The organism is Sphingobium xanthum (assembly GCF_019737615.1).
GTDB classification, from domain to species: Bacteria; Pseudomonadota; Alphaproteobacteria; order Sphingomonadales; family Sphingomonadaceae; genus Sphingobium; species Sphingobium xanthum.
Genome location: NZ_JAHKKS010000003.1, coordinates 1 through 92500, shown reverse-complemented (window position 1 = coordinate 92500; position 92500 = coordinate 1). Strand labels below are relative to the sequence as shown.

94 protein-coding genes, 1 tRNA gene, 1 other RNA gene and 2 pseudogenes (1 of these 98 cut by a window edge) are annotated in these 92500 nt (G+C 65.6%); 41 read left to right on the top strand and 57 right to left on the bottom strand.

Going from position 1 to position 92500, the window contains the following annotated elements:
- On the bottom strand, nucleotides 1-946 hold the 5' portion of the coding sequence (locus KM135_RS06345) for a winged helix-turn-helix domain-containing protein (protein ID WP_221713154.1). Its footprint begins 338 nt before the window's first position; only the first 946 of its 1284 coding nucleotides appear in the window; the start codon lies at nucleotides 944-946; its stop codon lies off the left edge, out of view.
- 305 nt (nucleotides 947-1251) lie between these two features.
- Nucleotides 1252-1554 (bottom strand): hypothetical protein, encoded by a 303-nt coding sequence (locus tag KM135_RS06340; RefSeq protein WP_221713153.1) that lies wholly within the window; start codon nucleotides 1552-1554, stop codon nucleotides 1252-1254.
- A 190-nt stretch (nucleotides 1555-1744) separates the two neighbouring features.
- Between KM135_RS06340 and KM135_RS06335 the strand changes: the two genes are divergently transcribed.
- The gene (locus tag KM135_RS06335; RefSeq protein ID WP_221713152.1) at nucleotides 1745-2527 is read left to right on the top strand and encodes a sulfite exporter TauE/SafE family protein; all 783 of its coding nucleotides are present in this window, start codon (nucleotides 1745-1747) and stop codon (nucleotides 2525-2527) included.
- 66 nt (nucleotides 2528-2593) lie between these two features.
- On the opposite strand, the gene KM135_RS06330 is transcribed toward KM135_RS06335, so the two are convergent.
- From KM135_RS06330 to KM135_RS06320, 3 genes are read right to left on the bottom strand one after another with little or no spacing between them, the layout of a single operon-like run.
- Complete coding sequence (locus tag KM135_RS06330) at nucleotides 2594-3553, bottom strand: NAD(P)H-dependent flavin oxidoreductase (protein WP_425517001.1); 960 nt, start codon at nucleotides 3551-3553, stop codon at nucleotides 2594-2596.
- Nucleotides 3554-3613: 60 nt separating this feature from the next.
- Entirely contained in the window at nucleotides 3614-4972 is a 1359-nt protein-coding gene (locus tag KM135_RS06325) for a putative O-glycosylation ligase, exosortase A system-associated (protein ID WP_221713151.1), read from the bottom strand.
- Nucleotides 4965-5141: a hypothetical protein gene (locus KM135_RS06320; protein WP_221713150.1), complete on the bottom strand. Its 177-nt coding sequence runs from the start codon at nucleotides 5139-5141 to the stop codon at nucleotides 4965-4967. Before KM135_RS06320 ends, KM135_RS06325 begins: the two co-directional genes overlap by 8 nt.
- A 110-nt stretch (nucleotides 5142-5251) precedes the next feature.
- Here KM135_RS06320 and KM135_RS06315 point away from each other — a divergent pair, with 110 nt between their 5' ends.
- Nucleotides 5252-6466 (top strand): TIGR04063 family PEP-CTERM/XrtA system glycosyltransferase, encoded by a 1215-nt coding sequence (locus KM135_RS06315; RefSeq protein WP_221713149.1) that lies wholly within the window; start codon nucleotides 5252-5254, stop codon nucleotides 6464-6466.
- Nucleotides 6467-6523: 57 nt separating this feature from the next.
- Nucleotides 6524-7630, top strand: a complete 1107-nt coding sequence (locus KM135_RS06310; RefSeq protein ID WP_221713148.1) for a hypothetical protein — start codon at nucleotides 6524-6526, stop codon at nucleotides 7628-7630.
- Nucleotides 7631-7635: 5 nt separating this feature from the next.
- On the opposite strand, the gene KM135_RS06305 is transcribed toward KM135_RS06310, so the two are convergent.
- Nucleotides 7636-8037, bottom strand: coding sequence for a hypothetical protein (locus tag KM135_RS06305; protein ID WP_221713147.1), 402 nt, complete (start codon nucleotides 8035-8037; stop codon nucleotides 7636-7638).
- Nucleotides 8034-8222, bottom strand: a complete 189-nt coding sequence (locus tag KM135_RS06300) for a hypothetical protein (RefSeq protein WP_221713146.1) — start codon at nucleotides 8220-8222, stop codon at nucleotides 8034-8036. Before KM135_RS06300 ends, KM135_RS06305 begins: the two co-directional genes overlap by 4 nt.
- 104 nt (nucleotides 8223-8326) lie before the next feature.
- Here KM135_RS06300 and KM135_RS06295 point away from each other — a divergent pair, with 104 nt between their 5' ends.
- Together KM135_RS06295 and KM135_RS06290 are read left to right on the top strand one after the other, a co-directional pair.
- Nucleotides 8327-9007 carry a S24 family peptidase gene (locus tag KM135_RS06295; protein WP_246605798.1) on the top strand — a complete coding sequence of 227 codons (681 nt, stop codon included), beginning with the start codon at nucleotides 8327-8329 and terminating at the stop codon, nucleotides 9005-9007.
- 43 nt (nucleotides 9008-9050) lie between these two features.
- Nucleotides 9051-10118, top strand: a complete 1068-nt coding sequence (locus KM135_RS06290; protein WP_246605797.1) for a GNAT family N-acetyltransferase — start codon at nucleotides 9051-9053, stop codon at nucleotides 10116-10118.
- A gap of 174 nt (nucleotides 10119-10292) precedes the next feature.
- Here KM135_RS06290 and KM135_RS06285 read toward each other — a convergent pair whose 3' ends face one another.
- The 8 genes from KM135_RS06285 to prfB all read right to left on the bottom strand — a co-directional run bounded on the left by KM135_RS06285 (nucleotide 10293) and on the right by prfB (nucleotide 19817).
- Entirely contained in the window at nucleotides 10293-11426 is a 1134-nt protein-coding gene (locus KM135_RS06285) for a PQQ-dependent sugar dehydrogenase (RefSeq protein ID WP_221713144.1), read from the bottom strand.
- A gap of 216 nt (nucleotides 11427-11642) precedes the next feature.
- The gene (locus KM135_RS06280; RefSeq protein ID WP_221713143.1) at nucleotides 11643-12167 is read right to left on the bottom strand and encodes a nuclear transport factor 2 family protein; all 525 of its coding nucleotides are present in this window, start codon (nucleotides 12165-12167) and stop codon (nucleotides 11643-11645) included.
- 75 nt (nucleotides 12168-12242) lie between these two features.
- On the bottom strand, nucleotides 12243-13226 hold the full coding sequence (locus KM135_RS06275) for an AraC-like ligand-binding domain-containing protein (RefSeq protein ID WP_221713142.1): 984 nt from the start codon (nucleotides 13224-13226) through the stop codon (nucleotides 12243-12245).
- Nucleotides 13227-13422: 196 nt separating this feature from the next.
- On the bottom strand, nucleotides 13423-15624 hold the full coding sequence (gene katG / locus KM135_RS06270; protein WP_221713141.1) for a catalase/peroxidase HPI: 2202 nt from the start codon (nucleotides 15622-15624) through the stop codon (nucleotides 13423-13425).
- 186 nt (nucleotides 15625-15810) lie between these two features.
- Entirely contained in the window at nucleotides 15811-16656 is an 846-nt protein-coding gene (locus tag KM135_RS06265; RefSeq protein ID WP_221713140.1) for a cupin-like domain-containing protein, read from the bottom strand.
- Entirely contained in the window at nucleotides 16653-17807 is a 1155-nt protein-coding gene (locus tag KM135_RS06260) for a GNAT family N-acetyltransferase (protein ID WP_246605796.1), read from the bottom strand. The genes KM135_RS06265 and KM135_RS06260 overlap by 4 nt, the downstream gene beginning before the upstream one ends.
- 139 nt (nucleotides 17808-17946) lie before the next feature.
- The gene (locus tag KM135_RS06255) at nucleotides 17947-18690 is read right to left on the bottom strand and encodes a class I SAM-dependent methyltransferase (RefSeq protein WP_221713138.1); all 744 of its coding nucleotides are present in this window, start codon (nucleotides 18688-18690) and stop codon (nucleotides 17947-17949) included.
- Nucleotides 18690-19817, bottom strand: coding sequence for a peptide chain release factor 2 (gene prfB, locus KM135_RS06250; RefSeq protein ID WP_221713137.1), 1128 nt, complete (start codon nucleotides 19815-19817; stop codon nucleotides 18690-18692). Before prfB ends, KM135_RS06255 begins: the two co-directional genes overlap by 1 nt.
- A 253-nt stretch (nucleotides 19818-20070) precedes the next feature.
- On the opposite strand from prfB, the gene KM135_RS06245 reads away from it, so the two are divergent.
- From KM135_RS06245 to KM135_RS20140, 3 genes are all read left to right on the top strand, one after another.
- The gene (locus KM135_RS06245) at nucleotides 20071-21045 is read left to right on the top strand and encodes an SGNH/GDSL hydrolase family protein (protein ID WP_246605795.1); all 975 of its coding nucleotides are present in this window, start codon (nucleotides 20071-20073) and stop codon (nucleotides 21043-21045) included.
- Nucleotides 21046-21135: 90 nt separating this feature from the next.
- Nucleotides 21136-21948 (top strand): SDR family NAD(P)-dependent oxidoreductase, encoded by an 813-nt coding sequence (locus KM135_RS06240; protein WP_221713136.1) that lies wholly within the window; start codon nucleotides 21136-21138, stop codon nucleotides 21946-21948.
- Nucleotides 21949-22220: 272 nt separating this feature from the next.
- Nucleotides 22221-23213 (top strand): GGDEF domain-containing protein, encoded by a 993-nt coding sequence (locus tag KM135_RS20140; RefSeq protein WP_221713135.1) that lies wholly within the window; start codon nucleotides 22221-22223, stop codon nucleotides 23211-23213.
- 109 nt (nucleotides 23214-23322) lie between these two features.
- On the opposite strand, the gene KM135_RS06230 is transcribed toward KM135_RS20140, so the two are convergent.
- Nucleotides 23323-25827 (bottom strand): penicillin-binding protein 1A, encoded by a 2505-nt coding sequence (locus KM135_RS06230; RefSeq protein WP_221713134.1) that lies wholly within the window; start codon nucleotides 25825-25827, stop codon nucleotides 23323-23325.
- A 136-nt stretch (nucleotides 25828-25963) separates the two neighbouring features.
- On the opposite strand from KM135_RS06230, the gene dacB reads away from it, so the two are divergent.
- Complete coding sequence (gene dacB / locus KM135_RS06225; protein ID WP_246605794.1) at nucleotides 25964-27421, top strand: D-alanyl-D-alanine carboxypeptidase/D-alanyl-D-alanine endopeptidase; 1458 nt, start codon at nucleotides 25964-25966, stop codon at nucleotides 27419-27421.
- On the opposite strand, the gene KM135_RS06220 is transcribed toward dacB, so the two are convergent.
- Both KM135_RS06220 and KM135_RS06215 read right to left on the bottom strand, forming a co-directional pair.
- On the bottom strand, nucleotides 27418-27858 hold the full coding sequence (locus KM135_RS06220) for a hypothetical protein (RefSeq protein ID WP_221713133.1): 441 nt from the start codon (nucleotides 27856-27858) through the stop codon (nucleotides 27418-27420). The genes dacB and KM135_RS06220 overlap by 4 nt on opposite strands.
- A gap of 50 nt (nucleotides 27859-27908) precedes the next feature.
- Nucleotides 27909-28853, bottom strand: a complete 945-nt coding sequence (locus tag KM135_RS06215; RefSeq protein WP_425517016.1) for an N-acetylmuramoyl-L-alanine amidase family protein — start codon at nucleotides 28851-28853, stop codon at nucleotides 27909-27911.
- Nucleotides 28854-29333: 480 nt separating this feature from the next.
- Here KM135_RS06215 and KM135_RS06210 point away from each other — a divergent pair, with 480 nt between their 5' ends.
- The 3 genes from KM135_RS06210 to KM135_RS06200 all read left to right on the top strand — a co-directional run bounded on the left by KM135_RS06210 (nucleotide 29334) and on the right by KM135_RS06200 (nucleotide 34310).
- Entirely contained in the window at nucleotides 29334-32015 is a 2682-nt protein-coding gene (locus tag KM135_RS06210; protein ID WP_221713131.1) for a ribonuclease E/G, read from the top strand.
- A 136-nt stretch (nucleotides 32016-32151) separates the two neighbouring features.
- Nucleotides 32152-33492, top strand: coding sequence for a M48 family metalloprotease (locus KM135_RS06205; protein WP_246605793.1), 1341 nt, complete (start codon nucleotides 32152-32154; stop codon nucleotides 33490-33492).
- A complete protein-coding gene (locus tag KM135_RS06200; protein ID WP_221713129.1) occupies nucleotides 33489-34310 on the top strand; it encodes a DsbA family protein in 822 nt (273 codons plus the stop codon). The genes KM135_RS06205 and KM135_RS06200 overlap by 4 nt, the downstream gene beginning before the upstream one ends.
- 226 nt (nucleotides 34311-34536) lie before the next feature.
- Here KM135_RS06200 and KM135_RS06195 read toward each other — a convergent pair whose 3' ends face one another.
- From KM135_RS06195 to ygfZ, 3 genes are all read right to left on the bottom strand, one after another.
- Nucleotides 34537-34722: a YgaP family membrane protein gene (locus tag KM135_RS06195; protein ID WP_221713128.1), complete on the bottom strand. Its 186-nt coding sequence runs from the start codon at nucleotides 34720-34722 to the stop codon at nucleotides 34537-34539.
- Nucleotides 34723-34805: 83 nt separating this feature from the next.
- Complete coding sequence (locus KM135_RS06190; protein ID WP_221713537.1) at nucleotides 34806-35549, bottom strand: glutaminyl-peptide cyclotransferase; 744 nt, start codon at nucleotides 35547-35549, stop codon at nucleotides 34806-34808.
- On the bottom strand, nucleotides 35549-36295 hold the full coding sequence (gene ygfZ, locus KM135_RS06185; RefSeq protein ID WP_221713127.1) for a CAF17-like 4Fe-4S cluster assembly/insertion protein YgfZ: 747 nt from the start codon (nucleotides 36293-36295) through the stop codon (nucleotides 35549-35551). Before ygfZ ends, KM135_RS06190 begins: the two co-directional genes overlap by 1 nt.
- 75 nt (nucleotides 36296-36370) lie before the next feature.
- On the opposite strand from ygfZ, the gene KM135_RS06180 reads away from it, so the two are divergent.
- Together KM135_RS06180 and mtgA are read left to right on the top strand one after the other, a co-directional pair.
- Complete coding sequence (locus tag KM135_RS06180) at nucleotides 36371-37708, top strand: dihydroorotase (RefSeq protein ID WP_221713126.1); 1338 nt, start codon at nucleotides 36371-36373, stop codon at nucleotides 37706-37708.
- Nucleotides 37709-37758: 50 nt separating this feature from the next.
- The gene (gene mtgA / locus KM135_RS06175; RefSeq protein WP_425517015.1) at nucleotides 37759-38463 is read left to right on the top strand and encodes a monofunctional biosynthetic peptidoglycan transglycosylase; all 705 of its coding nucleotides are present in this window, start codon (nucleotides 37759-37761) and stop codon (nucleotides 38461-38463) included.
- A gap of 80 nt (nucleotides 38464-38543) precedes the next feature.
- Here the strand turns inward: mtgA and KM135_RS06170 are convergent, their stop codons facing one another.
- The 6 genes from KM135_RS06170 to KM135_RS06145 form a co-directional block, all read right to left on the bottom strand.
- On the bottom strand, nucleotides 38544-41054 hold the full coding sequence (locus tag KM135_RS06170; protein ID WP_246605792.1) for a TonB-dependent receptor: 2511 nt from the start codon (nucleotides 41052-41054) through the stop codon (nucleotides 38544-38546).
- Nucleotides 41055-41475: 421 nt separating this feature from the next.
- Nucleotides 41476-42132 (bottom strand): phosphatase PAP2 family protein, encoded by a 657-nt coding sequence (locus KM135_RS06165; protein WP_221713124.1) that lies wholly within the window; start codon nucleotides 42130-42132, stop codon nucleotides 41476-41478.
- Nucleotides 42133-42140: 8 nt separating this feature from the next.
- On the bottom strand, nucleotides 42141-43556 hold the full coding sequence (gene lpdA / locus KM135_RS06160) for a dihydrolipoyl dehydrogenase (RefSeq protein ID WP_221713123.1): 1416 nt from the start codon (nucleotides 43554-43556) through the stop codon (nucleotides 42141-42143).
- 60 nt (nucleotides 43557-43616) lie between these two features.
- Nucleotides 43617-44012 carry an acyl-CoA thioesterase gene (locus tag KM135_RS06155; protein ID WP_221713122.1) on the bottom strand — a complete coding sequence of 132 codons (396 nt, stop codon included), beginning with the start codon at nucleotides 44010-44012 and terminating at the stop codon, nucleotides 43617-43619.
- Nucleotides 44005-44373: an endonuclease domain-containing protein gene (locus KM135_RS06150; protein ID WP_221713121.1), complete on the bottom strand. Its 369-nt coding sequence runs from the start codon at nucleotides 44371-44373 to the stop codon at nucleotides 44005-44007. Before KM135_RS06150 ends, KM135_RS06155 begins: the two co-directional genes overlap by 8 nt.
- Before the next feature lie 111 nt (nucleotides 44374-44484).
- Entirely contained in the window at nucleotides 44485-45792 is a 1308-nt protein-coding gene (locus KM135_RS06145) for a pyruvate dehydrogenase complex dihydrolipoamide acetyltransferase (protein WP_221713120.1), read from the bottom strand.
- 141 nt (nucleotides 45793-45933) lie between these two features.
- On the opposite strand from KM135_RS06145, the gene KM135_RS06140 reads away from it, so the two are divergent.
- Nucleotides 45934-46389, top strand: a complete 456-nt coding sequence (locus tag KM135_RS06140) for a universal stress protein (RefSeq protein ID WP_221713535.1) — start codon at nucleotides 45934-45936, stop codon at nucleotides 46387-46389.
- 156 nt (nucleotides 46390-46545) lie between these two features.
- Here KM135_RS06140 and KM135_RS06135 read toward each other — a convergent pair whose 3' ends face one another.
- Nucleotides 46546-47157: a superoxide dismutase gene (locus tag KM135_RS06135; RefSeq protein WP_221713119.1), complete on the bottom strand. Its 612-nt coding sequence runs from the start codon at nucleotides 47155-47157 to the stop codon at nucleotides 46546-46548.
- A 264-nt stretch (nucleotides 47158-47421) separates the two neighbouring features.
- On the opposite strand from KM135_RS06135, the gene KM135_RS06130 reads away from it, so the two are divergent.
- Nucleotides 47422-47985, top strand: coding sequence for a hypothetical protein (locus KM135_RS06130; protein WP_221713118.1), 564 nt, complete (start codon nucleotides 47422-47424; stop codon nucleotides 47983-47985).
- Between the two features lie 176 nt (nucleotides 47986-48161).
- Here KM135_RS06130 and KM135_RS06125 read toward each other — a convergent pair whose 3' ends face one another.
- Nucleotides 48162-50072: a methyl-accepting chemotaxis protein gene (locus tag KM135_RS06125; protein ID WP_221713117.1), complete on the bottom strand. Its 1911-nt coding sequence runs from the start codon at nucleotides 50070-50072 to the stop codon at nucleotides 48162-48164.
- 45 nt (nucleotides 50073-50117) lie between these two features.
- Nucleotides 50118-51167, bottom strand: coding sequence for a phage shock protein operon transcriptional activator (gene pspF, locus KM135_RS06120; RefSeq protein WP_221713116.1), 1050 nt, complete (start codon nucleotides 51165-51167; stop codon nucleotides 50118-50120).
- Nucleotides 51168-51346: 179 nt separating this feature from the next.
- On the opposite strand from pspF, the gene KM135_RS06115 reads away from it, so the two are divergent.
- The 10 genes from KM135_RS06115 (at nucleotide 51347) to KM135_RS06070 (ending at nucleotide 55213) form a co-directional block, all read left to right on the top strand.
- The gene (locus KM135_RS06115; RefSeq protein WP_221713115.1) at nucleotides 51347-51526 is read left to right on the top strand and encodes a hypothetical protein; all 180 of its coding nucleotides are present in this window, start codon (nucleotides 51347-51349) and stop codon (nucleotides 51524-51526) included.
- A gap of 81 nt (nucleotides 51527-51607) precedes the next feature.
- Nucleotides 51608-52279 (top strand): phage shock protein PspA, encoded by a 672-nt coding sequence (gene pspA, locus KM135_RS06110; protein WP_221713114.1) that lies wholly within the window; start codon nucleotides 51608-51610, stop codon nucleotides 52277-52279.
- A gap of 3 nt (nucleotides 52280-52282) precedes the next feature.
- Complete coding sequence (pspB, locus tag KM135_RS06105) at nucleotides 52283-52546, top strand: envelope stress response membrane protein PspB (RefSeq protein ID WP_221713113.1); 264 nt, start codon at nucleotides 52283-52285, stop codon at nucleotides 52544-52546.
- Nucleotide 52547: 1 nt separating this feature from the next.
- Nucleotides 52548-52928: an envelope stress response membrane protein PspC gene (gene pspC, locus KM135_RS06100; RefSeq protein ID WP_221713112.1), complete on the top strand. Its 381-nt coding sequence runs from the start codon at nucleotides 52548-52550 to the stop codon at nucleotides 52926-52928.
- A 210-nt stretch (nucleotides 52929-53138) separates the two neighbouring features.
- Nucleotides 53139-53429 carry a hypothetical protein gene (locus KM135_RS06095; RefSeq protein WP_221713111.1) on the top strand — a complete coding sequence of 97 codons (291 nt, stop codon included), beginning with the start codon at nucleotides 53139-53141 and terminating at the stop codon, nucleotides 53427-53429.
- Nucleotides 53430-53496: 67 nt separating this feature from the next.
- The gene (locus KM135_RS06090) at nucleotides 53497-53823 is read left to right on the top strand and encodes a hypothetical protein (protein ID WP_221713110.1); all 327 of its coding nucleotides are present in this window, start codon (nucleotides 53497-53499) and stop codon (nucleotides 53821-53823) included.
- A gap of 89 nt (nucleotides 53824-53912) precedes the next feature.
- Entirely contained in the window at nucleotides 53913-54137 is a 225-nt protein-coding gene (locus tag KM135_RS06085; RefSeq protein WP_425517014.1) for a hypothetical protein, read from the top strand.
- A 26-nt stretch (nucleotides 54138-54163) separates the two neighbouring features.
- Nucleotides 54164-54430 (top strand): hypothetical protein, encoded by a 267-nt coding sequence (locus KM135_RS06080; protein WP_221713108.1) that lies wholly within the window; start codon nucleotides 54164-54166, stop codon nucleotides 54428-54430.
- A 37-nt stretch (nucleotides 54431-54467) separates the two neighbouring features.
- On the top strand, nucleotides 54468-54734 hold the full coding sequence (locus tag KM135_RS06075; protein WP_221713107.1) for a hypothetical protein: 267 nt from the start codon (nucleotides 54468-54470) through the stop codon (nucleotides 54732-54734).
- 50 nt (nucleotides 54735-54784) lie between these two features.
- Nucleotides 54785-55213: a SufE family protein gene (locus KM135_RS06070; RefSeq protein WP_425517000.1), complete on the top strand. Its 429-nt coding sequence runs from the start codon at nucleotides 54785-54787 to the stop codon at nucleotides 55211-55213.
- On the opposite strand, the gene KM135_RS06065 is transcribed toward KM135_RS06070, so the two are convergent.
- From KM135_RS06065 to KM135_RS06055, 3 genes are read right to left on the bottom strand one after another with little or no spacing between them, the layout of a single operon-like run.
- Nucleotides 55210-56604 (bottom strand): efflux transporter outer membrane subunit, encoded by a 1395-nt coding sequence (locus KM135_RS06065; RefSeq protein ID WP_221713105.1) that lies wholly within the window; start codon nucleotides 56602-56604, stop codon nucleotides 55210-55212. The two genes, KM135_RS06070 and KM135_RS06065, sit on opposite strands and share 4 nt — an antisense overlap.
- Nucleotides 56601-59816, bottom strand: a complete 3216-nt coding sequence (locus tag KM135_RS06060; RefSeq protein ID WP_221713104.1) for a multidrug efflux RND transporter permease subunit — start codon at nucleotides 59814-59816, stop codon at nucleotides 56601-56603. The genes KM135_RS06065 and KM135_RS06060 overlap by 4 nt, the downstream gene beginning before the upstream one ends.
- Before the next feature lie 6 nt (nucleotides 59817-59822).
- A complete protein-coding gene (locus KM135_RS06055; protein ID WP_221713103.1) occupies nucleotides 59823-60977 on the bottom strand; it encodes an efflux RND transporter periplasmic adaptor subunit in 1155 nt (384 codons plus the stop codon).
- A gap of 274 nt (nucleotides 60978-61251) precedes the next feature.
- On the opposite strand from KM135_RS06055, the gene KM135_RS06050 reads away from it, so the two are divergent.
- Nucleotides 61252-61746, top strand: a complete 495-nt coding sequence (locus tag KM135_RS06050) for a flavin reductase family protein (protein WP_221713533.1) — start codon at nucleotides 61252-61254, stop codon at nucleotides 61744-61746.
- Here KM135_RS06050 and KM135_RS06045 read toward each other — a convergent pair.
- Nucleotides 61743-62156 carry a vgr related protein gene (locus KM135_RS06045; protein WP_221713534.1) on the bottom strand — a complete coding sequence of 138 codons (414 nt, stop codon included), beginning with the start codon at nucleotides 62154-62156 and terminating at the stop codon, nucleotides 61743-61745. The two genes, KM135_RS06050 and KM135_RS06045, sit on opposite strands and share 4 nt — an antisense overlap.
- A gap of 506 nt (nucleotides 62157-62662) precedes the next feature.
- On the opposite strand from KM135_RS06045, the gene KM135_RS06040 reads away from it, so the two are divergent.
- Nucleotides 62663-63034 (top strand): response regulator, encoded by a 372-nt coding sequence (locus KM135_RS06040; protein ID WP_221713102.1) that lies wholly within the window; start codon nucleotides 62663-62665, stop codon nucleotides 63032-63034.
- Nucleotides 63035-63258: 224 nt separating this feature from the next.
- On the opposite strand, the gene KM135_RS06035 is transcribed toward KM135_RS06040, so the two are convergent.
- From KM135_RS06035 to KM135_RS06025, 3 genes are all read right to left on the bottom strand, one after another.
- Complete coding sequence (locus KM135_RS06035) at nucleotides 63259-65274, bottom strand: TonB-dependent receptor family protein (RefSeq protein WP_221713101.1); 2016 nt, start codon at nucleotides 65272-65274, stop codon at nucleotides 63259-63261.
- A 66-nt stretch (nucleotides 65275-65340) separates the two neighbouring features.
- Nucleotides 65341-65739 carry a DUF2946 family protein gene (locus KM135_RS06030; RefSeq protein ID WP_221713100.1) on the bottom strand — a complete coding sequence of 133 codons (399 nt, stop codon included), beginning with the start codon at nucleotides 65737-65739 and terminating at the stop codon, nucleotides 65341-65343.
- Nucleotides 65740-65798: 59 nt separating this feature from the next.
- Nucleotides 65799-65872: transfer RNA gene (locus tag KM135_RS06025), tRNA-Gln, on the bottom strand.
- Between the two features lie 167 nt (nucleotides 65873-66039).
- Here KM135_RS06025 and KM135_RS06020 point away from each other — a divergent pair.
- The 4 genes from KM135_RS06020 (at nucleotide 66040) to KM135_RS06005 (ending at nucleotide 70223) form a co-directional block, all read left to right on the top strand.
- Nucleotides 66040-67110, top strand: a complete 1071-nt coding sequence (locus tag KM135_RS06020) for a Ppx/GppA phosphatase family protein (protein WP_221713099.1) — start codon at nucleotides 66040-66042, stop codon at nucleotides 67108-67110.
- The gene (locus KM135_RS06015; RefSeq protein WP_221713098.1) at nucleotides 67110-67784 is read left to right on the top strand and encodes an RlmE family RNA methyltransferase; all 675 of its coding nucleotides are present in this window, start codon (nucleotides 67110-67112) and stop codon (nucleotides 67782-67784) included. Before KM135_RS06020 ends, KM135_RS06015 begins: the two co-directional genes overlap by 1 nt.
- 137 nt (nucleotides 67785-67921) lie before the next feature.
- Nucleotides 67922-69205, top strand: a complete 1284-nt coding sequence (locus KM135_RS06010; RefSeq protein WP_221713097.1) for an MFS transporter — start codon at nucleotides 67922-67924, stop codon at nucleotides 69203-69205.
- 73 nt (nucleotides 69206-69278) lie between these two features.
- A complete protein-coding gene (locus KM135_RS06005; protein WP_221713096.1) occupies nucleotides 69279-70223 on the top strand; it encodes a right-handed parallel beta-helix repeat-containing protein in 945 nt (314 codons plus the stop codon).
- Between the two features lie 296 nt (nucleotides 70224-70519).
- Here KM135_RS06005 and KM135_RS06000 read toward each other — a convergent pair whose 3' ends face one another.
- Genes KM135_RS06000 through KM135_RS05990 form a run of 3 tightly spaced genes read right to left on the bottom strand, consistent with a single transcriptional unit; the run spans nucleotide 70520 to nucleotide 71561 of the window.
- Nucleotides 70520-70714, bottom strand: coding sequence for a hypothetical protein (locus KM135_RS06000; protein WP_221713095.1), 195 nt, complete (start codon nucleotides 70712-70714; stop codon nucleotides 70520-70522).
- A complete protein-coding gene (locus KM135_RS05995; protein ID WP_221713094.1) occupies nucleotides 70714-71025 on the bottom strand; it encodes a (2Fe-2S) ferredoxin domain-containing protein in 312 nt (103 codons plus the stop codon). The genes KM135_RS06000 and KM135_RS05995 overlap by 1 nt, the downstream gene beginning before the upstream one ends.
- Nucleotides 71022-71561, bottom strand: coding sequence for a J domain-containing protein (locus KM135_RS05990; protein WP_221713093.1), 540 nt, complete (start codon nucleotides 71559-71561; stop codon nucleotides 71022-71024). Before KM135_RS05990 ends, KM135_RS05995 begins: the two co-directional genes overlap by 4 nt.
- A 115-nt stretch (nucleotides 71562-71676) precedes the next feature.
- Here KM135_RS05990 and KM135_RS05985 point away from each other — a divergent pair, with 115 nt between their 5' ends.
- On the top strand, nucleotides 71677-73851 hold the full coding sequence (locus KM135_RS05985; RefSeq protein WP_221713092.1) for a hypothetical protein: 2175 nt from the start codon (nucleotides 71677-71679) through the stop codon (nucleotides 73849-73851).
- Here KM135_RS05985 and KM135_RS05980 read toward each other — a convergent pair.
- The 16 genes and pseudogenes from KM135_RS05980 to KM135_RS05910 form a co-directional block, all read right to left on the bottom strand.
- Nucleotides 73793-74686 carry a hypothetical protein gene (locus KM135_RS05980; protein ID WP_221713091.1) on the bottom strand — a complete coding sequence of 298 codons (894 nt, stop codon included), beginning with the start codon at nucleotides 74684-74686 and terminating at the stop codon, nucleotides 73793-73795. The two genes, KM135_RS05985 and KM135_RS05980, sit on opposite strands and share 59 nt — an antisense overlap.
- A gap of 93 nt (nucleotides 74687-74779) precedes the next feature.
- Nucleotides 74780-75325 (bottom strand): hypothetical protein, encoded by a 546-nt coding sequence (locus KM135_RS05975; protein ID WP_221713090.1) that lies wholly within the window; start codon nucleotides 75323-75325, stop codon nucleotides 74780-74782.
- 73 nt (nucleotides 75326-75398) lie between these two features.
- Nucleotides 75399-75810, bottom strand: an RNA gene (rnpB, locus tag KM135_RS05970) — RNase P RNA component class A.
- A 128-nt stretch (nucleotides 75811-75938) separates the two neighbouring features.
- The gene (locus KM135_RS05965) at nucleotides 75939-76715 is read right to left on the bottom strand and encodes a hypothetical protein (RefSeq protein ID WP_221713089.1); all 777 of its coding nucleotides are present in this window, start codon (nucleotides 76713-76715) and stop codon (nucleotides 75939-75941) included.
- Between the two features lie 49 nt (nucleotides 76716-76764).
- On the bottom strand, nucleotides 76765-77064 hold the full coding sequence (locus KM135_RS05960; protein ID WP_221713088.1) for a HigA family addiction module antitoxin: 300 nt from the start codon (nucleotides 77062-77064) through the stop codon (nucleotides 76765-76767).
- On the bottom strand, nucleotides 77054-77344 hold the full coding sequence (locus KM135_RS05955; RefSeq protein WP_221713087.1) for a type II toxin-antitoxin system RelE/ParE family toxin: 291 nt from the start codon (nucleotides 77342-77344) through the stop codon (nucleotides 77054-77056). The genes KM135_RS05960 and KM135_RS05955 overlap by 11 nt, the downstream gene beginning before the upstream one ends.
- Nucleotides 77345-77382: 38 nt before the next feature.
- A complete protein-coding gene (locus KM135_RS05950; RefSeq protein WP_221713086.1) occupies nucleotides 77383-78792 on the bottom strand; it encodes an amino acid permease in 1410 nt (469 codons plus the stop codon).
- An 81-nt stretch (nucleotides 78793-78873) separates the two neighbouring features.
- Nucleotides 78874-79557, bottom strand: coding sequence for an N-acetylmuramoyl-L-alanine amidase (locus KM135_RS05945; protein ID WP_221713085.1), 684 nt, complete (start codon nucleotides 79555-79557; stop codon nucleotides 78874-78876).
- A 43-nt stretch (nucleotides 79558-79600) separates the two neighbouring features.
- On the bottom strand, nucleotides 79601-80494 hold the full coding sequence (locus tag KM135_RS05940; protein WP_221713084.1) for a CheR family methyltransferase: 894 nt from the start codon (nucleotides 80492-80494) through the stop codon (nucleotides 79601-79603).
- Entirely contained in the window at nucleotides 80491-81582 is a 1092-nt protein-coding gene (locus KM135_RS05935) for a chemotaxis protein CheB (RefSeq protein ID WP_221713083.1), read from the bottom strand. The genes KM135_RS05940 and KM135_RS05935 overlap by 4 nt, the downstream gene beginning before the upstream one ends.
- Before the next feature lie 20 nt (nucleotides 81583-81602).
- Nucleotides 81603-81968 (bottom strand): response regulator, encoded by a 366-nt coding sequence (locus tag KM135_RS05930; protein WP_221713082.1) that lies wholly within the window; start codon nucleotides 81966-81968, stop codon nucleotides 81603-81605.
- Nucleotides 81969-82037: 69 nt separating this feature from the next.
- Complete coding sequence (locus KM135_RS05925) at nucleotides 82038-82481, bottom strand: chemotaxis protein CheW (RefSeq protein ID WP_221713081.1); 444 nt, start codon at nucleotides 82479-82481, stop codon at nucleotides 82038-82040.
- On the bottom strand, nucleotides 82478-84469 hold the full coding sequence (locus KM135_RS05920; protein WP_425517013.1) for a chemotaxis protein CheA: 1992 nt from the start codon (nucleotides 84467-84469) through the stop codon (nucleotides 82478-82480). Before KM135_RS05920 ends, KM135_RS05925 begins: the two co-directional genes overlap by 4 nt.
- Before the next feature lie 237 nt (nucleotides 84470-84706).
- A pseudogene (locus KM135_RS20200) lies at nucleotides 84707-84928 on the bottom strand (Hpt domain-containing protein); the annotation flags it as partial.
- Nucleotides 84929-85024: 96 nt separating this feature from the next.
- A complete protein-coding gene (locus tag KM135_RS05915) occupies nucleotides 85025-85675 on the bottom strand; it encodes a histidine phosphotransferase family protein (RefSeq protein WP_221713079.1) in 651 nt (216 codons plus the stop codon).
- A 34-nt stretch (nucleotides 85676-85709) separates the two neighbouring features.
- On the bottom strand, nucleotides 85710-86177 hold the full coding sequence (locus KM135_RS05910; protein ID WP_246605791.1) for a M67 family metallopeptidase: 468 nt from the start codon (nucleotides 86175-86177) through the stop codon (nucleotides 85710-85712).
- Here KM135_RS05910 and KM135_RS05905 point away from each other — a divergent pair, their 5' ends adjacent.
- From KM135_RS05905 to KM135_RS05870, 8 genes are all read left to right on the top strand, one after another.
- Nucleotides 86178-87131 (top strand): RluA family pseudouridine synthase, encoded by a 954-nt coding sequence (locus tag KM135_RS05905; RefSeq protein ID WP_221713078.1) that lies wholly within the window; start codon nucleotides 86178-86180, stop codon nucleotides 87129-87131. It begins immediately after the preceding gene.
- Nucleotides 87132-87195: 64 nt separating this feature from the next.
- Nucleotides 87196-88104: an RNA polymerase sigma factor RpoH gene (gene rpoH, locus KM135_RS05900; protein ID WP_221713077.1), complete on the top strand. Its 909-nt coding sequence runs from the start codon at nucleotides 87196-87198 to the stop codon at nucleotides 88102-88104.
- Between the two features lie 178 nt (nucleotides 88105-88282).
- The gene (locus KM135_RS05895) at nucleotides 88283-88966 is read left to right on the top strand and encodes a PEPxxWA-CTERM sorting domain-containing protein (RefSeq protein WP_343228156.1); all 684 of its coding nucleotides are present in this window, start codon (nucleotides 88283-88285) and stop codon (nucleotides 88964-88966) included.
- Between the two features lie 68 nt (nucleotides 88967-89034).
- Nucleotides 89035-89679, top strand: a complete 645-nt coding sequence (locus KM135_RS05890) for a hypothetical protein (protein ID WP_221713076.1) — start codon at nucleotides 89035-89037, stop codon at nucleotides 89677-89679.
- Nucleotides 89680-89705: 26 nt separating this feature from the next.
- Nucleotides 89706-90116 carry an STAS/SEC14 domain-containing protein gene (locus KM135_RS05885; protein ID WP_221713075.1) on the top strand — a complete coding sequence of 137 codons (411 nt, stop codon included), beginning with the start codon at nucleotides 89706-89708 and terminating at the stop codon, nucleotides 90114-90116.
- A 42-nt stretch (nucleotides 90117-90158) separates the two neighbouring features.
- Nucleotides 90159-90536, top strand: coding sequence for a fluoride efflux transporter CrcB (gene crcB / locus KM135_RS05880; protein ID WP_221713074.1), 378 nt, complete (start codon nucleotides 90159-90161; stop codon nucleotides 90534-90536).
- Complete coding sequence (locus KM135_RS05875) at nucleotides 90533-91771, top strand: RluA family pseudouridine synthase (RefSeq protein WP_221713073.1); 1239 nt, start codon at nucleotides 90533-90535, stop codon at nucleotides 91769-91771. Before crcB ends, KM135_RS05875 begins: the two co-directional genes overlap by 4 nt.
- Entirely contained in the window at nucleotides 91771-92373 is a 603-nt protein-coding gene (locus KM135_RS05870) for an FMN-binding negative transcriptional regulator (RefSeq protein WP_221713072.1), read from the top strand. Before KM135_RS05875 ends, KM135_RS05870 begins: the two co-directional genes overlap by 1 nt.
- 12 nt (nucleotides 92374-92385) lie before the next feature.
- Here KM135_RS05870 and KM135_RS19690 read toward each other — a convergent pair.
- Nucleotides 92386-92500: pseudogene (locus KM135_RS19690) on the bottom strand (IS5/IS1182 family transposase); the annotation flags it as partial.

Below are 92500 nucleotides of genomic sequence, written 5' to 3'. Positions count from 1 at the left end.
CGTCATAGCTGCCCGCGAACGCGAAGCGCGAGCCCGCGAACACCGGCTGCTCGAGCAGGTCCAGCCCGCTTAGCAGGCCGACATAGATCATGTCGCTGCTCTTGAGCATCGGCGGCGAAAGGCGCGAGGCGAGCACCAGCGGCGAAAAACGGCGCTCGGCGAGACTCGGGGAGACGATCGGCATGATCGCTTTCAGCGCATAGGCGCTGCTGACGGGCAGATAGGACAGGCCGAGATCGACATAGCGCTCGCGCAGCTCCGGGCGGTGCATCAGCAGCTCGTCCAACTCGGCGCGCGAGTTGATCGAGAAATCGCGGACCAGCCGCGCGGGATCGGCGCCTGGCTTGTCCCGCTCGCCGACGAGATAATAATCGCCGGCGACGAAGGCGAGCGGCCGGCGGCTCTCCAGCAGCGCGGCCCAGGGCGGACTCTCCCGGACCGGATCGAGATTGTCCGCGTTGCCTTGCAGATGCTGCGCGGCCAGCATGAGCGCGGCGCCGCCGATCAACCCGCCGGCGAGATAGAGCCAGCGCGCGCTCCGCTTGCCGGGCGGGGCAGCCGAGGCGGGAGCGCGGGTCGTCTCATCAACAGGCACGTCCGCAGCCTCTGCGATCTCGGCGCTGTCGCCGATGTGGAAGCGATATTCGCCCTTCGGCAGCAGCAGCCGCTCGGTATCGAGCCTGCCAGGCCCGGCATAATGTTCCTCGAGCTTGCGGCGGAGGCGATGGACATAGACACGGACCGTCGCATCGGCCATGAGATCGGCATTCGATCGGCCAAACACATGCGAGGCAAGCTCGATTTCCTTCGGCGCCTGCCCGGCCAAAGTGCGCTCAAGCAGAAAATCGAACAGCCGGCGCAAAGTTTCCGAGCGGCCCAGGCTCAGCGACGACCGCACGCGCCCGGCAATCGCCGTCAGCTGCTCGCGATCGACTTGCTCCTGCACCGTTTCCGCCTCATCTCGCAGCGCTCGCCCAAGTCAGCACAAGGACGGATCGACATTCAGCCCTGACGGCGTGCAAATGGCGGTTCCGCGCGCTTCGGGTGCTCACGTACCTTTAGTACGCTGCGTTGAAACGAGTCACGTGCCTCGTTTCAAGGGTCACGCAAAACGACCGTTTTCGGCTCGTCGTCATCTGAATGTCGATCCGTCCTAGTTGCACGGGGAGCACCGGTCCATAGCCATCGCGCGAGCGGCGCCTCGGGGTAGGCCGGCGGCGACCGGGCACCGACGCAATGGGCCGGCGCGCCTCAGTCGGCGTCGATCATGAACAGCGTATTGTCCCGGTACTTCGGATCCATCCGGTTGAACAGCGGATGCACATCGAACGTTTCGTCGAGCACGCCGAGCTCGCTGAGACCGGCAAGATTATAGCTGCCCACCTTCGGTTCGCGCGGTTCGGCGCCGTCGCGGGTGATGGTGATCGCGTCGATAAAGTAGCTGTCGTTCCGCTTGTAGAGCACATGCGGCGCCAGAACGAGTGCGAGCTTGTTGTACTGCGCAGTGAGGCAGCGACGCAGAGCGATCGCCTCAAGAATGCTGCTATTATCCATGCCCCGGCCCCTTGGCCGGTTTGCGCCCGCTTTTCAAGAGGGAGCGGGCTCCCGCGCTTTCGATCAATAGTTCCGCCATGGCTGAGCATAGCTTTTGTTCCTATCGAATCGCGGGGCGGCATGGCAGCTAGGCGCCGCAAAAGGGGCAGTCTGCCTCCGGCGCAAGGGTTGGTGAGCGCGACGAGGCGGAATGGATCTGGCGCATGGACTTTCCGGGCTGCTGGTCGGCATGCTTGTCGGCATGACCGGCGTCGGCGGCGGTTCGCTGATGGCGCCCATCCTGATACTGCTGCTCGGCGTCTCGCCAACGACTGCGGTAGGCACCGATCTCTGGTTCGCCGCGATCACCAAGAGCGTCGGCGGCGTCGTCCATCACAGCCTGGGTGAACCCGACTGGCAGGTCGTGCGCCGCCTTGCCTATGGCAGCATTCCCGCCAGTATCGTGACCAGCCTGCTGCTGGCGCAGATCGATGCCAGCCAGATCAAGCACGGCCTCATCATCAGCTCGCTGGGTGTGCTGCTGCTCGCGACGGCGGCGGCAACCTTTGGATGGGGGCGGGTGCAGGCACTCGTCCTCGGCATGGAAAGTGCGGTCGTGACCACTTATCGCGCGCGCCAGCCGGCGCTGACGATCGCTGCCGGGGCATTGCTCGGCGTCATGGTGACGCTGACCTCGATCGGCGCGGGCGCGCTCGGCGCCGTGATGCTGATGGCACTTTATCCGATGCGCATGACGGCGCGGCGGCTGGTCGGGACCGACATCGTGCATGCCGTGCCGCTGACGATGGTCGCCGGTGTCGGCCATCTTTTCATGGGCAATGTCGATTTCGCGCTGCTCGGCTCGCTGCTCGTCGGGTCCATCCCCGGCATCGTGATCGGTTCGCTGCTGGCAACGCGCCTGTCTGCCACGATCCTGCGTCCCGTCCTCGCCGTCGTGCTGGCCGCGACGGGGATCAAGATGATCTTTTCGTGAGTCTTCGGCGCGTCTTCATCGCCCGCTGACAGGGAGGCGGAAAATGGCCAGGAGGCCGCGCGCGCTTCAGCTCAACGCCGCCCGCGCTGCCGCATATTCCACAGCCAGCCGCTCCACCAGCTTCTGCGCCGGCAGCACGTCATGCACCGAGCCGATGCCCTGGCCGGCGCCCCAGATGTCCCGCCAGGCCTTGGCGTCGGTCGCCTTGGCGAAGTCCATCGCAGAAGGGTCGCTCTGCGGCAGATTGTCGGGATCGAGGCCCTGCGCGACGATCGAGGCGCGCAGATAATTGCCGTGAACGCCGGTGAAGAGGTTGGAATAGACGATGTCGGCGGCGGTGCCCTCGACAATCCCCTGCTTGTAGATTGCCGTCGCGCGCGCTTCGTCGGTGGCGATGAAGGCCGAGCCGAGATAGGCGAAATCCGCGCCCATTGCCTGCGCTGCGAGGATGCCAGCGCCGGTCGCGATGGCGCCCGAGAGGGCGATCGGCCCATCGAACCAGGCGCGGGTTTCGGCCGTCAGGGCGAAGGGTGATTGCGCGCCCGCATGGCCGCCTGCGCCCGCCGCAACGAGGATCAGCCCGTCCGCGCCTTTCTCGACGGCCTTGTGCGCGAAGCGCTGGTTGATGACATCGTGGAAGACGAGACCGCCCCAGCTGTGGACGCCCGCATTCACCTCCTCGTTCGCGCCGAGCGAGGTGATGATGAGCGGCACCTTGAAGCGCTGGCAGATGGCGAGATCTTCGAGCAGGCGCGGATTGGACCGGTGGACGATGAGGTTGACCGCATATGGCGCGGCCGGGGCCTCGGGATGCGCCGCGTCGTGCGCGGCAAGTTCCTGCGTGATCCGGGTCAGCCAGTCCTCCAGTCGCTCCTCGCCGCGCGCGTTGAGCGAGGGCATGGAACCGATGATGCCGGCCTTGCACTGGGCAATGACGAGATCGGGATTGGAAATGATGAAGAGCGGCGCGCCGATGACGGGGAGGCGCAGGCCGCGCTGAAGCTGTGCGGGTATGGGCAAGATCATGGTCCTCTCTTGGGCGAGGGACTCGCATGAGGGACGGAACCGGTCAATGGGGCGAGCGGTTCACTCCGCAGCCTGCGCTGCTGTTCCCGGCACGATCGGGCGCCAGCTTTCGGCCGCACGCAGGCGGCGCATATAGGTGGTGGCGCCGATCTGCAGGGCGATGAGCATGAAGACGAACGGCTGATAGGCGATGCCGACGAACAGCGAGCCGACCAGATAGACGATGTGCCCCTGCACCATGGCCTGTGCGAAGGGCGCGACCCATTTGAATTCGGGCCTGTCCGTGTCCTTGTATCGCCGCCGCAGCCGCTCGCTCTGGACGAGCGTACCGACATTCAGCAGCAGCCACAGGAACAGGCCGGGGATGCCCTGCTCGCCAAGCATTTCGAAATAGCTCGAATGGAAGGCGCGGCCCTTGTCCGTGACGATCACATGCTCGACGCGCTGATTGTCGGCCGGGCCGCTCTTCTGCACCGTGTGATAGGTGAAGCTGTTGGCCAGATAGTTGTCGAAGCCGCCGCCGATGGGATTCTTGCCGACATAGTCGAGCGTCCATTTCCACACCTGCAGGCGGGTCGAGGCGCTCTCGTCCGCCTGATAGGCCGAGATGGTGTTCATCCGCTCCGTGAAGCTCGCCGGGAGGAAGGGAATGGAACACAGCAGGGCGAAGGCGCCAAGGCCGGCATAGAGTACTCGCCGTTGCGTGCGCCACCACATCAGCCCGGCGAGGATCGCTGCGCAGACCAGGCCAGTGCGCGCCTCAGTGCCGATCGGCATCAGCAGGCAGGCGAAGCAGAAAGCATAAGCGAAGAGCTTCACGCGCCAGTCCGGCGGGAAGATCGTACCGTGCTGCGAGAGATAGAGGATGAGCGGGATGATCGAGATGGCGACGGTCGAGATGATGCTGCCTTCATAAAGGCCGCTATTGTTGTCGACCATGAGGTTGAGCGATCCATAGCCGCCGCCGCCGAGCGCTGTCTTGATGCCGCCGGTGATGATGATCGACCCGGCGCAGAGGACCATGACGAGCGCCAGTGCCTCGATTCGCAGCTTTGTCCGCAAGGTGAGCGGCAGGAAGATGGCAAAGACCAGCGCCTTCCACACCCATCCCCATTTATGGTCGGCGGCCAACGGGAAGTCGGCATGCGTCGTCGTGTACCAGCAATAGATCAACAGCAGGACCATCACGACCTGCCGTCGCGAGAAGCGGCAATCCTGCTTGTCGTCGAAGATGAGCCAGGCGCCCACGGCCGAGGCGAAGGCGAGCAGCGAAACCGGAATCGAATTCAGCAGGAAATAGGACAGGCGTTGCGGCGAGACGATGTCGATATAGCTGTAGACCAGCACCAGGATGAACGGGCGCTTGAGGCCGAGGCCGAACATCGCGGCCAGGAACAGGATGAAGAAAAGGTCACGCATCGGGCGGCCGTCCGTTGCGGGATTTGCGCCGCCGGCGGCGGCGCGGCTGGCCGAGGAAGTTCAAGCGCTCGCCGCCAGCTTCGTCGTCCAGATCCTCGCGACCGAGCAGGCGCACGCAGGTCAGCAGAATGAGGCCGTGGACCAGCAGCAGGGAGAATGTGTCGATCATGAATTGAAGGCTCTCAACCCGTCCCAGCCGATGCTATCGCAGCTCATGGGAATTGCCCTAGCGCAAGCTGGTTGAGGCGGCGTTAAACCTTATCGGGCAAAGGTGAGGCGATGACGCGAATCCTCCATGTCCTCGATCACAGCCTGCCGCTGCACAGCGGCTATACCTTCCGCACGCGCGCGCTGCTGAAGGCGCAGCAGGGACGCGGCTGGGATGTGCGCGGCATTACCGGCAACCGGCATTATGCCGAGGGGCCGGCGGTCGAGACGGTCGATGACCTGACCTTCCACCGCGTGTCGGGCCGTTCGCAGGGCCGCATCGCGCCGATTGCCGAATGGCGCGACGTGAAGCGGCTGTCGGCCGGCATCGACGCGCTGGTGCGCGACTGGCGCCCCGACCTCATTCATGCCCACTCGCCCGTGCTTGGCGCGCTGGCGGCGGCGCCCGTGGCGCGGCGATACAAGCTGCCGTTCGTCTATGAAATCCGGGCTTTCTGGGAAGATGCGGCGGTCGGCAACGGGACCGGGCGCGAAGGTGATTTGCGCTATCGGGTCACGCGCTTCCTCGAGGATCGTGCGGTCGCCAAGGCCGATGCCGTGATGGTGATCTGCGACGGGCTGCGGCAGGATCTGATCGCGCGCGGCGTCGCGCCGGAGAAGATCGTCGTCTCGCCCAATGGCGTCGATCTGGAGCTGTTCGGCGATCCACCGCCCGCCGACGAAGCATTGCGCGCGCAGCTCGGCTTGGATGAGGCGGATGTGATCGGCTTCATCGGCAGCTTCTACGATTATGAAGGCTTGGACGATCTCGTCGCGGCCATGCCGGCGCTTGTGGCGCAGCGGCCCAGCGCGCATCTGCTGCTCGTCGGCGGCGGCCCTCGATCCGACGCGCTTCGCGCGCAGGCCGCCGCCTCATCGGTTGCCGAACGCATCCATTTCGTCGGCCGGGTGCCGCATCAGGACGTCGAGCGCTATTACAGCCTGATCGATATCCTCGCTTATCCGCGCAAGGGCATGCGCCTCACCGAGCTTGTCACGCCGCTGAAACCGCTGGAAGCCATGGCGCAGGGGCGGTTGGTCGCGGCATCGGCCGTGGGCGGCCATCGCGAACTCATCGAGGATGGTGTCACTGGCACCTTGTTCGCGCCGGACGATCCGGCCGCGATCGCGCGTGCGCTCGCCGGATTGCTCGCCGACCGGGGGATTTGGGACGAGCGGCGGCGCGTCGCGCGGGCGTTCGTCGAGCGTGAGCGGAGCTGGGCAAAGAATGTCGTTCGTTACGAACCTGTTTACCAACGGCTGTTAACGAACACGGATCGGTCGTGACGAGCTAGGGCTATGAATTCAGGCGCATTGGTCAAAGTCGATACGCGGGGAGCGTGGATGGAGCGGGTGCTGGGCGCCCGTGGTGCCCGGCTGTTGCTGGTTGCCGGCGGCACGATTGCCCTCACCTTGTCCGCGCCGACGTCGCTGATCGAGGAACTCGCGACCGCCTCCGGCCTCAGCGAAATGGTCAAATTCTTCGCGCCGCCGATCGGTCTTGGCTCGCGCCTGTTGCTCGGCGGCATCCTTGCGCTGGTGCCTGCTGCGGTCGTCTGGACGCTTTGGGGAGCGCCTGCCGCACCGGCGGAGCCGCAACCGGACTATGAGGCCGAGCTTCTTGAAATCGAGGATGAAGACGAGATGATGCACGCGCGCAGACAGGCTTCGGGATCCGGCTGGGGCGGTGCGTTGCTGCGACTCGTGCGTGGCGGTTTCCACGACAATGGCGATGCGCAGGACAATCTGAGTCGCCGTCGCCGCGATCGGCATCCCGACGCGCCGCCGCGTCCGCCGCTCTCCGCCAGCCGCGATCTGCCGCCGCCTGAACCTGCGTCCGCCGTTGTCGAGCCTGCACCAGTCGAGGTTGCGGCCTTCGTCGCGCCCGTCGAGTCCGCGCCGAACGTTGCGGCGCCGACTCTCGCCGAGGTCATCGCGCACGCTGCGCCTGCACCGATGGCCGCGCCGGACCCGCTGTCGAGTTTTGATATGCCGCGCGCGCCCGTGCCGCTCAGCGAGGAAGAGATTGCGCACGTCGTCGCTGCCATGCCGCCACGCAAGGCGGTGACCGCTTCAACGGCGCCGTTCGCCAGGGAGAGCTGTGCCACGCTGCTCCGCACGCTCAACCTGCCGCTGATTGCCGATGCCGATCTTGGCGCGCTGGCGGCCCGCTTCGAGCGCAGCGTTGCAAAGCGCGAAGCCGTGGCTCAAGCCGCGCAGGCGCAGCAGTCGCTCGACGGCGGCATCGGCTATGCGCAGCCGGACCCGTCCGTGCGCGCGGCGTTGCGTGCCCAGCGCCCCGTCGAAATCGTGCCGCCGAGCGCGCCGGCCTTCGCTGCGGAAGCGGCCTCAGCGCAGACGGAACTGCTGCGCGTCGATGCCGATGTGGAGCATGCGCTCAGCAGTGCGCTAGCCACTTTGCGCAAGCTCACCGAGCAGGGCCGCCGCTAAGACTTTCACCAATCCTCGATGGTCAGCACGGCCAAGGTCACACTAAAGTCACACTCTGAAGCAGGCCGAACATCGTCCACGCTGATGTCCGCCACGATGTGACCGCGCAGGCTGAATTCGGCGTCGCGCAGCCGCGTCGCGAGATCGTCCGCCTGCTGCGCGGCATCGGAGCCGGAAAGCTGCAGAGAAAGACGATGCTGGGCGCCGATGAAGGTCGCGCTGCACCAGGGGCGCATCGTCGCATCGGTCACGACGACGGCCGGTCCGGCCATGTCTTCCAGCGCGGCGATGAGCTGACCCTGACAGTCCCGGCGCTGCGGCCGCGGATTGGCCGGCTGGATATGGTGCGTTTCCTTGCGCCGGATGCGGAAGCGGCGCGCGGTTGCGAGGCTCGAGAGAAGAGTCATTGGGCAGCGCCTCCTTTGTATATGTTCATGAAATGTTCTATGCGGCGCTTCATCCGCTCGGAGAGCTCGCGGCCTTTCCGCAAGTCATGGACAAGGCGCGGATCGCGCACCGATTCGCGGCCGAAGCTGGTCGCCGCCATGCCGGTGCGGCGGAGGAAAATCTCGATGCTGCGTAGTGTCGTCATGAAGGGAGTGCCTCCTTGTACCATCGACTCGAAATAGGAAGTTTCCTATCTCCTATGCAAAATCCTACTTGTCTAGGAAAATTCCTATCACTATGATGTCCGACATGGAGACATCCGATCCGCGCGAGGTTCTGGACCGGCTCATTCGGGAGCGGGGCGACAGCTATGATGCCGTGTCGCGGCTGATCGGGCGCAATCCGGCCTATATTCAGCAATTCGTGAAGCGCGGTAGCCCGCGCAAGCTGGACGAGGCGGATCGCAAGCTGCTGGCGCGCTACTTCGGTGTCGAAGAGCAGATGCTCGGCGCGCCGGGCGCGGCGACCTGGGAGCAGGCGTCGAAAGGGCGATCCGCCGCGCGAGGCCATGGCGCGCTCGTACCAGTGCCGCGACTGGCGCTGGGGGCATCGGCCGGGCCAGGGTCGCTGCAGGAGGATGAAGGGGCGGCAGGTGCCATGGCCTTCGAGCCGCGCTGGCTGCGCGATATCGGCGGGCGGCCGGACATGCTCTCGATCATCCGCGTGGACGGCGACTCCATGACCCCGACCCTGAGCGACGGCGACGACATCATGGTCGATCGCAGCGACAGCATCGATCGGCTGCGCGATGGCATCTATGTGTTGCGCATGGACGATGTGCTGATGGTGAAGCGCATTGCCCGCACGCCGCGCCGCGACCGCTTCTCGGTGATCAGCGACAATCCCCTCTTCCCGAGCTGGGACGAGGTGGACCCGGCCGGTGTGACGATCGTCGGCCGGGTGATCTGGGCCGGGCGGCGCGTCGGATGATCCCGCTGTTGACCGCGCCGATGCCAGCGGACAGGGAAGCGCCATGACCGCCGTCATCGCCATGCAGGAACCGCTGCCGCCGATCGAGGTGCTCGAGCCGCGCTGGCGTGCGCTGGAGGCGCAGGCGGACACCAGCTTCTTCCTGAGCTGGACGTGGATCGGCAGCTGGCTGCGCGCGACCGGCGCGCGGCCGGACCTCGTCAGCGTGCAGAGCGAGGATGGCGCGGACATCGGCCTGGCACTGCTCGGCCTCTCGCGTGAGGCGCGCAAGCTCGGCAAGGTGAAGACGCTGCGCCTGAACGAGGCGGGCGACGCGGAAGCCGACCGGGTCTTCATCGAATATAATGCGCCGCTCGCCGCGCGTGACCATGAGGAAGAGGTGAACGCGGCCTTCGCGCATCTGCTCGCGCGCCGGAGCGACTGGCGCGTGCTGCGCCTGAATGGCGTGGCTGACGATTGCGCGCTGATCGGCGCGGTGCCCGCGCGGCGGCGCATTCTGGTCGACGTGTCGCCGGCCTATGGCGTGGGGCTGGCGGCCGTGCGCGAAGCGGTCGGTGACTATCTTTCCCTGCTCTCCAGCAATACGCGCAGCCAGATCAGGCGCTCGCTCAAGGACCATGGCGACGGCGAGATCGGCGTCCAGCGCGCGGCGAATGCCGCCGAGCTGGCCGACTGGCTCGAGCGGATGCGCGCGCTCAACGTCGGGCGCCATGCCGACAATGCCTGGGACGCGCCGATGTTTCGCGCCTTCGCGGCGGAGATCGCCCGGACAGGGCTGGCGTCGGGCGCGGTTGATCTGTTGCGCGTCACGATTGGCGGCGACGTGACCGGCTATCTGCTGAACTTCGTCCATGGCGACCGCGCGATGAACTATCAGTCCGCCTTTGCCGAGCCGGTCAGTCCAAAGGACAAGCCCGGCCTCGTCACGCATATGGCTGCGGTTGCGCATTATGCGGCGCGCGGCCTTGCGCTCTATTCGCTGCTGGCGGGCAAGGACCGCTACAAGGAGAGCCTCGCGACCGGCGCGGAAGAGCTGCAATGGTGGCAGATCGAGCGCTTCTCGCCGGCGCTGGAAGTGGAGTATTGGCTGCGGCGTATTTTGCGTCGGTGAGGGGCTGATTTCGGACCCAGAATATCCGTCACCCCGGGCTTGACCCGGGGTCCCGCTTCTTGGACGGGAGTTCGATTTCAGAAAGTCCGCTTGATCGATATGGCGGAAAAGGCAGCGGGACCCCGGGTCAAGCCCCGGGTGACGCGGTTGGTTGGGGGTTGGTTTCCTTTACCCTCACCCCTTGGGCGTGAGCTTCAGCATCTTGCCGTTGGGGCCGTCCTGCAACAGCCAGAGCGCGCCATCCGGGCCGACGCGGACATTGCGCAGGCGCATGCCGAGCCGCCAGTGATCGGCCTTGGTCGCGGTCTCGCCGTTCAGCGACACGCGCGCGAGCGCCATTCCGGAAAGGCCAGTGATGAACAGCGAGTTCTTCCATGCGGGGAACAAGGCCGCGTCGTAATAGGCCATGGAGGCCGGGGCGAGCGACGGGTTCCAGAAGACCTTGGGCGGCGTGAAGCCGTCGGCAGGCGTGTGATCGGGAATGTCGGTGCCGTTATAGTTGCTGCCGTTGGATGCTTTGGGCCAGCCATAGTTGGTGCCGGGCTTGATGAGATTGACCTCGTCGCCGCCGAGCGGGCCCATCTCGACTTCCCAGAGGTGCCCATCGCGATCGAAGGCGAGCCCGGTCAGGTTGCGCTGGCCATAGGTCCAGATGGCGGGATGAAAGCCCTGTTTCGCGAGCGGATTGCCCTTGGCGGGCGTGCCGTCAAGATTGAGCCGCAGCACCTTGCCGAGCGTGGCGGTCGGGTCCTGCGCCGGATCGGCCTTGGCGCGCTCGCCATTCGTGAAGAACAGATATTTCTTGTCCGGCGAGAAGGCGATGCGGCCGGACCAGTGCGCGCCGCTCTCGATATAAGGATGCGCGCGGAAGATGACCTTCACGTCCTTCAGCGCGGCGCCGGTCTCGTCCAGGGTCGCGGTGGCGAGCGCGGCGCCGTTGGTTTTGCCTTCACCGGCCTCGGAATAGCTGAAATAGATCTTCTTCGACTTCGCGAAATCGGGAGAGAGGGCGATGTCCATCATCGCGCCCTGACCGGCGCTGACGACTGCGGGCGTGCCGGCGAGCGTCTTCTTCTCGCCGCTTGCCGGATCGAACAGGATCATGGCGCCCTGTTTCTGTGTCACGATGATCTTGCCGCCGGGCAGGAAGGCCATGGACCAGGGCGCGTCGAACGTGCCGACCGTGGTCATGGTGAAGGGCAGTTCGCTTTCGGGCTGCGCCGGGACCGGCGGCGAGAGCTGGGCCAGCGCCGGGCTCGCGGCGAGGAGGGCAAAAGCGAGCGACAGGCCGAGCGAACGAGAGCGCATGATCGAGGGTCTCCTGGCAGGATTGCGCGAGCCATAGCGCGCGACCGAGGGAACGAAAGCGAAAGTTGCGGGGGCTCGCCGCCGCCGGGATGATCGCCGGTGTCGCGGCAAGCAAGGTCAGAGCGGCGAGCAGGCCAGCGCGGCGGGGAAGCATGATCTCGAAATCTCCTGCTCCCCTTGATGCGCCGCGCATCGCAAACCGCCAGATCGGCGGCGCTACTTGCCTGCGAAGGCGCTCGCGGCGGCGTCCATCGCGAGCACCGGGTTGTCCGGGCCGGAATGGCGGCCCTTCAGGAACTCGTTGAGCACGCGGCGGCGGCTGAACAGCCATTTGCCGTCGACCCGGCGCAACTCGTCTTCATAGATGCCGAAGGTGCCCATCTTGAAGCTGTCGCCCGGCCCGTCATTGGCCATTTCCATCCAGAGCGACGTCGTCCAGCCACGATCGCCCTCCACGCGGATCACGGCCTGCAGCAGCACGTGGCGCAGCGTCGCGGGGCTGCCGTTCTCGATCGTGTATAATTTCCCGATGTTCTGCTTGAACCGGGTGACGGACTCGCGGATCGCATCCTGTCCGGAGTAGGTGCCGGTGGCGAATTCGAGCTCGGCGTCCTGCGTGAAGGTCGCCATGTAGGATTCGATGTCGCCATAATCCATGGCGAAGAGATAGCGGGACATGAGGTCCTCGATCTCGGCGCGGTCCTGCGCATAATTTGCGCCGTAAGAGGCTGGGGCTGTCATGTGGCGTCTCTCCTTGCTGGCGGCAAATCGCCCGGCGCGGACGACTTTGTCAACGTGGATGACGCGAAGGCGGGCCTAGTTCAGCCTCGCACGCCGATAGTCGCCCGGGCTGACACCGAACCGGCCGTGGAAGGTGCGGTTGAACAGCGGCACGCTGTTATAGCCGACGCTGTAGGCGACTTCCGAGATGGTCGACCCCCGCCAGCGCGGGTTGCGCAGATGACGCGCGGCCTGATCGAGCCGGCGGCGCGACACATAGCCGCCGAAGCTGTCTCCGCGCCGGATGAACATCGCGAGCAGCTGGCCGGTGGTGATGCCCGTCGCCTTGGCCGTACCGCGCGCACTGAGGCCCGGATCGCGGATCATCTCGTCGATATAGGCGGTCGCGCGGGCATGCACGGCCGCATCGGCATAGGGGCCGCTCATTTCCTCGCCATAGGTCTGGCTGTAGGACGTCACGAAGAGATCGACCAGCTGATGGGCGAGTACATCGGCATGAGCCGGTTCGATGCCGCGCTCGACCTGCCGCCAGAGGCTGCACGCCATGCTGGTGGCGATCGCGGCGACGCCCTTGCGCGCGCAGAGCCGGCGGCCGCGGATCGCTTCGGGGAATGGCAGATAGTCCCGCATTACATCGTCGGGCACGCGCACCAGCAGCATTCCCGCGTCGCCGCCCAGGCTGTTGCTGTGCGGCATGCCGTTGTCGCAAAAGCTGACATCCCCGCTACGCAGCACGACGTGCCGGTCGCCCTGGCTGAAATGCGCTTCGCCGCTCAGCTGGATCAGGAAGGAGTAGACGCGTTGTTGTCGCGCCTCGTCAATATGGTCGGCGGTGCGGGTGATGGTGCAGGGGCCGGTCATGTGCCGCACCATGCCGAGCTGGCCAAGGCCGCCAATATCGAGGCCGGCGGAGAAATCCCGGAAGCGCGGGATCACGTCCGCGCTGGCGAGGCGGGAGGAATAGATGTCGTTCCACGCCCGCGTGCGGCCGGTCGCGATCAACATATCCGTATTGAAGCGCTCGACAACCGAAGCTGCCGTGCTATCGCCTCTCCCCATGCTGGAATCCTATATGATATTGGTTTCGACAGTCGTAACATCGTTTCCATAATGTGAAGGTCGAGTCAACATCCTTACCTCGGACATCGAGCGATCATGTCCGGAGGGCGCGTATATGGAAAACCGCCCCACCGTTTTGCCGGTGCGGCGGTTTCCTCCTCGGGCCGGACCGCGCTGGGCGATCCGGAAATTGCCGTCAGGCCTTCAGATCGTAACGATCCGCGTTCATCACCTTGGTCCAGGCGGCGACGAAGTCCTTCACGAACTTCTCCTCATGCCCGGTCTCGGCATAGACCTCGGCCACCGCGCGCAATTCCGAATTGGAGCCGAAGACGAGATCGGCTCGGGTCGCGCGCCAGGTCTCTCCGCCACTCTTGCGATCGGTGGCGATATATTCCTGGTCGTCCGACCCATCGACCGCCTTCCAGACATTGGTCATGTCGAGCAGGTTGACGAAGAAGTCGTTGGTCAGCTGGCCCGACCGCCTGGTGAAATGGCCATGCCCACGCTCGCCATGATTGGCGCCGAGCACGCGGAGGCCGCCGACCAGCACGGTCATCTCGGGCACCGACAGGCCGAGCAAGGATGCGCGATCGAGCATCATTTCCTCGGTCTTAACGGCCAGCTTCTTCTTGCCGAGATAGTTGCGGAAGGCATCGGCCTCCGGTTCCATGACCGCGAAGCTGTCGGCATCGGTCTGCTCAGCCGTCGCATCGCCGCGACCGCCGGTGAACGGCACCGCGACGTTGAAGCCGGCATCCTTGATCGCCTTCTCCAGGCCGACCACGCCGCCGAGCACGATGGCGTCCGCTATCGACAGCGAGCCGCGCAAGCCGTCGAGCGTGCCCAGCACTTTGGCGAGCATGGCGGGCTCGTTGACATCCCAGTCCTTTTGCGGGGCGAGACGGAGGCGCGCACCGTTCGCGCCGCCGCGATGGTCGGACTTGCGATAGGTGCTGGCCGAGGCCCAGGCCGTCTTGATGAGCTGGCTGACGGTGAGGCCGCTGGCCGCGATCTTTGCCTTCACCGCCGCGACATCGGCGTCCGAGGGCATGGTGCCGGCAGGGATCGGATCCTGCCAGATCAGATCCTCTTCCGGCACTTCGGGGCCGAGATAGCGGACCTTTGGCCCCATGTCGCGATGCGTGAGCTTGAACCAGGCGCGGGCGAAAGCGTCCTTGAACGCCTCGTGATCGGCCCGGAACTTCTCGCTGATCGCGCGATAGGCGGGGTCGCGCTTCAGCGCCATGTCGGCCGTGGTCATCATCGTCGGGACCTTGATGTTCGGATCCCAGGCAGCCGGTGCCTTGTCCTCTTCCTTCTGGTTGATCGGCTGCCACTGATTGGCGCCCGCGGGCGACTTCACCAGTTCGTAGTCATAATCGAGTAGCAGGCGGAAATAATTCTCCGTCCACTCGCGCGGCGTGTTGGTCCAGGCGCCCTCGATGCCGCTGGTCACGGCATGCTCGCCGATGCCGCCGCTCTCGTGACTGCTCACCCAGCCGAAGCCCTGCGCGGCGAGATCGGCGCCCGCGGGGGCGTTGCCGAGCAGCGAGGCGTCGCCATTGCCGTGCGCCTTGCCGAAGGTGTGGCCGCCCGCAGTGAGCGCGACGGTCTCCTCGTCGTTCATCGCCATGCGCTCGAAGGTTTCCTTCATGTCGCGCGCCATGCCCTCGTCGTCATGCGGATTGCCCTGCGGCCCTTCCGGATTGACATAGATGAGGCCCATCTGGATCGCGGCGAGCGGGCCTTCGAGCTCGTGGAAGCCATGCTCGGGGGCAATGCGGGTCTGAACGCCCTGGTTCACCCATTTGTCTTCCGAGCCCCAGTATATGTCGCGCTCGGGCTCGAACACGTCGGCGCGGCCGCCGCCGAAGCCGAAGACGGGCCCGCCCATGCTCTCGATCGCGACATTGCCGGTGAGGATGAAGAGATCGGCCCAGCTGATATGCTTGCCGTATTTCTGCTTGATCGGCCACAGCAGGCGGCGCGCCTTGTCGAGATTGCCGTTGTCCGGCCAGCTGTCGAGCGGGGCGAAGCGCTGCTGCCCGCTATTGGCGCCGCCGCGGCCGTCCGCCGTGCGATAGGTGCCGGCGGCGTGCCAGGCCATGCGGATGAAGAAGGGGCCGTAATGCCCGTAGTCGGCTGGCCACCAGGGCTGGCTGTCGGTCATCAGCGCGGTCAAGTCCGCCTTGAGCGCGGCATAATCGAGCTGCTTGAACGCCTCGGCATAATCGAAATCGGCGCCCATCGGATTGGAGGCGCCGTTGGGATTGAGGATCTCGGTGGCGAGCATCTCGGGCCACCAGTCCTTGTTGGTGCGGCCGAGCAGGGAGCGCAGTCCGCCGTCTCCGTGCATCGGGCAACCCGAGGGGCTGCCAGTCGTCTTTGCGTCCATGATCGTGCTCTCCTATGGCTTTTGGGGCTGGTCTGTCGAAGATGGAGGCTACGCCTGGCGCGTTGATGACGAAAACGAACAAAGTTCGTCAGAGAGTTCTGAAAAAGCGATCACGCGGCGCGCATCATATGCAGCGCGCCATTTCGATCATGTTGAGCGGGGACCGCCTTTTGGAGCGGGCGCGGCTTAGCTGAGCTTGCGCATCACCCGGTAGCCGATCCTCGCGATCTTCTGCGCTTCGGGTTTGGCGCCGATGCTGACCAGGGGAAGCCCCCTGGCGCGCAGCAGGCGATTGAAGCTGTGCAGTTCGCCTTCCGCGACCGAACGCTCCGAACGCCAGGTGATCGAGAGGCTGATCGAGACGGCATCGCCATTCTGCACGAAATGCGGCGCCTTCACCGGGACGAGGATTGCGTCGCCCGGCGTCAGATGCACGGCATCGCCCTTGGCGAGGAAGTCCTCCTCCCATTGCAGATTGCGATGCGCCCCGGCGTGGAAGGCTTCGCTCTGCTCGGGCGGTACGAGTGCGGCATCGGCGGCAGGGAAGACCGTCATGATCTTCTCACCCTCGATCTGCATGAGGATATTGTGCTCGGGATCCATGTGGAACGGGGTGACGCTGCCCGGCGAGGTGAAGAAGATGAACGCCTCGCGATGTTCCATCGGCCCGGTGCGGCCTTTCACGATCGGCTCCAGCTCGCCCAGCAGCTCGTCGAGCAGCGCGGCATAGGCCGGGTCGCGCTCGACATTCTTGATGACGATCCAGCTCTTGTTGTCGTCGATCGTGCGGATGGTCTCGGCGACGCTGAGGCCGTTGGCAGGCGTGTCCTCCGGGCGGATGCCGAGTGGCAACGTGCCAAGATTGAACTCCATGCGCTCTTGCGGGTGCCGCTCCGCCAGCGCGGCGATCGCCTCGCGCGTCAGCAGGGGATGGCCGGTGAGGCGATGCGTCAGGCGTTGGTGGCGATCGGGATAAGCGGCGGAGAAAGCAGCGATCGCCTCGGCCGGGAAAGTGGCGGTGGTCGCGGTCATGAGCGAGCTCCAGACTTGATGCGGGCATAAGCCTGCTCGACGAGCGTCATTGCAGGCAAGGCGAGGCGGCCGGCGAGGCCGGATAGGCCCGGCTTGTTCAGGCCGATGCGATATTGCGCGATGATGCGGCGCTCGCCCCAGAGGCTGTCGATCATCGGATGATCGGGCGCGGCGCAGCTGTCCATCCAGGGGGCGACCCTGGCATCGAGCACGCGGGCGAGATTGTCCTGCTCGATCAGCACGCCTGGCGAATAGCGGGCGAACTCGGGATCGATGGCGATCTTGAACGAAAAGCCCCCGGTCGTGCTCACGAAGTTGATGAGCATGGCGATCGGCTGGCCCGCGCAATCGATGCGCAGCAGATCCAGCTGGCCGGCCTCGAAGGCGCGGGCGCAAGCCTGGCGCAAGAAAGCGCTGTCCTCGGCGCGCGAGCCGAGCGCGGTTCCCTGTTCGCCTTTCCAGCCCTTGGCCTCGAGCAGCAGGAAGGCGTCGATCCAGTGCGGCAATTCGGCGGCATCGGCGAGATGGCGGCGTTCGATCGCACCCAGCTCGGCGAGGCGCGATTGCAGGCGGCGCAATTCCTTGCGCTTCTTGGAACGGACATTGTCCATCCAGTAGGTCTCGGCGTCCTTGTCGCTGGCGAGGAGCGCGCGCTCATAACGGCCGACTTCCTCGCAGCGGCGACCCTGCGCCGCGCAGATGCGCTTGAGCGCGGCGACGGCCGGCCCTTCCGCATCGACATTGCGCAGGTGCAGGAACGTGCCGGACCAGGGCGCGGCGTCGAGCGAGGTTAGAATGGTGCGCCAGGCCTCGTCCTCCCGGCCGGCTAGGAGCAACGGCGCGCCGTAGAAACAGTGGCGGTGGAGCCAGTTGGTGGTGTTGCGTAGCGGGAAGCGGCCATGTTCTCGGCTTTGCGTGACCGGCAGACGGCCGATGATGACGCCCCGATCATCGATCGCATCAACGAGGCGGACATCGGCATCGGGATCGAGTACCGTGCAGGCGGTGTCCAGCAGGGCGGGTCCGTAAAAGGGATTGGGCTCTGCACAGCCTCCCTCCAGCCGGGCGAGCCCGTCATCGCGGGCCGCGGCCGGGGCCGCTGCCGCGCCGCTCGGCGCGTCTGACTGGATCGGCACATGTCCCACCTTCATGCCAGCGTCCATAGCGGAGACTGCTTAGCATAAGACTAAGCATAGGTTGTATCGCTATTGTCCCTCGGTCGAACGGATGAGTTGGGTTTCAGCCCATCCCCTTGAGGGGAGGGGCTGAAGGGGCCATTGCCCACTCTGTTCAGGATTCGCTTTTCCGCGCGATCCGGCAGGCGGAGATTTCCTCGGGGTCGCGGCGGGCGCCATAGGGGGTGAAGCGGGCGAGATAGCCACCTGCCGCCGTGCGCTCCTCTATGCTCACGAAGCGGAAGCCGATCGCCTCGAACTCGCAGCGCAGGAGTGCCGGTGGCGTGCCATGCTGTTCGGTGGGCCGGTTGGTGTCGACCACGACCACCTGCCCGCCTTTCTTGAGCGACGGATAGAGCCGCCAGAGGAAGGCGTAAGGCTCTGAAATCTCGTGATACATATGGACCATGAGCACGCGGTCGAAGCTGGCGTCGGGCAGCTTGGGATCGTCCGCCGTGCCGAGCTTGACGCTTACATTCTCCCAGTTTTCCTTGGTGACGCGCCGGCCGAGCTGATCGATCACTTCGGCGATGATGTCCTGCGCCAGCACCCGGCCATTCGGCCCGACGCGCCGGGCGAGGCGGACCGTGTAATAGCCTTCGCCTGCGCCGATATCGGCCACGGTCATGCCCGGCTTGATGCCGGCCTTGTCCATGATCTCCTCGGCCTCGTTGACGCGGTCGCGCGCTTCCTCGGTCGACCAGCGGGTCGAGATGATCGGCGCGACGGGGCGATCGGCTTCGGGAAATTCACGCGCCGTCGGCGGCCGGTCGGTCGGTTGCGGCGACAGGGAATCGCAGCCGGAGAGGCTGGCGGCCAGCAAGGCCGGAAGCAGCCATGCCAACCGGCCTTTCGTCATCAATCGACGTCCTCGACATCGACTTTCTCGCCCGTGACCTTCTGCGCCAGCGCGGCAGCCATGAACGGATCGAGCGCGCCGTCCAGCACGTCGTCCGGACTGGTGGAGGTGACGCCAGTGCGCAGGTCCTTCACCAGCTGATAGGGCTGCAGGACATAGGAGCGGATCTGGTGGCCCCAGCCGATCTCGGTCTTGGCCTGATAATCGGTGTTGGCCGCTTCCTCGCGCTTGCGCAGCTCCGCTTCGTAGAGCCGGGCCTTCAGCATGCCCATAGCTGTCGCGCGGTTCTTGTGCTGCGAGCGGTCGTTCTGCGAGGCGACGATGATGCCCGAGGGGACGTGGGTGATGCGCACAGCCGAGTCGGTCGTGTTGACGTGCTGACCGCCCGCGCCCGAGGCGCGATAAGTGTCGATCTTGAGGTCGCTTTCCTTGATCTCGATATCGATGTCGTCATCGATCACCGGATAGACCCACACCGAGCTGAACGACGTATGACGCCGCGCCGAGCTGTCATAGGGCGAGATGCGCACGAGACGATGCACGCCGCTTTCGGTCTTGGCGTAGCCGTATGCGTTCTCGCCCTTGATGAGCAGAGTTGCAGATTTGATGCCGGCCTGCTCGCCGGCCTGATATTCGATCATCTCGATTTTGCAGCCGCGCTTCTCCGCCCAGCGCTGATACATGCGCAGCAGCATCTCGGCCCAGTCCTGGCTCTCGGTGCCGCCCGCGCCGGCATGGACTTCGAGATAGGTGTCGTTGCCGTCCGCCTCGCCGGAGAGGAGTGCGGTCACCTTGTCCTTGTCAGCGCGCTCGGCGAGCGCGGCGAGGCTTGCGACGCCTTCGTTGGCGAGATCCTCGTCGCCTTCCGCCTCGGCCATCTCGATGAGCTCGGCCGTGTCGGTCATTTCCTGCTCGATCGAGCGGGTTGCGTTGATCGACGTATCCAGTCGTGTGCGCTCGCGCATGACCTCCTGCGCGGCCTTGGGATTGTCCCACAGCGTCGGGTCCTCGACACGCGCGTTCAGCTCGTCGAGCCGGCGCAGGGCGCGGTCCCAATCGAGCGAGCGGCGCAGCAGGGCGAGCGCGGCATTGATCTGGTCGACATGGGCCTCGGCTTCGGCGCGCATGTGTAGAGTCTCCGTCAGTCTTTTTCGGGCCGATATAGGACCAAGCGCCGCCGGATGCGACGGCGCGCGCGCAAGGTCAAGGGGATGCGGGTCTTGCGGCATGGGCGTCGGTGCCGGTTGGATGGCGTGGTGCCAGGTTTTCCGCTCGGGGGCACCATGCGATATGCGGAACGCTTCATCGCATGGTGCGCCATGTTCGCCGCTGTTCGGTGCTATTTTCCCGGTGAAACATCGTCTGCCGTGGGAGAGATTGATGAAGCGACTGACCCTTTGTGTGGCCGTGCTGTGTTCGCTGGTCGTTTCGGCACCGGCATCGGCCTTTTCCAAATTGCTCGTCTTCGGCGACAGCCTGGTCGACGCCGGCAACGCGCAGATCGGCTCGATCCTGCTCGGCCTGCCCGATCCGGCGCCGGCCGCGCTCGGCTATTATGAGGGGCGATTCTCGAACGGGCCGAACTTCGCGGACTATCTGAGTCAGTCGCTGTTCGGCATGGAGACGGTCGCCTATCTGGCAGGCGGCCACAATTTCGCTGTGGGCGGCGCGGAAGCGGCCTTCAAGCCGGGCGAAGTGTCACCGAGCTTCCTGCCCCAGCTCCAGCTTTTCCAGAATCTCGGCGAGCCGATCGCGAGCGATGCGCTGGTGCTGGTGACCTTCGGCGGCAATGATGTGCGCTCGGTGCTGACCGACCTGGGCGCGATCGACTTCACGCCCACGCTCAATGCTTTCGCGACAGGTCTAAGCGCCCTGGCCGGCGCGGGCGCGCAGACGATCATTGTGACCGGGCTGCCCGACATCGGCAAGCTTCCCGACACGCTGGCCTATGGCGATCCGGCGATCGAAGCGACGGCGACGGCGCGGACGATCGCGCTCAACGCCGCGATCGAGGGGCTGACGGTGACGCTCTCGCAACTCACCGGCACGCGAATCGATTTCTACCATGTTTACGCGCAGGAGCAGGCGTTGCGGGCCAATCCGGGCGCCTATGGACTCACCAACCTCACCGAGAGCTGCCAGAGCGGCGGCGCGGCAGCGGTACTCGGCGGCTGTGCCGGCTATCTCTATTTCGACACCATCCACCCGACGAGCTACGTCCACGCCCTGCTCGCCCAGGGCATCGTGAACCAGCTCCCGGTGCCCGAACCGGCGACCTGGCTGCTGATGATCCTCGGGCTGGGGATGACCGGTGTGGCGATGCGGCGGGGGGGAGCCGCGCTGGCCACGCCATAGCCTTTCGCGCACCAGCCGCACGAAAAGCGATTTTCGCGAACCGTCTCTATCCTCTATCAGGCCGCGGCAGCAGCGATGAAGGAGGCGGAGATGGACGCGATCGGAACGGGCAAGCTGGCGGTGATCACCGGCGGCGCAAGCGGGATCGGGCTGGCGGCGGCGCAGCGCTTCGCCGCGCAGGGCATGAAGATCTGCCTGATCGATTGGGCCGACGATGTGGCGCAGGTGGCTGCCTCGCTCGGCGGCGAGGGGTTCAAGATCGATGTTTCGGGGCGAAGCGCGGTCGATTCGCTGGCGGCCGATATTCAGGCGCGCCATGGCCCGGCATCGGTGCTGATGAACAACGCCGGCGTCGGGCGCGGTGGCGACATACTGGCCGGTGCGGACGCCTGGGCACGGGTGCTCGGGGTCAATCTGTTCGGCGTGCTGCATGGCGTGCAGGCCTTCCTGCCGGGGATGATCGCGGGCGGCGGGCCGGGCCTGGTCATCAATACCGGCTCGAAACAGGGCATCACCCAGCCGCCGGGCGACACGGCCTATAATGTCAGCAAGTCCGGCGTGAAGGCGCTGACCGAGGGGCTTGCGCATACGCTGCGCACGCAGACGGGCGAGAGGATCAGCGCGCATCTGCTGATCCCCGGCTTCACCTACACCGGGCTGACGCGCAGCCAGGGAGAGAAACCGCCGGCTGCCTGGACCAGCGAGCAGGTCATCGATTTCATGATGGACAGCCTCGCCAACGGCGACTTCTATATCCTCTGCCCGGACAATGACGTGACGCGGGCGATGGACGAGAAGCGCATCGCCTGGATGGCGGGCGACATCATCGAGAATCGGCCAGCCCTCTCGCGCTGGCACCCGGACTGGGAAGAGCGTTTCGCAGCCTTTATGGCCACCGACTGATAAAATTTTTCGAGCCGCGAGCGGCGTGCGCACGCAAGATTATTCCTGAATGTGGGAACTGAATGAACGCCGGGAGCCGCCGCCTGACGGGAAATGCGCTTTCGTTTGTGATGCTTACGAGAGTCACGTCGAAAGGCTATCATTCTATGCATCAGACGTCCTGCCAATTAAGCGCGGAATCCCGCGAAATATCCCCATTTTCTCCTTAACCAGCTTTTCATATCCCGCTGCCAAGTCGGCGCGAGATCGCCAAAACTCGTGGGGAGTGAAACGTGGATCGCAAGAAGATCAACCGCAAGACAGCGCAGGAAGCGATCCGCTTCCTCGACGCCAACATGCTGGACGCAACGCCGACCAACTATACGTTCGCCTATCTCTATCTGACGGGCGCCAACGGCTGGATCCGCAAGCAGGCCGATGGCATCATGGACGGCGGCGTCCGGCTCGCGCAGAAGGATGTCGACGACCTCATGAACATGGCGCCGGGCGAAACCGGGCATGGCGCCGCGGCGACCGCCAACAAGCCGGCCGACGACGAGCAGCAGGCGAGCTTGCGCCACCAGATGCTCTCCTTCTCCGACATCACGGCGACGGCGCTGGCCAATGCGGGCGATTTCGGCCGCGACCTGGCGCAGAGCGCGGAGCAGATCGGCACGGAGAGCAATCTCGCCGGGCTGATCGGTGCGATGATCGAGCGCACGGCGGATATGGAGCGCCGCCTCGCCGAGACGCGCCAGGAGACCGAGCGCCTGCGCCAGGACCTGGACGCGGCGCGCGACGACGCCACGCGCGACGCGCTTACCAATCTCCCAAATCGCCGCGAGATCGACCGCAAGCTGCGCGTCTTCGCGAATGAGGGCACGCCGATGGCCGTCGCCTTCTGTGACATCGACCACTTCAAGTCGATCAACGACCGCTTCGGCCATGCCGTGGGCGACCGCGTGCTCAAGGCCGTCGCCGAGACGCTGGCCCAGACCATGGAGCCGCATATCGTCGGGCGCTTCGGTGGCGAGGAATTCGTCGTCGTCCTGCCCGATGTGGATGGCGACACCGCCTTTGCGCTGGTCGAGAAGGCGCGCACAGCCGTTGGCGCCCGGACGATGCGCGTGCGGGACACGGACGAGGTGATCGGCCAGGTGACGTTCTCGGCTGGCATCGCGACCTGCCGGGACGACCCGGAGGACGCACTCCGCCAGGCCGACGGCCTGCTCTATGAGGCGAAAAACAGCGGGCGCAACCGGACGATCTATAAGGCTGCGGCCTAAACCGGCGTGATCGCTGAATGTGCGCGCTTTCCGCCCTGAGCGCGTTGGCGCGGCGCGACTGCTATAGGGTGCGACTCAAGTCACGGTGTTTCCACTCGGGCAGAACGCCTCAGTAAATGCCGCCCTGATCGCCCGCAAAGTCGCGGCTGGTATCGCGACGCGACACGCGCGCGGCGGCGACGTCCTGCTTGGCGCGCTCGGCCAGCTCGTCGCGGCGCATCGAGATGCGCGGCTCGGTCTCGGGCTTGAACGCTTCGAAGATGATCGCGGATTTCGGATCGGTCGACGGCCAGCCGCCATAGACACGCTTGCCGGTGCGCCGATCGATGCGGACCATGCGGACGCCGGCCGGCGCCACGAACGGCGTCTTGGGCATGTCCTTGAGGATCGGCTCCATGGCCGAGCGCCAGATGGGCGCGGCGGTATTGCCGCCCTGCACATAGCCGCCCAGATTGCGCGGCTGATCGTAACCGAGATAGACGCCCGCGACGATATCGGGCGAGCCGCCGACGAACCAGGCGTTGGTCGGACCATTGGTCGTGCCGGTCTTGCCAAAGAGCGGCCGGTCCATGTCGCGCAGGCGCGTCGCGGTGCCGCGCTGGATCACGCCTTCGGCGATGTGAACGACCTGATAGGCGGTCATCGGGTTCATGGCCTGACGACCGCCCTGCGCGAAGCGGGGCATGGACTTGCCGTCCCAGTCGCTGCCGTTGCACCCCTGGCAGGGACGCCAATTGGCCGGCCAGATCACCTTGCCGCGGCGATCCTGCACATAGTCCATGACCTTGGGGGTCAGCTGGCGGCCATGATTGGCGAGCATGGCATAGGCATTGACCATGCGCTCAACCGTGGTGTCGCCGGCGCCGAGCGCGAAAGCGAGATAGGGCTGATAGTCGCCGATGCCCATGTCCTTGATGGTCCGCACGACGCGCGGCATGCCGGTCTGCGAAGCGGCGCGGACGGTCATGAGGTTGCGCGACTGCTCGACGCCCCAGCGCATCGTCTGCGCGCCGCCGCCGCCGCCGGAGAAGTTACGGAAGCACTTCTGGCCGAGATTGGCGCCCTGCCAGACGCAAAAGGGCCCATCGACAATGATCGAGGCGGGCGTCATCCCGTTGTCGAGCGCGGCGGCATAGACGAACGGCTTGATGGTCGAGCCGGGCTGGCGCATCGCCTGCGTAACGCGATTGTAGGACGAGAGGCGGGAATCGAAGCCGCCCTGCATGGCGTAGATGCGGCCGTTGTGAACGTCCTCGATCATCAGGCCGCCCGAGACGCCGGGAATGTTGCGCAAGGCATAGGCATTGCCTTCCGGCTTCACCGCGATCACGTCGCCGGGCTTCAGGCTATCGAAGGTGACGCCGTTCGTGCGCCGATCGACCAGCATGGCGAGCGCGCGGGGCAGGACCGAGGTGCGCCCGCCGGGCAGGCCGATGTTCGCCTCCGTCGCCGATTTGTCGAGTATGACCGCGACGGTCCAGTCGGCATAATCGACGCCGACATTGGAGACAGCCAGATCGCGCTGCCAATTGGCCGGATCGACCTTCGCGATGGGGCCAGACCAGCCCTTGCCGGCGTCATAGCGCAGCAGGCCTTCGCGCAGGGCTTTCGTCGCCTGTTCCTGCATGAAAGGGGCGATCGGCGAGCGGACCCAGAGGCCGCCGGCATAGACGCTGTTCGGCCCATGTTCGGCCGCCTCGCCGAACTGAGCGATCAGGCGGCGGCGGATTTCCTCGATATAATAGCCCCCGATATTGCTGTATCCGGTGCCGCGCTGGGCCACCGTGCCGAGCGGCTCCGCCTGGGCAGCCGCCATCTGCTGCCGGGTGATGAAGCCGTTCTTCTGCATCTCGCCCAGCGCCCAGTTCCGCCGCTCGAGCGCGCGGTCCATATGGACTTCGGGGCGGTAATTGGCCGGGCCTTTGGGGAGAATGGCGAGATAGGCCGCTTCATGCAGCTTGAGGTCGCCCACATCCTTGTCGAAATAGGCGCGGGCGGCCGCTTGCACGCCATAAGCGTTCCGGCCGAGAAAGATCTGGTTGAGGTAGAGCTCGATGATCTGCTGCTTGGTCAGTACGTCTTCCATGCGCCAGGCGAGGATCGCTTCCTTGAGCTTGCGGACATAGCTCACTTCGGCGCCGACCAGCAGATTCTTGGCGACCTGCTGCGTGATGGTCGAGGTGCCGCGCGGCGTGCTGCCGCTCAGCAGGCCTTCGCCGGCGGCGCGCACGAGGCCGGGGAAATCGAGCCCGTGATGGCTGAAGAAGGTCTTGTCCTCGGCCGAGAGATAGGCGTTGATGAGGACCGGCGGGAAATCGCTGTACTGGAGCTGCACGCGGCGCTCGCGGGCGAAGCTGTAGATCGGCTTGCCCTCATTGTCGCGCACCACGGTCGGCAGCGGCGGCTGATAGTCGAGCAGGGTGCGCGCATCGGGCAGGCCCCGCGCGAAGAGCAGCCAGAACAGGAAGATGAAGACGATGAACGCGCCCAGCCCATAAGCCGGCCAGCGCCAGCGGCGTCGCTTGAGCAGCGCCCGCATGCGCTGGAGCAGTCCCGGTCCGCCTTCGCCGCGCTGAAGGCGGAAGCTGGTCGCCTCACTGGTCGCTTCGTCCATCCGCGCCACCTAGACCATTTCCCCCGGCTGAGGGAACCGGTTTTGCGGTAGGCGTTCGCTGCGCGTCGAAAGGCGGTGGAGAAATGACGTAAGGAGCCGGCGTTCGTCTATATTCGCGTGGAGCGAGCTGATAGGCATGAGCAGCATGCGTCTGCTCCTCGCCTTCATCCTTCTGGCGCTCCCGCTTCCGCCGCTTCTGGCCCAGTCGGCTGATCTCGGCCCGCATGTCGCAGCAATACTGAAGGAAGCGCCGGCCGGGACGCGGATCGGTCTGCTGGTGACGACGCTGGAAGGCGCGGAGGTGCTGGCCGTCGCGCCGGACCAGCGCTTCATTCCCGCGTCCAACACCAAGATGTTCACGACGGCGGTGGCCTATGCGCATCTCGCGGCGCTCGACGGTGCGGCGCGGGGGACCGGTGTGGTGCTGGAAGGCGCTGAGAGCCGGCCCGATGTGGTGCTGCTCGGCCGGGGCGATCCGCGTCTGTCCAGCGCTGCGGATTGTATGCAGACCTGCCTTGCGGCGCTGGCCGATGCGGTGGCGGCGCGGACGATGCGGGTGAACGACATCATCGGCGACGATCGCTGGTTTCCGGACGAGCGCTGGAGCCCAGGCATGAGCTGGAACAATATCCCCACTCGATCGGGCACCGGCACCTCGGCGCTGACGCTCGACGACAATGAACTGGCCGTGCTGGTCAGGCCGGCGGCTGTGGGCGCAGCGCCGACGGTCGAGGAGCTGCGCTATTTCACGCTCGACAATCAGGCCCTCACGGTGCCCGGGGGCGAGGTCAAGATTGGCTGGTGGCGCGATCCGGGCGGCTTCACGGTGCGGCTGATGGGGACGATCGGTGCCGATGCGCCGGCTGAGCGGCTGCGCTTCGGCATCGACAATCCGGCGCATTATGCGGCCTGGCGCCTGCGCGAGTTCCTCGTGGCGCGCGGGGTCGACGTGAAGGGCCGGCTCCTAACCCGGCATCGCCCGGTTCTGCCGCAGGACGATCCGGCTGAGCGCACGGGGCCGGTCGCGCCGGCGCCCGCCGATGACGGCATGCTGGCGACCGTGCCCGCCTCGCCGGTCGCCGAGGATGTCGCGATCATCAACAAGCTCAGCCAGAATCTCCATGCCGAATTGCTGCTGCGGCATCTCGGGCGCCTCGCCGGCACCGGCTCGATCGCCGAGGGGTGGGCCGTCATGCAGGCCGTGCTGGCGCAGGCGGGCATGCCGGAGAATGGCGTCGATCTTTCCGATGGGTCGGGTATGTCGAGCTATAATCGCATCACACCACGCGCGGCTGTGACGTTGCTCGGCTGGGCCGCGCGGCAGAGCTGGGGCACGGCCTGGCGCGAGAGCCTGCCGGTCGGCGGGCGCGACGGGACCTTGCGGCGGCGTTTTGCGGGCACGGCGCTTGATGGGCGCATCTTCGCCAAGACCGGCTCGCTCAACGCGACCAATACGCTGAGCGGCTATCTGCTCGCGAAAAGCGGACGGACACTCATCTTCTCGATCCTCTCCAACGATTGTCCCGATGGCGAGACCGACAAGGCGATCGCGGCGATGGACAAGGCGCTGCTGGCGATTGCGGAGGCGAACTAGGTGCCGTCGAGGTCGCCGAGCTTGCGTGCTTCGCGAACGAACTCGTCCATCACGCCCCCGCGGCTGTCGACAGCCTTGATCCGATGTGCGCGGCCATTGCGGCATCGAATGACGAGCGTCGCCGCCTCTCCGCGTTTTGCGGGCGCGGCCGAAATGTCCTGGACCTCAGACCAAGCTATCGGCGCGATGCCGGTCGTGCGGTGCGGTACAAGGCCGGTCTCGGTTGCCGTAATCGCGATGTCGTCGGCCATGCGCCTGACTTGCCGGACCAGCTCGAAGGCCATTGCTGCGGCACACAAGGCGAGCGGGATGTTGAACGGGCCTATATTCATATCACGAACGGCGCGGAACAGACGTCCGGAACGGCCCTCGTCGAGCGCGTCGAGCATGGAAGGCATGAAGGCGGCCAGCCCGAACATGACGATGGCGACGACCATGAGCGGTAAAAGGCAGCCGATGCACCCGGTGTTCCACCGCAGCTGGGCGTTCATCGCCCGACCGACGCCCGCGCGAAATGCATCGAGATCGCCGCCGCCACGCCCTTCGCGAGCTGGAGGCGGCCATCCTTGGTCGCCATCCAGCGCGCATCCTCGTCATTGCTGACATAGCCGGCCTCGAACAGGACCGAGGGTGTGTCGGGCGACTTGAGCACGATCAGCGATGCGAAGCGATGGTGCGGATTGCGGAAGCGGAAATGCGAGACGGCCTCGCGGTGCAGCAGTTCGGCGAATTTGGTCGAGGATTCCATCGTCTCGCGCTGGGTGAGGTCGATGAGGATGGAACTGACGGCATTGCTCTTGTCGGAGAGATCGACGCCATTGAGGATATCGGCGCGGTTCTCGCGCGCTGCAAGGCGCGCGGCCTCGCGATCCGAGGCGACGTCCGAGAGCGTGTAGACCGTGGCGCCGCGTGCGCCCGGGTGCTCGGCGGCGTCGGCATGGATCGAGATGAACAGGCTGGCGCCCAGCTTGCGGGCGAGGCCATAGCGCTCCTGCAGGACGAGGAAGCGATCGTCGTCGCGGGTGAGGGCGACGCGAATGCGGCCAGTCTTGAGCAGTTCTTCCCTGATAGCGCGCGCGATGGCGAGGGTCAGATCCTTCTCGCGAATGCCGAGTGCGGGATTGTGCGCGCCGGGATCGTGCCCGCCATGGCCAGCATCGATCACCACCAGCGGCCGTCGCGGATCGCGCGGACCTTCGACCGGCGGCAGTGCGATGCTCGGCGCAGCATCGGGGATGCGCACGACGATGCGGCCGCGCGTCGGCGGCTTGCTCATCCGCGCGGGCGCTCCCATATCGGATTGCGTGATCGGCTGCGTGATCGGCTGCGGGGGCACAAGCGACTGAACGGGCGCTGGAACAAGGAGCGCGATCAGGGCTGCGGACAGGACCATGAGCATGGCATGTGCCGCGAGCGCGGGCCGTGCGTCCAGTCAAAATCGTTCCAGCGTCTTCACGCCACGGGTGGGCGGGACAATGCGATGCGATCGGCGCCGCCGCGCAATTTCTTTTCATCGTTGCCCTGCAGTCAAAGCCCTGCTAGCGCTTCGCACTTCCGAAACGGTCCCATGTCCGAAACAGGGGCTGGACCATTTCATCGGAGAAACATCGTCTTGCTGGCAACGTCTTGCTGACACGCCTTGCGGACGATTGGACAGGTTGATGTTGCAATGGGGCATGGCTTGACAAGCTCAGAGCGCGCAGAAGCGGGCATCGGGCTGCGGGCGCACCTTGGGTCTTTTGCCGCAGGAAGCGGACATGCCTTTGCAGCAGACGCAAACAATTTCGTTGAAACCGGAGCTCGCTCCGCCGTCGCCGCGTCGATCCGACGCGCCGGGCCGCGCGCTCCCTCATTATGCCGGATCGCCACGTTCCCAATGGGAGCGCCGCGATGACCGGCTGGAGATGCTTGAATGACAATGCGTATGTTGATCGATGCGCGCCACCGGGAAGAAACCCGGGTCGCGGTCGTAACGGGGAACCGGATCGAGGAGTTTGATTTCGAATCAGCCGAGCACAAACAGCTCAAGGGAAATATCTATCTTGCCAAGGTCACGCGCGTAGAGCCGTCGCTGCAGGCAGCTTTTGTCGATTATGGCGGCAATCGCCACGGCTTCCTGGCTTTTTCGGAAATCCATCCCGACTATTACCAGATTCCACGCGAGGACCGCGAGGCACTGCTGGCTGAAGAAGCCGCGCACGCCGCCGAGGAAGCCGCCCTGCGCGGCGAACTGGACGATGACGACGAGGACGGCGAGCATGATCACGATCATGATCATGCCGGCGACGTCGAGATCGTCGAGCGCCCGGACCATGGCGACGACGAGGACGAGGACAGCGAGCATGCCGAAGCCAAGCCGGCGCGGCGCAACGGCCGGGCCGCCGACAATGCGGCTGCCGATGAGCTGAAGCACAAGCGCATGGCGCTGCGCCGCCGCTACAAGATCCAGGACGTCATCAAGCGCCGCCAGGTGCTGCTCGTCCAGGTCGTCAAGGAAGAGCGCGGCAACAAGGGCGCGGCGCTGACGACCTATCTGAGCCTCGCCGGCCGCTATTGCGTGCTGATGCCCAACACCAGCCATGGCGGCGGCATCTCGCGCAAGATCAGCAACGCGACCGACCGCAAGCGCCTGAAGTCGATCATCGCCGACATGAAGCTGCCCTCGAGCATGGGCTGCATCGTGCGCACTGCCGGCCTCTCGCGCACCAAGACCGAGATCCGCCGTGATTTCGACTATCTTGCACGCCTGTGGGACGAGATTCGCGAGAACACGATCAAGGCGTCGGCGCCGGCGCTGATCCACAATGACAGCGATCTCATCAAGCGCGCGATCCGCGACATCTATCATCGCGACATCGAGGAAGTGATCGTCGAGGGCGATGAAGGCTATCGCCAGGCGAAGGACTTCATGAAGCTGCTGATGCCGAGCCATGCCCGGCGTGTGAAGCAATATGCCGATGCGGTCTCGCTGTTCCAGCGCTTCAGCGTCGAGGATCAGCTTGCGGCGATGTACAATCCCGTCGTGCAGCTGCGTTCGGGCGGCTATCTGGTGATCAACCCGACCGAGGCGCTCGTCTCGATCGACATCAACTCCGGCCGTTCGACCCGCGAGCATAATATCGAGCAGACCGCCACCGCGACCAATCTGGAAGCGGCGCGCGAGATCGCCCGGCAGCTCCGCCTGCGCGACATGGCGGGCCTCGTCGTCATCGACTTCATCGACATGGAGCACAACTCCAACATCCGCAAAGTCGAGAAGGCGATGAAGGAAGCGCTCAAGGACGACCGGGCGCGCATCCAGGTCGGCCGCATCTCCGGCTTCGGCCTCATGGAGATGAGCCGTCAGCGCCTGCGCACCGGCGTGCTCGAAGCATCGACCCGTGCCTGCCCGCATTGCGAAGGCACGGGCCTTGTCCGCACGGCGTCTTCGGCCGGTCTCTCGGCGCTGCGCATGCTGGAGGAAGAGGCGGCGCGCGGTCGCGGCAGCCTCATCACCCTGCGCGCGAGCCAGGAAGCGGCCTTCTACGTGCTCAACAACAAGCGCCGCGAACTCGACGAGATCGAGAACCGCTATGGCGTGACGATCATGATCCTGCCCGACGGCGAGGTCGAGGGCGCGCGCATGTCGGTCGAGGCCAGCGGTCCGCGTCCGACGATGCAGGTAAGCTATGCGCCCATCGTCGAGCCCCTCGACTCCGAAGACGAAGAGGAAATCTTCGAGGAAGAGGACGAGGAAGAAGAAGAAGAAGAAGAGGAAGCACGGGACGAGCCGCGTCGCGCCGCACGCGACGGCGATCGGGATGACGCCGGCCGCAACAAGCGCAAGCGTCGCCGTCGTGGCCGTCGTGGCCGTCGCGATGGCGAAGAAGGTCCAGCCGAGGCCGCTTCCGGCGAAGCCGGTGAAGAAGACGGCGAGAGCGAAGGCGAAGGCGATACCCGCGAGGAAGCCGAAGCCGGCGCGCCCGAATCGGGCGATGATCAGCCGCGTCGCAGCCGTCGTGGCCGTCGTGGCGGCCGCCGCCGGCGCGGTGGCCAGGGCAACGGCCATGCCGAGGCAGGTGACGCGACCGACGCAGAGGTGCCGAGCGAGGCCGAGCCGGTCGCGGCGTCGCCCGAGCCGGTCGTCGAAGAGGAGGCGCCTGCTCCGGCGCGTCGCCGCAGCAGCCGCAAGGCCGTTCCGGCAGCAGAGGTCGATGCGGAAGCCGCTGTCGAGGTCGAGGTTTCGCCCGAGCTGACCGACGCGCCCGTCGCCGAGGAAGCGCCTGCCGCCGAAGAAGCCGCGCCCAAGCGCCGCACGCGCCGCAAGGCTCCGGCTGCCGCAGCCGCGCCGGTCGAGGCGGAAGCGTCGTCCGCGCCGGAACCGGTTGCTGAGGCTCCGGCTGCAGAGGAGCCGACCACACGGGAGGAGGCTCCTGCGCCCAAGCGTCGTCCGCGCCGCAAGGCAGCGGAACCCGTCGCGCTCGCGGCTAGGTCCGATGAGCCCGCCGAGACCATGGTTGCGGATGCGCCAGAGGTCGGGGACGCAGGCGCCGATGGTGAGGACGCCGATGGCACTCCGCGCCGTGGCTGGTGGCAGCGCACGTTCGGAGCGTGACCGGCCGGCGCCCGCCTCGGGCCGAACCCGTGCTGCGGACCGTTGTGTCGGTCCGTCAGCCGGGGTTCAGGCTGCGGCGGGCATAGGCCGCCCGATGGCTTTCCCGATTCCCTCGCTCGCCGGTCGCGCGTTGCGGATGCTTGCACGCATCTGCGCCGTGCTGGCGGCGGCAGGGCTGATCGCGGCGCAGGGCGCATGGGCGCAGTCGATCCTGCGCGATGCAGAGACCGAGGCGCTGATGCAGGATGCGTCGGCGCCGCTGGTCCGTGCCGCCGGATTTCGAGAACGCAACGTCCAGATCATGGTGATCAACGACCCCAGCATTAACGCCTTCGTGGCGGGCGGGCAGGCGGTCTGGTTCCATAGCGGCCTCATCGCGCAGGCCGACAATCTCAATCAGGTTCAGGGCGTGATGGCGCACGAGCTGGGCCATGTCGAAGGCGGTCACGTCATCCGCTCGATGGAAGGCATCAAGGAGGCGACGGGCATCCAGCTCGTCACCTTGCTGCTCGGCGCGGCGGCGATGGCGGCGGGCGGCGGTGAGGCCGGCATGGGCATCATGGCGATGGGCCAGCAGGCCGCCATGGGTAAGTTCCTTGCGTTCAACCGGGCGCAGGAGTCCAGCGCGGACGCGGCCGGCGCGCGCTATCTCCATGATGCGGGAATCAGTGGCAAGGGCAGCCTCGAATTCTTCAAGAAGCTGCAGAATCTCGAATATCGGCTCTATGTCCCGCAGGACACCTATTTCCGCACGCACCCGCTCTCCAGCGATCGCGTGGCGACCTTGACGCACGTCTATGAGAATGATCCCGCCTGGAACAAGCCGACCGATCCTGCGCTCGAGGCGAGGTTTCAGCGCGTGAAGGCCAAGCTCATCGGCTTCGTGAGCGAGCCGCAGCGCACGCTCCAGCTCTATCCCGAAACCGATCTTTCGGTGCCGGCGCGCTATGCACGCGCCTATGCCTATCACAAGAGCGCCTATACCGACAAAGCGCTGGGCGAGGTCGAGGCGTTGCTCAAGACAGCGCCGCACGATCCCTATTTCCTGGAACTGGAAGGGCAGGTACTGCTCGAATCCGGCAAGCCGGCGCAGGCGATCCCGCCGCTGCGCGAAGCTGTCGAGCGCACGGGTGGCCAGCCGCTGATCGCGACCTTGCTCGGCCATGCGCTGCTCGCGACGGACGACGACGCTTATCTCGCCGAGGCCGAGCGCGTCCTGCGCAATGCCCTGTCGCGCGACAATGACAATCCGTTCGGCTGGTATGCGCTCGGCAATGTCTATCAGCGCAAGGGCGATACGGCACGGGCGGCGCTGGCGACGGCCGAGCGCTATTCGATGGAAGGCCAGGCTGCGCTGGCGCTGCGCCATGCTGAAGTGGCGATGAGCGGCATCAGCCAGGGCACGCCCGATTTTATCCGCGCGCAGGACATCGCGATGGTGAGCCGCGCGGCCATGGAAAGAACCAGGAAGAAATGACCGACAGGCCGACGCTGAAGACCATCCTGCGCGCGGGAGGGGTGATCCTGTCGGCGCTGACGACGCGCACGGGCACGCGCACGCGCCGCCGGCTGGTTGCTCCCACGCTGATTGCCATGTTGGTTACGGGCGGCGCGGCCGTCGCCTATGCGGCGGCGGACAGCGAGTCCAAGGCGGTCGCGGCGACCGATCGCGCCGCGATCGAGGCGATCGTGCGCGACTATATCCTCGAGCATCCCGAGATCATTCCCGAGGCGGTGAAGCGGCTGCAGGCGAGGGAAGCGGCGGCCAAGATCGACGAGAATCGCGCTGAACTCGAAACGCCGTACAAGGGCGCGTGGGAAGGCGCGGAGAGGCCGCGCGTCACGCTGGTCGCGTTCATGGACTATGCCTGCGGCTATTGCCGCGCCTCGCTGCCCGACCTGCAGCGGCTGGTGAAGGACAATCCGGACTTGCGCATCGTCTATCACGAGCTGCCGGTGATCACGCAGGGCAGCGCCGGTGCGGCGAAAGTCAGCATGCTGGCGGCGGAAGCGGGCAAGTTCACATCGTTTCACCAGGCCATGTATGCGGCCGGCGGTGTCGAATCCGACCTCGTGCTGAAGGCCGCGGCCAAGGCCGGGCTGGACGCGGCGCAGGCCAAGGCGGCGCTCGGTGATTCCAGCCGGGACGAGGCGCTGATGGGCAATATCCGCCTGGCGCAGGCGCTTGGCGGCGAAGGCACGCCCCTGTTCGTCGTCGGCGACGAGATGTTCAACGGCCAGGTCGGCTATGACGTGCTGAAGGCAGCGATCCAGAAGGCGCGCGACAAGGGCTGAGGCCGACCGGGGGGCTTCTTTCCAACCGCGCGTTGGAGGCCCCCTCTGCTGCCAAGAGGAGGCCTCCTTTGCGCTGGCCCTGACTGCCCCGGACGGGAGGGGCAAGGGGGCGCAAACCTGTCGGTCAGAGCGGGCAGCGTGACATTCGGATCACCCAGCTCGCTCTCAGTTTTTGTTGTCGCATCGTTTATTGCAGAAAACCGGTTCCCACCTTTCTGCACGATGCTCAGGATCGCGTTTTCAGGCCGATCAGCGAATAAAGCGGGCATGTGCCGATGAGGGCGGTCAGCAGGGGCACGAGGCCGATCCAGCCCCACGGCGTCCTGGGGCCGACGAAGACGAGTGCGATCAGCACGATGCCGATGACGATGCGTAGAAGCCGGTCGATAGTGCCGATATTGCGCTGGCCCATGGCACCTGTTCCTCCTGCTTGCTTTTCGCAGGCGAGCCTAGGCAAGGGACCGGACCGGCGCTTTGACCGGGATCAAATGCGCATCATTGCGTCAGGCGCAGCGCGTAGAGATGGGGCCAGTTCTTGCCGGTGACATAGAGAAGTTCGGCCTTCTCGTCCCAGGCGATACCGTTCAGCACGGCCCCGGAGTCGCGGCCGATATTGCTCGCGACCAGTTCGGAGAGATTGATCCAGTCGGTGACGGCGCCGGTCTTGGGATCGATTTTCGCGATCATCGGCGAGTACCAGATGTTCGCGTAGACGGCGCCGCGCGCATATTCGAGTTCGTTGAGATTTTGCACCGGCACGCCGTCCCAGGTCACGGTGATGCGCTGGCGCTCCTTGTGCGTCTCCGGGTCGAGGAAACGCAGCTCCGCCGTGCCGTCGCTCATGATGAGCGAATGCTCATCGCTGGTGAGACCCCAGCCCTCGCCCGGATAGGAGAAGCTCTTGACCTGCTTGAAGTCCTTGCGGCGCCAGACGAAGCCGAGGCCGCTCTGCCAGGTGATGCTGACCAGTCGGTCCTTCCAGGGCGCGATCCCCTCGCCGAAGAGGTCTGTGCGGATCGGCTTGCTGCGCAGCAATTTCGCCTCGTCGAGGCTGAGCACGCGCAGTTCCGATCGGCCGACGATGCCGGTGCTTTCGTAGAGCTGCCCGTCGGCGATGAAGAGCCCCTGCGTGAAGGCGCGCGTGTCGTGCGGCAAGGTCTTCACGATTTCCCACTTGATGTCGGCCCGCGCGGCGGTCGCGCCGAGCAGCAGCAGGATCGCCGCGAGGAGACGCCGCATCATTCGGCGCTCTCGGCGACCGCCTGTGCGAGCCAGTCTGGCAGCGGCACGTCGGCCAGCGTATCGACCGGGCGATGATCGATGGCAAGGCCGAGCGCGGGGTAGGCGATGCGCAGCCGCGCCGGATCGGACTTGTCGAGTGGGAGGACGACGAGGCGGCGGTTCACCTTGTTGCGATAATGCATGCGCGCGGTGTTCTCCTGCCCGACATAGCAGCCCTTGGCATAATCGACGCCGCCCAGTTCCTCGGCATTGGTCTCGAGCCAGAGCGTCTTGTCCTCACCGAGCTCGGCCGCGCCTTCGGCAATGCCGTGAGCGAGCCGCTGGGCGCGGAAGGCGTCGCTCGCATCGCCCGGTTCGGCCGGCGCGAGCCAGCGATGACCGAGCGCGGCGAGGCGCGGATCGGGCGCGGCGCCGTCTTGCGGCTCGATCGACCAATGGACGGCGAGACTCTCTTCCGGTGTGATCGTGACAGGGCGGCGCAGGCGATACAGGCTGAGCCGTCGGCTCAGCGCCTCGGCGCGCCCGGCCTCGCAATCGAGCAGCACATCGTCGCTGCCTTTGGGGTCGGCCCAAAGGATCATGTCGAACAGCGCCTTGCCTTGCGGCGTCAGCAAGCCCGCATAGCGCGGCGCACCGGGCGCGAGGGTCAGGATGTCCTGCGTCAGCAGGCCCTGGAGGAAGGGCCGAGCGTCGGCGCCACCGACCCGGACGAGTGCGCGATCGTGAAGGGTGGTCGGAAGCATCGGCTTTAGGTAGGACAGGCAAGGTCAATAGCCAAGCCGTCCGGCTCACCGCCGACGCCAAGCGAGAAAAGATTCATGCCCCAGACATTCGATCTCATCCTCAAGAACGGCACGGTCCATCTGCCCGGTGGCCCGGCGGCGGTCGATGTGGGCGTCACCGGCGGCAGAATTGTTGCGATCGGCGCCAGCCTCGGCGGTGCGGGCGAGGTCATCGACTGCACGGGGCTGGACGTCCTCCCCGGTGTGATCGACAGCCAAGTCCATTTTCGCGAGCCGGGACTGGAGCATAAGGAGGATCTCGAATCCGGCAGCCGCGCGGCCGTGCTTGGTGGTGTCACCGCTGTGTTCGAGATGCCCAACACCAATCCCAATACCGACACGGCCGAGCGCGTCCACGACAAGCTCGCCCGCGCGCATCATCGCATGTGGTGCGATCACGCCTTCTATGTCGGCGCGACCGGCGACAATGCCGAGCAGCTGGGCGAGCTGGAGAAGATTCCGGGTACGGCGGGCATCAAGATCTTCATGGGCGCCTCGACCGGGAGCCTGCTCGTCGCCGAGGACGAGGCGCTGGCGCGTTGCCTCGCGCATGGCAGGCGCCGCGTCGCGATCCATGCCGAGGACGAGGCGCGGATGAACGCACGCAAGGACGAGCGGATCGAGGGCGATCCGTCCAGCCATCCGGTCTGGCGCGACGACGAGAGTGCGATGCTGGCGACCAAACGCATCGTGAAGCTGGCGCGGGACGCCGGCCGGCGCATCCACGTACTGCACGTCACGACGCCGGCCGAGCTGGAGTTTCTAGGGCAGAACAAGGATGTCGCGACCTGCGAGGTGACGCCGCAGCATCTGACGCTGGCCGGCGAGGAGGCCTATCCGCGCCTCGGCACCTATGCGCAGATGAACCCGCCGATCCGCAGCGGCGCGCATCGTGAGGGGCTGTGGCACTGGGTCGGCCAGGGCGTGCCGGACGTGTTGGGGTCCGACCATGCACCGCACACGATCGAGGAGAAGAGCAAGACCTATCCGGCGAGCCCCAGCGGCATGCCGGGCGTGCAGACGCTCGTGCCGCTGCTGCTCGATCATGTCGCCAATGGCCGCCTGACCTTGCAGCGCTTCATCGACATGACCAGCGCCGGGCCGCAGCGCGTCTTCGGCCTGGTCGGCAAGGGGCGCATCGCGGTCGGCTATGATGCGGACTTCACGGTGGTCGATCTGCGCGCGCGCTGGACGATGGGCGCCGACTGGATGGCCTCGCGCTGCGGCTGGTCGCCGTTCGAGGGCATGGAGATCACCGGGCGGCCGGTCGGCACGATCGTGCGCGGACATCGCGTGATGTGGGAGAACCAGCTGGCCAATGCGGCGGTCGGCGAGCCTGTCCGCTTCGAAGCCACGACGTTTCCGGGCCACTGAGCGGGGAGGGGGCAGGCATGGCGACAATGGCAGGACGGCGCGGATCGACGATGCGGCGCTGGCGTTTCCCCGGCAACCCGCGGACGCTGCCGGGCAAGCTGTTCCGCTGGGCCTTGATGGGCGCCACCGCCTTTGTCGGCATCTCGGTCGCGCAGGTGGTCATCTACAAGGTCGTGCCGGTGCCCGTGACGCTTACGATGCTGTTTGACGACAATGGCATCACCAAGGACTGGGTGTCGCTCTCGGATATCGATCCCAACATGCCGCGTGCCGCCATTGCGGGCGAGGACGCCAAATTCTGCCTGCATCACGGCTTCGATACCGAGGCGATCCAGCAGGCGATGGAGCGCAACATGCGCGGCGGGCGCATCCGCGGCGGATCGACGATCAGCCAGCAGACCGCCAAGAACGTGTTCCTCTGGCAAGGCGGCGGCTATTTCCGGAAAGGTCTGGAAGCCTGGTACACGGTGCTGATCGAGGCGATCTGGGGCAAGCGCCGGATCATGGAAGTCTATCTGAACGTCGCCGAGACCGGCATCGGCACCTATGGCGTGCAGGCGGGCGCGATCCGCTATTTCGGTCACGGCGCGGACCGGCTGTCGCGCACGGAAGCCGCGCGCATCGCCGCCATCCTGCCTTTGCCCAAGAAGCGCGAAGCCAAGTCGCCGGGCGGCTTTACCTTGCGCCACGGCAATCGCATCGCGCGCTACAGCGGATCGGTCAGGACGCAGGGACTGGAAAGTTGCTTGAAGTGACCTGAAGGTGGCGTTTAGGGCAAAAGGAAAGGGCGGGAGCATCGCTGCTCCCGCCCTTCCTGTTTCGTTGATGGCGTCGATCAGAAGCCGACGGTGACCGAAGCCTGGATCGTGCGCGGCGCGCCGAGCGCGAAGCTCGGGTTGGCGCCCGACAGGCCGCCGGCGGTACCGTGGTTGATCTGCGTGCTGATGTTGCCGAAGTAGAACTTGTCGAGCAGATTGGTCACGTTCAACTGGAAGAAGGTGCGCGGCGCACCGAACTGCTCCAGGCTGAAGCGCGCATCGAGATCGATCGTGTTGTAGCTCGGCACGATCACATCGTTGAGGTCGGTCGCGAAGCGCTTGTCGACCCACTTCCACTGCGCACCGACGCTGACCGGGCCAACCGTCGCCTGCGCACGGCCGCCGACCGTCCATTCTGGCGTTTCAGCAACGCGCTTGCCGGCGAGCGGAACAACTGCCGTGGTGCCGATACGCACATTGTCCTTGAACTCGCTGTGGTTGTACGACGCGAAGCCGTAAAGCGAGAGCTGTTCGATCACCTGCCAGGAGAGATTGGCGTCGAAGCCGTAAGCTTCCACGCTGCCGACGTTGCGATCGACCGAGATGCCCTGCGACTCGTCGAACGAGGTCACGATGCGGTTCTTGAAGTCGATGTACCAGCCAGCAACCTGTGCCTGAAGCTTCGAGGAGCCATATCGCACGCCGAGGTCAAAGGAGTTGGTCGTCTCGGGCGTCACGCTGACCACCGGCGCGCGGTACAGATTGTCCGTGCGCGGTGCCGAAAAGCCCATGGCATAGCTGCCGAAGATGCTGATTTGCGGCGTGATCTTGTAGGTCAGGCCGACGTTCGGAAGCAGTTTATTGTACTTGTACTTCGCCTTGAACGGCGCGAAGTGCGAGCCCGACGGGTAGCTGCCGCTGCTGTTTTGCGGAACGATCTGGATGTTGCCCGCGGGGACCGGACCGGTGCCGGTGTAGAAGGGCTGCGTAGTGCAGGTCGCGAAGCCGCTGCCGCCGGTCTGGATGGGGCAATAGGTTTCGAGGTCACGCTGGAAGAACGGGGCGCGGATACCGACCTCGACGTTCAGCGTGTTGTCGAAGAAGCGACCGAGATACTGGCCCGACACCTGGTTGAGCAGGGCGATCGACAGGCGGTCGCGCTGGGTCATCGCGAAACCGTCTGCATTCAGCACCGGACGCGAATTGCGACCGCCGAAGACGCTCAGCGGATTGCCGAACGCATCCAGATAACCCCATTCGCCAGTCTGGCGATGACGGGCGCGGTCGAACGTGTAAGAGACGCGCACGCGCTGGTCCGGCGAAATCTCGTAGATCAGCGAGGCAAGCGCGGTCCAACGGTTCGTGTTGGTGGTGTTCGGTGTGTAGAAGCCGATCGTGTCCGAAGTGTCGCCGTCGCCGTTGAAATCAACGCCGAGACGGCTCTGATCGGAGCCCTTGAAGCTCGCATCGCTTTCGCGGCGAGCGGTGTAGCCGCCGCCGTTGGCGAGAACATACTGATAGGCTCCGTCGAGCGTGAAGGTAAGCTGCTCGGTAAGCGTGAAGCGCGAGTTCCAGCGCGCATTGCCCGTGTTCGACGGGTTGATGCGGAGCGCATAATAGTTAGAGCAGCTTCCGGTGCCGGTCGTGTTCACGCAGCTCGGGTCATTCTCGAAGTCGAACAGCTGAGCTTCCTGGGCGTCGGTGAGAACGCCAAGGCTGATCGGCGTCGATGCGCTGGTCACGTTGGCGTTCTGGATGACGGACGAACCAAATAGCGTACGCATGTCGCCGACGCTCGGGTTGCGATAGAAAGCGTTGCGGTTCGCGTTGTAGTGACCAGCGAGCGAGATGAAGTCGCCATTGTCGCCAATCGGCTGATAGATGCGGACGTTCGCCTGGAACTTCGAGATCTTGCCTGGCCCCTTGAACTTGTCGTTCTCCGAGCGGCTGGCCGAGATGAAGGCCTTGGTGCCGAACGGGGTGAACACGCCCGTGTCGATCAGGCCAAACATCCGCGAATAGTTGAACTCGCCGATCGAGCCGGAGAGCAGCGCGCCGAACTCATCGCTCGGCTTGCGGGTCAGATAGTTGACTGTGCCGCCGGCGGCTGACGCGGTCGGGCTATCGACATCGGTCGCGCCGAGATTGACATTGACCTGGCTGATCAGCTCGGGGTCGAGCATCTGGTTCGGGTAAATGGCATAGTTGCCCGAATCGTTGAGCGGCAGACCGTCGAACGTCAGCGAGATACGGTTGCCGTCGAAGCCGCGGATACGGATATTGCCGCCCGCCGAACCATAAGCATCGCTCTGCGTGAAGTTCACACCGGGGACCAGGTTCAGAGCGTTGAGAATGGTGTTGCCGGTCGCCTGACGCTGGATCAGCTCGTCGGTCAGCACACCGCGCGCCTTGGTCGTATCGGGCAGGACGACGCCGGCGAGTTCGCGAGGGCCGGTCGAGCCGGTGACGATGATTTCTTCTTCGAAGTCGATCGAGCCGGTCGACTGGGCATGCGCCATCGGCGCCATGCTGACAATTGCCCCGCCGGCGACTGTGGCCGCGAGGAAAATGCGGAAATTGGTGGTCATGGGTGCTCCCCTCTGGAACGACGAAATCTGGTTCATTACATGCGCTTACGGCGCCAGGCTGCCCCGATCGGCTCAAGTGAAGCCGACGCATCCTCTCTGTTGCTGGCGGCCCCCGTGAAGCGCGCTTGTTACTCATTTATGACGATTGGCGCTCTATATCGGCGGACCGCGCCGCCTCGCTATCGCGAAATGGCAGGGTGGCGTTGCGGCAAACCACGGAACGTCCCGAAATCATGATCTAAATCGACGGAATCTCACGAAAATTCAAGGACATATTGTGCGGTGCGGCAAGGATGCAACGCTCTCCGAGAAAATCTTTCCGAAAGATGAACGATCGGGCTCGCGCGGGCCATTGGCGAGTAGATGGGCAGGCGCGGCGCGCCTTGGCGTTACGGGCGGCCGATCCGGGCAATAGTTGCCGTTACGGCGCCGGGGATTCGCGTCCATCCGGTGCGATTCGGTTGCCGGTGGAGGCATCGCGCCGGCTCGCCAGCAGCGGCGCCATCGCCAGCAGCCAGGCCGCGCCCGCGATCCATCCGCCCATGACGTCGCTTGGCCAGTGGACGCCCAGCCACACGCGGCTGAGTCCGGTTGCGAGGATCATGGCCGCGCAGAAGGCGCTGAGTGCGCGCGACGGCCAGAGCAGCGCGATTGCGCCGAAGAGCGTCATGGCGCCGGCCGCGTGACCGCTCGGAAAGCTGTGGCTGGTGACGGCGAGCAAGGGTTCTATCGCGTCAGGACGCGGTGCGGCGAAGGCCAGCTTCACCAGTGCGTTGATGGCCATCATCGCCGCGACGCTCGCCAGCAGCCAGATGACGGCGCGGGGCCGTCCGGCGCGCGCGAGGAACAGGGCGATCACCAGCGCGATGAAGATGCGCCCGCCGCCCTTACCGATCGCGTCGAGCCGATAGGCGGGGGCCGTCACCAGATCCGCGCCCGGCCATTGGCGCAGACGCGCGACGACGCGCATCGCCAGCGTGTCGATGCCCGCGAACAGGCCGGTCGGCTGCAGCAGGCCGATGGCCCCTACGAGCGCGATCAGCGTGCCCGCGAGCGCCAGCCTGCGGCTCCAGCTCATGCCGGAGGTCAGATGTGGATCACCCGTCCGTAGGCCGCGAGCACGGCCTCGTGCATCGTCTCGCTAATCGTCGGGTGCGGATAGACGGTCTGCATGAAGTCCTGCTCGACCAGTTCGGCGGTCTTGCCGACCGTGTAGCCCTGGATCAGCTCGGTCACTTCCGCGCCGATCAGGTGCGCGCCGAGCAGTTCGCCGGTCTTGGCATCGAACACCGTCTTCACGAAGCCTTCCGGTTCGCCGAGCGCGATGGCCTTGCCATTGCCGATGAAGGGGAAATTGCCGACCTTCACCTCATAGCCGGCTTCCTTCGCCTTGGCCTCGGTGAGGCCGACGCTGGCGATCTGCGGGTGGCAATAGGTGCAGCCCGGGATGTTGCGCGGGTCCATCGCGTGCGGATGCACGCCCTTGTTGCCGAGCGCTTGCGCGATCGCCTCTGCGGCGATGACACCCTCATGGCTGGCCTTATGTGCCAGCCATGGCGGTGCGGTCACGTCGCCGATCGCCCAGAGGCCCTTAACATTGGTCGCGCAGAGCGGCGTGGTCTTGATGTGACCGCGCTCCGTCTCGACGCCAAGCGTGTCGAGGCCGATATTTTCGGTATTGGGCACGATGCCGATCGCGACGATCACATGGCTGAACTCGGTCGTTATGACCCTGCCGTCCTTGTCCTTGATCGATGCCTTCACTGCGCTCGCCCCGGTTTCGATCTTGTCGACCGTCGCCTTGGTGAGGATCGTCATGCCCTGCTTCTTGAGCGCCTTTTCGAGATGCGCGGAGACGTCCGCATCCTCGACCGGCACGATGCGGTCCATCATCTCGACGACGGTCACGTCCGCGCCCATGTCGTTATAGAAGCTGGCGAACTCGATGCCGATCGCGCCAGAGCCGATGACGAGCAGCTTGGTCGGCATTTCCGGCGGGGTCATGGCGTGGCGATAGGTCCAGACGCGCTTGCCGTCCGCGGGGAGATTGGGGAGGTCGCGGGCGCGGGCGCCGGTCGCGACGATGATGTGCTTGCCCTCGATCTGGGTCGCCTTGCCGTCGCTGTCGGTCACGCTCAGCTTGCCCGGCGCGGTCAGCACGCCGGTGCCCATGTGGACGGCGATCTTGTTCTTCTTCATGAGATGCGTGACGCCGGCATTGAGCTGCTTGGCGACGCCGCGCGAACGCTTCACGACCGCCGCGATGTCCGCGCTGATCTTGTCGGCGGCGAGGCCATAGTCCTTAGCGTGCTGCATATAATGGTAGATTTCGGCCGAGCGCAGCAGCGCCTTGGTCGGGATGCAGCCCCAGTTGAGGCAGATGCCGCCGAGCAGCTCGCGCTCCACGATCGCCGTCTTGAGGCCGAGCTGGGCGCCGCGGATTGCCGCGACATAGCCGCCGGGGCCGGAACCGAGGACGATGAGATCGTAAGTATCAGCCACAATAAGCTCCCTGAGCGTGCGCGCCGGGGGAGGGTGCCCGGCGGTTTGGAATATGGTGCGTCATGCGCCGTCCGCCATGGGCGGTACCTTGCGCGGCTGGCGCTCCTCGTCGACGCCGACGAAGACGAAGCGGGCCTGCGTGACCTTGTAGCTCTCGGGGCTGTGCCGCGCCCGGCGCCAGGCCTCGACGTCGATGGTCATGCTGGTGCTGCCGACCTTGACGAGGGTCGCGAACACCGAGACCTCGTCGCCGACGAACACCGGGCGGAGGAACTCCATGCCGTTGACGGCGATGGTGACGGCTCGCCCCGCGCTGTGCCGCGCCGCGACCAGCCCCGCCGCCATGTCCATCTGGCTCATCAGCCAGCCGCCGAAAATGTCGCCATAAGGATTGGCGTCGGCCGGCATGGTGGTGACACGAGTGGCGGGCTGGCCGGTCGGGAGGGTTTCAGTCATCAGCGTCACCCTGAAGCCCCTCTCCCCTTGCGGGAGAGGGGTTGGGGAGAGGGGGAGCCGTCTCGCCCAGCGCGGACCAGATCGCATTGGCGACCCGCTCCGCTCTCGCGAGAATATCATCGTTGAAAAAGCGGAGGACACGAAAGCCCTGATTGTCCAGCCAGGCTGTCCGACGATCATCCGCTGCGCTGCCGATGTGCTGTGATCCGTCCGCCTCGACGATGATCCTGCGCTCGAAGGTCACGAAGTCGACGATATACGGGCCGATCACTTGCTGACGCTTGAATTTTTGCCCGCTCAGCCGCTTGTTGCGCAGGATCGACCAGAGCTTGCGTTCGGCTTCAGTCGGGTCGGCGCGCATTGACTTCGCGCGATCGAGAAGCGGTGCGCCCCCTCTCCCTCCCACCGCTTCGCGGCGGGCCCCTCCCTCTCCCGCAGGGGGAGAGGGGCTAGAGGCGGCGCTTGCCACGGCTCAGGCCACCAGACCCAGCGGCGCCTCCACCAGTTCCTTGAAGACCTTCATCAGCTCGGCACCATCGGCGCCGTCAATGGCGCGGTGGTCGAAGCTGCCGGTAGCCGACATGACGGTCGCGATGCCGAGCGCGCCGTCAATCACATAAGGCCGCTGCTCGCCCGCGCCGATCGCCATGATCATCGCCTGGGGCGGATTGATGACGGCTTCGAACTGCTTGATGCCCATCATGCCCATGTTGGAGAGGCTGGCGGTGCCGCCCTGATATTCATGCGGCGCGAGCTTGCCGTCCTTGGCGCGGGCGGCGAGGTCCTTCATCTCGGTGGAGATCTTGCTGATCGCCTTGCCGCCGGCGTCCACGATGATCGGCGTGATGAGACCGGCCGGGATCGAGACGGCGACGCTGATGTCGGCGCGGCTGAACTTGAGCAGCTGGTCGCCGGCGAACTGGACGTTGCACTTGGGGACGAGCAGCAGCGCCTTGGCCAGCGCCTTGATCAGCATGTCGTTGACCGACAGCTTCACGCCCGAGCTCTCCAGCGCCTTGTTGAGCTCGCCGCGCAGCTTCAGCAATGCGTCGAGGCGGATATCCACCGTGAGGTAGATATGCGGGATCTGCTGCTTGGATTCGGTGAGCCGGCGCGCGATCGTCTTGCGGATGTTCGAGAGCTTCTCAGCCTCGTGCGGAATGCCGAAATCCTGCGCGGCGGCATGGACCGGCGCCGGTGCGGGTGCAGCCGCCGGCGCGGCAGCCGACGCCGCGGCAGGCGCCGTCTCGGGCGCGATGGTGCCGGGCTTGAAATTCTCGATATCCGCCTTGATCACGCGGCCATTGGGTCCGCTGCCGGCGACGGCGCCGAGATCGATGCCGGCCGCTCCCGCGATGCGGCGGGCAAGCGGGCTGGCCTTGACGCGGTCGCCGCTCGCCGAGGCTGCAGCGGGCGCGGGGGCCGCCTTGGCGACTTCAGGCTCGGGCTTGGGCGAAGCGGGCGCTTCCGCCTTGGCGGGTGCCGCATCGGCTTTGGGCGCTGTCGCCGGGGCCGCACCGCCGGCTGGCAAGCTCTCGCCTTCCTCGACCAGCACGGCGATGACCGTGCCGACTTTCACATTGTCCGTGCCTTCGGCGATCAGGATCTTGCCGATCACGCCCTCGTCGACGGCTTCGAATTCCATCGTGGCCTTGTCCGTCTCGATTTCCGCGAGCAGGTCGCCCGAGGAGACGGTGTCGCCTTCCTTCACCAGCCATTTGGAGAGCGTACCTTCTTCCATCGTCGGGGAGAGGGCGGGCATCTGGATGTTGATCGCCATGGGGGCCAGGCTTTCCTGTTCATTCTGAGGTGGACAATCGCTCGCCACCTTCACTCTTTGCCTTTCCGGGTCAAGGCCGTCGCTTGCATGCGGCGCGAATTTCGATCACCTGTCGCGTGGAGAGGCGGGAGCGGCGATATGATGCGCACCTATCTTGTGGTTGTTGACGAGAGCAGCGAGGCGGAATCCGCTTTGCTTTTCGCGGCGCGGCGCGCGGCCAAGACCAGCGGCGGCGTCCATATGCTGGCGCTCGTGCCAAAGACCGAGTTCGTTCAATGGGGCGCGGTGCAGGCGACGATGGAAGAGGAAGCGCGCGCGCGGGCCGAAGCGCTGGCCATGGGCGCGGCAGGCACGCTCATGGCGGAAGCGGGCATCCAGCCGGCGCTGACGGTGAAGATCGGCGATCCGATCGCATCGGTGAAGGAAATGCTGGCCTCGGGCGAACCGGTCGCAGCGCTGGTGCTCGGCGCGGCGCCCAAGGGCGCGCCGGGGCCGCTCGTCACGCATTTCGCGGGGCATGACGCGGGCGCGCTGCCCTGCCCGGTGATGATCATTCCGGGGTCGTTGAGCCGGGAGGATATCGAGCGGCTGAGCTGATCGGAAAATCCTCCCCAAGCTTGTCTTGGGGAGGGGGACCGTCGAAGACGGTGGAGGGGAGTCGCCGAAGGCGATCTAGCGCTATTGCCCCTCCACCACGCCGCTTCGCGTCGCGGTCCCCCTCCCCGAGCAAGCTCAGGGAGGAATAGAGAGGAGTCAGCCCGGCTGGTTGGCGCGCTCGGCGCCGTTGCCGTCGAGATTCTCGGCGACCCAGGCCCAGTTCACATGCTTTTTGAGGATTGTATCCGCATAGCTCGGGCGGGCGTTGCGATAGTCGATATAATAAGCATGTTCCCACACATCGAGGATGAACAGCGGCGTCGCGCCATGGGCGACGGGCGTGTCGGCATCGTGGTAGCTCGTGACTTCCAGCTTGCCGTCCTTGAGGTTGAGCGCGGCCCAGCCGCTGGCGAAGTGGCCGACGGCTTCGGCCTTCAGCTTCTCGATCAGTGCGTCGGTCGAGCCGAAGCCCTCGTTGATGAGGTCGGCGAGCTTGCCGGTCGGCTCCTGCGTCTCGGGCGAAAGGCCGAGCCAGAAGAAGCTGTGGTTCCAGATCTGGCCGACCTGATTGAACAGGCCGCCCTTGGACGAATTGATCAGCTCGAGGAGCGACTTGCCCTGCAGGCTCGCATCCGCTGCGACCAGCTCGTTCGCCTTCACGACATAGGCATTGTGGTGCTTGCCATGATGATAGTCGAAGGTCTCGGCCGACATGTCCTCGCCGAAAGCGGTTTTGGCATAGGGAAGGTCGGGCAGAATGAATGCCATGATTAGGTGCTCCTGGGCTGTGCTTGTCATGTCTGGCCGAAACGCCCGGGCGGGCGAATCGTTCAAGGGCCGGTGCGTGCGGAATGGCGTGGGGTGCGGTTCGTTTCCAGTCAGGAGTGCCGATCAGCCCGAAATATTAAATTGATATGACACAGGGAACTCTTTGCACTAGCTTCCGCGTGGGATCGGTAACGCCGGTTCATGGGGGAGGGGGTGCCCTCGGCGCACCTCAGCATGACGTCATGTGTGACAATGGGGGAGCGAATGGCAAAATTCTTTGGCAATCTGCATGCGGTCCTGCTCGTCGGGCTGCTGCTCGCGATTGCGGTGATCTATGGCATCGGGCCTAATGGCGACCATCTGCAGGGCGTGTTCCGCTGGCTGCACACTTTCTTCGGCATCCTCTGGATAGGCCTGCTCTATTATCTCAATTTCGTGCAGGTGCCGACCATGCCCAAGGTGCCGGCCGAGCTGAAACCGGCCGTGTCGAAATATATCGCGCCGTCGGTGCTGTTCTTCTTCCGCTGGAGCGCTGTCTTCACGGTGTTGACCGGCCTCATCGTCGCGCATCTTGCCGGCTATCTGGTGCCTGCGCTGATGCTGGAGCCGACCTATCTGCTGATCGGCGTCGGCATGTGGCTCGCGCTAATCATGGCCTTCAATGTCTGGTTCGTGATCTGGCCCAACCAGAAGAAGGCGCTCGGCATCGTGCCGGCGGAAGACGCGGTGAAGGCCAAGGCGGCAACCACGGCGATGATGTTCAGCCGCACCAACCTGCTGCTGTCCATCGCGATGATCTATTGCATGGTGAACTTCAACGGCGGCTAGGTTGTATTGCTATTCCGCTCATACCGGCCTGCAAATGGCGGTTCCGCGCGCTTCCGGTGCTCACGTACCTTAAGTACGCTGCGCTCCGGGTCACGCGGAACCACCATTTTCGGCTCGGTCTGACCAGAATATCAACACAACCCGAGTTCACCGAGGCGCGCGCTGCCGGCTGAGGGTCAGGCCGTGGCGCGCAGATCGGCCACGAACTGCGAGAGCATGTCGCTAAGGCTCTCGACGTCGGTCCGCATGTTGCGCGCGCTCGCCTGCATCCTGCCGGATTGCGCGCGCACCTCGTCGAGCGAGGCCAGAATGTCGTGGCTGTTATCGGCGATGCGCTGCGCCGTTCCGTCGGCTTCGTCGGACGCTTCCACCACCTGCTGTGTCACGGCCTGTTGCGACAGGATCGTCTCGATCGTCAGCGCGGCCGACTGATTGAGCGACGAGAGGGCGTCGCGGACGGAGTCGCTTTGCGACCAGCTCTGGCTCGCTGCCGCGCCCATCGAAGCCGCCATCGAGGCGACCGTCCGGTTCAGGTCGTCGATCTGGGCGGCGAGCGCTTTCACTTCATTGGCGACGACGGCGAAGCTCTGCCCGGCCTCGCCGGCGCGCGCGGCCTCGATGGCTGCGTTGAGCGCGAGCATGCGCGTGCGCGCGGTCACTTCGGCAATGGCTTCGGCCGCCTTGCCAACCTGTTCGACCTGATCCTGGACGCGCTGGTTCGAATCGCGCGCGGCGAGCGAGAGCGTCATGCACGTCTCGATCGCCGTGCGGCTGCCGCGCGTTTCCTCGCTGACCGAGAGGAGCTTCGTGCCGACGGAGCGCATCCTGTCGAGTACGCCGCGAATAGTCGTGGTGGCGCGCTGCGTGCCCTCGGTAATGGCGAGCGCCTGCTGATGCTGGTGGTTGATCGTCTCCACCGCCGCATGCGCGCTGTTGTCGAGTTCGCGGGCGGTTTCGGTCAGGCGCGCCGTCAGGGCCAGCGCGGTCGCATCGATGCGCTCGGCGATGGCGGCGGCGGAGTCGCGCAACTGCTGCGCATGGCGCGAGCGATCCTGCGCTTCCTGTCGGGACAGATGCTCGATGCGAACGCGGTCGGCGCGCGATTGCTCGAGTGCTTCCTCGGCCACCCGACGCGCCTCCTCGGCCAACTTGCGGTTCTGCTCGGCTTCGTTCGCGAGGATCTGTGCCTGGCCAGCCAGGCTGTGCGCGCGCTGCCGGCTCGTGAGCAGGCGATCGCTGGCATGCGTGATGAGCCGAATGCTGCCGACTGCGATCGCGCCGAACATGACCAGAAGCAGCACGATGAGCCCGCCGAGCCGCTTGAGCATCGCGCCTGCCGGCGCGGGCGGGGTCCATTCGATATGGGCTGGATTTGCCCCAAGCATCTTGAGTGTCATGCTTGCTTCGGATCGCGACACGGCGCCTTCGACGAGCGTTGGGTTCGTGATACGGTGCGCAGTCGCCCAGGAAGCGAGCATGCGCGGCGTGATTTCGCCGATATGCACGACATAGCGGTAGTTGCCGCGCGGGCGAGTCACCCGGGACGTCTCGGGCATGATCGCTGCTGCGGCGAAGAAGGCGGGCTTGCCCTCGTAGCGCGCGATGAAGCCTACGCCGGAGCGCGCCTTGGCGACGGCGTCCGTGGTTCGGGGCAGGGTACGCAGAAATTCGCGCACCGCGTCCGGCGCAACCGTTTTCAGATCGCCGGCCTTCGCCCGATCCCAGCGCACGGCGAAGTGCGTGCGCCCTGTTCCGTCGATCACATAGGTGTGTTCGGGCTGCGCCTCGGTGAGACCGAGATTGAACAGCGCCCAATCCGGGTCGAGCTTGCCGTAGAGCTTCCGTGCCGCGTCATCCCAGCGCGATGTCGTGAAGGTCGAGGTGCGAATCGTCTGGGCATGCGTCTCGACAGCGCCGCGAACGGCCTGCGCGACAGCCTGCTCGGCATCGACATTGATGTTGTGAAGCAGCACGCCGACCATGAGGGCCGTCACGGCCAGCAGCAGCGCGAACGCGGCGCCGAGCGACCGCGCGATCATGCGCGGTGACAGGTCCCCTGCGAACTTGCTGATACTGAAAGACGGCATTGCTTCTGGTCATAGCGGCGGTTGGTTAAGCGGCTGTAAAACCGGTCAGAGCAGTCCGTGCTTGCGCAGGCAGTGGCGCAACTGATCGTAGGAGAGGCCGAGCGCTTTCGCGCTCGCGCGCTGATTGAACCGGTGACGTTCCATCGTGCGCTTGAGGATGGCGGCTTCGTGCGCATCGACGGCGGTGCGGAAATCCGTGATGTCGTCGAGCGCTATGGCGATATGGCCGTCGGGAACGGCGCCATTCTGGACGGAGGGGACTGGTTGTTCGCCCGATGGCGGCTCCGCCTGACGGCTCGCGGGCATGGCCTTGGGCTGCCAGGGGGACGAGAAAGGGTCGAACTGGATCGCATCGACCGGCGAGGCTGGATCATGCCAGCGATAGACGGCGCGTTCGACGACGTTACGCAGCTCGCGCACATTGCCCGGCCAGCGATAGGCGACCAGTTCGGCCATGGCCTTGGCCGAAAAGCCAGGCCAGCCCGGCCAGCGGCATTCGGTGGCCATGCGCCGGCCGAAATGTTCGACCAGCACCTCCACATCGCCCTCGCGTCCGCGCAGCGGCGGCAGGGTAATGACTTCGAAGCTCAGCCGATCCAGCAAGTCCGGACGAAAGCGACCGGCCTCGACGGCATCGGGCAGATGCTCGTTCGTCGCGGCGACGATGCGCACATCCACCGTGAGCGGCCGCGAGCTGCCAATGCGCGTGACTTCGCCATATTCGACGGCGCGCAGGAGACGCTCCTGCGCCGCCATGGACAGCGTGCCCAGCTCGTCGAGGAACAACGTGCCGCCGTCGGCTTCCTCGAAGCGGCCCGCACGGGCGCGAGTCGCGCCCGTGAAGGCGCCGGCCTCATGGCCGAACAATTCGGCCTCGATCAGGGTCTCGGGCAGCGCGGCGCAGTTCATGACGATCAGCGGGCCGCTCCATCGCGGCGAAAGCCGGTGGATGCGCTCGGCGATGAGCTCCTTGCCGGTGCCGCGCTCCCCGATGACCAGCACCGGACGGATGAGCTCGGCAGCGCGTCCAGCCAGCTCGACCGCGTCGAGAAAGGCCAGCGACTGGCCAACGAAATGCGTCACTTTCTCCGCCATGCCAACTATTAGGAATATTTCCCACCTCTTCGCAAGAGGTCAGGCGCTTGCATGAACGGGAGATGAAGGAAAGTGACGTAATTCCGCCATTTCTTCAAACTGGCACGGCTTATGCAACGCTAAGGGCAATCCGCCAATGAGCGGGCTTTGAAGGCTAACACAGGATCAGGAAGACCAACATGACGAACTATCTCAACACCCTCAACAGCACGGTCGTGGCAGCTCTGCTCACCGTCGTTTTCAGCGCCGCCATGGTGGCAGGCGCGGTCGCCCCCGCAGTCGATGGCTCGAAAGTGAGCCAGACGGTTGCGTCGGCACTGGACAATGTCCCCGGCAAGTCTGCACATTCCCTTGCGTGACGGCTTGCTCGACAAGCCGGGGCGGGTAAGCCCCTCAACCCCGCCCCGGCACCCAGATTATCGGATTGGAGTATTGGACTGATGGGTATCTTCTCTCGCACCCGCGACATCATCGCCGCCAACGTGACCGATCTTCTGGATCGGGCCGAGGATCCGGCGAAGATGATTCGCATGATCATCCTCGAAATGGAGGAAACGCTGGTCGAGGTTCGAGCGTCCGCCGCCCGCACCATTGCCGATCAGAAGGAAATGCGCCGCCACATCGCCAAGCTCGATGCGCTGCAGGAGAGCTGGAAGGAAAAGGCCGAGCTCGCGCTGTCCAAGGACCGCGAAGACCTCGCCAAGGCGGCTCTTGTCGAGCGCCGCAAGGCCGCCGACATGGCCGATCAGCTCAAGGGCCAGATCGCCGTGCTCGATGACGCGCTGCACGCCTCGGAAGAGGATATCGCCAAGCTGCAAGGCAAGCTGCGCGAAGCCCGCGCCCGCCAGAACAGCCTGGTGACCCGCATGCAGAGCGCCGAGACGCGCTTGCGCGCCCGCGAAATGTACAATGGCGAGCGTGTGCAGGATGCCTTCTCGCGCTTCGAGATGCTCGAACGCCGCGTGGACGTCGCCGAAGGCCATGCCGACGCGATGGGCCTGGGCAACCAGCCCAAGACGCTGGAGCAGGAAATCGCCGAGCTGCAGTCGAGCGACAAGGTCGAGGCCGAGCTTGAAGCATTGAAGGCCGCTCAGGCCAAGAAGGAGGGCTAAGCCATGGATGACTTCATCCCCATTGTCGCGATCGTCACGATCTTCATCGGCATGCCCTGGCTGATCTTCCACTATGTCACCAAGTGGAAGCAGGCGCCCAAGATCACCGACGAGGACGAGCGCCTGCTCGATGAGATGCATGTGCTGGCCCGTCGCCTGGAGGAGCGCCTCCAGACCGTCGAGCGCATCATCGCCGCCGACAACCCCGATTTCCGTCCGGCCCGCACGGTCGAAACGGAAGACTACACCTTCGAACGGAGGAACTGAAATGTCCGCTCGTCGCACGAAATTCTACCTCGACAAGCAGAATGCCAAGTGGATGGGCGTCTGCGCCGGCATCGCCGACTATACCGGGATCGACGTTCTCTGGGTTCGCATCGGCGCCGTGCTGGTCACCCTGATGGGCGCTTTCCCCTGGACGCTGATCGCCTACTTCATGGCTGCCTGGATGGCCGATCCGAAGCCCTCGGGCCTCTATGCCGACCAGGATGACCAGAAGTTCTGGCAAGGCGTGCGCAGCAATCCGGGCCGTTCGACCCGCAATGTGCGCTCGACCTTCCGCGACATCGACCGCCGCCTCTCGGACATCGAGGCTTTCTACACCAGCCGCAACACGCGCCTGGCGGACGAGATCGACAGCCTGCGCTGAGCGCAGGCTGCCAACAGGGAAAGCGGAATGACATGGATCCGGTGCCGTTCTTCGTTTTGGGGCTCATGGTCGGCAGTGTCGGCATCTTGTTGAGCCAGGCCTTTGGCCGCCGCCGGGCGCTCGATCAGGGCAACCGCACCAGGAAGTGAACAGGCTGCGAAGTGAACAGGCTGCGCGCAGGCGCGCCGCGGAATTGGGGAGTGAGTGGACATGCAATGGGGTGGACCGGCCTTCGTCATCGCGATCATCGGGATGTCTTTCGGCGCCTGGATCATTACCACCTGGATCAGGGCCAGGCATGGCTATCCGATCGAGAATGAATGGGGTGGAATGACCAGCAAGGGCGACCTTGGGGCAGACCGCAAGATCGAGCTGCTGACCAACGAAAATGGCCAGCTCAAGGATCAGATCGGTCGGCTCGAGGAACGGCTGCGGGTGCTGGAGCGCATCGCGACCGATGCACCGGCCCGTCTCTCCGACGAGATCGAGAAGCTGCGCTGAACATCGGCCGATCAGGCCCCCGTCGAACGATCGGGCGGGCCGACGGCCAGACTAAGGATGTAGAGCAATGGATGCGGAAAAAGTTCAGTTCTTCGCGACGATCGCCCCTGTCGTCACCATCGTTGGCGTCACCGGTGTACTCGGATGGGTCGTCACGACCTGGCTGCGAGTGCGCAACGGTTATCCGCTGGAAAACAGCTGGGGCAAGGCCGTCTATCCGCAGCGCAACGAGGAAACGATCGAGCGCGTGAAGTTGCTCAGCCAGGAGAATGCGCAGCTTCGCGCCGAGCTTGGGGCCGTCAAGGACCGGCTCGCGAATGTCGAAAGGATCGTGACAGACAGCTCGCTTAGCCTGACGCACGAGATCGAATCGCTGCGCGGCCCGAGCAACTGAGAAAGACGGACATGGACAAGACATTTCTCGTCATCGGCTTCTTCATGATCGTCGTGGGCATTCCGGTGATCGCCGATGTCCTCAACAAGATGCACAAGCGCAACACGGCATTGCGCGAACGCGAGCTGGACGTGCTGGGTAGCCAGACGGCGGAGAAGGCCGCGCAATATGCGGCACAGGTCGAGCGGCTGGAGCAGCGCGTCCGCGTGCTGGAACGGATTGCGACCGACCGGGGCGCTGATCTCTCCGACGAGATCGAGCTTCTCCGTGACGAGCGCGAGCATGGTGCGACGCCCCGGCTGGGCGGGCACTGAGCGAACAGGATACGAGGAGGAAACGAATGAACGCCCATGAAATGGTGATCGGCATCGTGTTGATCGTGACCATCGGCAGCATCATCCGCGCCAAGCTAGGCGTCGGGCGTCGCTTTCGCGGCGAGCGCTTCGCCGGTCTGCACGGTTCGCAAGACAATGCGGAGGCCGACCGGCTGCGTGATGAGGTCCGCCAGCTCAAGGAGCGTGTCGCGGTTCTGGAACGCCTCGCGACCGACAGCAGCACCGCGCTCGACCGTGAATTCGACAAACTGAGACAGATCGACCGGGCCTGAGCCACGAGCTCACGTCTTCAGGAAGGACGACAGGAACATGACCGACCTGAGCATCGTACAATATGGCGCCATGGCGCTGATCATGACCGGCTGGATCGCGATCCTCGCTTATGCCGGGCTCAAGGGCTGGAACGGCTGGCTGGCGCTGAAGCGCGCCGAGCTGGACCTCGTTGCCGGCCAGCGCGAGCCCGGCGTGCGGGATGGCGGTGCGAGTACAGTCTCCGCCGCGACGCGCATCGACGTTGCAGACCTCAAGGAGCGGATCCGCAAGCTGGAAGCGATCGCGGCGGGCATCGACCTCTGATGACATGAGGCCCGCTCGGTTTCGCTGGTCTGGCGAGCCGCGCGGCCTATATGGGGCGCATGACGACGCTCCAGCAAATCCGGGATGACTACGAACTGCTCGAAGGCGATGAGCGCTATCGCCTGCTGATCGATCTCGGCCGCGCGCTGGAGCCGATGCCGGATGCGCTGAAGACCGACGTGACCCTGGTGCGCGGCTGCTCGGCGGCGGTCTGGGTCTATCCGACGCGGCTCGACAATGGCGCGCTGCATTTTCTGGCGGACAGCAATGCCGCGATCACCAAGGGCATCATCGCGCTGGTGCTGTTGACCGTGCAGGACCGGATGCCGGAAGAAGTGGCGCGCTTCGACATCGCGGATGCGCTGGCGCCGTTCGATCTCAAGCGGCAATTATCGTCGAACCGCACGCAGGGCCTGCCGAACATGATCACGCTGATCCGCGAGACGGCGACGCGGCTGGCGGCAGGCGAAAGCGCCTAGTTCGCCGGTGCGCTGGCGGCCGCCTCGCCGCCCAGCACGCGATAGAGCGTCACCCGGTTGGTCGCGGCTTCCAGCTCCGTTGCGACCAACGTGCGCTGTGCCGAATAGGCGGAGCGTTGCGCGTCGAGCGCCTGCAGGAAGCTGTCCACGCCGCCGCGATAGCGCGCTTCGGACAGCATGCGGGCATCCTCGGCTGCCGTTACGCGCAGGCGGTCAGCGACGAGCTGATCGGCGATCGTGCCGCGACGGGCGAGGGCGTCGGCCGTCTCGCGATAGGCGGTCTGGATCGCCTTCTCATAGGTTGCGAGCAGGGCATCGCGCTGGGCCTCGCTGGAGGCAACATTAGCGCGGCCCGCGCCGGCCTGGAAAATCGGATAGGTCGCCGCCGCGGTGCCTTGCGCGCTGCTGGTGCCGGCATTGCCGAACAGCCCTTCGAGCGACGGGCCTACGAGGCCGATCAGGCCACCGAGCGTGATGCGCGGGAACAGGGCGGCGCGCGCGGCACCGATCTGTGCATTGGCGGCGCGCAGGTCATATTCCGCCGCCATGATATCCGGCCGGCGCAGCAGGACTTCACTGCTCATGGCGATCGACGGCTCGCCGATGCGGGCGCCAGCGGTTTCGATGGCGGCGGGGAGCAGGGTCGGATCGATCGGCACGCCGACCAGAAACTCTATCAGGTTGCGGTCCTGCGCGATCGCCGTCGTGTAGCGTGCGACGTCCGACTGCGCCGTGGCGAGGATCGTCTGGGCCTGACGCAGGTCGGTGCGTGGGGCGATGCCGCCGGTGAGGCGCGCCTGCGTCAGATCGACGGTCTTCTGCGCGGCGGCAGCAGTCGCCGTCGCGAGATCGAGCAGGCTTTTATCGGCGGCATGCGTCAGCCAGGCCTGGACGATGTCGCCGACGAGCGCGAGGCGCACGGCCTGCGCATCGGCTTCGCTGGCGCGATAGCTGTTGCGCGCGGCATTGGTCAGCGAGCGGATGCGGCCGAAAATGTCGATCTCGTAATTGGTGATGGAGAGATCGGCCGTGGCGATCGTCGTCGCGGGCGTCCCGCCGGAGGAGCGGCGCGTTATGTCGCCGCCGGCATCGATCTGTGGGAACAGTTCGGCGCGCTGGATACGGAATTGCGCGCGGGCGCGGGCGATATTGGCGGCGGCGAGGCGCAGGTCGCGGTTATTCTCCAGCGCGAGCGCGATGAGCTTCTGCAGCCCCTTATCGCGGAACAGGTCCGCCTGATTGGCGCTCGGCAGCGCGGCATAGTCTGCCTTGTAGCTCTCGCCGCTCGGCAGGCTGGCCGGGACCGGCGCCACGCCGCGCTCATAGGCGGGCGCAAGCGAGCAGCCGGCAAGCGGTAGCATCAGCGTGGCGAGGGCGAGCCGGCGCATCATTCCGACCTCGATTGTGCGCGGCGTGCCACGATGCGCGCGCTGATCTTCTGCAACGTGTCGCGCGTGGTGCGGCGGACCAGGATGAAGAAGAGGGGGATGTAAAACAGGGCAAGGACCGTCGCAGTGAGCATGCCGCCGACGACGGCCGTGCCGATGGCGATGCGGCCGTTGGCGCCAGCGCCGGTGGAGAGGGCGAGCGGCATCATGCCGAAGATGAAGGCCATGGAGGTCATCATGATCGGACGCAGCCGCAGGCGCGCTGCCTCGATCGCCGCATCGATGATGCGCATGCCGCGCTTCTCGGCCTGCTCGGCGAACTCGATCATCAGGATCGCATTCTTGGCGGCGAGGCCCATCGTGGTGATGAGGCCGATCTGCAGGAAGATGTCGTTGACGAGGCCGCGCAGGGTTACGGCCAGCACCGCGCCGATGAGGCCGAGCGGGACGATGAGCAGCACCGCGATCGGGATCGTCCAGCTCTCGTAGAGCGCGGCGAGGAACAGGAAAACGACGAGCAGCGAGAGCGCATAGAGGATCGGCCCCTGTCCCTGCGACAGGCGCTCCTGGAAGGAGAGGCCGGAGAAGGCGATGCCGACGCCCGGCACGTCGGCGACATGCTGTTCGATGCGGCGCATCGCCTCGCCGGAGCTGTAGCCGGGCGCGGCCTGTCCCATGATCTGGAACGAGGGCACGCCATTGAAGCGCGAGAGGCTCGGCGGCGCCATCGACCAGCTGATCGTGGAGAAGGAGGAGAAGGGCGCCATCTGGCCGTCGCGCCCGCGCACTTGCCAGGCGGCGAGATCCTCCGGCTTGGCGCGATACTGCATGTCGGCCTGGACATAGACGCGCTTCACGCGGCCCTGATCGACGAAATCGTTGATGTAGCGCCCGCCCCAAGCGGCTGAGAGCGTCGAGTTGACGTCGGCCTGGGTCAGGCCCAGCGCGGCCAGCTTCTGGTGATCGATATCGATGTGGAGCGAGGCGACGTCCGGCATTTCCTGCAGGCGCACGGCGCTGAGCGACGGGTCGGCGCGAGCGGCGGCAAGCACCTTGTCGCGCGCGGCGTTGAAAGCTTCGGCGCTCAGATTACCAGCATTGAGGATCTGCACCTCGAAGCCGGTCGACTGGCCGAGGCCGGGCACGGCGGGCGGCGTCAGCGCGAAGATCTGCGCGTCGCGCATGACCGCGAGCGACTGGCTGGCGCGGCGGGTTACCGCATCGGTCGAATTCTCGGCGCCGGGCCGCTCGTCCCAAGGTTTGAACATGATGAAGCCGCGGCCGACATTCTGGCCGATATTGCCGCCCGGGCCGGAGGTGCCCGCGACGGTGAAGAAGGTCTCGACCGTGCCGCTCTCATACTTCTCGAAATATTGCTCGACGGCGGTCTGGATCTCCTTGGTGCGGTTGATCGTCGCGCCGGTGGGCAGTTGGAAGCTGACGATGCCCGTGCCCTGATCCTCGTTCGGCAGGAAGCCGGTCGGCAGGCGCTGGAACAGCACGACCAACAGCACCACGACCACGCCATAGGCAAGCAGCGCCGCAAACTTGCGGTCGACCAGCTTGCGGATGGTCACGATATAACGCTCGAGCCCGCGGGCGAAGTAGCGGTTGAAGGCCTCGCCCGCGCGTTTGAGGCCGGCGCTTACGCGGGGCAGGCGGCGCTCGAGCCAGCTCCTGTCCTCGGGCCGGGAATCGCCCTCGGGTCGGCGGGGCTTGAGCAGGATCGTGGTGAGGGCCGGTGACAGGACGATGGCAACCAGCACCGACAAGCCCATGGCCGAGACGATCGTGATCGCGAACTGACGGTAGATCACGCCGGTCGAGCCGCCGAAGAAAGCCATCGGCATGAACACGGCTGATAGGACGAGCGCGATGGCGATGAGTGCCATCGTGATCTCGCGCATCGACTCCATTGTCGCCTCGCGCACGGTCATGCCCGGATTTTCTTCGAGGAGCCGCTCGACATTCTCCACCACGACGATGGCATCATCGACGAGCAGGCCAATCGAGAGGACGAGGCCGAACAGGGTCAGCGTGTTGATCGTGTAGCCGGCGAGATAGAGGATGGCGAACGTGCCGAGCAGGACGACCGGCACGGCGATCATCGGGATCAGGGTTGCGCGCCAGTTCTGCAGGAAGGCGAACATGACGAGGGCGACGAGGATCACGGCCTCGAGCAGCGTCTTCGTCACTTCCGAGATCGAGAGCTTGATGAACGCGGTCGTGTCCTGCGCGAAGCCGTATTTGAAGCCTTCGGGGAAGCCCTTGGCGAGCTCGTCCACGCGGGCCTTGATCAGCTCCGAGGTCGTCAGCGCGTCGGCGCCGGGCGCGAGCTGGAAGGCCATGCCGGCGCCGGGATGGCCATTGACGTGGATCGACACGGTATAATTGTCGGCGCCGATCTCGACCCGCGCGACATCCGCAAGCCGGACGGTCGCACCGCTCGACAGGGTCTTGACCACGATGTTGCGGAATTCCTCGGGCGTCTTGAGGCGCGACTGCGCCGTCACGGGGACGTTGAGATACTGGTCCGGCGCGGCCGGCTCGGCGCCGAGCTGGCCGGCGGCGATCTCGGTATTCTGGGCCTGAACCGCAGCGATGACGTCGCTCGGGATAAGCTGGTAGCTCGCCAGTCGGTCCGGGTTTAGCCAGATGCGCATCGCATTGGGCGATCCGAACACGTTGACTTGGCCGACGCCCGGCACGCGACTCAGCGTGTCCTGGAAATTGGATGAGAGATAGTCCGAGACCTGCTGCGCGCTCAGCCGGTTCGAGGCGTCGTAAATGCCGGTGATCAGCAGGATGTCGTTGTTCGCCTTGCGCACCTGCACGCCGTTCTGTTGCACCTGCTGGGGCAGGCGCGCGATCACGGACTGGAGCTGGTTCTGGACCTGGACCTGCGCGATGTCCGGATCGGTGCCCTTGGTGAAGGTGGCGGTGATGTTGGCGCGGCCGCGCGCGTCCGACGAGGACTGGAAATAGAGCAGGCCATCGATGCCGTTCAGCGACTGCTCGATGATCTGGGTGACGCTGTTTTGCACGGCCTCGGCCGAGGCGCCGGGATAATTGGCGCTGATGTTCACCTGCGGCGGGGCGATGTCGGGATATTGGGCGATCGGCAGGCCCTGGATCGCGCCGATGCCGCACAGCATCACGATCGTCGCGATGACCCAGGCGAGAATGGGCCGGTCGATGAAGATGCGGGAGAGCATGTATCCCTAGCCCGCGTTGCCGGGCTTGGCTTCCCGTCCGGGTACGGTAATCGGCTGCGGCGCGTCGGACGGCACCGGCTTCAGCGCCTGTCCGGGCCGCAAATCGCCCGTGCCCTGCACGATCACGCGATCGCCCGCCTTCAGGCCTTTCGTCACCACCCAGTTAGTGCCCTGCGTGCGCGGGGCGGTCACCTTGCGCAGTTCGGCCTTGTTGTCCTTGCCGACGACGAAGAGTTGCGCGTCACCTTTCGCGTCCCGCGTGATGGCCGGCTGGGGGACCAGGAAAGCCCCACGATCGAGCGCTTGGGCGAAGCGGGCGCGCACGAACATGCCGGGGAGCAGCCAACCCTGCGGATTGGCGAACTCTGCGCGGAGCGTGACGGTGCCGGTCTCCGGATCGACCAGCGCCTCGGCGAACTGGACGCGCCCCACCGCGTCATAGATGCTGCCATCCTCCAGGACGAGCCGCACGTCCGCCGATGCCGGGGACGCGCCGCCACGCGCGAGCAGTTTGCGCAGCGACAGCAGCTCGCTCGAGCTTTGCTGGATGTCCACGAAGATCGGGTCGAGCTGGTTGATCTGCGCCAGCGCTGCCGCCTGATTGGTCGTCACCAAGGCGCCCGGTGTTACCAGCGAGCGGCCGATGCGGCCGCTGATCGGAGCAGGCACTGCCGTGAAGCCCAAGTTGATCCGTGCCGTCTCGCGCAGCGCGCGGCGCTGGGCGACGGCGGCCTCGGCGGACCGAGCGGTCGCGACCGCATCTTCATAATCCTGCTGGCTGATCGCCTCGATCCTGGCGAGCGGTTCATAGCGCCGTGCGGTCGAGCGCGCGGCCTGCGCGGTCGCCTGCGCGCTGGCAAGATTGGCCTCCGCCTCGGCCGCTGCGGCACGATAGGGCGCGGCATCGATTTCATAGAGCGGCTGTCCAGCGCGGACGAGCGAGCCCTCGGTGAACAGCCGCCGCCGGATGACGCCGCTGACCTGCGGCCGCACTTCCGAGCTGCGATAGGCGCTGGTCCGGCCGGACAGCTCGGTCTCCAGTGGCAGGTCCTGCGGCTGCACGACGACATAGCCCACATTCCTGGGGCCTGCAGCGCCAGGTCCGCCAGCTTTCTGTCCGCCTGATCCGCAGGCCGCGAGTGCAAGTGGAAGCGCCGTCATGGCGATCGCAATCCAAACGGGGGCGATCCAAGCGGGTCGTTGGCTCAAGGGTCTGGATTCCGTCGTGGGGGCTGCGGGGGAGATCAGTATCGAATTCATACCGAACGGTAAAGTCTGTCAAGATCCTTCGCAATCTATCGACTTTGACGGCCGGGCTTGGCTAAAGGACGATCTGTGTCGCGGTGCGCTCGCTTCGGGATGCAAGCATTTGTGCCTATATGGCGACGCGACTCGGTCAGGGCGCATGCCAAATAGCAACGGGAGTTGGTGTATCTTGGTCGATCCGCAGCATTTCCGCGATGTCATGGGCAGCTATCCGACAGGCGTTTGCGTCATAACCTCGCTGGGGAACGATGGTGAGCGTTTTGGCCTTGCCGTCGGCTCGTTCACATCGATTTCGCTGGATCCGCCGCTGGTCGGCTTCCTGCCCGACAAGCGCTCGCGCAGCTGGGAAAAGATCGCACCGACAGGGCGCTTCTGCGTGAACGTGCTGGGCAGCGATCAGCTCGAGGCATGCCGCCGCTTCGCCTCGCGGCATGACGACAAGTTCGAGGGCATTGCACATGGCACAACGCCCGGCGGACTGCCGTTGCTGGACGATGTGCTGGCCTGGATCGAATGCGACATCGAGCGCGTGACCGAGATCGGCGATCATCTGCTCGTCGTCGGCGCCGTGCGCGCGATGCAGCGCCGGGACGAAGGCGCGCCCTTGCTCTTCTATCGCGGCGGGTATCACAGATTGGCCGGGCTGGACGAGGAAACCGTCTAGGCGTTTCCGCCGAAGGGCAGGATCGCCTCCAGCGCCGGCAGCGGCGGTTTTCCGGGCACGCCATAGCCGAGACGCATCAGAAGTACATGCCGCACGATCTCGGCCTGCTGCTCGATTCCATATCGCACGAACGGTTTTCCGGGCACGAAGTCATAGCCATAGCGGCAGAAGGGATGGCGCCTGAGTAGCAGGTTCGTGCCGCTCTGGTGCTGCCAGACATGCGTCATCTCGTGGATGAACAATCCCTGCGCATCGATCGCGCCGTCGCCGAAGCAGTCGCAATAGCTCCTGCCGGCTGGATGGAAGTGGATATGCCCACGAGGCGCCATGGTCACGTTGCGCGGCTGGAACGGCCACCATTTGCGTTTTCGGATACGCACCGGCTCAAGGTCCAGCGCATCACCGAACATGGATTGCGCGATCACGCGCTCGGCAGGCGTCAGCGGGCGGTCTATGAGATCGGAACGAGGCACGCCTGCACAGATAAGGCCTGCGCGCGGTCGGGCAAGCAGCCGGGTGTCAACCGTGCCTGCTGTCGGCGATCGAAACACCCAGCAGGGTGATCGCGAAGGCGAGGCTCATGCCGATGAAGACAAGCACGGGCCACTGGAGAAAATGCTGCATCTGCTTGCTCCCTGATGGATGGAGCGATGTCTGGTGCGTTGCCGGGCAGCGCGCATTGATCCGGATCAAAGGCGCGGACGTGGAAGATTCGGGTTGATCGGCAGGATGCCGAATACGATGAACCGAGCGGGTTCCCACGTCCGGGCGAGGGGGCTGCACGGCTTGTCCTGCTTCGGGCACGACCCGAATGCCCGCGCCTGATTTTGCGGCCGACGAGTGCCATATTGCACAGATGCGGGGTGCAGGCCGGACGGCGGGGGCCGTCCACAATCTTTCGGGAAGGAATTCCCCCATGAACACTATTGGTCGCGAAACGCGGACGAAGAGTCCGCCGCTGGTGCTGCTGCTCGACGGCGATGCGCTCGATTCGCTCAGCACCGAGGGTTATCTCAATGATCTGGGCATTGCCGACGTGCGGCTGGCGAGGTCTGCCGACCAGGCGATGGCGCTGATCGACGATACGCGCTTCGATCTCGCATTGCTGGATTTCGATCTCGACGAGCAGAGCTTCACTGTCGCGGAGCGGCTGTGCGCCGCCAATGTACCGATTGTGGTGACGTCCGGGCTCGACGGCGTGGCGCTGCCGGGGCGCTGCCGCCAGGCGGCTGTGCTGCGCAAGCCTTTCGCTTTCGAGGAGCTGGAGCGCGCGGTGCGCAATGCCTGAGAAAGAGTGGGCCTGCGCAAAGATCGGCCTGAACAAAAAATCGGCGACCGTTTGAGGGTCGCCGCCAGGCTAGGGTCGCAACGCTGGCAAGGCCTCTCGGCCCCGCCAACATCGATCAAATGCTCGGGCGAAGGATTGGTTCCCTCCGTCTCCGAAAAAAAACGTCCTGGCGCAGATGCGCTCGGCTTGCCTTGGCAAAGACGCGGCTGATCGGCGCGACGATGCTAGAAACGCGTCCGGACACCGCCATAAGCGGCACGGCCTTCGACCGGATAATAGATGGCGGAACTGGCAGTGGCGGTGAGTACGGCGGAAATGTCCCCGACCGCCTTCTTGTCGCCGATGTTCCGCAGGTCGAGGAAGACGTCGATGCCGCTGCGGAGGGTCGCGCCCGCAGTCAGGCCGATGAGCGCATATCCGCGCGTGCGCGTGGTGTTGGCGTAGTCGGCGAAAGCGCCCTGCGGCACCCATTCGAGATTGGGCGCCAGATGCAGGGCGTCGCCGCCGACGCGCAGGTCGCTGCGCAGGACGTGGACCGGGACGACCGGCAGGCGATTATTGCCGAACTGGCTGTCGCGCACGAAGCGGAAGTCGGAATAGAGCCAGGTCTGGCGCAGGCGCAGCCAGTCGGTCGGCGCGATGGTAACGGACGCTTCGATGCCGCCGTGGCGCGTGCGATCGGCATTGAAGGTGGCGGCGGGGATGCTGGTGGTGTTGGGCGAATATTGCAGCATCTCGCCGCGCAGCGTCGCGCGATAGGCGGCGATGTCCCAGTGCAGCTTGCCGAAGCTGCCGCGCGTCCCGATTTCCGCTGTCCAGGCGGTTTGGGGTGCGATGGTGGCGACCAGCGTACTCACCGGCGGGCTGCCGAGGCTCTGGAAGACTTCGCCAAAGCCGGGGAGTTCCGTCGAGCGACTGTAATTGGCAAAGAACTGGACGTTGGAGACCGGCTCGATCAGCACGCCGAAGCGCGGCGAGAAGCGATCGAAGGCGATGCGCCCGCTCTTGCCGGTGGAGACGAGGACGGTCCGCTTGCGGAAGCCATCGGCATAGATGCCGCCGGCGATAAGCGTCATGCCGGTGACGGGCGTGACGCGGAGTTCGCCATACAGATTGGCGGTGCGGGCGGTGAGATCGGCATCGAACGTCAGTGCGCCGCGCTCGCCGTTGACATTCACCCATTGCCGCGCGCGCGTTGTGCCGCGTCGGATCTCGCCGCCCAGCGTCAAGGCGATCGGACCCGCCTCATGATCGAGCCGCGCAAAGCCGCCGATGTCGGTCGATTTCTGATCGACCACCTGGAAGATCGGGTGATCGAGATCCTTGATGTTGAGGAACGCGCCGACGTCGAGCCGCGTGGCTTCCCAGTCGAAGCGGGTGCGATTGGCGAGCCGCAGCGAATCGATGTCGCGGGCCTGATTGCCGGTGAAGTTGCCGGTCTCCGGCGCCGAAAGGGCCATGGCGGCGGTCAGCACGCCGGGCAGCTTCTGGCGGATGCGATTGCTGCTCGCATAGAAGCGCGTCGAGACCGTGCCGGAGAGGATGAGGCCGACATTGCCGTGGAAGCGCAGGCTGTGCCGATCGGCATGCTGCCGGTCGCCCTCCGATCGATCGGCGCTCACTGCGAACCAATAATCTCCCGGGCCGGACACGCCGCCATAGGAGGCGAGCCCGCGCCCCATGCCGTCGCTACCGGCATCGGCACGCAGATACAGGCCGGGCGCATCCTTGCCGGTCGGCGTCACGCCGTTGACCGCGCCGCCCAGCGTGCCGGAACCGAAGCGCAGGGCATTGGCGCCGCGATAGACTTCGAGATGATCGAAGAAGATCGGCTCCAGCTCCTGGAAGTCGCCATTGTCGTCGGCCAGATTGATCGGCACGCCATCCTGCAGGAGCGTCAGCCCGCGCATATGGAAGCCGCGCGAAATGCCCGATCCGCGAATCGCGATGCGCGCTTCCTGCCCATAGCGCGGCTGGAGGTAGACGCCGGGCGAGAAAGCCAGCGTGTCGCGCAGGGAGACCAGCGACTTGTCGGCATAGTCTTCGTAGCGGACGATGTCGGTGCCGCCGGCCGTGGCGCGGGCGAGGGCAGTGGCTTCGTCGGTGGCGGCATGACCGGTCACGATGATGGCTGGCGCGGCGTCGGCTGCTTCATCGGCAAAGGCGGGGGAGGAAGCGAGCGCGGCAGTGAAGGCAAAGAGAGGCAGGCGCGCAAAAGCGTGGCGCGGGAAATTGATCATGATGAGATACTCCGGCGAGCCGACGCGCGAGCGCGTCAGCCGGGCTGAACGGTCAGGATGGGACTGTCAGACGATCGCCGGTGGCCCGCGCAGCGGCGGGCGGAGGTGGGGATGGCGCTGGACGAGCGGCAGTGTCGGCGCGAGCAGCGCGAGAACGAAGGCGAAGAGCAGTGCCGCTTCGAGCAGGACAGGGTCGGCCGCAGCCAGTGCCGGACTGCCGAGCGCCGAGAAGGCGCAATGCGTGTCGGCGGCCTTGCCGGAGTCGGGCTGATGATCCGATTCCATCGGCACCTGCACGGTGATGGAGGCAGGGCCGGTGCCGCTGCAAAGCATGACGGTCATGGTCTTGCCCTGCGCCACCGTCATGAACCCGCCGGGCAGCAGGATCTTGAGTGCCAGCGCGAGCGCGAACAACATGGTCGCCCAGCAGCGATGATCACGGGCGAGGCGACGCAGTGATTGCACGGGCCGGGCCTTTAGGCGGACGGCGCTGCTCTGTCACGGTCAAAGTGCGGGAAAATCTCTGGATGCCCGACGAGGATTCGAACCTCGATTAACGGAGTCAGAGTCCGGAGTCTTACCATTAGACGATCGGGCATCAGAGAGGGCGCGCAGATAGCGCCGCCCCGGGCGAGGGTCAAGGCATTTGCCGCGGGTTGTCGCGTCTCGCGTCCCTCCACCTTCGCTTGCCCGTCATGACGTCATCGGCTAGCGTCGGCTCAAGTCCCGGCGAGTTGCTCGCCGGTTGGGAAGGTACGCACGGTCATGGCGCAGCAAGCCAAGCCCGCGCCGCGCTCGCAATCATGGCCCGAGATGCCCGGAGCGCGCGGAAGCGGGAACAGTGAGGAGACGACGCCCCGGCGTTCCCCTCCGCGCGGCAACCTCGCCGCGCTCGACCTCGGAACGAACAATTGCCGCCTGCTGATCGCTCGGCCCGAGGGTGCTCATTTCGTCATCGTCGATGCCTTCTCGCGCATCGTCCGCCTCGGCGAAGGGCTGGCCGCGAACGGCCGCCTGTCCGATGCGGCGATCGACCGGACCATATCCGCGCTCAGCATCTGCGCCGACAAGCTGCGCCGCCGCCGCGTCGTGCTTGCCCGATCGGTAGCGACCGAGGCCTGCCGGCAGGCCGCGAATGGCGCCGAGTTCGTCGAGCGCGTGGCGGCCGAGACTGGCATCATGCTCGACATCATCTCGGCGCGCGAGGAAGCGCGGCTCGCCGTGCTGGGGTGCCAGTCGCTGCTGGAGCCGGGTGAGGGGCCGGCGCTGATCTTCGATATCGGCGGCGGATCGACGGAACTTGTGTTGCTCGAGGGCGAGAAGAATGGCTTGCGCATCCTCGACTGGCTGAGCGCGCCGCTTGGTGTCGTGTCGCTGGCCGAAGCGGTCTGCGGCCATGGTGACGGCGTGCCCGGCCGGGCTGCCGCTTATGCCGAAATGCTCGATCGCATGCGCAATGCCTTTTCAGCTTTTGCGGCGCGACTGCCGCGTGGTACGCCGGTGCGGCTGCTCGGCACGTCGGGCACGGTAACGACCCTGGCGAGCGTGCATCTCGGCCTTCCGCGCTATGACCGGCAGGCGGTCGATGGCCTGATCGTGCCCGCCGATGCGATGCGCGACATCGCCCAGCGCCTCTCCACGATGAGCCTTGCCGAGCGCATGGCGCTGCCCTGCATCGGCGACGAGCGCGCCGATCTCGTCGTGGCGGGCTGCGCGATCCTGGAGAGCATTCTCGACATCTGGCCGGCCGAGCGGCTGGGCGTGGCCGATCGCGGCATTCGCGAAGGCATCCTGCGCGCGCTGCTCGACAGCGCGGCGAGCCGGCAGCTCGGCTGATGGCGCGCGGCGACAAACCGGCGGACAAGCGCGTCAAGACCGCGCGCAACCGCACTGCGCAATCGACGCGCTGGCTCGCGCGCCAGCTCAACGACCCCTATGTGAAGCGCGCCAAAGCGGAAGGTTATCGCAGCCGCGCGGCTTACAAGCTGCTCGAGCTCGACGAGAAGTTCCATGTGCTGAACGGCGTGCGGTATGTCGTCGATCTCGGCCTGGCGCCCGGCGGTTGGTCGCAGGTGGTGCGGCGCAAGCTGCCCAAGGCGGCGGTCGTCGGCATCGATCTGCTGCCGGTGGAACCGATCGAGGGCGTCACCATCCTGCAGATGGACTTCATGGCCGATGAGGCGCCGGAGCGGCTGATGGAGGCCCTCGGCGGCGCGCCGGACCTCGTCATGTCGGACATGGCGGCCAATACGGTCGGCCATCCGCAGACCGACCATCTGCGCACCATGGGGCTGGTCGAGGCGGCAGCCGAGTTCGCGATGCAGACGCTCAAGCCGGGCGGCGCGTTCGTTTCGAAGGTCTTCGCCGGGGGCACGGACGATGCGCTGCTCCGCCAGCTCAAGGCCGCGTTCAAGACGGTGAAGCATGCCAAGCCGCCATCGAGTCGTAAGGGCTCGGTTGAGTGGTTCGTCGTCGCCCAGGGCTTCAAGGGGCGAGGGGGCGAGGACTGAGCGTCGCTGCGACCGGCCGTCACTATGTACCAGTCAAACTACCGGCTGCGGCAAGACGATAGCAAGCCGGCTTACTTATAGATTCCCATCGACCTAGAGACGAAGACTCGTCATCCAGAAGCGAGGTGAGGAAGCCGATGACTGCGCCGCCGGCCAGAGGAACGTTTCGTTCGCTGGCCAACCGCAATTTCCGGTTGTGGATCGTCTCCGGCCTCCTGTCCAACATCGGTTCCTGGATGCAGGGCACGGCGCAGACCTGGCTGGTGCTGACCGAATTGACCGATCACAGCGCGGCGGCGGTGGGTATCGTGACGGCCCTCCAATTCACACCACAATTGCTGCTGGTGGCGGTCACCGGCACGGCGGCGGACCATGTCGATCGGCGCAAGCTGCTCATCGCCATCCAGTGCGGCATGGCGGTGCTCGCGCTGGCGCTCGGTCTCGCGACGGTCAGCGGCGCGGTGCAGCTGTGGCATGTCTATGTGCTGGCGTTCCTGCTCGGCTGCGGCATGGCCTTCGACATGCCCGCGCGTAACAGCTTCATTTCCGAGCTGGTGGGCGAGGGCGATATCGGCAATGCCGTGGCCCTCAACGGCACCGCCTTCCAGCTTGCCCGCGCGATCGGCCCGGCGATTGCCGGCCTGCTCATTGCGCTGGTCGGCACCGGCTGGGTCTTCATCATCAACGGCCTGTGCTATGCGTTCATCATCGGCGGGCTGATGCGCATCCATGTGCCGGACCTCCATCGCCATGCGCCGGGCGAGCGCGGCAAGGCGCGGCTGCTCGACGGGTTCCGCTATGTCCGCAACCGGCCGGACATTCGCACGGTGTTCACGATGCTGTTCTTCATGGGCATGCTGGGCATGAATTTTGCGGTGTTCGTCAGCGTCATGTCGGTCGCGGTGTTTCACAAGGGCGCGGGCGAATGTGGGCTGCTCACCTCACTGCTGGCGGTCGGCTCGGTGATCGGCGCGCTGCTTGCCGCGCGGCGCGACCGACCGCGGCTCTTTCACCTGATCGGCGGCGCCTTCTGCTTCGGCTGCACCATGATGCTGGCGGCGGCGGCGCCCAATTATCTGCTGTTCAGCTTCATGATGGTGCTGATCGGCCTCTCGACGCAGACGCTGATGACATCGGCCAATGGCTTCGTGCAGCTTGCCACCGAGCGGGCGATGCGTGGCCGCGTCATCGCGATTCATATGGCGATCCTGCTCGGCGGCCTGCCGATCGGCGCGCCCTTCGTCGGCTGGGTAGCGGATCATCTGGGGCCGCGCGCGTCCATGGTCGTGGGCGGATCGGCAGGCTTTGTCGCCACGACGATCGGCCTCGTCTATCTGGTGCGCGTGCGCCATCTGCGCTTCTATCGGGAGGATGGCCGGTGGCGCTACCGCGTCGCGCCGGACCCGTACCAGCCCGCCTGACTGCCCTGATTCCGGACAGGCGGCGCGGCGCGGGCAATTGCCCGGTAACGTCTTGGCGGATAGAGAGACCGGCATGAAAGCCCTCGCCGCATCGCTCGCCTTCCTGCCCCTTGTCGTGGGTCTCGCCGCCAGCGCGCCTGCCCAGCAGAGCGCGCCTTTCGTGCTGGTCGAGACCGGCGAGGCCTATGGGCGCCTGTCTGAAGCGATCGATGCCATCGGCGAGGGGCAGGGCACCATCCTCGTCGCGCCGGGCACCTATCGGCAATGCGCCGTGCAGCAGGCCGGGCGGATCACGATCCGGGCGCGCGAACGTGGCACCGCAATTTTCGAGCGCGTCACTTGCGAGCAGAAGGCCGGCCTTGTGCTGCGCGGGCAGGCAGCGGCGATCGATGGTCTGGTCTTTCAGGGCTATGCCGTGCCCGATGGCAATGGCGCCGGCATCCGCCTCGAGCAGGGCGCGCTGACCGTCAGCTACTCGGTGTTCCGCAACAGCGAGCAGGGCATTCTCACCGCGCCGGACGAGAATGGCCGCATCACGATCGACCGCTCGACCTTCAGCCGCCTCGGCCGCTGCGACCGCGATCTCGACTGCGCGCACAGCATCTATATCGGCCAGATCGCCTCGCTGAGCGTCACCCGCTCGCGCTTCGAGGCGGGTAGCGGCGGGCATTATATCAAGGCGCGCGCGCGGCAGGTGGAGATCGTCGACAACAGCATCGACGACAGCCAGGGCAAGCTCACCAATTACATGATCGACCTGCCCGCCGGGTCGACCGGCCGCGTCGCCGGCAACGTTATGGTGCAGGGCCGCGACAAGGACAATTGGAGCGCCTTCATCGCGGTCGGCGCCGAGGGCAACGAGAATGGGTCAGAAGGTCTCATCATCCAGGGTAATCGCGCCAGCTTCGTGCCCGGCATCTCGCGGCCCAGCGCGTTCGTGGCCGACTGGTCGGGCGACCGGCTGGCGATCGGCGAGAATGTCATCGCCGCGAGCATGAAGCGCTACGAGAAGCGCTGAGTCGTCCGGCGCTGCGGAGGCGCTTCGGGCACTCCCAGTGGCGATAAGGTCGGCTATCTGCATGGGCGATGCAGGTCCCGTGCAGGGGCGTTGACAAGCAACCCACGCATTTCTGCGGGTTTTCGGCCAAATTTCGCTAACTTCCCTCATATCGCGTATGGTGAGCGCACGAAACTTTGCTCCGGGCCGGGGGAAGGTGGCGGATTTCTGCGGATTTTCACGGGATCAAAGAGCGGCGGCACATTTGCGGCCTTATCTTCTCCTGCCATGAAGGGAGGCCTGTAGGACAGCCCCCCTCATTCCTCGATCAGGTCGAGATAGGCGATCACATCATTGTCGGTGGCGATGAAGAGGCCGGCTTGCACGTCCTCGCTCTGCTGCGCGGCCATGGCAAGGGCGTCGGAGAGCGGGCCGTACATCAGGGTTTCGGCGGTGCCTTCCTCCGAGAGGAAATAGAGGCGCACGGTGACGCTCTCGCCGGTGCTGCGCATCAATGCGGTTCCTTGAGGCCGAGCTCGTGCGCCAGCGCATCGAGATTGGCGTGGGGGCGGACGAGCAGCCACTGGTCGGGATGGCGCGCATCGACCACGGTGATGGCGCCTTTGGGGCAGACGTCGAGGCAGCCGACCTCGATGATGCCGGCGCTTGCCTTGCGCCCCTTGCCGAGCTGGAGATGCTTGCGGAGCGCCTTCGAGAGCGGCTTGTCGCCGTCAGGGCCGAAGCCGCCTTTCACTTTCTTCGAGCATTTGCGGCAGACCAGAACCGTGTTCGACCAGTGCGCCTTCACCCGGCGCGCGGTCATCCCGCCGGCTTCCAGCTCTTGCGCTCCTCGGCCGTGCGCAACACGTCATAGGCGGCCTGGATTTCCTGGAAGCGTCTGGCCGCTTCGGCATCGCCCGGCTTCACGTCCGGATGGCTTTCCTTGGCAAGGGCGCGCCAGCTCTTCTTCACCGCTTCGAAATCGGCGTCGCTGTCGAGACCCAGCACGTCGAGCGCTTTCATCTCGTCGCGCGAGCGCGTGCCGTCGCCCGGGCCGCCCCATTGATGGTGCGAGCTTTGCCGATAGCCCGAGGCATCGCGCTGCTCATTGTGCATGCGCTGGTTGCGCTCTTCCTCGTCGAGGCCCTGAAAATAGTCCCAGCCGCGATTATACTCGCCGGCATGCTCCTGGCAGAAATACCAGCGCTCCGGGCTGTTGGGCGATTTTGGCGCCGGGCAATTGCCGGGCTGATCGCAGCCGTGCCGATCGCACAGGCGCACGGCCTGCGCCTCGCGAGCGGCGCCGTAGCTCCGCCAGCGGGGGAATCCCCAGTCATTGTTGCGCCCTGCTTTGGCCATCCCGCCTACTTAGTGCGGCTATGTGACGAAATCCACCGCGATGCACGGTGGCGCTTGCACATGGCCCCATGAAAGAGGCATTCCCTTGAGCAAGTGGATCTGAGGGGGAGAAGCCATGGCAACGCAAAGACTTACGGGGAAGGTCGTCCTTGCCGCGGCCGCATGGGTCATGCTGGTGGCGCCGGCCAAAGCGGCGAGCAACGCAGTGAACGAGGGAGCCGCCCAAGGTTTCCAGTTTCCGTGGGAGTGGTCGTTCTTCGTGCAGCTCACGGCGGCCATAGGTTTCCTGGGGCTGCTTCTCAGCGTCTCCAAGTCGCCGCTTCATGTCATCAAGCTCAGGGATCGCTATCGCGCCCTGTCCCGCTGCTACCGGCTGCACCGGGCCTGCGGTGCCGGCCGCAGGCAGGCGATCGCGACAATCATTGCGTCGTCGGAACCGCCATTCGGCCTGTTCACGCTCAGCAATCCGAGGCTGATCGCCGGGACACGCCGACGCATCGAGCATGGCATTTTCCGGCCGCGACCGGAATTCAGCTGGCCGCTGCCGGAGGATCACCCCGATTATGGTGTCGAGGTGGACGAAGACCCGGAGACCAATCGAGAAGAACTGGCCAAGCGGCACAAATGGCGCATGCAGGCGTGGCAGGACTCCGTGGCGAAAGTCGATGAGCGTGGTGCGAAGCACGCCATCAAGATCCTCCATCCCGGCCGCATCACGAAGCAGCAGGAAGAGATCCAGACCTATTTCGGCGCGGTGGCGGACATTATCGGGGGAGCGAGCGGCAACCGCTTCATCACGCCGATCGAGGTCCGAAGCGGGTTCATCGCGCCGCTGCATCTCCTGTCCGGTCTGCTCGTCCATTTCAGTGAGAAGTGGCCGCCGATCATCGACGCCTTCAATTGGGACGGGCGCCATGTGAACGGCATCGATTTCGGCGACCGCTCGATGGATATCCGGCAGATCCAGCTGTTCATCTACAATTGCTGGCTGCTCTGGGGACCGAGCATCCCGATCTGCAAGTCCACCTGCGGCATGTGGGACGCCGAGTTCATCACCATGCAATATGGGTTCGGCGACGAGAATAACTCGATCGACATCGTGGGGCTGGCCGATCGGCCCGGCATCGACGGGACGGCCTTGACGCAGCGTGTGCAGGCGCTTGTCGACAAGGAAAAGGCACGGATCGACCTCGCCAATGAGGCAGCGAAAGAGCAAGGCGACACGCCGCGCAGTCTGAGCGCCATGGCGATCCCGGCGCGCATCACCGGCCATCTGCGCAGCAGCGAGTCCCTCAAGACGCGGGAGGGCGGCAAGGAATTGACGCGCCTGCCGAGAGCGGCCCGGAACAGCTACAAGGGGAAGCAGGACGACCGGCCCCTGCTCTATGTCGATGCGATCGAACTCACGGAGCGGGAGACGGAAACGGAGGAACTGACCGAGATCTTCAAGGTCGGCCCGTCCGAACATGATAGCGGCGAACCCGCGCGCTATTATTCGGCCTATCTCTGGGTGGCCTTCGTCATGCTGGTGGAAGCGCCGGAGTCGCGACCGGAGAAGCCCGTGTGGCGACCGGTGCATCGCGACGAGGGCGACAAGCAATCAATGGATTATGTCGAGGCGCTCGCCGACGGATCGAAAAGGCCCTGGTTCGATCTCATCCCCTTCTTCGAGCATGGCAACATCGCCGATTCCGAGACTTGCCAGTTTCTCAAGCGGCAGCTTGCCCGGAAGATCGTCGGCGCGTTTCTGGAGGTGGTCGAGAAGATCGATGTCGATGCCCCCAAGCATCGCTTCGCCTATGCCTGCGCGATCGATGATCCGGGCTGCACGCCGGATCATTTCCTGATGCCCGACCTCCAGGGCGGCGAAACACTGAAGGCGATCATCGCGCGCATGCTCGACGCGGGGGAGGAGAAGGACCGCAAGGCGGCTGTCACGGAAGCGGCCGAGGCGCGGGCTCGGGGCGAAAAGACAGGGAAGGTCGAGGAGATCGAGACGAGGCTGTCGCCCTATGCGGCCGTCAAGAAGATCATCGATTTCGACGCCTATGGCCGCAGCTATCATCCCCTGGCCGCCTGCACCTTCCCGACCCATGTCGATCATCACTATGAGTCGATGACCGAAATGGAGGAAAGGCTGCGGGCGTGGCGTGCGACCAACCAGCCGGACAATCAGGATTATTTCGACGACGATCCCTATTGGGAAGCGTATCGGCCGCGCGGGAAGAAGATCAGAGCCGGCAAGCGCGGGCGAAGTCGCGAAAGCTTGGAGCCGGCGGCGCCGCAATAGCGGCGATCGGGTCGCCGATCCGCTCGAGCGCTGGCGCGGGATCGATCAGCGGGACGGCCTCGCCCCGGGCGATCATCTGCGCGAGCCGCCGCAACTGATCGCCGATCACGCTCTCCCCATCGTCTTCCGCGCCCTTCAGCACGGAGATGTGGAAAAAACGCTCAAGATGGTGGCGCAGCACATCGGCCGGAATGTTCGCGCCGGTCGCGCCCAGAACGGAATAGACGAGCGTGTCGTCCGCATCCTGATCGGCGGACAGCGCCGGCTGCACATAGGGGAAATCGACGATCATCGCGCCGAGACGGCGCCAGATGCGCAGCCGGTCGAACTGGTCCATGCCGGTATAGTCGGTATCGCGGGCATAGGCCTCGCGCGTCATGCGGAACGGATCGTTCTGCTCGATGAAGATCAGCACCTGATCGGCCGGCGTGTCGGAAAACAGACCGGCGATCAGGGCGCGCACTGCCGCGTTGAGGGCGCGAAAACGACCTTTGCCGCGCGCTTCAGGCGCCAGGAAGATGTAGTTGAGATTGGCGGTGACGACCTGCGTGCCGTCCGCCGCTGTGTACGGCGAGGCAATGAAATTGGCGCCGCCGACGAATTGTCCGTCCGCCTCGTCATGCGCGACGACGCAGAGCTCCCTAAATGGACCGAAGCTCGCTGTCAGAGCGGCATTTTCGGGACCGTGATTGAGCGCCAGGCAGATCGCCAGGCCCTCGCGATCCTCCTTTTCGTCGGGGAGCACGAAGGCCCCGTCATAGGCGGCGAAGAACTCATCGAATACCGGGCCTTCGCCGCGATCGGTGGTCGTGAGAACAAGGCCGTGAGAGTGCATGCCGGACCATTCGCTAGGGGAGGCCCGACATGCTGTATAAGGCACCGCGGCTGTGCGCCAGTACCGCTGGCGAGAAAGCGCGGCAGGACCGGCTCAGGCGGATTTGCGCTGCCAATGATGCGCTTCGAGGCTGGCGCGGGCGCGCTGCAGGCCGGTGCGGACGCTCTCCTCGTCGCCGGCATCAACCGCGGCGATCAACGCGGGCACGTTGAGCAGACTCTGTGCCAGCAGATGACCCGGCGGGCCGTGCAGACACAGATAGGCGGGCTGGCGCAGGGCGATGGCTTTCGTCACCAGCGCGACGAAAGGCGGCCAGAACAGGTCCGTCGTCGGATGCAGCAGCGTGAAGCGGATAGCCGGGATCGCAAAGCCGTGCGGAATGACGTCAAACAGCATTTCGACGAGGATGCCGCACCGATCCGGTCGCCAGCGATCGTCCAGCGTGTCGGACAGGCGCCAGGCGCAATACCAGTCGCTGCACGGATCGGGCCGGGCCGCGTAGATGCCGCATCCCGTCGCGCAGACATGTGGACAGGAGACGCCGTTGGGCTTGGTGAGGGTAGGCGACTCAATCGATGCCGTATGGCAGCATTCCGTACAGTCACCACAATCCCGGCCGCGGACAAGCATATCCGGCATGAAACCTCTATTCTGTCCCCAGGGTCCAGAACGGCAGGTGCGCAAAGATGTTTAGCGCGAAATCAATCATGAAAATGCCAGGCGGCCTGTAAGCCGGGTTCTGTCCACCGCAACCGTATCGCGCAAGCGACGCGCCGCGGATGGGCGATCATTCCTCTAGGGCCGCCGTTACCGACGGCCTCAAGCAACCAACCCGGGCGGTCTCGGCCGAAACATGCCTAGCGGAATTGCTCCCGCGCGCCGCCCCTATTCGGTCTTGCTCCCGGTGGGGTTTACCTCGCCGTCGCCCGTTGCCGGGGACGCGGTGCGCTCTTACCGCACCCTTTCACTGTTCACGGGGCCGAAGCCTGCGTGACCTGCTCTCTGTTGCACTGTCCCTGACTCCCCGAGGGAAGCCGCCGGACGTTATCCGGCACCGTCGTTTCGTGGAGCCCGGACTTTCCTCGCCGGTCCCGAAGGACCGCCGCGATCGCCCGGCCGCCTGGCATGATTGGGCATATAGGGGGTTCGGATGGCGGTTGGTAGTCCTTGTTCTTCCGATGCCGGATGCTGCCGAGATTGCCAGTTCGGACGATCATGGGAGCCAGCATCAAAGAGTGAGCATCATCCGCATTCATATATCGCTCCTTCGGAAATGTCCGAAGCGTAGGATAGCGGGAAAAGTAAAATCATCCCCAGAATGACCAGGTTTTAATGAAGGTTCAGGAAATTCAGAGAGCCAAACTAATTTCTTTCTGATCCCCTCGCTCACAGCAGCGTCTGTCAATTCAATGGTGATACGTCGAAGCCTAGTATTGTTGCCGAAACTTGCCGCAAGATCGGCAGGGTTCACGCGGACCACTGATGCGGAGTTCCGAATGTCTCGAAATCGCGCCAAAGTTGGATAAGATCGGGGAGCCAACACACGGAGGCCGTCTTGCTTCAAAAGAGCACGCAATGCGCTCGCGGCGTCGGGCGTGACAAGCGGAGGGTAAGCTTCCCAGATCACTTGTGAAGGAAAATTTGATGAATGGGCGTCGTTTCTAAGAAGCGCGAAAAGTGTCTGCCCACCGGGAAGGTCCACTGCGACCGCCTCGCCGGTGACGCTTGTGCGCGCAATGCCCGCCTCGGGACCGGGAAAGGCGATCTGATCGACCGTGCGCACTTCGATCACGCTCGATCCACGGCGCAGCCCCTGCGGCGTATCCACTTCGACGGTCAGGCGATAGCGGTAGGTGGGGAGGCGCTTGGAGCAGCCGATCAGCAAGGCGGACGCGCCGCCCGCCAGCATGGAAAGAAGGTCGCGCCGTTGGATCATCTTTCCTCCTGAGGCATGGCGCCGGAAGCCTGGCGAAGGTCGGCGATCTTCAGAGGGCAGCGCCGGAACAGTGAACTTCAAGTACGCGCTCATGGATCGCTCCTTCGGAAATCTCCAAGGCGCGGGATTCCAGACCTTCCGCTCAGGCGACAACCAGCCTGCCTATATGCAGCTTGTCCTCGCCCAGCCGCGCCTGAGCCAGATCGTGCGCGGCCTGCATCCGAAGCAGGGTATCGGCAGAAATACCGAAGGCCTTCTCGAACCTGATCGCCATTTCGGCCGATAGTCCTGCACGCCCGTTGAGCAGCGTGCTGAGCGCCTGCCGCGTCACACCGAAATGTCCGGCCAGTTGCTTGACGGTCATCCCGCTCGGCTCGACCAACTCGGTCATGAGCCAAGCGCCGGCATGCACCGCAAGGCTGGGATGCATCTTAAGCGCCATGATAATCCTCCAAATCCATATCGACGAGCGCACCATGCTCATTCAGCCTGAACGTCAGGCGCCAGTTCTTCGTGACCGACATCGACCAGGTTCCGGCGCGATCGCCCGTCAGCGCGTGCAGGCCGTAATTTGGCGGAATGCAAAGCTCGTCCAGCGTGGCGGCGGCGTCAACGAAAGCGAGTATCCTGCGGATGCGCTCGCGGTCGCCGACCAGACCGCGCGCGTTCCCGGTCGTGAAGAAGGTCCGCAGACCTTTATGAGAGATGCTGTCGATCTCCACATGTCAAGCGTTACGCGACACTGCCGAAATGTCAAGTGTCACGCGACGGGCGACGAGCGCCGTAGCCGGCGGAAGCCGAAGAAGCAGAGCAGGCCAATCACGTTCCAGATGAGGAACCGCACCTGCGTCTCGGCCGGGAGCGTGATGAACAGGCCGATGCAGCCGACGATGCAGATGAGGCCCACCAAAGGTGCGAGCGGCGTGCGGAAGGGGCGGGGGCGGCCGGGCTCGCGCCGGCGCAGCACCAGCATGGAGATGCCGACCGCGACGAAGGCGCAGAGCGTGCCGGCATTGGCGAGGGCGGCGATCTCGGCGAGCGGCAGGAAAGCGGCGAGCGCGGAGACGACGATGGCGGTGCCGATGGTCACGGCGGTGGGCACGCCGCTCTTCGGGTTAACCCGGCCGAGCCGCTCGGGCAGCAGCCGGTCGCGCGCCATGACGAAGAAGATGCGGGTCTGGCCATAAAGGAAAGCGAGGATGACGGTGGGCAGCGCGATCACGGCGACGGCGCCGAAGACCTTCGCCGCCATGTCGCTGCCGAGCGCGCGCAGGACGAGGGCGAGCGGCTCGGCGGAATTGGCGAACTGCGCGACCGGGACCGCGCCGATCGCGCTTGCCGCCACCGCCATATAGATGACGACGCAGGCGAGCATCGAGCCGACGATGCCGATGGTCATGTCCTTCTCCGGATTGCGTGCTTCCTCGGCCGCGGTGGAGACGGCGTCGAAGCCGTAGAAGGCGAAGAAGATGATCGAGGCGGCGGCGAGCACGCCGCGCTTGGTGCCGTCCTCGTCGACATGGCTGAAGAAACCGTGCGGCATGAAGGGCTGGAAATTGTCCTGATCGAAAGCGGGGAGGGCGATGGCCACGAACATGGCGAGCGCGGCGATCTTGAGCGCGACGAGGATGGTGTTGAGCACCGCCGATTCCCGCGTCCCCACGAGCAGCAGCCCGGCGACGGCGGCGATGATGCCGACGGCCGGCAGATTGACGATGCCGCCGGCATGCGGCCCGGCCGTGAGCGCGCGCGGCAGGGCCATGCCATTGGCTTCCATGAAGCCCGCGAAATAGCCCGACCAGCCGACCGCGACGGTCGAGCAGACCACGCTATATTCGAGGATCAGGCTCCAGCCGACGATCCAGGCGATGGTCTCGCCGATGGCGACGTAGCTGTAGGTATAGGCGCTGCCCGATTGCGGGATCATCGTGGCAAGCTCGGCATAAGCCAACGCCGCGGCGGCGCAGACGAGGCCCGCGATCAGGAAGGAAAGAATGACGCCCGGCCCGGCGAGCGCGGCGCCGACACCGGTCAGGGTCAGGATGCCCGTGCCGACGATCGCGCCGACGCCGAGGGCGACGAGATGCGGCCAGCCCAGAGTGCGGTGCAGCTTGTGCGGGTGATGCTCGTGCGACGCCTCGATCGCCTTGCGCGGTCCCCAGATGCTCATCGCCGTTCCCTCCGCTGCGCTGAAGAGCGTGTGTTAGTGCCTCAGCGGGGCCGCGCATAGTCGGAACGGGGACAGTGGCCCTCAGTCGTCCCCGCGCGGTCTCGGCAGCAGCAGCGCGAGCAGGATCGCGCGGCACTCGCCGTCGATCACGCCGTCGATCAGCTCGGGGCGGAAGCGGCGCTGGAAGGCGGTCACGGCCGCCTGCGGCTCGCTGATGTCATAGCCGAAGCGCTCGAGCGCCAGCATGAAGCCGCTGTCGGTCCAGTGCGGGTCCATGAGGTTCCTGGTCGGGCGGGGCAAGGCAAGGCGCAGCCGCGCGAGCTTGTGCCAGGGGAAGAGTTCGCCCGGATCCTGTTTGCGCGACGGGGCAATGTCGCTGTGGCCCACGACATTGCCGCGCGTGATCCGGTGGCGCTGCATGATTTCGTGGACGAGCGGGATGAGGGCATCGATCTGCGCGTCCGGGAAGGGGCGATAGCCCCATTCATGGCCGGGATTGACGATCTCGATGCCGACGCTGGCCGAATTGATGTCGGTCGTGCCGCGCCAGTATGAGCGGCCGGCATGCCAGGCGCGCTTGCTCTCATCGACCATGCGGACGATCTGCCCATCCTCGGTCACGACATAATGCGCGGAGACCTTGCTTTCCGGATTGGCCAGCCACTGGATCGCGCTCGGCGCGTCGGGCATGCCGGTATAGTGCAGCACGAGAATGGATGTCGGCAGAGTGCGCTCATCGAAATTGGGCGACGGCGTCTCGATCATGCGGAACCTTGTGCCAGTGTTTGCTCGACCCGGAGCTGGTTCCCTAACCTATCGGCGAGCGTGGCGGAAGCGGATTAGCTGCCCGGAGGGCGCACGGCCCGTTGAGATTGACCGGCCTGTCGGCGACATAGATGCAGCTGAGTTCGCGGCAGTTCGTGAAGGCGCTGTTCCCACCGGTCAGCATCTCGCCCGCGCCGATCACCAGATAAGTGCCGGGCCGCGCATGTTTCGCGAGCTGATCGCAGGCGATGCCGCGCTTGTCCTCGGGAAAATAGAAGAGGACGTTTCGGCACAGGATCAGGTCGAATGTGCCGGAGACGCGGCGCGGATCGAGCAGATTGTCGGCCTGGAAATGGATCATCTCGCGGATTTCGTCGGCCACCTGCCAGTCTTCGCCGACGGGCGTGAACCAGCGCAGCAGATCGTTGATCGGGAGCCCGCGCTGCATGTCCATCTGCGGGTAACGGCCGCGCTTCGCTTTCTCGATGGCGACCGCCGAGACGTCGGTCGCCTGGATGCTGATGCGCCAGCCATCCCACATCTCGCCCATGCGCTTGATCATCATCGCGATCGAATAGGCTTCCTGCCCGGTCGAGCTGCCCGCGCACCAGATGCGCAGCACCTTCTTGTCCCGCGCCGCCTCGTGAAGGCGCGGGAGCACCTTTTCCTCGACCGCCCTGAACACGCCGATGTCGCGGAAGAAGCTGCTCTCGTGATTGAGCATGGCGTCGAGCGTGAGGGCCAGCAGTTCGGCGCTCGTGTCGCGATCGAGCGCGACGAGCAGGTCGTCGAGCGAGGCGAAGCTGCGCTCGCGCAGCAGGGGGCGCAGCGAGGTCTCGATGCGCCAGAGCCGGCTCTCCGAGAGTATCTGGCCGGTATAGCGGGTCAGCAACGCGCCGAGGCGCTCGACGGCGCACGAAGGACCGCTCATCATCATGACGCGAGGGTCTTCCACTGCTCGATGATCAGCGGCGCGATCGCGTCGGGCGCGAGAATGGCGCTGGCAAGGCCGGCCTTGGCCACGGAACCGGGCATGCCCCAGACCGCGCTGGTTTCATGGTCCTGCGCGATCATCCAGCCGCCGGATTCGGCAATGGCCTGTGCTCCCGCCAGGCCGTCGCGGCCCATGCCGGAGAGAATGACGCCGCAGGCGCCTGCCCCGTAGACGCGCGCGAGGCCCGTGAACATCGGATCGACCGCCGGGAAGCTGCCGTGCAGGCAGCGCTCGTTGGTAAGCTTGACCATGACTTGTCCCCGCGCGTCCTTGACGAGGGAGAGATGGGCATGGCCCGGCGCGACGTGGACCGTCCCGCTGCGCACCGGCATGCCGTCCTCCGCGATCACGACCGGCGCGCGCGTGGCCCGACGGAGCTGATCGGCGAACAAAGGCTGGAAATTGGCAGGGAGATGCTGGGTAATGAAGATCGGGAAGGCGGCCAGGCCGTCCAGCCCGCCGATCACCGACAGGATGGCGCCAATGCCGCCGGTGGATGCGCCGATGCCGACGGCGCGGACGAGATTGCCGACCGCACGAAGACGCGCCGCGGCCTCATCGACCCGCTCGGGCGTGCGGCTGCGCTCGGATGCCGGAACGAGGTGAACGAGGCGATCGAGCAGATGCTCGACGAACTGATCGCTGAAATGGCCCGCGCTCGGTTTGGCGACCACGTCGCTCGCGCCCAGCGCCAATGCCTGCAGCGCCAGTTCGCTGCCCTCGCGGCAATTGCCAGAGAGGAGCACGACCTGGATCTTGCGCTCGGAGTCGAGGAGTCGCGGCAGCACCTGCAGTCCGTCGAGGCCCGGCATCTGCATGTCGAGCAGGACCAGATCGACCGGACGGGTGCGCACGAACTCGATGGCCTGATCGCCGCTGGCGACCGCACCGGCGACGAAGAAGCGTTGGTCAGCGGAAAGCACCTTGGACATGATCCGGCGCACGACGACCGAATCATCGACGATGAGGGCGCCGATCGGCCGTTGGCCGGCCGCCTGACCTATATGTGGATCGGCGATTGCGGGGCGCATGCGCGGAAACTCTGCGTCGTTTAGAGAACGCCGACGATCTGCAGCTTGCTCTCGAGCGTGTCGCGGTCGAACGGCTTCATCACATATTCGTCCGCACCCGCATCCACGGCGGCGCGAATATGATCGACGCCGTTTTCGGTGGTGCAGAAAATGACCTTGGGAGGCTGCGGCAGATTGCGCCGCGACAGCTCCTTGAGGAAATCGAGCCCGCTCATGATCGGCATGTTCCAGTCGAGCAGCACGACATCGGGCAGGTTGGCGTCGCACATCTCCAGCGCTTCGCGTCCGTCGCCCGCTTCCTGGACCTGCAGGTTGAGCGATTCCAGAATGTGACGGGCGACCTTGCGGATCACCTTGGAGTCATCGACGACGAGACAGTTCGGCATGGTTCAGCAACCCTTGAAACACTCTGGAGGACCGAGTGTAGCTTGAGGACGTAAGCTTTCGGTAAATGCTCAGGCGGCAAGCGCGCCGCTACCCGGAGGTGCCACGAAGTCAGCCAGGCTGAGCAGGAGATGGCTGCGCCCGTCACGCTCGACGAGGCCCGAGGCATAGGCCGCCCAGGCGGGATCGATCCGGCCGCGGATCGGCTGGATGCCGCTCGGCGCCTGCGTGATGTCGCTCACCGAATCCACCAGGAAGCCGTAGCTGTGCGCCGCGAGGTCGGCGACGACGGCGAGCTTGGCCTGGCCGGCGCGGTTGCCCGCACCGAAGATGCGCGCTTCCATGTCGATCACGGTGAGCACGCGGCTGCGCAGTGCGGCGAGTCCGCGAACATGCGGCGGCACCAAAGGAACGGTCACGATATCGCCGAGGCGGACGACCGCCTCGATCTCGGACGCGCGGATGGCGATCGGCGCGTCGGCGATCGCCGCGAACAGGAAGAGTGCGTCGGTCATGCGGTCCTCCGCGCGGCCTGCGCCACGGCTGCCATGATGGTGTCGCGATCGTAGCGGTAGATAGAGTCCGGCGTCCCGGCGGCGGGATCGGCGACCTCGCGCAGCATCAGCACCGGCACGTCGCCGGCCGTTGCCGGCACGGGCTGCTCGCTGCTGCACAGGATGATGTCCGGCTTGACCTCGCCCGACGCATCGAACGTCACGTCATGACCGGCGCGGACGAGCAGCGGCGCGAGGATCTGCCGCATCCACGGATCCTCGGCGTCCGGAATGAGGCACTGGATCGGGCGCCCGATGCGGCTGTTGTTCGTGGCGCGGCGCTCGGCCGCCTCGGCGAACAGCGCGAAGGGATCGACCATTTCGAGCTGCGTGTCGCCGACCATCACCAGGCCAGCGACGCGTCCCGAAGGCAGGGCGACATCGACCTTGGCGGGGACTTCGATGATGTCCACGACATCGTCGATGAGATAGCAGATCTGCTCATTGCCGGCATGCAGGCGCAGCGACTTGGGCGGGCTGGACTCGCGGCCATCGGTGTTGAGCGCGGGCAGCAGGCGATCGTCGATGCGCGCGAAGGCAAGGCCGTCGGACATGGTGATCTGGCTCGCTTCGAGATCCTCGACGCGGTCCACGACGCTCAGCGGCAGCAAGCGCTCGCGTCCGTCGCGCTCGCGATAGATGAGCGCCTGGATGAGGGCGGCGCTGGTCTCGGCCTCGACGGCGGCGGCGCGCGTGCGGATTTCGGGCTCGCGCAGCGGCAGCTCGGCCTTCTGGGCGATGCCCGCCGCATCGAGCAGCAGCATCGGCTGGCCATTGTCGGGCAGGGTCATGCCGGCGAAAACGCCGACCGTGGTGATCGCCGGGGTGGCCGGGCGAATAACGAGCTCCTCGTTGCTCTCGACCGCCTGGACGCCCAGCACATAGGGCTGGCCGACCGACGAGCGGATCACCATGAGGGTGCGCGGACCGGAGGTTTCGGTCGCGCGCGGCATCTTGAGCACATCTTCCAGCTCGATGAGCGAATGGCGCTCGCCGCGGATCGTCGCGATGCGCGCGCCGCCGATATTCTCGATCGAGACCATGGAGCTGTTTTGGTGGAGCAGCTCGACGACATTGCCGCGCGGCATGGCGAAGAAATGATCGCCGCAGCGCACGATGAGGCCGGGGATGATCGTCAGCGTCAGCGGCACGCGCATCGTGATCGTCGTGCCGATCCCCGATGCGCTGGTGATGCCGATGACCCCGCCGATCTGCTCGATATTGGCGCGCACCACATCCATGCCGACACCGCGCCCGGACACCGAGGTGACCTTCGCCGCGGTGGACAGGCCGGCGTGGAAAATAAGGTTGAGCTTCTCCGCATCGGACAAGGTCGCAGCATCGACTGGCGTGAACAGGCCCGCCGTAATCGCCTTCTCGACCAGCGCGGCGCGATTAATGCCGCGTCCGTCGTCGCTGACCTCGATGACGATCTGATTGCCGGACTGACGCGCGACGATGCGCAGCGTGCCCGATTCGGGTTTGCCGGCCGCGATGCGGTCGGCCGGGATCTCGATGCCATGATCGAGCGCGTTGCGGACGATGTGGGTCAGCGGATCGACGACCATTTCGATCATCTCGCGATCCATCTCGACATCGCCGCCGTCGAGCTCGAGCGTGGCCTTCTTGCCGAGGTCGCGCGTGAGATCGCGGACCATGCGCGGAATGGCGGCATAGAGACGATCGACGCGCTGCATGCGCGTCTTGCTGATCATGTCGCGCAGATCGGCGACATTGGCGGACAGGCGCTCGAAGCTGCTTTCCAGCTCGGTGTCGGCGCCATGATCGCGCATCTTGCGGGCCAGATCGTTGCGGGCCAGCACCATGTCCGAAATGCCGTTCATGAGTTGATCGATGAGCGCGAGCGGCAAACGGATCGTGCGCGGGGCGCGATCGCGGGTGCCGTCGCCAACGCGGCGGGCAGGCGCCTCGGCCGCCGGCGTTTCCACCTGGTTGATCTCATCCTGCGCCGCGGGCGCTTCCGGCGGGACCGGCGCCTGCGCCCTTACCGGCGCGGGTCGGGAGGGCGCGGCCTCACCGGTGCCTGTCGAGAGCGCGTCGAGCAGCGCGTCGTCGTCCGATTCGTCGATCTGCTCTTCCTCACCGATGCCGCGAGCAAGCGCTCCGATGCGGTCCATGACGGCGAGCACGGCCGATACGGTCGCCGGATCGGCGTGGCGTTCGCCACGGCGCACGGCCGCAAGCACTTCTTCGGCGCAATGGGCCAGACGCTCGAAACGGGGCAGATTGAGGAAACCGCAGCTTCCCTTGACCGTATGGAAGAAGCGGAAAAAGGCGTCGAGGCGCGATTTGTCCGTGGGATCGGCTTCCCACGCCACCACTTCGCCGGACAGCACGTCCAGCGTTTCCAGCGTCTCGGCAATGAATTCTGCGAGGATCTCGTCCATGCGCCCCAGCCAGGTGAAAGGTCCGGCTTACATGGCCCCGGAGTGCTTAAGGCCGAGTTAAGTGGGCCTTTTGGGGAAGGGAAATCAGGAGAGGATTTATGAGGTCGGCAGCCTCGCGCCGAACATGAGGAAAGGGTCTTCCGGTGCCGAGATCATCAGCTGGCCGCCATTCTGTTCGGCAAGGGTACGGATTAGGTAGGCCGCTGCGGTGCGCGTGGTCACGTCCTCATCGCTGACGCCGAGCGCCTCGCGGATATTGGGATCGAAGGTCAGCTTGGCACCCTCGCCGCGCACGACGATTTCGATCGCGCCGCCATTGTCCTCGGCGCCGATCGTCAGCGTGCCGCCGCGCGGCAGCGCCTCGCCGGTCATCAGCACCAGATTGAGCAGCAGCTTGGCGGCGGGCTTCGGCAGGCCGTCGCCCGAGACCATCCAGGCCAGCTCCAGCTTGCCGCCGGGCGGGAACATGCCCTCGACCGCGCCGCGGATCTCGTGGACCGGGATCGCCTCGCCGTATCCGCCGGCCGCGCCGAAGGCGAGGCGGAAGAATTTGAGCTTGCCCGCCGTGGTGCGCGCGCTGTCGCCGAGCAGGCCCATGCACTGCTCGCGCATCTGCGGGTCGGTCTCGTCGGCCAGCAGCTCGATGCCGTTATTGAGCGCGCCGACCGGGCTCAGCAGGTCGTGGCACAGACGGGAGCAAAGCAGGCTGGCGAAATCGATCGGGTCGGGCGCGGTGGATTGTGCCAAAACGGGGCATCCTCTCAAGGGGCGGTGCCGCGTCCTAATGCCGCTCCGGGCTGCCGGGCGCAAGCGCAGGATGCGGTGAGGCGGTCATTTCGAGCGGGTCGAAGCGTCCATGCAGTTGGCCTGACGCCCCGGCGCGCCAGGCGCGGATCGTACCGTCGGCGCCGACGATGAGCCAGATTTCGCCCCGGCCCTCGGCCATGGCGGCGTCGATTGTGGACGGTACGGCTTCGCCGCCGGGATGGCTGTGATAATGGCCGATGATCGCCGGGCCGCCTGCGCGTGCAGCGCGATGGGCGCGCAGCAGCACGGAAGGATCGATCTCGAAGCGATGCTCTGGCTCGGGCGCCACATTGGCGGCCGGAAGAACCGCGATCACCGCGTCGCTCGCCGGATCGCCCAGCAGCAGCCCGCAACATTCGGATGCACCCGCCGCATGCGCCTCGTCGCGGATTGCGTCCAGCAGGGCAGTTGAAATGGAGAGCATATTTCCCACATTCGCCATGTGACTGCGGGGGTTGTTAGTCTTTCGGCGGAAATCACGCCAGCGCTTGCCGGGGCACGGCTCGATCGGGCGCTTGCCACGCTTTTGCCTGATCTATCGCGCGAGCGCGTCAAGGCGCTGATCCTGTCCGGCCATGTGCTCGGACCGGGCGGTAAACCCGTCAGCGACCCTGCATTCAAAGTGAAGGCCGACACGGCCTTCGCGCTCGAAATTCCCGAAGCGGCGCCTGCCGAGGCAGTGGCGCAGCAGATCGATCTCGTCATTCCCTATGAGGACGAGCATCTGATCGTGATCGACAAGCCGGCCGGCATGGTCGTGCATCCTGCGGCGGGCAATCCCGACGGGACGCTGGTCAATGCACTGCTGTATCATTGCGCGGGGCAGCTTTCCGGCATCGGCGGCGTGGCACGGCCGGGCATCGTGCATCGCATCGACAAGGATACGTCGGGGCTGCTCGTGGTCGCCAAGAGCGATGCGGCGCATGAAGGCCTCGCGAGGCAGTTCAAGGATCACAGCATCGAGCGGCGTTATCTCGCCATCGTCAATGGCCGCCCCAAGCCGTCGTCCGGCACGGTCGACACCTGGATCGGGCGCTCCGACGCGGACCGCAAGAAGATGGCGGTGCGGCGCGAAGGCAAGGGCAAGCATGCGGTGACGCATTACCGCACGCTCGAGCGTCTGGACCGCGCCGCGCTCGTCGAGTGCAGGCTTGAGACCGGGCGCACGCATCAGGTGCGTGTCCACATGGCGCATATCGGTCATGCGCTTGTCGGTGACCCCGTTTACGCCCGCGGCGGCCCGCACAAGGCGCTGCTTGCGCAAATGGGATTCAAACGACAGGCGCTGCACGCCGCAAAACTGGGATTTTTGCACCCCGTCACAAGCAAGACTCTCAGCTTTGAAAGCCCGATTGCTGATGACATGCAGCAACTGTTCAGCCATCTTTGCGTATAAGAGACGACGCGATGGTCTTCTCTCGTCCCCCCTTAACCATCGCGTCCTTTGAAAGGTCACGTCCGTGAGCAATGGCAGCAATGTCCCTGCAACTATTCCTGCGCTTGGCAGCGATGCCAGCCTGAACCGCTATTTGTCGGAAATCCGCAAGTTTCCGATCCTGAAGCCCGAGGAAGAGTATATGCTCGCCAAGCGCTATCAGGAGCATGGCGATCCCGAGGCGGCGGCGAAGCTCGTCACCAGCCATCTGCGACTCGTGGCGAAGATCGCTATGGGCTATCGCGGCTATGGCCTGCCCGTCGCCGAGCTGATCAGCGAAGGCAATATCGGCCTCATGCAGGGCGTGAAGAAGTTCGAGCCGGATCGCGGCTTCCGCCTCGCCACCTATGCGATGTGGTGGATTCGCGCCTCGATCCAGGAATTCATCCTGCGCTCGTGGAGCCTCGTGAAGATCGGTACGACTGCCGCGCAGAAGAAGCTGTTCTTCAACCTGCGCCGCATGAAGAACCAGATCGAGGCCTTCGAGGACGGCGATCTGCATCCCGATGACGTCGCCAAGATCGCGACCGATCTCGGCGTGTCCGAGGAGGACGTCGTCTCGATGAACCGTCGCATGGCGATGGGCGGCGACACGTCGCTCAACGTCTCGGTCAACGAGGATGGCGAAGGTCAGTGGCAGGACTGGCTGGCCGACGACGGCCCGCTGCAGGACCAGGTGCTGGCCGAGGCGCAGGAAAGCGACGTGCGGCACGAGATGCTGCTCGACGCCATGGACGACCTCAATGATCGCGAGAAGCACATCCTGCAGGAGCGTCGCCTCGCCGAGGAGCCCAAGACGCTCGAGGAACTGAGCCAAGTCTATGGCGTGTCGCGCGAGCGCGTCCGCCAGATCGAGGTGCGCGCCTTCGAAAAGCTTCAGCGCGCGATGATGCGCATTGCTGGCGAGAAGCGTCTGGTGCCGGTGGCTGGCTAAAGTACCAACTATCTTGCCCAGGCCGGGGCGCGCGGGAGGACTTCTCCTCGCGGCCGGTCTTGCGGCACGCATCCGTTCGTACTGCTGCGGGACGACATTCACGATCCTAACAGCCTTTGTCATTGGACGCTGGCGATCACGATACCCTAGGAAATCCCCGATTTTGTGGGAGGTTTCCGTGGCTCGTTATCTTGCTGTGCTGCTGGCCGGTTCGGCCGCTCTGTTAACCCTTCCGGCCTCGGCCGCGACCGTGAAGCTCGACGTCACCGTCACCAGCGGCGCGGGCAACATGTTCTCGGCGCCGATTTTCACTTTCACCAATCTGTCCGATGCCGGCCTCGACATCGCGGAGGTTTCGGTGAACGGCGGTCCGCCCTGGGACTATGCCTGGGATGCGCCGGCCGGCTCACCTTATGATCTCATCGATCCCGCCGGCGGCACGCGCACGATCCTGATCGGCGAGGAACGCACGACCGACGGCAATAATGGCTGCACGGCCTCGATCGCTTATGGCCTTACCAGCTTCGACAGCGGCGACTTCTTCCGCGTCGCGCTCGATCCCGAAGCAGGCGGCTGCGGTTCGGCGGTGATCGACATCCGTTCGTTCCTTAACAGAGATACGATCGGCATCGGCGTCCTGTTCAGCAATGGCATCAGCCTCGCCGGCAATGACTGGGCGTTCGAGCTCATCGATCCGTTGGGTTCGCCCAATGCCGACGACAATCAGCTTTATCGCATGCAGCTTTCGGCCGTCATTCCCGATGCCGTGCCGGAGCCGGCGACATGGGGCCTGATGATCGCGGGCTTCGCGATGGTCGGCACGGCAATGCGCCGCCGCAAGACGCGCATCGCCTTCGCCTGAGCGCTCCTAGCGGTCTGTTAAGGCTTTTCCGGCATAGGCTCTGCGATTCCACTCGCGGAGCCTTTGTCATGACCGTCTCGATCCGTTCGCTGTGTCTCGCCGGCAGCCTTGCCTTGCTTGCGGCGTGCCAGGGGCAGAGCGCGGACGACAATCTCGCCGATCTCGACGCGCGCCTGACCAACGGCGCGGACAATGTCGCTGCCGCCAATGAAGCCGAGGACGCCAATGCCGCGATCGCGATGGCAGCGGCGGGCGGTCGCATCGAGAAGGCGCCGGCCGCCGTCGAGACCAAAGCCGTCGCGCCGCAGGGCCGTTCGGTGGGTGATCTGGTGCGTCAGCAGGCCTCCGGCCAAGGCGCGAACGGCGCCGCGCCGCAGGGTGATTGTGCGAAGGACGTCAAGACCGGGCCGGAATGGGCCGATCGCATGCCGCAAGCTTTCCGCGTCTATCCGGGCGGAAAGCTGGTCGAGGCAGCGGGCATCGACAAGGAGCGCTGCACGCTGCGCATCATCAGCTTCACGACGAGCGCCGGGATCGATCCGGTGCTCGACTATTATTTCACGCAGGCCAAGCGCGCCGGCTATGATGCCGAGCATCTGGTGAGCGGCGGCGAGCATCAGCTCGGCGGCACGAACAAGGATGGCGCCTATGTCGTGTTCGCGCGGCGCGCGGGGGCGCTGACCGAAGTCGATATCGTCGCCAACGCCAATTGAGCGCCGGGGCGGCACGGCAAAGCCTGATGAACGGCGATCTTTCCTTCACCGTCGATGAGCGCGCGGCGCTCGTGCGCGTCACCGGCCGGGGCATGTGGTCGGCGGAGCGCACGGCCACGCATTTCAACACTCTCGACAAGGCCTTGCAATGCATGCGCCGGCAGCGCGGCGGCGCGCGCGTCCTCGTGGATCTGCGCGAGGCGGCAGTGCAGACGGCGCAGACGGCAGAGGTGATGAAGCAATGGACCGCGCGCATCTATCGCGATGTCGATCGGGTCGCGGTGGTCTGCGCGACAGCGCTGCTCGCCCTCCAGATCAAGCATAGCGCGCAGGTGCCCGATCTCGCGACCTTCCTGCAGGTCGAACCGGCGCAAGCCTGGGTGCTTGCCGACAAGGCCGCGAGCACGTCCGCTCAGCCCGTGGCACGCCGCGCGTAGCGGACGGTTCTCATTCCCGCCCCGATGGTCTAGGGGCGGTTCATGTCCAATATTCTCCTCGTCATGGCCGGCGGCGCGATCGGCGCGGCTTTGCGCTATCTGCTGAGCCAAGCCAGCCTGCGCGCGCTCGGCCCTGGCTGGCCGTGGGGCACGTTCGGCGCCAATGTGCTGGGCGGCCTTGCCATGGGGCTGCTGGCGGGCTGGCTCGCCGCGCGGGCGGCGGGCGGTGAGCCGATCCGGCTGTTCATCGCCGTTGGCATCCTCGGCGGTTTCACCACCTTTTCGGCCTTCAGTCTGGAGACGATGCTGATGATCGAGCGCGGCGACTGGATGCCCGCCCTCTTCTATGCCTTCGTCTCGGTCGCCGCTTCGGTCGGCGCGCTGGCGATCGGCCTCTCGATCGCGCGGGTGACGGCATGAGCAAGAGCAAATCCGGCGACCCCGGCGCGGTCCGGCAATTCACCGTCGCGGCGGACGATGACGGCATCCGGCTCGACCGCTGGTTCAAGCGGCACATGCCGGACGTGACCTTCGCCACCGTCTCGCGCTGGGCACGCACGGGTCAGCTCCGCATCAACGGCGCGCGCGCGACGCCGGGCGATCGCATCGAGGAAGGGCAGCAATTGCGCGTGCCGCCGCTCGATCCGGACGAGAGCCGCTCGGGCAAGGCATCGCGCCCGCGCCCGGTGCTGACCGAGGATCAGATGGCGTTCGCCGAGAATCTCGTCATTCATCGCGATGCGCAGGCGCTCGTCATCAACAAGCCGCCGGGCCTCGCCACGCAGGGCGGCACCAAGACGCACGAGCATGTCGATGGCCTGCTCGATGCCTTGATGTTCGAACGCGACGACCGGCCGCGGCTGGTCCACCGGCTCGACAAGGATACGAGCGGCGCACTGCTGCTGGCGCGCACGGCGCGGAGCGCTGCGCATTTCGCCAGGAGCTTCTCGTCACGCACCGCGCGGAAAGTCTATTGGGCGATCGTCGTCGGCGTGCCGAACATCAATGACGGCATGATCGACCTGCCGCTCGCCAAGCAGCCGGGCTCGGGCGGCGAGAAGATGCATGTCGACGAGAAGGACGGCATGCCCGCGCGCACGCGCTATCGCGTCATCGAGCGGGCTGGCAATCGCGCCGCCTGGGTCGAGTTGCAGCCCCACACAGGCCGGACGCACCAACTCCGCGTCCATCTCGCGGCGATCGGTTTCCCGATCGTCGGCGATGGCAAATATGGCGGGAAGGATGCGTTTCTCTCCGGCTCGATCAGCCGCAAGATGCACCTGCACGCGCGCCGTCTGCGCATCGATCATCCCGACGGTTCGCCGCTCGACGTGCGCGCGGACCTGCCGCACCATTTCGCCGAGACCCTGGCGAGCCTGGGCTTCGAGGAAAGCGAGGGCGATCTGCCGCTCGAAATCGACGTGAAGCCCAGCGCATCGGACAAGAAGCAGGCGGAGAAGCGCGCATCGACGGCACACGCCAAGGATGCCCGCAAGGCTCGCAAGGGCGAGCGGCGCTCGCGCGGCGCGTCGGCCAAGCCGAGCGGCAAGGCCAAGCCTGTGCGCGGCAAGCCTGCCGCCGGTGCCAAATCGACCGGCTCGCGCTCCGGCTCTGCGAAGCCTCGTTCCGGCCCGGCCAAGCCCCGGCGCGGCTGATGCACGCGCATCCGCGCTTCCAGTGGCAGGATGCGGCCGCGATCCGCGCGTTCGTGACGGAGAAGTCCTTCGGCACGTTGATCGTCGGCACGCAGACGGCGCCGATGATCGCGCAGGTTCCGGTCGTGTGGATGGGCGATGCCGTGATCGGCCTGCACCTGTCGCGCGCCAATGCGCTGGTCCCGCTGCTCGATGGCACGCGCTGCCTGCTCCTCGTGCAGGGGCCGGATGGCTATGTCAGCCCGGACTGGTACGGCATCGACGATCAGGTGCCGACCTGGAATTATGTCTCGGCCGAGCTGGAAGGCCTCGCCCACGTCACCGACGATCTCGGCCTCATGGCGATCGTGGATGCGCTGTCGGGGGAGCAGGAACGCCGCCTGCTGCCCAAGGAGCCGTGGACCCGCGCGAAGATGAGCGACGGCCTGTTCGAGAAGATGTGCAGGGCGATCATCGGCTTCAGGGTCGAAGTCGATGTCGTGCGCGGCACCCGCAAGCTCGGGCAGAACAAGGCGGAGTCGGTCAGGCTGGCGGCAGCGGCGGGTATCGCCGCGGACGGCAATGGCGTGCTGGCGGCGCTCATGCGCAGTGAGGGCGATTAAGGTCCGGACTCACTACAGCCACCAGATGACGGCAGCGGCGATGCAGATGGCTCCCATGAAGTTTTTGAGGTTGCGATCGAAGCGGGTGGCGATGCGTCGCCAGTCTTTGAAGCGACAGAACATGCGC

Bases quoted from the DNA above. Each gene is read 5' to 3' on its own strand.
- KM135_RS06340 (WP_221713153.1), bottom strand. From the start codon at position 1,554: ATGGATAATAGCAGCATTCTTGAGGCGATCGCTCTGCGTCGCTGCCTC.
- KM135_RS06335 (WP_221713152.1), top strand. From the start codon at position 1,745: ATGGATCTGGCGCATGGACTTTCCGGGCTGCTGGTCGGCATGCTTGTC.
- KM135_RS06330 (WP_425517001.1), bottom strand. From the start codon at position 3,553: ATGATCTTGCCCATACCCGCACAGCTTCAGCGCGGCCTGCGCCTCCCC.
- KM135_RS06325 (WP_221713151.1), bottom strand. From the start codon at position 4,972: ATGCGTGACCTTTTCTTCATCCTGTTCCTGGCCGCGATGTTCGGCCTC.
- KM135_RS06320 (WP_221713150.1), bottom strand. From the start codon at position 5,141: ATGATCGACACATTCTCCCTGCTGCTGGTCCACGGCCTCATTCTGCTG.
- KM135_RS06315 (WP_221713149.1), top strand. From the start codon at position 5,252: ATGACGCGAATCCTCCATGTCCTCGATCACAGCCTGCCGCTGCACAGC.
- KM135_RS06310 (WP_221713148.1), top strand. From the start codon at position 6,524: ATGGAGCGGGTGCTGGGCGCCCGTGGTGCCCGGCTGTTGCTGGTTGCC.
- KM135_RS06305 (WP_221713147.1), bottom strand. From the start codon at position 8,037: ATGACTCTTCTCTCGAGCCTCGCAACCGCGCGCCGCTTCCGCATCCGG.
- KM135_RS06300 (WP_221713146.1), bottom strand. From the start codon at position 8,222: ATGACGACACTACGCAGCATCGAGATTTTCCTCCGCCGCACCGGCATG.
- KM135_RS06295 (WP_246605798.1), top strand. From the start codon at position 8,327: ATGGAGACATCCGATCCGCGCGAGGTTCTGGACCGGCTCATTCGGGAG.
- KM135_RS06290 (WP_246605797.1), top strand. From the start codon at position 9,051: ATGACCGCCGTCATCGCCATGCAGGAACCGCTGCCGCCGATCGAGGTG.
- KM135_RS06285 (WP_221713144.1), bottom strand. From the start codon at position 11,426: ATGCGCTCTCGTTCGCTCGGCCTGTCGCTCGCTTTTGCCCTCCTCGCC.
- KM135_RS06280 (WP_221713143.1), bottom strand. From the start codon at position 12,167: ATGACAGCCCCAGCCTCTTACGGCGCAAATTATGCGCAGGACCGCGCC.
- KM135_RS06275 (WP_221713142.1), bottom strand. From the start codon at position 13,226: ATGGGGAGAGGCGATAGCACGGCAGCTTCGGTTGTCGAGCGCTTCAAT.
- katG (WP_221713141.1), bottom strand. From the start codon at position 15,624: ATGGACGCAAAGACGACTGGCAGCCCCTCGGGTTGCCCGATGCACGGA.
- KM135_RS06265 (WP_221713140.1), bottom strand. From the start codon at position 16,656: ATGACCGCGACCACCGCCACTTTCCCGGCCGAGGCGATCGCTGCTTTC.
- KM135_RS06260 (WP_246605796.1), bottom strand. From the start codon at position 17,807: ATGAAGGTGGGACATGTGCCGATCCAGTCAGACGCGCCGAGCGGCGCG.
- KM135_RS06255 (WP_221713138.1), bottom strand. From the start codon at position 18,690: ATGACGAAAGGCCGGTTGGCATGGCTGCTTCCGGCCTTGCTGGCCGCC.
- prfB (WP_221713137.1), bottom strand. From the start codon at position 19,817: ATGCGCGCCGAAGCCGAGGCCCATGTCGACCAGATCAATGCCGCGCTC.
- KM135_RS06245 (WP_246605795.1), top strand. From the start codon at position 20,071: ATGAAGCGACTGACCCTTTGTGTGGCCGTGCTGTGTTCGCTGGTCGTT.
- KM135_RS06240 (WP_221713136.1), top strand. From the start codon at position 21,136: ATGGACGCGATCGGAACGGGCAAGCTGGCGGTGATCACCGGCGGCGCA.
- KM135_RS06230 (WP_221713134.1), bottom strand. From the start codon at position 25,827: ATGGACGAAGCGACCAGTGAGGCGACCAGCTTCCGCCTTCAGCGCGGC.
- dacB (WP_246605794.1), top strand. From the start codon at position 25,964: ATGAGCAGCATGCGTCTGCTCCTCGCCTTCATCCTTCTGGCGCTCCCG.
- KM135_RS06220 (WP_221713133.1), bottom strand. From the start codon at position 27,858: ATGGTCGTCGCCATCGTCATGTTCGGGCTGGCCGCCTTCATGCCTTCC.
- KM135_RS06210 (WP_221713131.1), top strand. From the start codon at position 29,334: ATGACAATGCGTATGTTGATCGATGCGCGCCACCGGGAAGAAACCCGG.
- KM135_RS06205 (WP_246605793.1), top strand. From the start codon at position 32,152: ATGCTTGCACGCATCTGCGCCGTGCTGGCGGCGGCAGGGCTGATCGCG.
- KM135_RS06200 (WP_221713129.1), top strand. From the start codon at position 33,489: ATGACCGACAGGCCGACGCTGAAGACCATCCTGCGCGCGGGAGGGGTG.
- KM135_RS06195 (WP_221713128.1), bottom strand. From the start codon at position 34,722: ATGGGCCAGCGCAATATCGGCACTATCGACCGGCTTCTACGCATCGTC.
- KM135_RS06190 (WP_221713537.1), bottom strand. From the start codon at position 35,549: ATGCGGCGTCTCCTCGCGGCGATCCTGCTGCTGCTCGGCGCGACCGCC.
- ygfZ (WP_221713127.1), bottom strand. From the start codon at position 36,295: ATGCTTCCGACCACCCTTCACGATCGCGCACTCGTCCGGGTCGGTGGC.
- KM135_RS06180 (WP_221713126.1), top strand. From the start codon at position 36,371: ATGCCCCAGACATTCGATCTCATCCTCAAGAACGGCACGGTCCATCTG.
- mtgA (WP_425517015.1), top strand. From the start codon at position 37,759: ATGCGGCGCTGGCGTTTCCCCGGCAACCCGCGGACGCTGCCGGGCAAG.
- KM135_RS06170 (WP_246605792.1), bottom strand. From the start codon at position 41,054: ATGACCACCAATTTCCGCATTTTCCTCGCGGCCACAGTCGCCGGCGGG.
- KM135_RS06165 (WP_221713124.1), bottom strand. From the start codon at position 42,132: ATGAGCTGGAGCCGCAGGCTGGCGCTCGCGGGCACGCTGATCGCGCTC.
- KM135_RS06155 (WP_221713122.1), bottom strand. From the start codon at position 44,012: ATGACTGAAACCCTCCCGACCGGCCAGCCCGCCACTCGTGTCACCACC.
- KM135_RS06150 (WP_221713121.1), bottom strand. From the start codon at position 44,373: ATGCGCGCCGACCCGACTGAAGCCGAACGCAAGCTCTGGTCGATCCTG.
- KM135_RS06145 (WP_221713120.1), bottom strand. From the start codon at position 45,792: ATGGCGATCAACATCCAGATGCCCGCCCTCTCCCCGACGATGGAAGAA.
- KM135_RS06140 (WP_221713535.1), top strand. From the start codon at position 45,934: ATGCGCACCTATCTTGTGGTTGTTGACGAGAGCAGCGAGGCGGAATCC.
- KM135_RS06135 (WP_221713119.1), bottom strand. From the start codon at position 47,157: ATGGCATTCATTCTGCCCGACCTTCCCTATGCCAAAACCGCTTTCGGC.
- KM135_RS06130 (WP_221713118.1), top strand. From the start codon at position 47,422: ATGGCAAAATTCTTTGGCAATCTGCATGCGGTCCTGCTCGTCGGGCTG.
- KM135_RS06125 (WP_221713117.1), bottom strand. From the start codon at position 50,072: ATGCCGTCTTTCAGTATCAGCAAGTTCGCAGGGGACCTGTCACCGCGC.
- pspF (WP_221713116.1), bottom strand. From the start codon at position 51,167: ATGGCGGAGAAAGTGACGCATTTCGTTGGCCAGTCGCTGGCCTTTCTC.
- KM135_RS06115 (WP_221713115.1), top strand. From the start codon at position 51,347: ATGACGAACTATCTCAACACCCTCAACAGCACGGTCGTGGCAGCTCTG.
- pspA (WP_221713114.1), top strand. From the start codon at position 51,608: ATGGGTATCTTCTCTCGCACCCGCGACATCATCGCCGCCAACGTGACC.
- pspB (WP_221713113.1), top strand. From the start codon at position 52,283: ATGGATGACTTCATCCCCATTGTCGCGATCGTCACGATCTTCATCGGC.
- pspC (WP_221713112.1), top strand. From the start codon at position 52,548: ATGTCCGCTCGTCGCACGAAATTCTACCTCGACAAGCAGAATGCCAAG.
- KM135_RS06095 (WP_221713111.1), top strand. From the start codon at position 53,139: ATGCAATGGGGTGGACCGGCCTTCGTCATCGCGATCATCGGGATGTCT.
- KM135_RS06090 (WP_221713110.1), top strand. From the start codon at position 53,497: ATGGATGCGGAAAAAGTTCAGTTCTTCGCGACGATCGCCCCTGTCGTC.
- KM135_RS06085 (WP_425517014.1), top strand. From the start codon at position 53,913: ATGCACAAGCGCAACACGGCATTGCGCGAACGCGAGCTGGACGTGCTG.
- KM135_RS06080 (WP_221713108.1), top strand. From the start codon at position 54,164: ATGAACGCCCATGAAATGGTGATCGGCATCGTGTTGATCGTGACCATC.
- KM135_RS06075 (WP_221713107.1), top strand. From the start codon at position 54,468: ATGACCGACCTGAGCATCGTACAATATGGCGCCATGGCGCTGATCATG.
- KM135_RS06070 (WP_425517000.1), top strand. From the start codon at position 54,785: ATGGGGCGCATGACGACGCTCCAGCAAATCCGGGATGACTACGAACTG.
- KM135_RS06065 (WP_221713105.1), bottom strand. From the start codon at position 56,604: ATGATGCGCCGGCTCGCCCTCGCCACGCTGATGCTACCGCTTGCCGGC.
- KM135_RS06060 (WP_221713104.1), bottom strand. From the start codon at position 59,816: ATGCTCTCCCGCATCTTCATCGACCGGCCCATTCTCGCCTGGGTCATC.
- KM135_RS06055 (WP_221713103.1), bottom strand. From the start codon at position 60,977: ATGACGGCGCTTCCACTTGCACTCGCGGCCTGCGGATCAGGCGGACAG.
- KM135_RS06045 (WP_221713534.1), bottom strand. From the start codon at position 62,156: ATGTTCGGTGATGCGCTGGACCTTGAGCCGGTGCGTATCCGAAAACGC.
- KM135_RS06040 (WP_221713102.1), top strand. From the start codon at position 62,663: ATGAACACTATTGGTCGCGAAACGCGGACGAAGAGTCCGCCGCTGGTG.
- KM135_RS06035 (WP_221713101.1), bottom strand. From the start codon at position 65,274: ATGATCAATTTCCCGCGCCACGCTTTTGCGCGCCTGCCTCTCTTTGCC.
- KM135_RS06020 (WP_221713099.1), top strand. From the start codon at position 66,040: ATGGCGCAGCAAGCCAAGCCCGCGCCGCGCTCGCAATCATGGCCCGAG.
- KM135_RS06015 (WP_221713098.1), top strand. From the start codon at position 67,110: ATGGCGCGCGGCGACAAACCGGCGGACAAGCGCGTCAAGACCGCGCGC.
- KM135_RS06010 (WP_221713097.1), top strand. From the start codon at position 67,922: ATGACTGCGCCGCCGGCCAGAGGAACGTTTCGTTCGCTGGCCAACCGC.
- KM135_RS06005 (WP_221713096.1), top strand. From the start codon at position 69,279: ATGAAAGCCCTCGCCGCATCGCTCGCCTTCCTGCCCCTTGTCGTGGGT.
- KM135_RS06000 (WP_221713095.1), bottom strand. From the start codon at position 70,714: ATGCGCAGCACCGGCGAGAGCGTCACCGTGCGCCTCTATTTCCTCTCG.
- KM135_RS05995 (WP_221713094.1), bottom strand. From the start codon at position 71,025: ATGACCGCGCGCCGGGTGAAGGCGCACTGGTCGAACACGGTTCTGGTC.
- KM135_RS05990 (WP_221713093.1), bottom strand. From the start codon at position 71,561: ATGGCCAAAGCAGGGCGCAACAATGACTGGGGATTCCCCCGCTGGCGG.
- KM135_RS05985 (WP_221713092.1), top strand. From the start codon at position 71,677: ATGGCAACGCAAAGACTTACGGGGAAGGTCGTCCTTGCCGCGGCCGCA.
- KM135_RS05980 (WP_221713091.1), bottom strand. From the start codon at position 74,686: ATGCACTCTCACGGCCTTGTTCTCACGACCACCGATCGCGGCGAAGGC.
- KM135_RS05975 (WP_221713090.1), bottom strand. From the start codon at position 75,325: ATGCCGGATATGCTTGTCCGCGGCCGGGATTGTGGTGACTGTACGGAA.
- KM135_RS05965 (WP_221713089.1), bottom strand. From the start codon at position 76,715: ATGAGCGCGTACTTGAAGTTCACTGTTCCGGCGCTGCCCTCTGAAGAT.
- KM135_RS05960 (WP_221713088.1), bottom strand. From the start codon at position 77,064: ATGGCGCTTAAGATGCATCCCAGCCTTGCGGTGCATGCCGGCGCTTGG.
- KM135_RS05950 (WP_221713086.1), bottom strand. From the start codon at position 78,792: ATGAGCATCTGGGGACCGCGCAAGGCGATCGAGGCGTCGCACGAGCAT.
- KM135_RS05945 (WP_221713085.1), bottom strand. From the start codon at position 79,557: ATGATCGAGACGCCGTCGCCCAATTTCGATGAGCGCACTCTGCCGACA.
- KM135_RS05940 (WP_221713084.1), bottom strand. From the start codon at position 80,494: ATGATGATGAGCGGTCCTTCGTGCGCCGTCGAGCGCCTCGGCGCGTTG.
- KM135_RS05935 (WP_221713083.1), bottom strand. From the start codon at position 81,582: ATGCGCCCCGCAATCGCCGATCCACATATAGGTCAGGCGGCCGGCCAA.
- KM135_RS05930 (WP_221713082.1), bottom strand. From the start codon at position 81,968: ATGCCGAACTGTCTCGTCGTCGATGACTCCAAGGTGATCCGCAAGGTC.
- KM135_RS05925 (WP_221713081.1), bottom strand. From the start codon at position 82,481: ATGACCGACGCACTCTTCCTGTTCGCGGCGATCGCCGACGCGCCGATC.
- KM135_RS05910 (WP_246605791.1), bottom strand. From the start codon at position 86,177: ATGGCGAATGTGGGAAATATGCTCTCCATTTCAACTGCCCTGCTGGAC.
- KM135_RS05890 (WP_221713076.1), top strand. From the start codon at position 89,035: ATGACCGTCTCGATCCGTTCGCTGTGTCTCGCCGGCAGCCTTGCCTTG.
- KM135_RS05885 (WP_221713075.1), top strand. From the start codon at position 89,706: ATGAACGGCGATCTTTCCTTCACCGTCGATGAGCGCGCGGCGCTCGTG.
- crcB (WP_221713074.1), top strand. From the start codon at position 90,159: ATGTCCAATATTCTCCTCGTCATGGCCGGCGGCGCGATCGGCGCGGCT.
- KM135_RS05875 (WP_221713073.1), top strand. From the start codon at position 90,533: ATGAGCAAGAGCAAATCCGGCGACCCCGGCGCGGTCCGGCAATTCACC.
- KM135_RS05870 (WP_221713072.1), top strand. From the start codon at position 91,771: ATGCACGCGCATCCGCGCTTCCAGTGGCAGGATGCGGCCGCGATCCGC.